Below are 112,104 nucleotides of genomic sequence, written 5' to 3'. Positions count from 1 at the left end.
CTCAAGCTGGACGCCACCGCCCGCAAGGACGCGGGCAAGTGGTACCAGGCGATCGCCAAGTACAGCGGCGCCTCCTCGCCCGCGGTCGCCCGGCTCTACGCCGACACCGTGTACGAGCAGCTCGCCAAGGGTGTGAACGCCAAGACGCCCGCGGGGGAGACCGTCACCGCCCCGGCGCGCGCCGTGACGCCGGACCGGGGCTCGTACGCCAACGCGGACGACCTGGACAAGCCCAGCACGCTGGCGGCGAGCACCGACTACCCGTCGGCCGCGTGGGCTCCGGCGCACAGCAGCAACTACGCCGTCTCCAACCGGCCGACCAGCGACGCCATCGACCGCATCGTCATCCACGTCGCGCAGGGCACCTACGCCGGGACGATCGACTGGTTCCAGACCGGGCCCCGGCCGAACCCCACCTCGGCCCACTACGTCGTCCGCTCCTCCGACGGCGCCATCACCCAGACGGTCAGGGAGAAGGACCGGGCCTTCCACGCCGGCGACTACAACCGGCGCTCGGTCGGCATCGAGCACGAGGGCTGGGTCGAGAACGCGACGTGGTTCACCGACACCATGTACCGCTCATCGGCGGCGTTAACCCGCAACATCGCCGACCGGTACGGCATCCCCAAGGACCGCACCCACATCACGGGCCACAACGAGGTCCCCGGCGCCGACCACACCGACCCGGGCCAGTACTGGGACTGGACCAAGTACATGCAGTACGTCACCGGTAGCGGCGGGGGCACCAACCCGCACACGCCGGAAGAGGTGTGCGGCACCGGCTACAAGGTGATCGACTCCAACGCGCTGGGCACGGCGGGCACCGTCTTCCTGCTGTACAACTCGGGCAACGGGAACAACTGCGTGGCCACGATCAAGAAGACCTCGCTGGGTACGGCCACCGCGACCACGGCCTTCCTGGAGGTCGAGGGCAAGCCCCGGGTCACCGACACCGGGAACTTCGCGTACTACGCCGGACCGGTACGGGCCGCCGCCGCCGCCGAGTGCGTCAAGTGGGGCGGCAAGGCCGGGACGAGCACGTACGAGAGCCCCTTCGAACACTGCGGAAGCTGACCCTCTGACCCTGTGGCCGGATCGCGGACTCGCGATCCGGCCACAGCCACGTTCTCAGCCGTCGCGGGCCGGCGTCCCTTGGGAAGGAGCGCGCCCGCATCCCCTCCCCCGAACGCTCAAGGCGCTTCCTCCTCCCCGACGGACGGCCCCCTGGTCGGTGGGGGAGGGGTCAAGGGGTCGGAGGCGGCGGTGGTTGGGAGAGGGCGGCCTGGACGCCGGCCTGGAAACGGGTGCGGGCGCCGAGCCGGGACATCAGCTCGGCGATCCGGCGCTCCGCCGTCCGGTGCCCGACGCCGAGCTGGCGGGCGATGGCCTCGTCCGTGAGGCCTGACAGCAGGAGCGCGATCAGCCGGGCGTCGTCCCCGGAGTCCCGGGGCGGCGGGTTGCGCGCGGACGGCGCCAGCCCGAGCGGCAGGGCCCGCTGCCACAACCCCTCGAAGAGCCTGATCAGCGCCTCCAGCAGCCCCGACGGATGGATGACGAGCGCCGCCACCGCGTCCGCCGGTTCGTGCCTGAGCAGGAGCAGCGCCAGCCGGTCGTCCACCACGTACAGCTTCATCGGCAGTTCGGGCAGCACCCGCGCCTGCTGGCCCGCCCCGACCATCTCCTCGATCTGCCGTAACGCGCCCTCGGCCGCCACGAAGTCCCGCTCGTAGATCATGCGGCTGGTGATCCCGCGCTCCAGCAGCTCCCGCTGCGCGGCCACGCTGCCCAGCGGGTCGAAGTACGGCCGCCTGGACAGGCACCGGAGCTGCTGCCTGGCGGCGCGCTGGATCTGGGCGTGCCGCTGCTCGACCGCCCGCCGCCCGGTGACCACCTCGACGACCACCGGGGGCGTACGCTCCCGGGCGCGCTCCTGGAAGACCTCCTCCAGCTCGCGGGCCCGTTCGCGGACCCGGAGCAGGTCGCGTTCGGCGGCGAGCAGGAGGACGTCGAGCGCCATCTCCGGGGCGACGGCGGCGTAGGCGGGCGGAGGTCCCGGGGACGTGCTGAGCAGGCCCTTGGACTCCAGCGACGCCAGCAGCGGCTGCAGGTCGGCGCGCGGCCAGGCGGCGGCCAGCTCGGCGAGCGTGGCGGGGGAGCGGTCCAGCAGCACCTCGTACAGCGCCTCCTCGTCGGGCCCGAGCCCGATCGCGCCCAGCGGGGTCACGGGGCGTCCCCATGCGGGGCGAGATGGGGCGGCGTCACGACTCCTCCAGCCAGCCGCGCACGACCGCCTGGTAGCCCGCCTGGAAGCGGGTGCGCGCGTCGAGCCGGACCATCATCGCGCGCACGTGCCGGCGTACCGTCCGGTCGCTCCACCCGAGGTGGGCGGCGATGGCCGCGTCGGTCAGCCCGGCGGTGAGCAGCGGCAGCAGGTCCCGCTGCGCGTCGGCGGGGCCGGTCGCCTCGGCCAGCCGCCCGTGCCTGACCTGCAGCGGCACGGCCCGCTCCCAGTACATCTCGAACAGCGCCGACAACGCGTCCAGCAGCGTCGAGTCGTGCACCACCAGCGCGGACTCCACCACGTGCTGGTCGTGGCGGAGCGGCATGATCGCCATGGGGAGGTCGTTCAGCGCGAGCTTGACGGGCACGTCGCCGACCCTGGCCTGTTCGCCGGCCGCGACGTAGCGGGTGATGAGCGAGAGGGTGCCCGGCACCTCCATGGCCCGCCGGTCGTACAGCGCCCGGTACTCGACACCCCGCTCCAGCAGCTCGAACTCCACCGCGTTGCCGCCCATGGGCGTCGCGTACGGCGGCGCGTCGAAGACGCTGATCTGCCGCCGCGCGCTCTCCTGGAGCCGCTGGAACCACCGCCCCACCGCGTCCTTGCCGATCACCACCTCGACCAGGTCGGCGGAGTCCCCGTCCGGCACCGAGCGGTGGAAGCGCGCGGCGAGCTGGGCGGCGCGGTGGCGGGCCGCGGCCAGCTCCCGGGTGCGCGCCCGGATGAGCGCGTCCAGCCCCATCTCTGGCGAGACCGCCACATAACGCGGCGGGTCCTCAGGGAGGCGGGTGATCAGCCCCAGCTGCTCCAGCCTGGCGGCCGTCGAGGCGGCGTGCCCCAGCTCGGCGAGCGCGGCGGGGGAGCGCTCCACCAGCGCCTCGTACAGCGCCTGCTCGGCGTACGAGAGCCCGATGATCTCCAGCACGATCACAGCATGTCCTATTTCCGTACATGGCGGGAAGAGGACTCACAATCGTCTTTCGCGGCTTTACTGCGATCTGTCATGGTTCCCGGGGACACGATGATCTCTGAGGAGACGCATGATCGGCCGGTCGCTTGTCGCGTTGGGGGTGCTGCTTTCCACCGGGATGGCCGCCCCGACCCCACCTCCCGCTCCTCCCTCCGTGGCGACGCCGGTCGTCGGCGCGGCGGGGGAGTCCGCGAAGAAGATCACATTGATCACCGGGGACGTGGTCACCTACAGTACCGCCCCGGACGGCAGCCCACAGGCCCAGATCCAGCCTGCCAGGCGCCCGGACGGCGCGCCTGTGTTCTTCATGTCGTTACGCGAGTCCGGCGCGTACTACGTCTACCCCACGGACGTGATGGGCCTGGTGTCGGCGGGACGCCTGGACAGGGGCCTGTTCGACGTGGCCTACCTGGCGGCCAACGGCTACTCCGACGCGGAGAGCCCCACCCTGCCCCTGATCGTCCAGCACGGGACGCAGCAGCGCATCGCCGGGGCCCGCACCCTGGCCAGCATCGACGCCGCGGCCGTGAAGGTGGACAAGAAGGCCGCCGGGCAGTTCTGGTCCGGGGTCAGCACGGCCAGGGCCGCGTCCGAGAAGATCTGGCTCGACCGCAAGGTCCAGGTCTCGCTCGACAGGAGCGTCAAGCAGATCGGCGCGCCCGAGGTGTGGGCGGCCGGGCTCAAGGGCGCGGGCGTCAAGGTGGCCGTGCTCGACACCGGCATCGACGCCACCCACCCCGACCTCGCCGGCCGGATCGCCGCCGCCGAGAACTTCAGCTCGGAGAAGACCGCCCAGGACGGCCACGGCCACGGCACGCACGTCGCCTCCATCATCGCGGGCAACGGCGCCAAGTACCGCGGCGTCGCCCCCGAGGCGTCGCTGCTGGTCGGCAAGGTGCTCAACAACTACGGCGGCGGCCTGGAGTCCGACGTCATCGAGGGCATGCAATGGGCGGTCGCCCAGCAGGCCCGCGTGGTCAGCATGAGCCTCGGCGGCTGCTGCCCCGGCCCGGACAACCCGCTCGACCAGGCCCTGAACAAGCTGTCCGCCGATTCCGGGGCGCTGTTCGTGGTCGCCGCGGGCAACGACGGCAAGAGCCGCCGGATCGGCACCCCGGGCACCGCGGCCTCGGCGCTCACGGTCGCCGCGGTGGACCGCGAGGACAAGCTGGCGTCCTTCTCCAGCCGGGGCCCCACCGCGATCGACTACAGCCTCAAGCCCGACATCAGCGCCCCCGGCGTGGACATCGTCGCCGCCCGCGCGGCCGGCACCTCCATGGGCGAGCCCGCCGAGGACGGCTACACCACCGCGTCCGGCACCTCGATGGCCACCCCGCACGTCGCGGGCGCCGCCGTCCTGCTCGCCCAGCAGCACCCCGACTGGACGAACACCCAGCTCAAGGCCGCGCTCACCAGCTCCGCCCACGGCGACGGCCAGGACGCCTACGAGCAGGGCGCCGGCCGCGTGGACGTCGCCCGCGCCGTCAAGCAGCAGGTACGCGGCTCCGGCGGCATCGACTTCGGCTTCCTGCCCTCGCCCCAGAACGGCCCGGTCACCAAGACCCTCACCTACACCAACGACGGCGACCAGCCGGTCACCCTCACCCTGAGCACGGGCGTCACGGCGCACCGGGGCGGCGACGTGCCCGCCGGCACGCTCACCCTCGACCACGACACGGTCACCGTCCCCGCGCACGGCACCGCGCCGGTCGCGGTCACGTTCGACCCCGCGGGCCCCGACACCTGGTACGAGGGCTACGTCCGCGCCTCCGGCGCAGACGGCCAGGTCCAGGTGAACACGGTCGTGGGCGCGTTCGTCGAACCGAGGAAGGTCACCGTCCGGGCCCGGGTGGTGCTGCCCGACGGCGCGAGCGCCCCCACGGCGATGCCGTGGATGTTCATGCGCACCGACGACCGCGACGACCTCCAGTACGCCTACACCCCCGCCTCGGGCGCCGAGACCGAGGCCCAGGTCTACCCCGGCACCTACACCGTGCTCACCGCGCTGGCCTGGCGCGGCGCGGACGGCGAATGGGTCCAGTCGCTGCCGTCCGACCCGCAGATCGAGATCACCAAGGACACCACGGTCACGCTCGACCTGCGCAAGGCGCGCAAGGTGTCCGTGGAGACGCCGCGCGCCTCGGAGGTCCACCTCTCGCAGTACGCCTACCGGCGCGTCGCGGCCAACGGCGAAGCCTGGATCGACGTGCAGTCCCTGTACCCGCAGTACGGGCTGGACAACTACGTGATGCTGCCCACCCGCAAGGTCACCCAGGGCACGTTCACCCTCAACGGCCGCTACCAGCTCCGCGCCCCCGCGATCACCATGAAGGTGCCCGGCGGTCCCCGCATCACCCCCCGCTACCAGGACGTGGCGCCGCAGACGCCCAAGCTCGACGGCCGCAGCAGGCTCTCGCTGGTCTACGCCGGCAAGGGCACCGACTTCGCCGGTCTGGACGTGCGCGGCAAGCTCGTCCTGCTGAACCTCGAGGACCTGTGCCCGGCCATGGCCTGCACGGGCAACGCCCTGGACCGGGTCAAGGCCGCCCAGCAGGCGGGGGCAGTGGGAGTCCTCGGGTACGGGGCCGTCAACCGGGCCTTCCTCGACCCGGCGGGCAGCTGGCCCACGTACCCGATCCCGACCATGAGCCTGACCGCCGAGCAGGGGCGGGCCCTGGCCGCCCTGGCCGGGCGCCGGCAGGTGACCGTCTCGGCGGAAGGCGTGGCGACCACGCCGTACCTGTACTCGCTGATGCTGCCCGAGCAGGGCCGCGTCCCCGCCGACCTCGCCTACTCGGTCAGGACGCGCGACCTGCAGCGCATCGAGGACCGCTTCCACGCCGACCGGCCCGGCCAGGTGGAGCTGAGCACGTCGGCGGGGATGCTGCGGCCGGGCAGGTTCGGGCTCACGTGGTCCATGGAGCACACCGTGCGGGCTCAGACGGCCTTCACGGAGTACGTCGGGCCCGTCTCGCCGGACGTCGTCTGGACCCGCTCGAACACGATGGACTACGACGAGGGCGCCGACTTCTACAGCAGGCGCGCGCTGACGGCGACCGCCATAGACGTGTTCACCACGGCGGGCACGCGGACCGAGCCGTGGGGGATCCAGCCCCGCGTGCCGGGCAACGTCGTCGTCTCCGACGCGGTGCTCCGCTCCGGGACCGCCCAGTGCTTCCCCTGCCGGACGAAGGACACCTTCCTGGCGACCCTGCCGGTCATGGGCCCGGTGCCGAACCACCAGGAGGCGTTCGCGTACAACGCCAACTTCCAGAGCGACAAGCACGGCGGCAAGGACGAGCTGCGCCTGTACCGCGACGGGCAGGAGGTCCCGCTCGTCGAGGCGACGATCGTGATCGCGATCTTCGCGATCATCGTGCCGACCTTCACTCTCCCGGAGACGGAGGCCGCCTACCGGCTCACCGACAAGTTCCACACCCCGAACAAGTCCCAGCTGTACGCCAAGGACGTCGAGACCGCCTGGACATTCCGGTCGAAGCGGCCCACCGGCGGGATGCAGACCACGGACGACGGGCTCTGCCTGGCCTGGTTCGCCACGGGCAAGCTCGCGCCGTGTGAACCGGTCCGGCGGCTGAACCTCCGCTACGACGTGCCCCTCGACCTGGACAACCGCCTCAAGGCGGGCACGCCGCACCGGATCACCGTCACCGGCTACCACGGGTCCTACGGCACGCCGGACGCGAAGGTCACGGACGTGAAGCTCTCGGTCACGTTCGACGACGGCGCCCACTGGACGCCGGTCCGCGTCTCGGCCTCCGGCCACGCCACCATCACACCCCCCGCGCTGGCCGCCACCACGGGCGCCGTGGGCCTCAAGGCCCAGGCGACGGACGCCGAGGGCAACACCGTCGAGCAGACCGTCCAGCGGGCGTACGGCCTGAAGTGACCTCGCGCGGCCGCGCTAAGCAACCGTCGTTGACTAAGTCTGAATTAGTCAACTAGGGTTGCTAGCGCGGCCGGGTTCTCCGGGCGCCACGCCGAGGCGTGCTCCCACGAGAGGCGAGATCCATGACGACGAGAGAAGTCGTGCTGGACGTCGAGGGCCTGCGGATGCGTTACGGCCCGGCCGACGTCCTGCACGACGTGAACTTCCGGGCGCGCCGGGGCGAGGTGGTGTGCCTGCTCGGCCCGAACGGCGCGGGCAAGACCACCACGATCGAGATCCTCGAAGGCTTCCGGATGCGGTCGGCCGGCCGGGTCGAGGTGCTCGGCACCGATCCGGCACGCGCCGGCGAGGACTGGCGGGCGCGGATCGGGGTCGTCCTGCAGTCCTGGCGCGACCACGGCAAATGGCGGGTACGCGAGCTGCTGGAGCACCTCGGCCGCTACTACGCCGCCTACGCCACCGAGACCGTCGCCCGGCCGTGGCGGGCCGACCCGCTCATCGCGGCGGTCGGCCTGACCGAGCAGGCGGAGCACAAGATCAGGACGCTCTCCGGCGGCCAGCGGCGCAGGTTCGACGTGGCCGTCGGCCTCGTGGGCCGCCCCGAGCTGGTCTTCCTCGACGAGCCCACCGCCGGGCTCGACCCGGTGGCCCGGCGCGCCTTCCACCAGCTGGTCCTGGAGCTCGCCGCGGAGGGCGACACCACGATCCTGCTCACCACCCACGACCTGGCCGAGGCCGAGAAGCTCGCCGACCGCATCATGGTGCTCGACGGGGGCCGGATCGTCGCGGACGGCACGGTCGCGCAGCTCGCCCGGCAGATCGCCGGCCAGGACGAGGTGCGCTGGACCCGCGACGGGCAGCGCTACGTCCGCTCGGCCACCGAGTCGACCCGGCTGGTGTTCGACCTGTTCAAGCAGTACGGCGAGGAGATCGAGGACCTCGAGGTGCGCCGCGCCTCGCTGGAGGACACCTACCTCTCCCTCGTCCGGCAGGCGGAGGAGGGAGCCCGATGAGCCCGACCGCGACGGCCTGGCGGGCCGGCTGGTCCCGCGGCCTGATCGAGCTGCGGCAGTCGTTCACGAACGCCGCCGACCTGTTCAGCCACTTCCTCTGGCCCGTGCTGATGCTGGTCACCACGTACTTCCTGCGGAACGTGTCCTTCGGGCAGAGCGGGCTGTCCCTCGGCGTCCTGGCCCTGCCGAGCATCCTCGGCATGAACGCCGGGATGTCCATGGTGAGCATGAGCCAGCACCTCACCGCCGACCGCGAGGACGGCACCCTGCTGCGCGCCAAGGCCACGCCGCACGGCATGACCGGCTACCTGCTCGGAAAGATCGTCCTGGTCGCCGGTGGGCTGGTCGCCGACCTCGCGATCTTCCTGGTTCCCGGCATGTTCCTCGTGCCCGGCCTGGCGTTCGGCGACGCGGGCGCCTGGCTGACCGTGCTCTGGGTGCTCGTGCTGGGGCTGGTGGCGACGCTGCCGCTGGGGGCGGTGCTGGGCTCGGTGTTCGTCAGCGCCCGCAGCCAGGGGCTGATCCAGCTCCCCGTCCTGGGCCTGATCGCGATCTCCGGCATCTTCTACCCGATCACGGCGCTGCCGGAGTGGGTGCAGTGGATCGCCCAGGCGTTCCCGGTCTACTGGCTCGGGCTCGGCATGCGCTCGGCCCTGCTCCCGGACGCCGCGGCCGCAGTCGAGATCGGCGGGTCCTGGCGGCCTGTGGAGACGGCCGGGGTGCTGCTGGCCTGGGCCGTGCTCGGGCTGGTCGCGGCGCCGTTCCTGCTGCGCGGGATGGCCCGCCGGGAGTCGGGCTCCAGCGTCGCGGCCCGCCGCGAGAAGGCCCTGCAGCGGATCTGACGCGCCCTGCGACCTGCGGGAGACCTGGCCGCGACAAGGCCCGGCGGCGGATCTGACGCCCGGCTGGTGACGGAAACCCGGCGCTCGGCAGGTCGGCGCACTAAGCTCGGTGCCTGTGCCGCGAAGGGTGATGATCTGGCTGGCGTTGGCCCTCCTGCTCGCCGGATGCGGCGGCGTCCGGCCGGCGCCGCGCAGCCCCGCCGCTCAGTCGCCGTCGGCGTCCACGCCGACGCCGTCCACCACTCCGACCCTCGCGCGGCGCTCGGCCATGGCCGGCGGGCGTCCCGACGACGTCAACGGCGACGGCCGCGCGGACCTGCTCGTCTACGCCGAGCTGCTCCGGCCGGGCATACGCTTCCTCGCGGTCGTCTACGGCTCGCCCCGGGGCCTGCGCACCGGCAGGCCGGCGATCGTCTCGTCGCAGACGTTCTTCGCCTGGCAGATCGATCCGGGCATCAGGGCCGACCTCGACGGGGACGGCTTCGGAGACATCCTGGGCTACGGGCGGCCGGGCGATCGCGACGAGACGATGGGCCCGCACATCTTCTGGGGCGGCCCGGACGGCATCGACACGGGAACGCTCCCGACCCCGGTGCCGCCGCCCATCAAGACCACCATGGCGACATTCCGGTCCGTCGCCGGCGACTTCGACGGCGACGGCGCCGCCGACGTGGCGATGTCCGCCGACGACAACCGGGGCGCCTCCAACCTGGTCGTGATGTACGGCCCGTTCAGCCGCGCGGGCGTGCCGAGCCGCCAGACCGTCCAGCCCTCGCCCACCGGCGGCCAGTTCTGGCGGATGACCGTCGACGAGATCGACGGGCGGCACGCGACCGGGCTGGTGGTGTTCACGGGCGACGACGGCGAGCAGACCTCCGGATGGCTGCTGAACGGCGGCCCCGACGGCCTGGCGAAGGAAGGGCGCAAGCTGGGCAAGGGCCTGGCGGCCACGTTCGGCGACTTCGACGGCGACGGCACCAGGGACCTGGCGGTCGGCGACGACGGCAGCCGCAACGACGAGCCCGGCACCGAGACCGAGGCGCCCGCGGTCGACAGGACGCTGACCGTCTACTACGGCGACGGCCGTACCCAGACGTTCAAGGGCGAGAGTGGTTCGGCGGTCGGCGGCGACTTCGACGGCGACGGCCGTGACGACCTCGCCTTCGGCGGGGCGCGCGACGGGCGTGAGCCGGTCCGGATGTTCTGGGGCGGCCCCGGCGGCCTGCGAGCCGGTGGCGGCATCCGCGGCCTGGTCCGCGGCGCGCCACTGGCGGCGGGCGACTACGACGGCGACGGGGACGACGAACTCGTCCTCGCCTCCGGCGACGACCTCCTCAACGTCCTGGTGACGGACGGCAGGAGCGTACTGACCCGCGTCGACCTGCCACCCCGCTGAACCACCCGGCCTCGGCCGCGCCCCTGACGGTGATTTCCATCCGAAAGGTCCGCTGACCCCAGCGCTGGGTAGGGGGCACCTCGTGAAGCACTTCACTGTTGGGCTGGTGGTGCACCCCGACCGGCCGGTGCTGGACTCCGTACGGCTGATCGTCCGGCACGCGCGGAGGAAAGGGGGCGGCGTCATCGCCCGGCCGTGCGACGCCCGGCGGGTGGGGCCGGAGGTCGAGATCGTCACGCCCGAGGAGTTCGTCGAACGGGTGGACGGCGTGATCAGCCTGGGCGGCGACGGCACCATGCTGGGCGCGATGCGCCTGGTCGTCGGCCGCCAGGTGCCGGTGCTCGGCGTCAACCACGGGCACCTGGGCTTCCTCATCGAGGTGACCCCGTCGGAGCTGGAGCCGGCCCTCGACCGCCTGGCCGAGGGCCGCTACACCCTGGAGCCGCACAGCTGCCTGGAGGCGGACGACCACACCGCGTTCAACGACCTCGTGGTCACCGCCGCCGAGCCGCTGTCCAGCCTGACCCTCGACCTCGAGGTCAACGGCCTGAGCCACGGCTACTACCGCGGGGACGCGGTGATCGCCTGCACCCCGACCGGCTCGACGGCCTACAACTACGCCGCCGGTGGCCCGGTCATCTCCCCGTCCGCCCCGGTCGTGGCCCTGACCCCGGTCGCGCCGATGTCCGGCATCAGCCGCCCCGTCATCCTCGGCAAGGACGACCGGGTCGTCCTGCGCAACCCGTCCGGCGACGTCCCGCTGCTCTTCTCCGTGGACGGCACTCCCGCCGAGCCGCTCCGGCCGGGCGCCGAGCTGTCGGTGCGGCTGCGCACGGACGCGGTGGACGTCGTACGGTTCGACGCCGACACCCACGCCCAGCGCAACCGGGTCAAGCTCAGCCTCCTGGACCTGCCGCTCAGACGCGACCAGCTCGTGGAGCTCGTCCCGCAGCCCCTGCGCGAGCAGGCCGAGCGGCTGCGCCAGACGATGCCCTGACCGCGCTAGACCCGGACGCCGGCCTTCCGCCACGCCTTCAGCAGCCGGCGGGTCGAGCCGCCGATCGGGCCGACGGCCTCGTACAGCACCTCCCGTGACACCGGCTCGGCCTGCGTCACGGCGGTCACGGCCTCGTCGGCGGTGGTGATCGTGTGGGAGCAGACGCTCAGCAGGTAGCCGGGGATGTTCAGGCGCGGTTCCGTGCAGCCCACCAGCGGGACGCCCACGGCGGCGACCACCGGGAAGACCGTGCCCGGGATGCCGATGGCGGCCTCGGCCCTGGCCGAGGCCTGGACCGACGGCACGGAGCTGATCTCGTACTTCTCCCAGAGCGAGCGGTCCTCGCGGGGGTGCAGCCCCACGAGGATGTGCTTGCCCGCCGCCGCCAGCCGCTCGGCCGCGGCCAGCAGCAGCTCGGTGCCGGGGGCCGAACCGCCCGTGCTGCTGGATTTGGTCACGCTGGTGAGCACCAGGACGGTGCCGGGCTCGGGCGCGTGCCTGGGCAGGTCGTCCGTCTGCGGGGAGCCGACGACCGTGATCGGGCGGCGCGTGCCCAGGTAGTCGTCGAACACCTTGGCCTCGGCCGGCGAGGACGCGGTGATCGCCCTGAGCCGGTCGCGGAACTCCTTCGCGCGCGGCGCCTCGACCGGCAGCTGGTACGCCAGCGAGCTCGCGACCAGCGGCAGCCTCGGGAACCGGGCGGCGCACTCCGCCGGCCAGTCCCCGGCGCCCGTCACGACGAGCAGGTCGGCGTCCGGAGCGCGGTTCGGCGTCGCGACCGGCACCGGATCGCCCGGCTTGATCCCCGTCAGGTCGGGCACCAGCTGCGTGATTTCCCACCCGCGCCGCCGCGCCTCCGGGAGCAGCGGGGCCACGTGATAGGTGCCCCACGGCTCGTTCGTGGCGATCAGAACCCGGGGCGCCCTGCCGAGAGACCCGGTGGCCGCCTGCGCGGCGGTGCCGGCGAAAGCGCCGAGAACGCCGAGGCCCGCGCCCGCGAGCAGGGAACGCCGGGAGAACAAAGGAGGTCTGTCATCAACTTTCACGAGATCGCAATCTATGGTGTGGTTGCTACCCGTTTGTGAACATCCGCTGACGCCCGGAGGAATGGTCAGCCCTTCTCGGAGCCCTCGTTGGCGCCGCGCACGAAGTACCGCTGGAAGATCACGAACACCACCGCCACCGGAATGGTCGCCATCAGCGCGGCCCCCAGCTTGAGCGGATACTGCGTGCCCTTGCCCAGCGACCCGCTCACCAGGTCGGCCAGCCCGCGCGGCAGCGTGAACAGCTCCGGGTTCTGCACCGCCACCAGCGTGTGCGGGAACTCGTTCCAGGTGCCCTGGAACGAGATGATGGTGAGCGTGAGCAGCGCCGGCCGGGCCATCGGCAGCACGACCGACCAGTACGTGCGGAAGACCCCGGCCCCGTCCACCCGCGCCGCCTCCTCGACGCTGACCGGCAGCGACTCGAAGAACTGCTTCATGATGAACACCCCGGCCGCGTCCGCGATCACCGGCAGGATCAGCGCGGTGTAGCTGTCGTACATGCCGAACTGGTTCAGCACCAGGAACTTCGGGATGAACAGCACCACGCCCGGCACCGCCATGATCGCGATGATCGATGAGAAGATCGCGCGCCGCCCCGCGAAGCGCAGCCGCGCCAGCGCGTACCCGGCCATGGAGTCGAGCAGCACGCGCCCGGCCGTGACGACCACGGTCACCAGCAGCGAGTTGCCCAGCCACAGCGGCAGGTCGGTGTTGAGGAACACCTTCTCGTAGCCGCCCATCGTCACCGGGCCGGGGACGGGCGACAGGGGGTGCGCCGCCGCGTCCGGCTCGGTCTTGAAGGAGGTGGCGATCTGGATGACGAACGGGTAGAGGAAGACGAGCGCGAAGAAGATCAGGATGCAGTAGCCGGCGAACGTGGAGGCCAGCGAGCGCGCGTTGTCCTTACGCATGACGCCTCTCTCTCATCACCCAGCGCTGGACCAGGGTCAGCACCACGATGATGGCGAACAGCACGAACGAGATCGCGGTGCCCGAGCCGTACTCGAAGCTGCGGAAAGCCGTCTGGTACGACAGGAACGCCGGCGTGAGCGTGGTCTTGGCGGGATTGCCCTGGCTCATCACGTAGATCTGGTCGAAGACCTGCCACGTCGAGATCAGCCCCAGCGTGAGCACCAGGAACAGGGTGGGCTTGAGCAGCGGCAGCGTCACGTTCCGGAAGACCTGGCGGCGGCCCGCCCCGTCCAGCATGGCGGCCTCCTCCAGCGACACCGGGATGTCCTGCAGGGCGGCCAGGAACATGAGCATGAACGTCCCCGACGTCGTCCAGACGACCAGCATGATGATCGTCGTCATCGCCACGCTGGGCCCGGACAGCCACTCCCACCACGACAGCCCGAACGGCCCGCCGGAAGTCAGCGCCTCCGGCGGAGCCTCCGGATCGACCAGGCCGACGGACCCGAGCAGCAGGTGCAGCACGCCGCGCGAGTCGGCGAACCACTGGGGCCCGTCGATGCCGAACATGCTCAGCAGGGCGTTGACCGCGCCGGAGTTGGCGAACACGAACAGGAACACCACGCTGATCGCCACCGAGCTGGTCACCGAGGGGAAGAAGAACGCGGCGCGGAAGAACGTCCGGCCCTTCAGCAGCCGGCTGTTGACGATCAGGGCCAGGCCGAGCGCCAGCACGGTCTGCAGCGGGACCACGAGGGCCACGTAGTAGACGTTGTTGCGGACGCTCGTCATGAAGTCCTGCCTGGCCAGCCCCTCCTCGGTGAACAGGCGGGTGTAGTTGTCCACGCCGACGAACGGCACACCGCCCCGGAACGGGCTGCCCTGCCCGTTCCAGTCGGTCAGGCTCACCCACAGCGCCATGAGAATCGGCGCCAGCATGAACAGGCCCAGGATCACCACGACGGGGGCCGCGAAGAGCCAGCCCGCCAGGCTCTCACGTGTCTTGCGGACGGTCATGACGTGCCGAGCGCGGCCTGGATGTTCTTCTGCGTCCGCTGCAGCAGCGTCTTGGGCGGGGTGGTGGCCAGCTTCTGCAGCCCGGTGTCGAAGTCGGTCAGGACGCTGTCCATCTTGGGGGCGTTCACGGGACCCTGGGCGTAGTCGGCGCCGTTGACGAAGGGGCCGTCGTCGGGGAACTCGGCGGTGTAGGCGGCCTTGGCGGACTGGCGCGAGGGCATGACGCCGAACGCCTTGGCGAAGGCCATCTGCTGGTCGGCCTTGGTCATCGCCTCGACGAACGAGACGGCCTGCTCCTTGTGCTTGCTCTTGGCCGAGATGCCCCAGCAGTTCGTGAACGACAGCGTGCCCTTGCCCTTGGGGCCCGCAGGCAGCTCGTGGACCGAGTACTTGACGTCGGGGAAGTCGGCCTTGAGCGCGCCCTTGATCCAGTTGCCCTCGATGGTCATCGCGGCCTTGCCCTTGCCGAAGGCCTCGCCGCCCCAGCCCGCGTCGAGCTGGTCGGGGTAGCGGGCCAGCTTGGCCGACACCAGCGAGCGCACGTACTCGAGCGCCGCGAGGTTCTGCGGGCTGTCGGCGGTGGCCTGCTTGCCGTCGGGGCTGGTCAGCCAGCCGCCGGCCTGCACCATGAACGCGCCGACACGGTCGCGGGTCGGGCCGATCGCCAGCGGGGTGACGCCCTTGGCCTTGAGCTTCTCGCCGACCGAGGTGAGCTGCTCCCACGTGGTCGGCACGTCGGCGTCGGCGAGCCCGGCCTTGGACCACAGGTCCTTGTTGACGATCAGCGCGAGGGTGGAGAAGTCCTTGGGCGCGCAGTAGAGCTTGCCGTCACGGGTGAACGCCGTGCGCAGGGACGGGTAGAAGTCGTCGGGCTGGCTGATCTTGTCCCCGTACGGCTCCAGGGCGCCGACGCTGGCGTAGTCGGCGAAGCGGGAGGCGTCCACGTAGAACACGTCCGGGGGATTGTCACCGGCGAAGGCCTGGCCGAGCTGCTGGGCGAGATCCTGCGCGGGCGTCACCGTCGCGGCCGCGCCCGCCGAGGAGGCCCAGGTCTGGGCGGCCTGCTTGACGGCGGTGGTCTCGGCCTCGCCGGAGGAGCCGATGAGGATCTGCAGGTTGACCTGGCCGCCGCTCTGCTGGGGGGCCTGGCTCGGCTTGTCGTCGAAGCCGCTGCCGCAGGCCGACAGAACGAGCGTGGCGCAGGCGAGGCCGCTGATCGCGGTGGCGCGGCGGGTGCGTGGCGTCATCGGAGTGGGTCCTGTTCTCGCGTTGTGGGGGGTGGGGGTCAGGCGGACTGGCGGATGGTCAAAGAGGGGGCCAGCAGCACGTGCGCCGACGGCGGCTCGGCGTCGGGGCTCTCCAGGGCGCGGGCGAGCAGTTCGACGCAGGCCGCGGCGGCCTCGCCGAGCGGCTGGTGGACGCTGGTGAGGCCGACGGCCCTGGCGGCGGGCGTGTCGTCGAAGCCGATCACGGCGACGGGCCGGCCGGGCTCGCGGGCCTGCAGCGCGCCGAGGGCGAGGGAGTCGCTCGCGCACACCAGGGCGGTCACGCCGGGGTCGGCGCCGAGCAGGTCGCGGGCCGCACTCTCACCGGCGGCGATGCCGTCCTCGACCGCCCGCTGCAATCCGCTGAGGTCCTGGCCGCCGAGTGCTCTCGCCCAGCCCTCGCGGCGGTCGTCACCCACGCCCGAGCCGGGCGGCCAGCCGATGAAGCCGATGCGGCGGTGACCGGTGGCCAGCAGGTGGCGGGTGGCCGCCTCGGTGCCCGCGGCACCGTCCACGTCCACCCACGGATGGCGCGCGTCGGGCAGGTCGCTCCAGGGCCGGCCGAACGCCACGAACGGCAGCCCGCGCTCCAGCAGCCAGGACGCGCGCAGGTCGTCGTGGTGGGTGGCCGTCAGCACGAACGCGTCCGGCTTGTACGCGCCGAGCAGGTCCTCGTACGTCGCGATCTCCGAGCGGTCGTCAGCGGCGGTGTAGAGCAGGATCCGGTAGCCCTCCTGCGCCGCCGTCTGCGACAGGCTGTGCAGGAAGCGGTCGGCCCACGAGCCGCTGATCCCGTCGCCGTCGGGCTCGATGCCGATGGCGATCAGGCGCGAGCGGCCGGTGCGCATCTGGCGGGCGGCCTGGTTGGCGCGGTAGCCGAGCCGCTCGACCACCTCGAGGACGTGCTTGCGGGTCTCCTCTCGGACTACTTCCGGGGTGTTGAGCGCGTTCGACACCGTCTGGCGCGACACGCCTGCCGCCTTCGCCACATCGGTGATCGTCACCTTTCCCGCCATAAATCACCTTTCAAAGGGGTTGAACGTTCAAAGTCGGGTGCGGCATGATTTGATCGTTCAAAGTTAGCGGAGTGTTTCGAAATCTGCACCCCCGGCGACCTTCTGTCAAGACCCGGGGTGATCATTGAACCGATCTCAGGGGGAAACGTAGTGCTTCAGCCGCTGCTGCACGATCTGGTCAGCACCGTCATGGCGCCGGCGAGCGCGCTGAGCGACGCCGACGGCCAGATCCGCCCGGCCGGCGTGCAGGGGCTCTTCTGCGCGGACCGCCGGGTGCTGTCCCAGGCCCGGCTCCTCGTGGACGGGCGCGAGCCGGAGTCCATCGGGTACGCGCCCGGGGCCGCCGGACAGGCCCGGTTCGTGTCCCTGGCCCGCTGGCTCGGCGACCGCACGGTCGATCCCACGGTCCGGATCGAACGCTCGTGGGAGCTGTCGCCGTACGGCATGGGAGAGCGGGTGGAGATCGTCTCCACCGCGGCGTCGCCGGTCACGGCCACCGTCACCGTCGAGCTGGCGTGCGACTTCGCGGCCGTCGAGGCGGTCAAGTCCGGGCGTTCCGGCACCCCCGTACCGGCGAGCGCGGCCGGAGAGGGACGCCTGACCTGGCACGCCGACACCACCCACGTCACCGTCACCGGCCACGACGCCCACGCGACGGCGGGCGACGGGGCATGCCTGCGGTGGGAGGTGAGCCTGCCGCCCCGAGGCCGGGCGACCCTGCACTGGGAGCTGGCCGTCGAGGACTCCGCCGCGGTCGTCGTGCCCCCCGCCGCGACCCTCGAATGGAGCCCGCCGCACGTCACCGCCGACGACCGGCGCGTCACCAGGCTGCTGGACCAGTCGCTCGAAGACCTGCGCTCGCTGCGGCTGGCCGAGCCCGGCGAGCCCGGCGACACGTTCCTCGCGGCCGGGGCGCCCTGGTTCCTGACCCTCTTCGGCAGGGACAGCATCTGGGCGGCGCGCATGCTCCTGCCGCTCGGCACCCGGCTGGCCGCGGGCACCCTGCGCGTCCTGGCCCGCCGCCAGGGGCAGCGCCTCGACCCGGACTCCGGCGAGGCCCCCGGAAAGATCATGCACGAGCTGCGCCGGGAGGCCTTCGACCTGGACGACAAGGGCGGACGGCTGCCCGCCGCCTACTACGGCACCATCGACGCCACCCCGCTCTGGATCAGCCTGCTGCACGACGCGTGGCGCTGGGGCCTGCCGGACTCGGAGGTGCGGGCGCTGCTGCCGAACCTCCAGGCCGCGCTGGGCTGGCTCGCCGATCACGCCGACCCCGACGGGGACGGGTTCCTCGAGTACATCGACTCCAGCGGCCGCGGCCTGGCCAACCAGGGCTGGAAGGACTCGGGCGACTCGGTGCGCTTCCACGACGGCCGCCAGGCCGAGCCGCCGATCGCGCTGGCGGAGGTGCAGGGCTACGCGCACCAGGCCGCCCTGCACGGGGCCGCGCTGCTGGACGCCTTCGGCCTGCCGGGGGGCGACCGCTGGCGTGACCACGCCGGGGCGCTGGCCGAGCGCTTCCGCGCCGCCTTCTGGGTCGACGGGCCCCGGGGCCCCTTCCCGGCGCTCGCCCTCGACCGCGACAAGCGCCCCGTGAACTCCCTGACCAGCAACATCGGCCACCTGCTCGGCACCGGCCTGCTCTCGCGCGAGGAGTCGGCCCGGGTCGCCGGCCTGCTGGCCTCGCCCGGCATGGCGGAGGCGTTCGGGCTGCGGACGATGTCGTCGGACGAGGGCGGGTTCAGCCCGCTGTCCTACCACTGCGGGTCCGTCTGGCCGCACGACACGGCCATCGTCATCGCCGGCCTGGCCAGAGAGGGCTTCGACGAGGAGGCCGCCGCCCTCGCCGAGGGGCTGCTGGCGGCGGCCGAGTCGTTCGGCTACCGGCTGCCGGAGCTGTTCGCGGGCGACGCCCGGGACCGGGTGGGCCGCCCGGTGGCCTACCCGGCCGCCTGCCGACCCCAGGCGTGGTCGGCCGCCGCCGCGGTCGTCATCGCCCACGCGGCGGCCGGGCTCTACCCCGACGTGCCGGCGGGCCGGGTGGAGCTGCGCCCGCTGTCCGGCGCGCCCCTGGGAGCGCTGGCCGCCGGGCTACGCGTCGCGGACGCGGAGGTCGAGGTACGGGTGGACCACGACGGCACCGCCACGGTCAAGGGCCTGCCGCCGGGCCTGCGCCTGGAGGAGACCGTCACCCCTTCGTCGCGCCGCCCGTGAGGCCCTTGACGAACTGCTTCTGCAGCAGCAGGTAGAAGATCAGGATCGGCAGCGTGGCCAGGAACATCAGCGCGAACATGCCGCCGAAGTCCGCCGCGTACTGGCCGAGCGACTTGTAGACGCCCGTCATGATCGTCGTGCCCTCGCGCGGGCCGTAGATGATCAGCGGGTTGAGGAAGTCGTTCCAGATCCACACCCCGAGGAAGATCAGCACGCTCGCGGTGGCCGGCCGCAGGAGGGGGAAGACGACGCGCCAGAACGTCTGCCAGCGCGTCGCCCCGTCGATCGCGGCCGCCTCCTCCAGCTCGCGCGGGATGCCCTTCATGAACCCCGAGAAGACGAACACCCCGAACGGCACGTAGTAGCCGACGTTGAACAGGATGAGCCCCTGGAGCGTGGACATCAGCCCGAGCGACTTCAGCACCTGCGTGACAGGGATGAGGATGACCTGCGGCGGGATCATCAGCCCGCACAGCAGCAGCACCATGACCGCGCGCGACCACCACCGGGTGTGCCGCGCCAGATAGTGGCCCAGCATGGCCGACAGCAGCGTCAGGATGACAATCGACAACGACGTGACCACGACGCTGGTGCGCAGCGACGACCAGAAGAGGCTGTCGGGGTCGGTCAGCACGCGGGTGAGGTTGTCCAGGGTGGGCGGCGCGGGCAGCGACATCGTGTCGCGGGCGACCTGGCCGCTCGCCTTGAAGACGTTGATCAGCGCGATGTAGAGGGGGATGAAGAAGACGGCGCCGATGACCAGCGCCACCAGCGGACGCACCCACGACAGCCGGGAGCCGCTCACAGCTGGACCTCCCTGCGCTGCAGGATCCGCAGCGTGACCACCGACAGGGCGGCGATGACGACGAGCATGACGACCGCCTCGGCGGAGGCGTAACCGGTGCGGTTCTCCACGAACCCCTCCTGCAGGACGACGAACGCCACGCTGGCCGTCGTGCCCGTGCCCGGGCCGCCGTTCGTGATGACCTTCACGTGGTCGAAGATCTTGAACGCCGAGATCAGCAGCACGACGGTGTTGATGGTCAGCGCGGGCGCCAGCAGCGGCCAGGTCACCTTCCAGAAGCGGCGCAGCGGCCCCGCCCCGTCGATCGCGGCCGCCTCGGCCAGTTCCTGCGGCACGCCCTGCAGCCCGGCCAGGTAGACGACCACGCAGAAGCCGAGCATCTGCCAGCAGACGATGGACGACAGCGAGTACAGCGCGATGTCCGGGTCGGACAGCCAGCCCGGCGGCTCGGCCACGCCGAGGGCCCGCAGCCCCTGGTTGACCGGCCCGTCGTCGGCGAGCACGCGCGTCCAGATCACGCTGATGACCACCGAGCTGATCACCATCGGCGTGAAGAAGACGCTGCGCAGCGCGTTGTAGAGCCAGCCGCGCCGGTCGAGGACGACGGCGACGGCCACGCCGAGCACGTTCGGGACGATGACCACGATCAGCGTCAGGATCGTGGTGACCCGCAGCGAGTTCAGGAACGTCTCGTCGCGGAAGAGCAGCGCGTAGTTGCGCAGGCCCACGAACTGCGTGTTCGGCCTGAGCAGCGCCTGGTTGGTGAGGCTGTAGCCGACGCTCATCGCGATCGGGAGCAGCACCAGGCACGTGTAGACGAGCGTGCCCGGCGCCGCGAACGTCAGGAAGTGCCACAGGCCCGGCCACGCCGGCCGCCTGCTCCCACGGCGGGCGAGCGTGCCGGGCCTGCGATGGGTGGTGCTGACGGCCATCAGCCGCTCTTCTCCCATTCGGTGTCGAGGAAGGCCAGCGCCTGGTCCGTCGCCTTCCTGCCGCTGACCAGGTCCTGCGCGGTCGACCAGAACTTGCCCTGCATGCCGGGCAGCATCGCCGCGTCGCCCGCCTCCCAGCTGAACGCCGGGACGGTCGCGTTCTGCCGGATGGCCTGCTGCCACAGGTCGTACACGGCCTTGAAGACCGGGCCGGTGGCGGACGGAGGCGTGTAGCCCTTGACGGCGGGGAAGAGCGCGTCGGCCTTGACCGAGGCGTCCAGGTTCTCCTTGGTGAGCTGGAAGGCCAGCGCGAACTTCTTGGCCGCGGCCATGTTCTTGGCCGTGGCGCTGACGGACAGGCCGCCGCCGGTGAACGCCGGGAGACGCAGGCTCCCGTCGTCGCTCGGCCAGGCGAACACGCCGATGTCGTCCTTCATGTCCGACTGGTCGGCCGCGGCGGCGAACCAGCTCCCCATCGGGTACATCGCGCCCTTGCCGGCCAGGAAGGCCTCCTGCGTCTTCGGGTAGTCCTGGCCGATCTGCCGCTTGTCGATGTAGCCCTTGGCGGCCAGGTCGGCGAACTTCTGCGTGGCCGCCTTCATGGCCGGGTCACCGGCGAAGGTGACCTGCCCTGCGCGCCGCTTGGCGATCCAGTCGGGCGTCCTGGCGTACAGGTCGGTGGCCAGGATGGCGGTCCACGGCTGGGAGGTGACGAACACCCCGCCGCTCACGAACGGCGTGATCCCGGCGGCTTGGAGCTTGCCCGCGTCGGCGAGCAGCTCGGCGTACGTCTTCGGCGGCGCCTCGATCCCGGCCTTCTCGAACAGCTTCCTGCTGTAGTAGACGTTCGGGATCGTCTGGGTGTTGGCGGGCAGCTGCAGCACCTTGCCGTTGACCGCCCCGCAGGTCGGGCAGATGAAGTCTTTGAGCTCCTGCTCGGTCCAGCTCGCCAGGTTCGGCTCCAGGGCGATCAGGTCCTGCATGCCGATCTGCACGTCCGGCAGCTGGCCCGAGGCGGCGAGCTGCTTGGCGTAGTCATTGCGCTCCGACTCCGACGGCGCGGCGACGAGCTCCACGTCGAGGTCGGGGTTGGCCTTCGTCACCAGCGCGACCTGGGCCTTCCAGTACGACTCCGGCAGGTTCGGCGACGGGAAGACGAGGAAGGTGACCTTCTGCTTGCCGCCGGTGGAGGGTGCGGCGGAGGTGCTCGGCGTACCGCTCGAACAGGCGCTCAGCGCCAACGTGACGGCCAGCGCGAGCGCTCCGGCCGCGGACAGCTTGTTCATGGTGAGCTCAGTCTTCTCCGGTGGTGGGGGATGGGAGGTCGTCGCCGGTCGTCCGCCGGACGACGTTCGACGGCGGGCCGTAGCGGAAGGCGCGCACCCGGTACGACGCGTGCCGCTCCTCGGGCAGGGTGACCAGGCCGAACGCGTTGACGTCCGGCGCCAGCACGGCGGTCACCCGGTAGTCGGGCCGGCCCGCCGGGCGGTCCTCCAGCAGGAAGCCCTCCTCGTCGCGGGCCTGGTCGGCCCACCGGAACGCGACGCCGTCGGCCTGCGTCACCGTGGCCGTCAGGCCGGTGGGCGCGGCTCCTTCGCCGCCCACCGGCCGCGTCCCGGGGGACCCTCCCGGGATCACGCGCGGCTCGGCCCAGCCGGGGCCGGGCTTCGGGTAGGGGCCGTCGCCAAGCGTGACGTCTATCGGCGCGGAGGCCGCGCCGTAGTAGGGCCGCAGCCGGTAGTGGAACGTGGTGCGCGGCATGAGGTCGGGATGGGTGTACCCGGTCTGCTCCGGCGGCAGGAAGCCCAGGATCGTGTACGGCCCCTGAGGCTCGGTGGCGAACTCGATCACGTGCCCGGCGGCGCCCGGATCGCGGCCCCGCCAGCGCAGCGCGATGTCGGTCGGCGACACGAGCGCGGCCTCCAGCCGGACCGGCGGCTCCTGCCGTGGAGCCGCGCACCCGGCAGTCACCGACGCCATCAGCACCAATGCCATCTGGGCCCTCATCGCCCCCTACTTACGCCAGAAGCGGATGCCGCTCCACTCGACCGTGGCGGGCCCCTGGCCGCTGGCTGTCCGGTACGCCCCGAACTTGTCGTAGAAGCTGCCGCTCTCGCTGGCCACGGTGTGCTTCAGCGACCCGTTGACATAGGTGCGGTGGACGCTGCCGACCACGTGGACGGTGTTGACGCGGACCGTGGTGCCGATCGTCGCCCCCGTGGCGATCGTGTCGCCGCCGTGCACCGCGTACAGCCGCCCGCCGCGCTCGACGGCGAGCATGAAGAACGGGCCCGTGGTCTTGAACGTCTGCTTGAGGCTGATCCGCGAACCGGGCAGGCTGGTGATCTTGAAGTAGCCCTCGAACTGGCGCGTGCCGCCGGAGTAGGTGGCGTAGCGCCGTTCGGCCCGCTGGTCGCCGCTGCCGGTCGAGCAGGTCAGCGTGAACGTCAGGTCGCTGACGTCGCCGCAGCCCCGCTCCTGGACGGTGAACGTGGGCGAGTACGAGGTCCACGGCCCCGATTCGACGGGGTCGGCCGAAGCAGGGAGGGCGGGCAGCAGCATTCCGGCCGTCAGCGCGCTCGTGGTGAGTAATCGCATCGACCCTCCATTAGGAAACTTTCCTATCATGAGACATAGGATCACTTAGTGTGTTCAGGCGTCAAGCGTCTTGACCGAGGGCTGTGGCTGCTGTATTCGTCGGATGTCTGAAGGGGAGCGACTCCATGAGACTTCGACCGCATCGCCGTACCCTCCTCGCCGCACTCGTTCTCGCTGTGATCGTGAGCCTGTGCGCGGCGCCCGCCGGCGCGGAGGTCCAGCACCCGAGGCAGCAGTGGTTACGCGACTCCACCGCCGGGCTGTTCCTGCACTGGGGCATGTTCACCGCGCCGCGCCACCTCGACTGCGCGGCCTGGGAGAGCGACGTCACGCGTGGCGGCTGGAGCCCGGACTACTGGGTGGACGAGGCCCGCAAGCTGGGCGCCTCGTACATCGTGCTGGCGACGTTCCACAGCAGGCTCGGGTACGCGCGGCCGTGGCCGTCGCGGATCCCCGGTTCGTGCAGCACCGAGCGGGACTTCCTCGGCGAGCTGGTGAACGCCGGCAAGGCCAAGGGCGTGCGCGTCATCCTCTACATGACCGACGACCCGCAGTGGCACAACGAGCAGGGCGTCGAGACGCTCGACTCGGCCGCCTACTCGGCGTACAAGGGGCGGCAGGTCGACCTGACCACCCGCGCCGGGTTCGGCATGTATAGCTATGACCTCTTCTTCGAAGTAATGGCCAAATATCAGGACTTGGCGGGATTCTGGATCGACAACGACAACGAGTACTGGGAGCAGAACCGCCTCTACGAGCAGATCCGCGAGAAGCGCCCGTCCTGGTTGCTGAGCAACAACAACGAGGACACCCCGATCATGGACACGGTCAGCAACGAGCAGAAGACCGGCATGACCCCCGCCTACGACTACCCGCAGGCCGCCTGGACCCCGATGCCACGCCTGGTCGAGGCCGACTACAAGCTGCCCACCACCGGCGACTGGTGGTACGACGGCGGCAGCCACCCGGTCGACTTCCGCCTCAGCACCGGCCGCTACGTCACCAACGCCGGCTCCTCGATGAAGTCGCTGATGGCCGAGACCCCGATGGTCAACGGCAGGTTCCCGCCCCAGCAGGAGGAGTTCAACGCCTTCATGTCCACGTGGGTCCCGCCGATCGAGGAGTCCCTGCGGGGCACCGAGGGCGGCGGCTACATGTACGGCGGCCTGCAGCCCGGCTTCTGGAACGACGGCGCCCACGGGGTCGTCACCGTCGAGCGCGGTGCGGCGCCATCTACCGGGGTCCAGTACGCGCACGTGGTGACCCGGCCCAGCACGGACCAGGTGCGGCTGCGCGACAACGGCCACCGGGTGACCCGGGTCAGCGACCTGCGCACGGGCGAGCGGATGCGCTTCAGCCAGTCCGGCGGCTACCTGACGATCCTCGGCATCACCCGATGGGACGACTACGACACGGTGTTCAAGGTCGAGACGGCCGGCCGCCCCGGCTTCTACGACGGGCTCAAGGCCACCGCCACCGCCTCCCGCGACGGCCACCCCGCCGCGGCGCTCGTGGACGGCAGCCACGAGGTCTACTGGGACAGCGGCGCGACCCTTCCCGTCTCGGTGACGCTCGACCTCGGCCGCGTGCGCAAGGCCGCGTACCTGGCCGTCAGCCAGCGCGAATGGTCGCCGACGTACGCGCGGGAGACGTTCGGGCGACCCGAGGACTCGGCGCGGATCAAGGACTACCGGGTCTACGCGAGCGACGACGGCCGGCACTGGGGCGGGCCCGTCCGCGCCGGCGCGATGCGCAGCGCCCGCGGCACGCAGATCGTGGACCTGGGCGAGCTCCGCGCCCGCTACCTCAAGCTCGAGGTGCTGAACACCTGGGCCGGCCGGCAGGCGCCGCGCTTCTTCCGGGAGCTGCAGATCGACGAGATCAGGGTCGCGGACGGCTACCCGCTCTCCTTCGGCGACCCGGTGCCGCTGGAGGCCGAGCGCCGGCACCGTTCGGGCGCCGCCCGCCTCGACCTGTGCCAGGCCTGCTCGGGCCACGCGCAGGTCGCCGGGCTCGGCGGCGGGGCGCGTAACGCGATCACGTACCGGGACGTCACGGTGGCCGCGGCCGGCGACTACCGCCTGCAGATCGACCACACGGCCGCCGCGCCCACCTCCCTGAAGGTCGCGGTCAACGGCGCCGCGCCCGTGGAGGTCCAGGTCCCGGGGGACAACCCGGACGTGCCGCTCTCCACCGCGCTGCCGGTGCCGCTCAAGGCCGGGGCCAACACGATCACCCTGTTCAGCGACGCGGCCAAGGGGCCGGGTGTCGACCGCCTGGCGGTCGCGCCGCTGCCGCCCGCCTCGTACGTGCCCAAGACGACCATGACCGTCGAGCCCGGCGGCCTGCAGTGGGCCGGCCCCGGGCAGCAGACGATGAAGGTGTCGGCCAGGCTGCGCCTCGACGCCGACGACGCGATCGACCGGGTGCGCCTCGCCCCGGTCGCGCCCGCTGGCTGGACCGTCGAGGGCGCCCCCGTCACCGCGGCCTCGATGCGGCTCGGGCAGACCCTCGAAGGCACCTGGACCCTCACCTCGCCGCCCGGCCAGGACGTCACACCGGCCGACATCCCGGTGACGGCCGCGTTCGAGGTGCTGGGCCGGGCCAACACGGTCACCCGGCAGGTCCGCGTCCGGCCGCGCCCCGCCGACCGCGTGTCCATGCGCGAGGCCGAGGACTCGCGCAACGGGCTCGGCAGCGCGGGCATCACCAACTGCTCACCGTGCTCCGGCGGCCAGAAGGTCCGCAACCTCGGCGGCGCCCCCGACGCCTTCGTGCTCTTCGAGGACGTCGTGGTGCCGGAGGCCCGGCAGTACACGATGTTCATCGACTTCACCGTCAACGGGCAGCGCTCGTACCTCGTGAGCGTCAACGGCGGGGCGCCGGTCGAGGTGAAGGTGAGCGGCGCCGGCAACAACACCCCCTACACCACGACCGTGCCCGTCACGCTGCGGGCGGGCGCCAACACCGTCAAGCTCTACAACGACACGCAGGCCGCGCCCGACCTGGACCGGATCTCGCTCGGCTAGTCGAACAGCTGCGTGAGCTTCAGCACCAGCTCGTACACGCCGAACGCGAAGGGCAGCGCGACCCAGGCCCACGCCAGCACCATCAGGGCGGTCCGCCTGGACGTCATGTCGCCTGCCCTTCCATGGCCGGCTCGGCCGGCTTCTCGTGGTACCTGTCGCTCACCGGCCGGATCAGCTCGTTGGCGAGCAGGCCCACCGCCAGCAGCCCGATCATGATGTAGAGGGAGGTCGTGTAGAGCGCGGGCCCCGAGCGCCCCGCCGCCTTCTGCGCGTCGGCGATGGCGTTCACGATCAGCGGGCCGAGCACGCCCGCCGTGGACCAGGCCGTCAGCAGGCGGCCGTGGATCGCGCCGACCTGGTAGGTGCCGAACAGGTCCTTCAGGTACGCCGGGATCGTCGCGAAACCGCCGCCGTAGAAGGACAGGATGCCCAGCGCGCACACGATGAACAGCGGCTTGGAGGAGTTGCCCGCCAGCGCGATCACCAGGTAGAGCAGCGCGCCGACGCCCAGGTAGACGCGGTACATGTTCTTGCGGCCGATCAGGTCGGAGGTGGACGACCAGACGAAGCGGCCCGTCATGTTCGCCAGCGACAGCAGCGCGACGAACCCCGCCGCCGCCCCCACCGCGACCGGCGTGGCCGTGCCCGTGAAGAAGTCCCTGATCATGGGCGCGGCCTTTTCCAGGATCCCGATGCCCGCGGTGACGTTGCAGCACAGCACGACCCACAGGCAGTAGAACTGCGGGGTGCGGATCGCGTTGCGGGCCGAGACGTCCGCGTCGGTGATCAGCGGCCTGACCGCGACCGCGGGTCGCGTCCACCCCGGAGGCGACCAGCCCTCCGCCGGGACGCGCACCAGCAGCACGCCCATCGTCATGAAGACCGCGTAGACCAGGCCGTGCACGAGGAACGTGGTGGCGATCCCGCCCGTGCTCGTGCCGAACGACTCCAGCATCTGCGCCGACCACGGCGAGGCGATGAGCGCGCCGCCGCCGAACCCCATGATCGCGATCCCCGTCGCCATGCCGGGCCGGTCGGGGAACCACTTGATCAGCGTGGAGACGGGGGAGATGTAGCCGATGCCGAGCCCGATCCCGCCCACGACGCCGTAGCCGAGCACGACCAGCCAGTACTGCCGGGTGGCCACGCCGAGCGCGGACAGCAGGAAGCCGGAGGAGAAGCAGGCCATCGAGACGAACATCGCCCAGCGCGGCCCGTTGCGCTCCACCAGCGTGCCGCCGAAGGCCGCCGACAGGCCGAGCATGACGATGCCCAGCTGGAACGGCAGGGCGCTCTGCGTGCCCGACAGGTGCAGGGAGGACTCCAGCGGGGGTTTGAACACGCTCCACGCGTACGCCTGCCCGATCGCCAGGTGGACCGAGAGTGCGGCGGGCGGCACCAGCCACCGGCTCCAGCCGGGTGCCGCCACGATCCGGGAACGGTCGAGGAATCTTGCCACCTCACACGCATACCACATACGGTATGCAGTATTGAAGATCTTTACGGCAAGCGGTCAGAAACCCGCGACGAACGGTTCCACCACCGATTCTGCAGACCGTGCGCCGCTGGGCTCTTGAGGCCAGTTCAGTTCGCGAGGACAGGATCCGGCGCCTCGAGGACCAGATCGCTCAATTGACGACAGCAAGGGACCGGCTTGCCGAGGGCGGAGACGTCTTCGCGGCCTCTGATGAGCGGATGCTGGAAGGCTACTTCGACCTTGCGGATCTCATCGACCAATTGCCCAGTGACTTCAAGCGGGTCGAGGAATCGGTGACGGAGATGCACCGACAGATCATCAGCAGTTTCCGAGAAGAAGACCGCCCCATCGGCGAGGTGCTGGATGAGTATCTCGCCAAGACGGATCAGCTGATGTCGGCCACGGCCGAAGGCCGGGCGTTCGAAGGCGCGTTCACCTTGCTGCGTGATGACGCCCTCCTCCTCGACCTCAAGAGTGATCTTCAGGCCATTCTCGATCACCCTTTCACGGTGGCGCTCGCCTCCGCGGAAAAGAACTGCCTGCGCGGGACGGTAGGTGTCATCCGGCAGGGCATCGACGATGTGCTCTCCCAGCGCAGCAGACTGACCACCACGCTTCGCGAGCACATCGTCAATCACGACATCATCAAGGAGCGTGAGCTCGAAGTCCTGCTTCGCGACATCAACAGAGAACTCGCGACATGGATGCAGGGTGCCGGGCCGCGCGCCACCGTCCCTCTTGAGCTGATGCCCAGGACCTTGGACATGGCCCATCTCCGGGAACGGTTTTACGACCCTGGGTCGGAGACACCGCCTCCTCCGCTGGGGGATGCATCCCACGATGCGCCACAGCCGCCGTCGTTGGCGGACATTCGCCAGCAGGGCGGCCCCTTGCTGGAGCAGAGGGGTCTCGCTGTCGTCGCGGCGTTCGCCGGCGGGGACGTGGAGTCCGCGGGTGAGGCTTTCAACGGCCTTGAGGCGAAGCTTCGGCGCCCGGTCGAGATCCTCGGACTTTTGCACATGGCCATCCAGATCGACGTGCTCGATCACGAGCAGTCGGCTGAGCTTTTCGCGACCATGCGTCCTGACGGACGGTGCGGGACTTCCGGGTGCCGCGCATGACACTCAACGAGCAGCACACGGCCGCGTTGGCGGCCCTGAGCCCGGGATCGGACCAGTGAGCGACGATTGGGATGACGATCTGCGCGGTGAGGACTTCGACGAGGCCGAGCAGGAGAGTTTGGCCCTCTTCGAAGGAGATGAGGGAGGCTTGACGCTCCAACAGCGCAAGACGCTCGTGTCCCTGCTCGAGACGCTGATCGGGATCGTTGATCGCCACCTGCGCAAGGTCATCGAGCTGGAGTCCGATCTCGTCGAGTTCGGGGTGGACATGGTGACCCCGGTACCGCAAGACGCCGTGCACTTCGCGCTGGTCCGGCAAATCGACGCCGAGGCCGGGCACATCCCCCTGGCCGCCATCGAGGCCTGGCAGCAGGCAGGGCCCCTGCGGGTCCGCCACGCCTTGGCCGACCGGCTCCAGCAGGCCGCCGACAAAGGACTGCTCACCGTGTCGGATCCGCTGCTGGCGGCCCACCACCTCCTGGCGCTACTGTCGTCCGCCGCCCCCTCGCCGCACGCCCCCGCAGGAGACCGCTGACAAGGTGGCCGCAAGCGTGCGCGCCTTCCTCTTGGGCCACACATGACCACGCCCCCGGAGAGTCCTTAACGCCCAAACAGCACCCAGATAACTGGGCCTCCTACCAGCAGCGCACCCTCGTCAGGGCGGGCACGTTGAACTTTTCGATCGGGACCAGGCCGACGTTGCACGCCCCGGCCACGATCAGCTCGGCCAGACTGGTCGCAAAGTCGTCCATCGCGGCATCGGCGGCGAATGCTCCGTCAGGAACACTCCGAGCATCCGGACGGTCCTCCACTGCACCGGCCAACCCAGCGTAGTTCCTTGAGCTCCTGAACATTCGCGAAGGTCCGCATGGTTCCGAACGCTATTGCGCGGGCGGGACGGCTGCCAAGTTCAGCATGCGCATGGCGTCTTTCCCGCCTTCCCAGCAGGCGACGGTGCTGGGGCCGGAGCTGGAGCCGAGGGCCATCCAACTGCTGCGCTTGCCGATCGAGGCCACCTGGCCGGTGCTGATGTCGTACACGCCGTCGCGCAGATAGACGAACCGATCGAAGGTCGGGGTCAGCGACAGCGAGGTCGGGGTGCCGAAGACGCCGACGTGCCGCACGCCGGTGCCGTCGATCCGCTGCACGAAGCTGCCCTTCTCGTCCCGCCCTGTGCACCAGGTGGGCCCGCACCGGAGCCCCTTCGTCCCCGCCCGCACCGTCACCGCATATGTTGTGCCGCGCGCTAGGTCGATGAGCTTGGTCTGGTTGCGGTTGCTGGTGCTGAGGTCAGCAGGCACGTCGCCAGCCCATGGCCAGCTGATCACGTGCAGGCCCTTGCCACCCGGCAGGCGTTGCGGGCTCCCGCCCGCCAGTGGCATGCGCCACACGCCGCCGGCGCGCTCCGACCAGACGACCTGGTCGCCGCCGATCGTGATCACGTCAATGTCCACGCGGTCGCCTCTCAACGTGCCGAGCAGCCGCGCCTGGCCGCCCGCCAGCGGGGCCATCCAGATCTCTCGCACCTTCGAGGTGTCTTTTCTGCCGGACGCGATCCAGATGACGTTCCCGCCGTCCGTCACCGCGACCTGGGCGATGGGCCCCTCGAGTCCCGGCGTCCTCGGCACCCTGGTGACCACGCGGGTCTTTCGCGTCGCGGAGTCGTACACCTCAAGCGTGCTACTTCTCTCGAACCGCCCCCAGGCCGAGAGCAGGACCTCCGTGGCGTTCAGGCCGGTGAGCGGGAGGTAGCGCCAGCCGTCAGCGTTCGCGGTGGGCATCGTGAAGACGGCCTTCGGCCAGAGCTTCTCCGCCGGCACACCCTTGCCTGTCGACGGGGCGGCGGTGGGCGGCGTTGCGTGGCCTGTGGGTGTGATGGCGTCGACCTCGCCCCCGCCGGAGAGGACGATCCTGGCTCCCACTCCCAGCACGACCACTGCGGCCGCGGCCGCGAAGGCCTGCGCGCGTCTGAAAGTTCTGCGGCGCCTGCGCCGCGCGACCGCCGCCAGTAGGTCGCCCTCCTCGCCGATGGTCGAGGCCGCCGCCCGCAGCGCGCCGACCAGTTCGTCTTCCGTTCTCATGCCCGTCCCCTTTCGAACACCTCAGGCTTGACCCGCAGCGCGTTGAGCGCGTGGAACGCCTGACTGCGCACGGTTCCCCGGGAGATGCCGAGAATCTCGGCTATTTCCTGATCCGACAGGTCCTCGAAGTACCGCAGCACGATGACGGCCCGCTGCCTGCGCGGCAGCGTGGCCAGCTCCTTCCACAGCTCTCCGAAGGAGTGGCTGTCGGTGTAGGAGCCTTCCGGTACGTCGTCCGTCAGGTGCTCCCTGCGCCGCCTGCGCCACCAGCTGATGTGCTGCCTGGCCATGACGGTGCGGACGTACGACTCCGGACTGTCCTTGTTGCGCACCCTGTGCCAGGAGTCGCTCAGCTTGAGCAGCGCCTCCTGCACCACGTCGGCCGCGTCATCGGCGTTGCCGGTGAGCACGTAGCCGTACCGGAGCAGGGCCGCGCCCCGCGCTCGGACGAAATCCTCGAACTCCATAACACCGAGACGCGCGAGGGAGCCTGGCCTGTTGCAAAGATCTTTACTCGAAACCATCGCATAGGTGTTTGAGTCCACGCTACAGTCCTAGGTACCGCAATCGAACAAGGGTTCGGCCTGGCGGGAGGGGGTTTGTCTGATGACGGTACTCGCGACCGCCCCTGCTCGGACACGCCGTAGCACCTTCTTCCCCAAAAGTAAGAGCCTGCTGACAATGGCTTAAATGCTCGTGGGTATGGGGCCATAGAGGGTTGGTCCGATCTTGTTGATGTAACCCTGGTGGGACCACTGGGACAGCTGGACGCGAAGCTGTTGACGTTCCCGATCCCGAGGATGGCGGCCAGCTCGGCCCCTTTCCATGTTCGCCACGGCTGTGCGCCCAGGAGTTTCAGCACCTTGCCGCGCCGGTCGGGAACGGACAGATCCGGAAGCGGCGCCCGTACGAGACCTTCGACACCGTGCGCCAGGAAGCGCTGCTGGAAGGCGCGGCAACCGCGCTGGGACCTCATTCGAACCAGGAAGATCATCGCACGTGGCAGATGTTCGACGGTGAACAGGTCAGCAGCATGCTCGCCGTACTTCCAGAGACCTTCATCGCGTTGCCTTCGACCCTGCCTCGAAAGGAGCAACTGCGGCTGGTTCGCCGCGCTCGTTCCACCGAGCGCGACACATACCTCTGGGGGCGAGACCACAAGGCCGAATGCGACCCACACCTCTGCGGCTACGTTCCCGAAGCCACCAGCAACCCACCGTCATCCAACTGACGACACAGCGACGCTCACCGCTGTGTGCAGAGGACTCCGGACATCCGTGCAGACGACTGTCTGATTTTGCTGGTGAGTAATAGCAGCGTTTCGACGGGGACGATCCGCGGCGCGCGGCGCCTTGAGGCCGTTGGCGAAGCCGGGGCGGCCGGGGCGAACTTACGGCAGCTCAGCAGCGTGCTCGGGCGGCGACTCGTGCCTGTGGAAGGTGCGCCGATAGGCCATCGGCGAGACGCCGATCGCCGCGTGCAGGTGGTGGCGGAGCGAGGATGTCGTGCCAAAGCCGGTCTCGTGGGCGATGAGGTCCACGGGCAGGTCGCTCGCTTCCAGCAGATGACGAGCCCGCTCCACGCGCTGCCGGATCAGCCACTGCCCCGGCGGCATGCCGACCTCCTCGCGGAAGCGGCGGATGAACGTGCGTACACTCATCCGCGCATGCGCGGCCAACTCCGGCAGCGGCAGCGGCTCATGAAGGCGTTCCAGGGCCCAGGCGCGGGTGTGCGCGGTACTGGCCGTCGACGGCGCCGGCACAGGCCGTTTGATGTACTGGGCCTGGCCGCCCTCGCGCCAGGGCGGGACGACACAGCCACGAGCCACCTGGTTCGTCACCTCGCTCCCGTGGTCGCGGCGGACGATGTGCAGGCACAAGTCCACCCCGGCCGCCGCGCCCGCCGAAGTCAGCACATCGCCATCGTCGACGAACAGGACATTCGGATCCACCCGTACACGGGGGAAGAGCCGCTGGAAGTGTTCGGCATGGCCCCAGTGTGTGGTCGCCGGGCGGCCGTCGAGCAGACCCATCGCCGCCAGCACGTACGACCCGACGCAGATCGACACCATGCGGGTGCGCGGCCGCACGGCCGCGAGCGCGGCGTGGAGCGGGTCCGGCAGCCGTCCCAGCTCGTGGATCATCTCGGAACCGTAGGCGGCGGGGATGATCAGGGTGTCCGCGGTTGCGAGGGCTTCGGCTCCGTGCTCGACGGCGATGGTGAAGTCCGCCGTGGTCCGTACGGGGCGGCCGTCGGCGGTGCAGGTGATGACTTCGTACAGCGGTTCGCCGTTCGGGCCCACGGCGGTGCCGAAGACGCGGGAGGGGATGCTCAGCTCGAACGGGATCACGCCGTCGAGGGCGAGTACGACGACGCGATGCATGGCGTGATCCTTGCGCACAATGGCAATCATGCCACTTCTTCCGGGCCGGCCCATCGCGGAGGCTGGTCACCGGCGCCGCAGTCGGCGGCGCACTCATTCCGGCTTTGAAGGAGCGTTCTTCCCATGAGCGAAGACACGACGGCGGCGCGGATGCGCGCGATCATCCAGGAGTCTGCGGGCGGCCCCGAGGTGCTGACCCTGGCCGAGGTGGACCGTCCTGAGCCGATGCCGACGGAGGTCCTGGTCCGGGTGCACGCGGCCGGCGTCAACCCGACGGACTGGAAGTCACGGACGCACGGCAGGCTGCTGAGCGATCCGCCCGCCATCCTCGGCTGGGATGTGTCAGGAGTGGTCGAGGCGGTGGGCTTGGGGGTCACTCGCTTCCGGCCGGGTGACGAGGTCTTCGGTATGCCGCGCTTCCCGCACAAGGCGGGCGGCTATGCCGAGTACGTGACCGCCCCTTCGCGGCACTTCACCCGTAAGCCGGCCGGACTTGACCACGTGCACGCCGCGGCGCTGCCGCTGGCGGCGCTTACCGCGTGGCAGGTCCTGTACGACACCGCGAACGTGCAGCCGGGCCAGCGCGTGTTGATCCATGCCGCAGCCGGCGGGGTCGGCCATCTGGCCGTGCAGCTCGCCAAGCATCTCGGCGCGTACGTGATCGGTACCGCTCGTAGGAGCAAGCACGCCTTCGTGCGTGAGCTGGGTGCCGACGACGTGATCGACTACACCGAGAGGGACTTCGCCGAGACGGTCCGCGACGTCGACTTGGTCATCGACAGCATCGGTGGCGACTATGGGGTGCGTTCCCTGCGGACGCTGCGCGACGGTGGCACCCTTGTCCGGCTCGCTTCGGAGCCTGACGAGGACCTCCTTCGGCAGGCTGGGGAGCGCGGCATCTGGGCGGGCTCCCTCCTCGTCGAGCCCGACAATGCCGCGATGGCAACGATCGCCAAGCTTGTCGATACGGGGCGGCTGCGCGTCGAGGTCGACACCGTCCTGCCGTTCGAGCAGGCGGCCAAGGCTCACGAGCTCGGCGAGACCGGCCGTACCATCGGAAAGATCGTGCTCACGGTTGCAGGATGACCTCACCGGCGGCAGGTCCCCGGGGTGGAAGTTCAGAATCCCTTGTGTCGTGACGAAGTGATGCGACCAGCCGATCAAACAGGGCCAGCGAGCACGGGAGGCTCAAGGAGCGAGCAGCCGCCCGGCACCTGAGAAGTGGCTGGTTCTCGATTCCCAGAGAAGATCACCAGAAGGCCTTCCGGGGTCGGTTGTGATCGCCCGAAGGAACGGCCAACGTCAACCCCGACAGCCCCGCGAACAGCAACTGGCCAATTACCTGAGATGCGAGGTGTACGGCTCAGCCCGGAGTCATGAACTACCGCTATTGACTGCGATTGGTGGCCCGGTCGACGCCCTTGTGCACCCGCACCGTGCGGTCGATGAGCTCGCGCAGCGCGCTCTCGTCGACGTCGTCGAGCCGTTTCAGGTAGAGGCATCCCCTTCCGGTCTTGTGCGGGCCGAGGCGGGCGAGCACTGATGCGTGCCGCTCCTCGAACCCACCCACCAGGTAGACGACGAGTTGCTGCTTGCGTGGTGAGAAGCCCGCCAAGGGCCAGTCACCCGTGCGCCCACTCGCGTAGGTGTAGCGGTAGCTACCGAAGCCGATGATGCTGGGGCCCCACATCACCGCAGGCTCACCGGTCACCTCGCGCAGGATCGCGCGGAGGCGCTCCGCGTCGGCGCGTCGGCGTTCGTCAGAGACTGCGGCCAGGAAATCGTCCACGCTGGCGTCGGTCGGGACCGTCACCGGCTGTTTGGAGGTCGCCATGACGTCATGCTCCCACGCCAGTGCGACAAATCAGCCAAATGGTGATGGGCGCAGGGGGAACCCCGATCCCGGCCGTCGCGAACCCCGGTCTCCGGGCGGGCACTCTACGGGATCACGAGGAGTTCATCGCCTATCTGCGCGAGCAGAAGGAGATCGGCCCGTCACGCCATGACCGGGTCACCGTCATCACCTGACGGCCGCCGCGCCGGCCGGGAACGGGCTGACAGGAGTGGCTGACGAAACTGATCATGAAGCAGTAATCTGCCCTGTGTCGTTGGCCGCCGTGCCGGGGGACGCCACGCCCTCCGGCGAGGCGGCGACGCTCCCCATAGACGCCCCATCAACAAAGACGAGGAAGGCTCGTGATTCGACGCTCCAGGGCATTATTGCCCGCAGCGGCCCTCCTGTTCGTTTGCGCCGTCGCGCAGCCCGCCGCCGCCGAGGGTGCCGCACCCGTCGTACGGCCGGTCTCGGGCATCAGCCCGCTGCCCGCAGGCTGCGGGCTTCCCCCCGCCGACGGCTACACCCTGAACCCCAACGCCGAAGTTCTGCCCATGCTGGCCCGGGACCCGAACCGTCCATGGCACCTCGTCACCGTGTTCCAGCAGGACCGCTGGAACCGGTACGGCAGCAACGGCGCGGTCACCGCCGTGTCGGACGACTACGGCAAGACCTGGCAGCGGTCCAAGAACCTGCCGGCCTTCTCCCGCTGCAACGGCGGCACGGCCGCCAACGGCGGGGACTACGACGTCACGACCGACAACTGGGTCACGGTCACGCCGTCGGGCGCGGCGGTGGCCGCGTCGTTCTCGCTGTCCCGCGCCGGCGACGTGACCGCCATCCTGGTGTCCCGGTCCGCCGACGGCGGCAAGCACTGGGACGCGCCGGTCACCCTGCAGCGGGACGACAACCCGCGCTTCTTCAACGATCGCCCGACGGTGACCGCGGACCCGTACCACCCGGGCGTGGTCTACGCGGTGTGGGACCGCATCGACAGCACGGACGCGGGCTGGGTGCAGCCGATCTACCTGGCGAAGTCGACCGACGACGGGCGCACCTGGACCACGAGCAAGGTCTACGACGTGCCCAACAACAGCGGCGTCATCGGCACCCAACTGGTGCCGCTCGCGGACGGGACACTGCTGATCGGCATGCACCACGAGACGGACACCGAGGGTGCGACTCAGGTCATCCGCTCGACCGACGGCGGCAAGACCTGGTCGGCGCCGACGCTGAACGTTCCGGCCCCGCTCGCGGTGGGCCCCCGCATCCCGGACCCGGACAACTCGGGTGACCCGATCCGCAACGCCTCCCTGCCACTGCTGGCCGCCCAGCCGGGCACCAAGGTGGTGAACGCCGTCTGGCAGAGCCAGGAATCCGACGGCACCTTCCACGTGGCCTACTCGCGGTCGACGGACAGCGGGAAGACCTGGTCCAGCCCGGTCCGCGTGGACAAGACGCCCACCGGCTCCGCCGCGGTACCGGTCGTCGCCGCGTCCCGGACGGGCACCGTGGCGGTCACCTACTACGACTTCCGCAACAACACCTCTGACCCCGCGACCCTGCCCACCGACGTGTGGGCCGTCACCTGCACCGACGACTGCACGCAGTCCGGGCCGTGGCGCGAGCAGCACATCGAGGGGCCCTTCGACGGGCGGAAAGTTCCAGCGACGAGCGTGGGACGCCTGATCGGGGACTACACCGGCCTCGTTTCGGTCGGCGCGACGTCCTTCACGGCCGTGTACGGCGTGACCACCGACGATCCCGCCAACCCTGTAGACATTCACAGCGCGGCTTTCACCGGCTGAGCACTTGAACACCACCGGCGAGGTCCGGTCAGACCGGACCCCGCCGGCCAGGTCAGGAACTCTTCGGCTCGCCCGGGGCACTGAGCCGGGCATGGCCGGCTGATCGGCTGCGCCGCCGGTACTCGGTGGGCGGTCAGCCTGTAAGTTCCGGCGATAAATGGGGTCTGGTGCGCCTGCCGGTTGGAGTCGGTCATCAGGTCCGGCATCGGCTGCCCGGCCACCTCCGCGAGCTGCTCGGTCACGACGGAGAGGAAGGCCGCCGCGTCGCTCTGGCTCGCGTACCTGGCGGTGACGAAGAACGACACCAGCCGCACGCCGGGCGGCGGATGCTGGACGAACCAGGCCATCAGCGCCGACTTGCCCGCCCACGCGGGGCCCTGCCAGTGGACGTACGGCGGCCCGTCCGCGGCGGTGCAGAACGTGGTCAGCTCCGCCAGCTCCTCCTCGCGGCCGATCAGCTCCCAGGGGAAGATCTGCCTGACCTGGTGCAGGTACGCCGACCGGGCGGGCGGCCGCTCCGCCGCGTTGACCACGGTGATGACGCCCGTGTTGGCGAAACCACCGTCACCCGTGATGGCGTCGCCGGTGCGGTTCGCCAGGAAAGCAGGCCTCCAGAAGCGGAGCCTGCCCATCAGTCGAGGCGAACGCCGGTGTTCGCGTCACCCCCGCCGCTGGCGTCCGCATCACCCGTCTTGTCCGCGCGGACGTCGTCCACGGCACCCTCGCCTGCCTCGGCTGTCTTGGCTCCCTTGACGACGATCACCCCGGTGTTGGCCTGGCCGCCGCGCCCGGCCGTGGCCTTGCCGGTACGCGAGGCGCGAACCCGCCGCCGCCCCGACGAGCCCGGCAAAGCCGCCCACACGCCTACCCCGACGGCCGCCAGCCCGGCCAGGGCGGACAACGCGGTGGACAGCTTGTTCGCGTCGTCCCAACGCAACACGGCCAGCACCACTGCCACGACGACCACCACAACCGCCGTCACCAGCACCGCCACACGCCGTCCGCTCATCGCCCCCGCCTCCAGGAACGGTCCGGAAGCGCACAAAGTCCTGGACATCCAGCGCCACCCCCCGCCAGTCTGCCCCCGCCGCCGTCCCCGCGCCAGGCTCTCCTCTCGCCGGCCACACCGACCAAGTGCGCTCAGCGACGTTCAGCCCAGGCGGCACCCACCTGGCCTCCGCCAGCACCGACAAGACGGTGCGGATATGGAACGTCGCCTTGCCACCTGATCTTTTTCGGGCAGTCTGCGACATCGCGGTTCAGCCGTTCACTCGTCAGGAGTGGCAGCGATACATCCCCGAAGCGGCATACCGGCAGAGCTGTCCCGCCCCCGATCGGACGCAACGAGCAGGGCCGACTGCACGGCCGCGCCTGAATTCGTATATCTGTCACGCAAGTCAGGCGCGGGCCGTGTCCGCCCAGCTCGACGCTCGCCCAGGCCGGGCTGACTCAGTAGTGAGCCTCGTAGATGTCGCGGAAGGGGCCAGGCGTCCGGGCTACGGCAAGGGGTCGATGCGAACGGTGGGCCACAATGCTGTCAACGGAGCAGGATCGCTCGTCAGGACCGGCCAGCCTCATTGCCGCGCCGCCATCACTACAGCGCCCGCCGTCCCAGCGTACGCGGCGCGCCCTTGAGCAGGCTCCAGTACCTCGGCGAGGGCCGGAATGGTGCCCCGGGTCAGCTCGGTCACGACCGTGATCGGCATGCCGAGCAGCACGTCGATGACGTCCCAACGCTCAGGTGGCAGTTGTGCGAGCGCTGCGGCGACCGCTGGTACGGGCACGACGATTACCAGTCCCTCTTCTAGGGATGACCACACCACCGCTTGCGCGTAGTGGGTACGGCGCGACCCGAAGTCAACCAGCGCGGATGTCGAAAATTCTGCCGCCGATCACTCCGTAGCATCCGCGGGAAGGGCGAGCTCGCGGTTACGGCGCCGCACGAGCTCCAGCGCTTCAGCATCTGGTGCGCCGCCCATCGTCTCGGCCAGCAGCGACTGCCACCGTGCGACCTCGCCGGCACTCAGCGGCCGGGACTCCACCAGGGCGGTATCCATGACCTCCATGGCACGGCGTTGCCAGGCGTCGGCACCGAGATCGAGAAGGATCTACGGAAGCTGGCCCAGCCCAACGGTGACGACGGCGAGACAAAGGTGTGACCATGAGCGCGGCAGGGTCGGCATCCCGGCGAGGGGGCGAGGGGGCGAGGGGGCGAGGGGGCGAGGGGGCGAGGGGCAGCCTCGGCTGTGGCCGAGCGGACGCGTCATCGAAACGCCTTGGCGAGTCCTGTCTCGATCACGCACTGGACGGAGTGTGGGCACTTGCCGTGTCTGCTCGGCGTGTGCGGCAACTGGCCGCTTGGCGTGCTAGAGCGTTGTTGCGGGCGGAAGACCGTCATGATCGCTCAAATAGGCCGTTGCTTTCGGTAGGTAACTGTATCCTCAGCGTGACCTAGAACGGTCCAGATCTCCATGCTTGGCTGTGCGTGCACTTTCTGTCGCAAAACGTCACTCTAGCCAAGGGAGGGCGCATGCCCCAGAAGGACGATCCCGCCGTCGTGCTCAGCCACGAGGTCTCCGAGCCCACCAGCTACCAGGGCACCCAGATCATCGAACTCGACTTCCCCGCCGACTACTTCGCCCCGCCGCCCGAGCCGCCCGCTCCCGCATCGCCCACCGGCACGTCCGAGCCGCCGCTGATCGAGCAGATCACCCAGGCCGTACGGGACCTGGCCGACCGGCAGAGCGCGGTCGTGGCGGACCTGGAGGCACGCGCGGGGAGCGGGCCCGAAGCGGCGCGCCAGTGGCTGTCGGACACGGCCAACTTCCACCGCGTCCATGTTCCGAACATCACGGCCGTCGCCGACCACCTGGCGCGCAACCCTGAGTCCGCGCTGGCCGAGGCGGACGGGCTGGTGGTCGGCGGCGGTAATACAGTGCGGGATGTCAGCGCGAAATTAGGCGAATACGGGCTCGGCCAGTACGAGGCCATCACCGCGATGGGCGTCCAGGTGCAGTTGCTCCAGTCGCTCCTGTTCCGCTATCGGCAGTTGGCGGCCGGGTTCGGCATGGCAGGGACGACCGGGTCGGCCCCGGCCATCACCTACCGCGACGAGGTCCCGCTGCTCGGCGACGGGGACCCGGGCCGTGCCGCGCTGCACGTGATGTCCGATACCGACATCCTGAACGCCTTCACGATGGCCGCGGAAAAGGGCTACTTCAGCCGGCAGGTCTTCCCCGGCATCCAGGCCGGCCAGGACGGGTTCGGGCTGGCCGCGATCCAGGAGGCGCTCAAGAAGCTGGACGCGGGCGCCTTCTTGGCCTACCGGCGGGCCGGCTACCGGTTGGCCCTCTACCGCGACACCGGCGGCCAGGTCGCCTACCGGTTCATCCCCGAGCCAGTGGCCCGCTCCGCGTCGCTGCTGCTGGTGGAGTACTACCGGCTGACATCGTTCTCGACACGGTACGGCGTCGGCCGGACGATCAAGACGTTCTCGCTGCTGCCCGGCGAGGAAACCACCATCAAGATCAGCTCCTACAAACGCAGCAGCACCACCCGCAACGAGACCGCTTCGATCCTCGACTCCACCAACCAGGACACCGAGAGCGAGTTCGAGCGCAGCCTGCTGGCCGAGCAGTCCACCCAGGACGCCAGCAGCCGCGGACTGGAATACCACGCCGAGGCCGCAGCCCAGGCAAAAGCCTCCTGGGGATGGGGCAGCGCCAGCGTCTCCGTCTCCGGCGGCGTGCGCGGCAGCTCCAACAGCTCGCGCGAGGAGTTCGCCAAGAACGTCAGCAACGCCGTCGGCAAGAACGCCGCCCGCGCCTCCTCACGCCGCGACATGCAGATCAACACCGAGATGCAGTCCACCGAGGAAAGCGGCGAGGAACAGGCCACCGAGCGGCTGCTGCGCAACATCAACGTCTCACGCACGCTGAACTTCGTCTTCCGCCAGATGAACCAGGAGTACATCACCCTGCTGCACCTGGTGGACGTACGGGTGGCCTTCTTCAACGGCTACGCCGAATCCCGCCACGAGGTACCCCTGCCGGAGCTCGACTGGCTGCTGAAGACGTACATCGTGGAAGCCCACCGGGACACCGTCCGCGCGGCGATCGCCCAGGAACTGGCCAACCTGGTCGACCACGAGGGCACCCCCCGGCCCGACTTCGTCGAGACTCTCACCCGCAACGACCGCAGCCACCTGCGGGTCAACCCGCACGCCACCTCCACTTACCAGCGCCCCGACGACCCCGCCCCGGTCAAAGTGCCCGGCGTCATCATCAACGCCGACGTACACGTGCTGCGCACCGACGGCGTCGTCGTCGACACCTTCCTCGGCCGCGGCACCGGACTCGACGACTACTCCGCAGGACTGCAAAAGGAAGCCATCCGCGCCAAACAACTGGAAAACGACCGAGAAGAAGCAGAGATCGAACGCCAGCGTCTCGCTCTCGACCTGCTGCGCAAGGGCGATGACAAGGCCGTCCAGCACTACCGGGCGCTCTTCCCGCTTCCCCAGGTCGTCAACCAGATCGACAAAGCCGCGATCAACTCCAACGGCATCACTCCGAGCACCCAGTGAAGCGCCTGCGGGAAGAAGGTGATCCCGAGGAAACCACAGCGACGGAGCCGACGTACGAAACGAAGGTGCGGCTGGTTCCCGACGTCATCCTCGGTTCCGACCAAAAGATCACGTCCATCCGGGTCAGCCCAGGCCAGCGCACCCCGACTCCCTTCAAGAACGGCCGGATGGGCGACCACACGATCTCCTGGCAGGCTCTGGTCGATGGGGTGCTGGCGCCGCTCCACGACCTTCCCTTCCTCCACGCGGTCGACCATCTGCGGTCGACGCAGGAAGAGGCCCACGCCTGGAGCAAGGACGACACATCTGATATGGGGTGGCTCCTCAGTTTGATTCGCGGCGAGCCTCAGGAAAGCGATGTCCGGGAGCCGAGGCTCGCCATGTGGCACGAAGCCACGATCTACTTTCTGACGGGGGCCAAGAAGAGCTGGGAAGAGGCCCAGAAGGAGCGGGACGCTCTCAAGAGCGCTGAGGCGCTGCTGGGAGCTGGCGCGGTGCCGGATGTCCTTCCGGCTTCGATCCTCGACCCGGGTGCACTGCCGGCTCCTGCAACACTGCTCAGCGCGGGCGCGCCGCCGGCTCCTGCAGCACTGCTCAGCGCCGATCCGCTTCGGGCGTCGAGCATGGCGCTTCATCCCGTGGCCCTCCGGCCTCCGGATGTAGTGCCCGTTACAGCCACCCCTCCTGCCCCGCTTCCGCGAGCAGTCGTCCCGATGGCGGACCTGACATCCGCACCGCGGGAGACCGACGACGACATGGACATCGATGACATGGACACCGTCTACGACTCGATGGACGTCGACGCGGCCGAAGAGCTGGCATTGGCGACTGAGAAGGAGAGGCGAAGGGCGAACGCGAACATCAAAGAAGGAGAGGCGCTAGTGAGGCTGGGAAAGGCGGTGGCACACCATCTCGCCTACCTGAACTACCTTCCGTTCGCCACCGTCCCGGCCGACGGGCCAGTCTCGATAGGATCAAGTGAAGGCGGCCCGCGCCAGATACTGATCGCGTACGAAAAGGCTCACCCCGTGCCGGACCTTCCGCCACCGGCCTCCTCCTCTCCTGAAGCCCCCGAGCCCGTTCCTGTCGACGCCGACGAACTACGCGAGGCGCTGTGGGCGCTGTTCGACCTCGACGCTGCCGAGCGCGGGGCACATGTCAAGTACCTCGCTGACCCGACGATCAAGTCCTCCCTGGACGCACCGTACAAGAGGCTGGACGATTTGAGCGCCGGACTGGGCATTCCCGGAATCCTCGGCTCGATAGAGGAGAACCGGGAGGCGGCAAAGGCGACGTTCTTGGCAACGAGCTACGTCCCCCCTCCCAAAGACAAGGAAGAAGACAAAAAGGTATGGGAGGGGCTGAACAAGGACATAAAAAGAGCGGAAGAGGAGTTCCGAGGAAACAACCGGCCGGTGTACGACGCCGTCACCAGCATCCGCGACGTCTTCAAGACGATCGACGCCATGTTCGACAAGCAAAAGAAAGGCGACCGGATAAAGATCTGGAACTGCGCCTACAAGGCACACCAGAAGATCCTGCTGGCCAAGCAAGACAAGTCGCGGATCACGACGGAGATCGAACACGCGGCCAAACGTGCCAAGTTAGCTCTGTCCGCGCTGCTCGAAAAGCACCTGCGCATGGTCGCCGCCGCCTACCCGGCCTCCGTCCAGGCCGCCGGTTTCCTCAGCCCGTCCCCTGAGGAGGCCGCGACCGAACGGCTCAAGGCAGACCTCCACACGGGGTACGGGCTGACCAACGACGCGTTCAAGGACGACAAACCACTTGGCGTGCTACTGGGCGAGGTCAAGAAAAGGATCCAGGCGATGCCCGGGCTGACGCCCGCGATGAACAACCACTGGGTGCTCGACACCAAACGAAACCAGCTCGTGGTCACCTACAAGCCGGGCGGAGAACTCACAGTCAACGGCCGGGCCCCAGCACCGGCAGGAGTCGGCGGCATGGGCTGCCACACCACCGCGTGGATCACCCAAATTCAGGCGGTCGAGCAGATGCTCAAGCAACCAAAACAATTGGAGGCACTACACGAGGCCGTCATCACAGATCTGAAGTCGGACGTGATGAAACTCGACGCGCTGCTTCCCCGCCTTCAGCTCAAAGGCGGCCAGCTGTTATCCGTCTTCAATGCGGCATCGCAGGTCCTGAAGGCCGGCGACGTCCAGCAGGCCGCCGAGTGGTACTTGAAGTTCCGGAACATGCTCCCCTTCGCCACGGTCAACGCGGGAGACCGCGGGGGCGGCAGGGAAAGGCCCGACGGCACCTTGAATCAGGTGTACGACGGCACCGCCTTGAGTCTAGAAGCGGAGCTGGTGCAGGAGGAATTCGAGGAGAAGAACCAGTACAAAAAGTCGATCAAGGCTCGGAGGACCGCAGCAGACGTGCTCGAGTCGCACATCGGCGACTGGCACGACCACCTCAAGGAGTACGTCAAGGCGTCAGCGCTCAGGTTACGCGACCAGGCCGACGTCATCGACGAATGGCACAAGCCAGGCGAACCTCGCGCCAAACATGCCAAGACCGATGGGGGCGCAGACCCCGAAGACAAGGCAGATTCAGTCCCCCTCGACAAGGTGCGTGACCGAATCAGGTCCGTTCGCTGGAAGGAGCATAGAAGGGTCTTCAAGCTAGCCAGAGCCAAGCGCTGACTGGGTCCTTACGCCAAAGCTGGAGGACGCCTCGGCCCGCCGGTCGAGGCGCCGAGCGGTCAGGCGGCCATAGCTCGCCTTGCGACGTTCCTCATGACGGCAGTGACCCACAAGGGAGGCCACACCGGAGCAACGCGTTGCTCGTCCTCCAAGCATCGGCCCCCGCTCAATCGAGCTGGCCATTTTCGAACCTGCGCGAAGGCTCGTAGTTCCCGGACTCGTTGCTGGAGCGCAGGCGGCGGGCCGAGCAGGCGCAGATCAGCATGATCGCCACCAGCTAACCTGCGGGCATGGTCTTCAGCCTCTGGCGTAGGCCGTGCGCTAGCTAGCATCAGGATCATCGCCACTGGTTGTGGGCCGGGCTCTCACCTCTCACCCGAGAGAGAGCCGACGTGGACCCTTTCGAGCTTCCTGAGGACATCACCGCGCTGGGCGACGACGAGCTCGCCGGACTTCTCGATGGCGCGGTCGCCACCTTCGACGCCCACGTACGGGTCATAGGTCGTGCAGGACGGTGTCGGCGGGGTCGCCGAAGAGTGGGCCGGGAGTGGCGAGCAACTGGTCGACGGCCTCGGTACGGGTGTCGGCGCGGTGCACGACGACGCGCCCGTTAGGGTCCAGGGCCTGCCAGCGACGGCCGGAGCGGTAGACGCGGCCCAGCTCGGTGTCGTCGTAGCCGTCGTGGATGTGCACCCGGTAGGAGCCGTCTGCCAGGCGCGGCAGGTTGTCGGCCAGCGCGGCGGCGGCCAGTTGCGCCGGGGTGAAGGGGCAGATCGGCCGTTCCCGCGGCGAGCGGGCGCGCGGCCGGCGGGCAGCGCGGGCCTCGGGCCCCAGCTCGGGCAGAGGCGCGGGGGCGACAAGCGCGGCCAGCAGCGCGGTCACGGCCTGGACCCGGTTGGTGCTGGCCGATCCGGGCACGGGGCCGTCCAGCGTGCAGGCGACGTCGCGGCCGCGGGAGTCGCGCTGCAGCCAGCCGACGCAGCGGCTGCGCACGATCACGTCGGTGCGGCCGGGCTCGCGGCCCTTGAGCAGGCTCCAGGACGCCAGCGCCGCCGGCGAGGTGTCCATCGTCCGGCCGCGGTCGTCTTGGAGCGGGCCGACCGCCATCGCCGCGCGGTCGGCGCCGCCGATGCCCAGCGCGGCCGCTGCGAGCTGGGCGAGGTTCAGCCCGATCCCCACATTGAGCCCGTGCGCGGTGTCGGCGGGAAGCGTGGTGACGAGCTGCCCGTCACGGTCATGGATCTGCCAGCCGCCGGGGGCGGCGGCGTGCAGCCACGCCACTCGGGCCTCGTTCGACCAGGAGGAGACAGTTCTCGCCGTCCAGGCGCGCCAGGTACAGGTCCGGCACCGGCGCGGCCGGGACCGTCCCAGCCTCCTGCGCTGCTGGTGGAACGACTGACGCGCCCTGCCCAGCGAGGCCTTCGCCGGACGTCTCAGTGAGGGCCTGGCGGCCGTCGAAGGGCGCGGGCGTGGCCTGGCCCGGTCGGTGCGAACCGCCGGTTCTTCGAGCGCCGACTCGCGCGCCGAGCTCGGCGCGGCGGCGTCGGGTGCCGGGCCGGCCTCCTCGCCGAGTTCCTCGCCACGGCCGACGTCAGCGTCAGCGTCGGCCTGGGACCGGCCGAAGCGGCGCCGGACGGTGTCGGGGTGCATCGTCAGGGTCTGGCCGATCCACTCCCAGGTGTCCCCAGCAGCGCGGCGGACGGCGACGTGGGCGGCCAGCAGGTCGTCCACCAGGGCGGGCAGAGTGCGCAGCGCGACCGCCTGCTTGCCAGTGCTGGCGAGGGGGTCGGCGATGTGCTGAGCGTGGACGGCCAGGTGGACGGCGCGCCGGCGCACGTCGTCCTCCAGCGCCGCCAGATCGTGCGGGCGTGGCCGGACGGGCGCAGGAACGGCGACCGGGTTGTCGATGCGCCAGGCGGCCTGGCGGCAGGCCCCCGAGCAGTAGCGGCGGCGGGCGGAGGCGTCGGCGGGCAGCATCTTGCGGCACAGCGGGGAGGCGCACCGGCGCGTGCCTTCGGCCTGCGGGTGGTTCGTCGTCATCGCATCCCTTCCGAGGGCTGTGACGGTCGGCTGTTTTGCGTTCCGTCACGCAGTTACGGCAACTTTGCCGTAACTGCGTAACACAAGCCGCGTGCGACACCGTTATTGGGACGGGCTCTCACCAGGTCCAATCCAGACGTTGCAGTGGGCGCACCAGTCGCGGGCGGTGGCCAGGTCGGGGAACACCCGGTACGGGCCGTAGATCTCCTTGGGCCAGCGCCGTTCGTGCTCGCTGGCGTGCTGGGCCGGGGTCTGGGTGTCGGCAATCGACTTGGCGTGAGCGTCCTGGGCTCGGTAGGTGGCGGCGGTCTCGCGCGCCTTGGCGGCGTACTTCTTCGCGTCCCGGTTGGCGTGCGGGCCCGCCGCGATCCGCTCCCACAGGACGGCCTCCCGCTCCCTGATCTCCGCCATGAGATGCGGAGGCGGGTCAGCGCGGTGGCGCTGGTCCGGGCAGTGGCCACCATCTTGGCCAGCGTCGTCACGCCCGGCCGGATCGTCTTGGCCGCCATCAGATACTCGGTGGCCAGGTTGAACAGCAACGTCGGCGAGTCGTGCTCCATGGCCCGGTCCAGCAGGAACTGCTCAAGCTCCTTCATCGCCGTGCTCCCGGCCGGAGCGCTCTTCCAGCCCAGATAGCCGGCCACCAACCGCAGATGATCGCTGCGTGTCTGCTCCCGCTGACCGTACTCGGCGAGAACGGCCGGATCCACCCCGAGCCGCTCGGCCAGCCGGGCCACCGCCACCTGCGGAGCCGAGCCCACCTCATCCGGGACGAACCCCAACCAAGGCAACGTGGCGAGCTGGACGGCAAGACCTAATCGGTCGGCCGGGCCCCGCCCACGGCCCGGGTCGATGAAGGCGACATCGGCAGGCGTCAGGGTGAAGTACCGGATCAGATCGTCCCGTCCGATATCAGGGTAGGATCGCAACCGCTCCAACTGGTCTTCGGAGAACATCCGGGTCGACATCGACCACCCCCACACCGCCGCCGGTCAGGACCGTACGAACCGTAGCGGAAGTGATCAACAAACTGAACAGGCCCGCATCAGCGCAGGTCAGGCAAATCCATTGGAAATTTCCCAGGACTACAGCGAGGCCTACCGAGCACGGCCGCCATCGGCATCCTTGCCGGTTGCTACGCCGCGTGCCGATCTTGACCCGGCGAGTGTGGTCGAGCCGAGCGAGGCCGCGCGCTGAGCACGTGGAGCTGTTCAGCCGGCCCGTGCGCTTGAGGTGCCGCTGCTGCTGCTCAGCCCGCCGCCCAGTAGCAGCGAGGTGGTGGGGGTGTTGCCCGGCGTCGACGCCACAGCCCCGGGAGGTGGTGGTGTGGATCGACAGGGGCCGCCTATGGGCTGGGGATCAGGCGCTCAGCACGGCGTTGCAGGTGGACGGGGCGATCGGGGGTGGACGCCCGGCTGAGTCCGCGCGAGCGTAAGGGGGCGGAGGTTGCGATTCGGCGCCCGCCTGGCCGCCGCGCGCTGGAGGCGGCCTCGACCGGCCGTCCTCATCCGGCCATCTGAGCGGCTCTAGCGTCAGCCGGCCCTCCTGGAGGTTGCGGATGTGCTTGATGCTGGCGCCGCATGCCCTCATCGTCGATCGGCGCCAGTACATACAAGCTCTTGTAGACACGGCCGCCGGATATGACCAAAACCACCTTCCCCTGCCGCCACTCCAGAACGAGCACGTATAGTGATTAGTCATGTGCAAATCGTCACTGTCGCCGGATGTGGCTTGATCCGGAGCGGTGAGCCGCCTTGCCATGCGTGCGTTGCCGCCGGTCGGCGGGGCATCCAGGGAGTGGTGTGCCCGCCGGCCGGAAGGGTGTCCGCAGGACAGCTACAGCTGGAGAAAGGGGATTGTCCGTGAATCGTGCACTGATCATCGTCGATGTACAGAAGGACTTCTGCGAGGGCGGCAGCGTTCCGGTGAAGGGTGGCGCGGATCGGGCTGCCGCCATCGCCGAGCTGGTCCGGCGCGCCGATGGGCAGTACGCCTTCGTCGTCGCCTCCCGTGACCACCACATCGATCCGGGCGCTCATTTCTCCGACAATCCCGACTTCCAGGACTCGTTCCCCGTGCATTGCGTCGTCGGTAGTGAGGGAGGCGAGTTCCATCCGGATTTCGCGCCCGCCGTCGCCTCCGGGCACGTCGACGAGGTGTTCTTCAAGGGTGCTCACTCCGCCTCCAAGAGCGGTTTCGAGGGCTTTACTCAGGAAGGCGAGACGCTGTCCGCCTGGCTGAAGGCCCGTGACGTCACCGACCTCGATGTCGTGGGCATCGCGACCGACCACTGCGTGAAGGCCACCGCGCTGGACGGAGCGCGCGCGGGCTTCACGGTTCAGGTCCTGCTCGACTACACAGCCGGCGTCGCTGCCGACACCACGCGCACCGCGTTGGACGAGCTGCGCCGGGCCGGTGTCGCGCTGAGCGGCGAACCCGTCGTCGCCTAAGCAGGCCCGGCCTGCTCGCCGGAAGGTTGGCAAGTCCAGTCCATGAGGAGTAACTGCCACACGGGCGGAAACGGGCCTCAGATTGATGGGCGGTCATGAGGATCTGAGAGTTCGCGCTGATCGGTGACGCTTTCCCAAGGCTCGGACGGCGTCCAGTTCGGCAAGCTGTCATGAAGACGGTGACTCATTTGGCGAGACGGCGGTAGCAAGGCCGAGCACGACTCGCTGCCCGACGGCGCAAGCACTGACACCAGGGCGTCTTCACCACGCGGTGCTTCTGTCGTACTCCGGCCATACCTGACATTGCGATGCCGACCCGCAGCAGGGCCATCAGCGACAAGGGCCCCGGATGTTCGGCGCGGCCCAGTCCGGATGAGCTCGGCGCGGCCCCTGGGCACGGCACGCTTTCACGGTCGGGCCAATACCGTTCGAGCGCCCGGTGACACCCGCTCCGTGGCGCGTCCGGCTGTCGGGGGCGCCTACTTGACGGGCGAGTGGTGGTCTGAGTACTCCCACCGCTGCTCGACGCTGTTCCACTGGGTGCGCCTGGTGCGGTCATAGGTGGCGATGGTGACGGTCAGGTGCCCGTCGTTGTCGCGCAGGCCGTTGTCGTCGTCATTGATCCTCAGCCACAGGGTGCTTCCGTCGGCGCTCTCGCTGTTTTCGAGGTTGGCGTGCGTGCCGATCACGAACGGCTGTCCGTCCTTGCCCCAACGCCCGATCAGTTGCCCGACCTGGCCGGCCTCGCCGTGGTAGGGGTACTCGGCGCGGCCGGTCGTGCTGGCATCGAAGAAGGCGCCGCTGTTCGGTTTGCGGGCGTCGGCGTTGCGTGTGGCGAAGTCCCGCTCGGCGGTGTTGAAGCACCAGGCGCCCTCCGCCCTCAGGATCCACCCGGTGTTCTCCTCGTGCGCCGGCAGTGTGAACCCGGTGTCCTGCCAGTCCTTGTTCGCATGGATGTCGATGGCACGTCCGCCTATGAGAGGTCCTTCCTGTGCGTGATTCTGCTCGCCAAGCGAAAGCATGCTGGCACGATCTCGAAGTCGGCTCGCCGCTAATTAGGCGCCAGTTTGGCGAGTGGCGAGGGCATGCAACGTGACCGAAACCGCAGCATCTGTTCGTGCCCGTAGTCGGGAAATCTGCGTTCGATCAACGCCACGGCGCATGCTGAGTCCGAGCCAGGCAGTTCCGCTGGCGCGGGCGCATCCCCGAGAGCCATGACGGGAGGAGTAGGACTGCCGTCACGCCGGCGATCGTCCATATGGCGAGGACGATTGTCGTCCCAGGCGGCAAGCTTGCCTGCGGGAGAAAGGCGTGTGGTTTCGTGCGCGGCCTCCACCAGGATCTGCTACATACAGTGACATGCTAAGTCCGACAGGTAATCTTGGCTGTGGCGTGGGAAGAGGAAGCTCCGCTGGGGCGACGCATGTCTCTCTGGTGTTGGCCGACCAGATCATGGCCTACGCGAGGGAGCGGATTCCCGGCTTGCAGATCGTGGCGGGCGGCGCCGCGATGCTGCCTGGAGCTGCACCAGATCATGAACAGATGCGGCGGCTGCTGGCCGAGGGGACCGCTCGGAGTGCCGGGCTCAGCTACCGTCTGGTAGGCGGTCGCGGCCGTGACCGCGCTCGGTGGGAGCCTAACTGGAAGATCGCTGCCGCGACCGGGGAGAGAGCGGTCCATGTCGATTTGGCGGTGCTGGCCGGAGCCTTGCGCGGATGGCGCCACCAGTACTGGGATCAGCCGCGCCGATACTCGCGCGGACTCGCGGTGTTCACCGCGGCGACCCCGTCGCGTTCCATCTGCGTCAGGCCCCACCCGGAGGGAGAGCGGGCAAAGGACGGACGATCGAAATCGATGCCGAGCCGGACGCCGAGCGCGGGGGCCGCGGCGAGCAATAGGACTGCCGATGCGGCCAGCGCATAAGGCCACGGGCGGCGCATGAGATGCCTGGCCCACCGTTCCCAGCCTCCCGGGGCTTCCGACACTCCACCACCCGTGTCGCCGGCCCCTTCAGCCGATCGTCTTCCCCGTCGGCGCAGGGCGCCGAACTCCAGCCACCTTCCCGCTACGGCCAGTGTCGCCGGGAGCAGCGTCAGCGCCGCGGCCATCGCAACCACTGCCGCGACAACGGCGGAGAACGCGAGTGTTCTGGCGCTCTCGGCCCTGACGGTGAGCAGGCAGCAGGCCATGACGACCATGGCGACCGCGCACCACGCCACGGTGCGGCCAGCCGCGTCCACCGAGGCATGGATTTGGGAGGCGTGGACCTGGTCGGCGTCCGCCACCGCCTGCCGGTGACGCAGCAAGATGAGCAGCGAGTAGTCCAGGCCCCACGCCAGCGCCGACGAGCAGGCCACGGTCAGCATCAGAGTGTCGACCGGCAGCGCGCCGCTCACATTGGCGACGGCCAGCACGCCGACTGTCACCCCGACCACGGTCCCCGCGACGGCCAACGGGATCAGCGCGGCCCCGACCACACCCAACCCGAGCAGCAGGGCCAGCAGGGACACCGGCACGGCAACGACCTCGGACAGGCGCAGGTCGGCGAGATCGGCGTCCTTGACCTGCTCGAGTACGGGAGTCATCCCGACCAGGGCCGCCTCGACTCGGCCTCCCGACGCCTCAGCCGTCGCCCGTCGGAGGGCGTCGCGTTGACCGGGCAGGCGACGCTGCCGTACGCGGTCGTCGCCGCCGATCCCGGCCATCGCGTACAGGTGGCGCCGATCCTGCCGGTCGCCGGGTGGCAGCGCCTGCACCGCTCCTACCCCCGGCTGAGCGGCCAGCGCCCGCAGCCCGGCGGTGACGGCGTTGACGTAGGCGGGATCCTCGGCTGCCAAGGTGGACGACCGGAACGTCACGACGTACTGCTCTTCTCCCCACGAGGGGAACCCGCGCGTCATCGTCTCGGCCGCCCGCGCCGACGGGGAGCCCTCCACGCGCAGCGAGGGCGTCGCCAGTGTGGCCAACAGGCCCGGCAGCAGCACCATCGAACCGAGCAGCAAGACGAGCCACGCGCCGATCACCGACCATTTGTGCCGCGTGGCGAAGCGCCCCACCAGACCGAAGACCCCCAAAGCGGGTGCCGGCGGAAGGGAGACCGGCCGGCGGGGCCGCGCCGTCGCCCCCTGCTGCAGCTCTCGTCGTTTCGGCCACCGCGCCTTGAGCAGCACAGATCAACTCTTTTCGGTCTGTTCGGCAAGGTGGGCACAGCAAAGCTGTCGCCATATCAAGAGTCCGCCACGGATCCGCCATCAATATGCTACACACGGCAGCATGTTGATTACAGACAGTGAAGCTCCGGAGAGCTCCGCCGGGAGCACGGCACCGTTGCTGACGGTGCCCCTATCCCTCGGAGATCGTGTGACCCTGACGGCAGGCGCCGGCGTCGACGACTCCTACATGCACATCGGGGCCGCCACCTTCCTGCCGGGCCCTCCTCCCGCTGTCGCGGACTTCCAGGCGCTGCTCGCCGACATGGCTGCTCGTGCCCCCGTCCTGACCTACCGCCTGACGGGGACGGGACGACATGCCCGCTGGGAAGTCGACCCCGGCTTCGACCCCGCCCACCATGTCGACCTCTGCGAGATCCCGCGCGGCCAAGACGTCCATCAGGCCGTCGTCGAGATCTTTCGCGATCGGCCGCTTCCCCGGGACCGGCCGCTGTGGAACATGCTGATCCTGCACGGCCACGCCGAGGACGAGCACGTCCTGTGTTACCGGGCCCATCATGTCTTCCAGGACGGTGTGGCCCTCATCGGCACGATCCTGGCCTTCGCTCACGGCAGCACCGTGCCGCCTCCCGCGCCCGGAGCCTCCCCGAAGGTCACACCCGTGGGCATCACGTTCGACGTGCTGCGCGATGCCTGGAAGCTGATGCGCAGGTCCCACTGGCGTCCGCCCGCCGGCGTTCGTGCGCAAGGCCGCCAGATACATCTCGTCCGTCTCGACCTCGCCGCCTACAAGGAGATCGGCCACGACACCGGCGCCAGCAGGGCCCAGATCAGCGTGGCTCTCGTGGCCGGGGCTGTACGCGCCCTGGACCCGGCGCTGTGGCTGCGCCAGTCCCGCCGGACTCCGGCGGAGCCGGTCGTCGAACTGCCGATCAACATCAGGGCGCGCGGCGACGGCTTGCTGGGCAACCAGTTGGCCATGATGCCCGTGACCCTGCCCTGCGCCGAGGCCTCCCCGCTGGGCCGGTTGCGACGGGTCATGGACGAGATGACTCCCGCAAAGCTCAGCCGGCGCCGTGAGGCCAACAGGCAGCTCTACCGGACACCCGTGCCGCTGGCTCACGCCTTCATCAGCCTGGTCTCGCCCCTGGTCCGCCGGCTGTTCCGCGGCAGGCTGGTGGTGTCTGTCCCCGGCCGGTGCGACGAGTTGCCCGGATCTCATGGCACGTTCGTGATACCGCCTCTGCTCGCTGGATCCGTCGGCTCCATCGTCATCACCCAACTCGGTACCGTCATGCTGTTCGCAGGGATGTTCGACGCGGCCATGCCCGACGCCGACCGCCTGATGAACCTCATCCGCCACGAGCTCGCCGAACTGCGCCGGCAAGCGAGGCAACACAACGAGACCCGGCAGCCTCAAGAGCAGGCCCAACACGCCAATGAGGCCCGGAACTCCAATAGCTCCGGCGAGCCGCCACTCGGTTGATCAGTGGGTACGGCGGCGGGGTGCCAGGACCTCGGTGACCTTGGCGATGGCGTCGGCGCCGGGTTGGACGTAGCGCATGGCGGTGCGGGGGTTCTTGTGCCGGGTCTTGCCCATGATGAGCTGCAGCGGGACCTCGGCCTCGCCGAGATGGGTGGCGGCGGAGTGGCGTAGGTGGTGCAGGTCGAGGCCGGCGTAGGTGTCCAGCAGGACGCGGGCGCGGTCGTAGCCGAGGCGGGCGCGGCCGGTGTGCGGGCAGATGCCGCCGGCGGCCGGGCGACGGGCGGGGACGGGGCGGCGTTCTGCGGTGCCGCTGTCCCAGTACACCCATTCGATGGCGCCGCCCTTGGAGCGGACGGGGGCGCGCCGGTGCTCCAGGTCGAGGTCCTCGACGTTGAGGGCGAGGATCTCGGCGGCCCGAGCGGCGGTCTCGTACAGCATCCGCCACAGCGTCTTCTCCCGGAGCGGGACATCACGGCGCGACAGCAGCCGGTGAATCGTGGTCTTGGCGACCGCGCGGGTCTCGTCGGCGCTCTCCTTGCGGCGTTCGGCGTCGGCCGGGACCGACGGGGCGGCTGAGTGCTTCTTGGCCTGGCACCAGGCGAGCCAGGAGGTGACGGCGGCGCGGTTGCGGTTCCAGGTCGCCGGCGCGCTCGCGCCCCACAGCTCGGTGAGCGCGGCGCCGATCGCGGTATCGGTGACGTGGGCGAGTGGCCGGTCGCGGCCGAGCCGGGTGATGACGCGGTCGATGGCCGAGGCATAGGCGGCCGTGCGCGGCGTGGCCAGAAAGGCGTCGGCGGCCGCGGCGAGCGTGACGTGTCCGCCGCGAAGGGCGGTGACCTGCGGCACGGCGCTCATGCCGGCCGCCAGGCGGCGGTCACTGCACCGGCCTGGGCGATGTACCGGATAACGTGCCGAAGTCGCGCACCGTCCCGGCGAGGGGTTCGCCTGGTCGCCAGGCCGCCATGATCGCTCATGTACGTGATAATCGACCGTTATCACGTACATGGTGTGCGGGTCCTCTTCAGCAGTATCGGCCCACAGCTCACCGCGAGTCTCGAAGTGCGTCGTCCTTCTGGTGACCGATCAGGCCGGGACGAGGCGCCGACATGAGGTCAGGCTGCCCAGCCGCGCAGTGCGGCGGGGATAGCCGAGCGGAAGGTGGCCTCGGCCGTGGCGGTGTCGAGGGCCCCGGCCAGTTCGAGCGTCACCAGACCGTGCAGGGTCACCCAGAGGGAGAGCGCGATCGAGGTCGCGTCACCCGAGAGTGCGGAGGCCGATCGAGCGCGGTCTATCGCCTCGATGAGCGGCCTGACGGGATCTGCGGCGCCCACTTCGCCGGACGGGTCGAAGCTCTGCACGCCGCCGAACAACACGGTGTAGAGGTGGCGGTGCTCGCGCCCCCATCGCCGGTACGCGACTGCGAGCGAATAGAGGTCGGCGACGGGGTCATTGGAGGTCGGCGCCGCCGACAGTTCTTGGGACAGCCCGGCGACCGCCCTGTTGCGTACTTCGGCGATCAGCCCGTCCTTGCCGTCGAACAGCGAGTAGACCGCGGCGGTCGCGACCCCGGCGGCGGCGGCCAGGGCGCGGATGGTGATCGACTCCCGTGGGCGGGTGGCGAACATCTCGGTCGCGGACTCGATGAGGCGGTCCTTGACGCTGTCGTCGTTCGTTCTCGGCCTTCCCACGACGACCAGCCTAGCCGAGCTGGTAGCGTTTCCAAACGTCGTTTTGAAACAGCGTTTGGAAACTTATATGTCTCTTCCCGTTCCCCTCCGCCTCCTCGGCCGTCTCATCCTGGCCCTGCTCGCCGTCGTGGGGCTGGCCGGGCTGTTCCTCGCCCTAGTCGTTCTGACGGACGGCGCGCGCTCCGGGCTCGCCGCCTGGCTGACCGCCCTCGCAGTCGGCATCATCGCCGCACTGTGGCGAGGCCGGGGCCGTACCTGGCGGGGCCGGCTGTGGCCCTTCGTCCTGGTGGTCGCCGCCGCCGCGCTCACGGCGTCGGTCTGCGTCCCCACCGTTCCCACGACCCGGCAGTACCCGCCCGACCTGCCCTTCGTCGCGACGAAACGTTGGAGCCTGAGCACGGGAAGCCGGGTCGCCGTCTATCACTATCCGCCCGCCGCCGGCACCCCCCGCCGTCCCACGCCGCTCGTCTACCTTCATGGCGGGCCCGTCCGCTCCATCTCCGTGCTCGACCACCGGTTCCTGCAGCTCCTGGCCGGACAGGGCTACGACGTGTACGCCTACGAGCACCCCGGCGGCGGGCGGAGCGACCTGCTGCCCATGGAGCAGTACACAATCTCCAGGTCCGTACGTGACCTCGCCGCCTTCATCGACCGCCTGAACAAGGGCCCGGCCGACGTCCTCGGGTTCTCCGCGGGCGCGATCGTGCTCACCCGGGCCCTGGCCACCCCGGACACCGCCGCCCGCGTACATCGGGCAATCATCGCCGAACCCGGCCCCATGGACGGCCCCACCGCGCTCACCAGCGGGCAACTGGGGAGACCGTCCGCGCGCGGCCTCGCCCCGGCCCCGACCGGAGCGCGGGCGACGCGCGTCCCCCGGTACGCCGTCGCGCTCGGCCTCATCCAACTCGGGCTCCTGCCGCCTGGCACCGGCCTGATCACGCAGGCCGAAGGCGTCAACGCCTTCAAGGCCGCTGATCTCGGCAGCGACACCGCCTCCGCCTACTGCGCGCGCGACGCCGGCCGCATCCCAACCGAGGACACCGCGGAGAACTTCTCCTTCAACGCCGCCGCCAGCCTACAGATCCAGCAGACGATCAAAGACTCGCCCTCCATCGCCCCCGAGCTGAGCCGCTCCCGGACCCCCGCAATGCTGATGATCGCCGAATGCTCCTCACAGACACGCCAATGGCAGACCGGCATCCTCGCCGCCGACCCCGCCATCGAGCGAACCCAATACATGCCCGGCGTCGGACACCGCATGTGGAACGGCCTCGACGACAACAACGAGCGCGCCGCCGCCGTCATCACAGCGTTCCTCCAAAGCGAGCCGTCGCCCCTGCCCAATTACCCAACCCGCACCGGCATCTCCGCCTTCCTCCGCGACCACTGAATCGCCCCGGGTTCGGTGGAGACTTTGGTGTGCCCCGAGTCTGGTGGAGTCGCGTTTCTGGATTGTCATGCCACGGTGAACGCGTTCTCGAACTGTATCGGGGTGAGCATGCCCAGCCTGCTATGCTGTCGTTGCCGATTGTGCCAGATCTCCAGGTACTCGAAGATCGCGTTCGCGAGTTCAATCCGAGTGTTCCAGCGCTGACGGTCGAGGAGCTCGACCTGCATGCGAGACCAGAACGACTCCATCATGGCGTTATCGAAGCAGTCCCCGACGCTGCCCATCGAGGGCAGCAGGCCGGAGTCCTTGGCACGCTGAGTGAAGGTCCAAGAACCGAACTGCACGCACTGACCGGAGTGAATGATCGTGCCCACGGGCGTGCGGTTGTCGATGGCCATGCCTAAGGCGCTGGTGACAAGGGTGGCGGTCTGGGTCGAGTCGATCGACCATCCGACCACCCGGCGGGAGTAGGCGTCCAGCACCACACAGCAGTACACCTTGCCCTCTCTGGTGGGGTGTTCGGTGATGTCGGTGACCCATAGTTGGTTGGGACCGGTCCGGGCGAAGGTTCGGTCTACCAGGTCGACGGCGATCTGGTCGGGCTTGGCGCGCCGCCACTTCGGCCGGCCGCTGAGGCCTTGCAGCCCTGCTCGCTGCATGAGTAACTCCACCGCTCCGTGGCTGACCGGGACGTGGTGGCCCAGGCGCAGCTCGGCATGCACCCGCCGGGCGCCGTAGGTGCCTCGGGAACGCTGGTGGATCTGCTGGATCAGGTCGGTCAGCCAGACATGCCGGATGGTCCTCGGCGAGGGCGGCCGATCCCGCCAGGCGTAGTAGCCGGACACCGAGACGTTCAGCACGCGGCAGGCCACCTCCACGGGGATGCCTTCGCCAGCCATCACTGCGATGGCCTCGAACCGCCTTTTGGGGGCACCACCTCTCGCACCAGTTCGATCGCCCGCCGAGTGGCCTGCAGTTCTGTCTCCAACTCGGCGATGCGGCGCTTGGCGACTGCTGACTCGTCCTTCTCGCTGCTGGTCAAGCCGGGCTCCAGGCCGCGATCGATGCGGTCTTGCCGCCGCCAGGTATAGATCGTCTGACTGCTGATCTCCAGATCGTGCGCCAGGTCGGTGACCTTACGCCCCGCCTCGAGCAGATCCAGCACCTTGCGCCGGAACTCTGGCGGATAGCCCCGTCGTCCCATGCCACTTTCCTCTCATCAAGTGGCACAAGAATCCAGTAACCCACCTCCACTCAACCCGGGGCACACCATTGCGGGCCAGCTCACGACCCCGGTAGTAAGGGTCCGGGCCGCCGTCCGGGGCCAGGCCGCGCAGCCCGTCCAAGAACAGGCCGGTGAAGTCGGGCTCCAGATACTTGATCGTGACGTGCGGTTTCGGCGTGCGGCGGACCGCCAGGTTCACCCGCACCTCCCGGCCCGTCCCCGCGAACAGCGCCCGCGCCGTCCGGTAGGTGAACGGCTCCGCCTCCGCGTGCCCTTCCTCCATCGCCCATCGGTAGAACAGCGACAAGATGCTCATGTGCTGGCCCCACGTGGTCGCCGCGAACCGCTCCCGCACCGGCCCCGCCGCCCGGTACTCCGCGTTCTTGCCGAGCGCGGCCTTCAGCCGCTCCCGCGAGTCGAACACCGCGACCCCCGTGCCCGGCCAGGAACTCCATCCATGCCTTCACCACCCGGGCGTACGACGCCCACGAACTCGGCGCCGGGCACCCCGACGCCGGCAACTCCCGCAACCATCGGTTCACCACCGTCGACGGCCGCGGCGCCCCCAGCCCGTCCTCGAACCGCAGGTCGTCATCCACCAGCACCGGCATCCGCTCCGGCAACAGCGGACGGTCCCCGACATCCCAGGACTCCCAGCCCCGAGACGAGAAGAAACTCAAGATCATGGGGACCGACCGTAGAAACACAACACGGGTCTGGGCAAGCCCCAAACCCGTCACCTACCAGCCAACACACCTTGAATCACAACACGTACATAAAGCGGGACGATGTGTCGAAGATCATGAATACGGGGACGGCAGGAGGCCGAGCGTGCACTCAAGCCAGCGCCCCTGGCCAGGCGGCCGAAGGTGGCGCTGACGGTCACATGGCGCAGCCGGGTGCCGCGGGTAGAAATCAGCAACGGCCCGGCGCGCCGCCAAGACCGGTGGCGGCAAGACCGTCCTCACTGTCGTCTGAACCTGCTCGCCTCTCAGGCCGAGCGACGTCACTGGCCCGTTCTCCTTGGAGCGGGCAGCGGCGTTGCTCGGCCGTTTCCTTGCGCCCACCGAGGCGAGGCCTTCGGACGGCCGCCAGGAAGGGGCGCGGCGACGGGGCGCGCAACGAGTCAGCGAGGCGGCGGGCCCGGTGTCGCTCTGGTTCAGGCCGTGCCCTCCCTTCCTTGATGTGACACCATTCTTCGTCCGCCTTGATTCCTGCGGATTCGCTCCTGGCAGGGGGTCAGGGTTGCGCAGCGTCGCCGAGGGCGGCGTGGAGTTGGCTGCGGCTGGTGATTCCGAGCTTGGGGAACACCTTGTACAGGTGGGCGGCCACGGTTCGGTGCGACACGTAGATCCGGTCGGCGATCTCGCGGTTGGTCAGTCCTGACACGGCCAGCTGCGCGATCTGCAGCTCCTGCGCCGTCAACGTTGCTGCGGGGCCGACCCTGGTGGCAGCTGGCGCTGCAACTCCGGCGGCCCGCAGCTCCGCCGCGGCGCGTTCGGTGAACGGCGTCGCTCCGGCCGTATCGAAGGCTGTGAGCGCGGTGATCAGGTGCGTGCGGGCCTCGACGATCCGTCGGCGCCGGCGCAGCCACTCCCCGTAGAGCAAGTGTGTGCGGGCGACCTCGAGTTGAGCGTCGGCTCCTTCAATTCCGTTCAATGCGGTCGCGAAGTGTTCCTCGGCCTCGATGTCGGTGCGGGCCACAAGTGCGTAGGCGCGGTGCACGAGCAGCTTGTCCAGGCCCGTTCCCGGGCGCTCGGCCGACGCTTCGATATCCGCCAGCAGCGGCCGGACGACGTCCGGGCGACCACGGCCTGACCGGCGATCATGCTACCGCCAAATCCCTCTTGCAAAAGGTGTTCCTGGAGCAGAGCAACGCAACCCACAGCGTCAGCCCTGTTGACCTGCTCGCCTCGTGGAACGGCCTGGCCCGTGAGCTCCGCCTGTGTGGTGGCTACACGGATGCCTGCGACATGGGTGCGGACGCATACAGGTACGGCCGCCAAGAGCTGGCCGTCGAACACCACCAGACCCTGCTGACCGCCAAGGACCTGGCCATTGCCCACAGGAAGAGAGGCGCCCTGACAGAGGCGCTCGACCTCGCACAGGAGACCCACGCCCGGCTCGAGCGGCTTCTGGTCGCGAACCACCCCGACACCTTGGCGGCAGCGATCACCTTGTCGAATTCGCTGTGCTCGGTAGGACGACTGGAGGAAGCCTGGGAGATCGAGAATACGAAGGCGTTTCGATACCCCGAGATCCTCGGCAAGGATCATCCCTTCGGCTGCGCGTACATGATCAACGTGGCGCTGTTGCGCCGGCTGCGCGGCGATGCCAAGGCTGCCCTCTCCCTCGACCGCCAGGCCTATGACCGTCTCGCCGCTCTCGGCCCGAGGCACGACCTCTTGCTTGCGTGCGCCGTCAACCTTCAGTCGGATCTCGCCGCCACCGGCGCGACTGCGGAAGCGTGCGAGCTTGGTGAGGCCACCTTGGACAGCATGCGCGAAACGTTGGGCATGGATCATCCCCTGGCTCTGGCTTGCGCGGCCAACCTCGCTCTCGACCTGGCGTCGCGGGGAACCGACGAGGCTGTTCGGCTGCATGCCGAGACTGTTGAGCGTTACGAGCAGGTCCTCGGGGTCGGACACCTCGAGACGGGGATCGTCCGCACGAAGGGCCGCGTCAACTGCGATTTTGACCCGGCTCCGCTTTGACGGGCCCCTCCGACCGGGTCGGGAGCCGGGTGAGCCATATAGGCAGGACTCATATGCGCGGGTACAGACGTCCATACGTACGTACCCGCCGAAGAGGCTCGGGCCGAGCTCGGTGATCGCCTGGCTGGAACGTCTGGGATTGTTCGTTCGTCATCCGAAGTGTGACCAGCTCTTCAGATCTCGACGAGAGGCTGCGCGCGGCGGCCGCCCGAACGCACCGGGCCGACCACCTGCGGCGTCGGCACGCGGCCACCGCGGAGCAGATCCAGCAGGCCCACCACACCCTGACCGGCCTGGAGAAGGACTTGTCCAAGGAGGAGGCCGACGTCACCCGCCTGGAAGGCGGGCTTACCGCTTTGCTGGCTCGCCTGTTGAGCCAGCGCGAGGAGCGGCTGGACCGCGAGCGTGCCGAGGCCGCCGCCGCCAGGCAGCGGCTCGACGGCCACCGGGCCCGGCTGGCCCAGATCGAGGCGGACGCGCGGGCGATCGAGGCCGAGCTGACGGGGCTCGCGACGGCCTCGGAGGAGTACGAGAAGCTGCTGGCCGAGAAGGAGCGGCAGCTCCTCGCCCGCGGTGATGCCCGCGCCAGTGAACTGACGGACCTCGGCGCCGCCCTCGACCGCGTCTCGGCGGAGCTGCGCGAGCTCACGGAGGCAGACCAGGCCGGGCAGGCCGCACTCCACGCGCTGGCCCAGGTGCTCGGCTACCTCGGCTCGGCCAAGGGCGCCTCCACCTGGGACCTCTTGGGCGGCGGCCTGATCGCCGACGCCGTCGAGCACAACCGGATGCGCTCCGCCGACGAGGCCGCCTGGCACGCCCAGCGGGCCCTGGACGTCTTCTCCCGCGAACTCACCGACGTCGGCGTCTCCGCGCGTGCCCGCCTGCCCAAAGTGGACACGCGGTGGTTCGTCGACACGTTCTTCGACAACATCATCACTGATGTGATGAAGCATCAGCGCATCGAGAACACCCGCGCCGAGGTCGAGAGGACGGTCCGATGGGTCCAGGACGTGGGGAGGCACCTGCGGCACCGCGACGCCGAGCTGTCCAAAGAACGAGCGCGACTGCTGGCCAGGCGGGAGGAGCTGCTGCGCGGTTGAGGCGTCCGAGCGGCGCTTGTAAGCCCGTCGACCTCTCAGCCAGGAGTAGGTAGGGCCTTGATCCTTCTCTTTTGGACTGGGAGGTACGCATGAGCCCAGCCAGTGGTCTGATGGCCGCGATTCTGATCGGAACGATCGGCATCGCCGCAATTCATGAGCCTGATACGGAGCCCGCCGAGCCGGAGACGGGCAGCATGACCCTGGCCCTCGCCCTCCTTTCGGCGCGGGGTCGAGAAGCGGTGACTGTCCGCACCTGATCCATCTCGCCGTCAACGGCTGTCCTCTCCTCCTGCGGCGATGCGGGCGGGGCAGAGGGGGTGGGCGGAGCGTCCGCTGCCGCTCTCGCATCCGGGCGACACTCCGGGGTGCACATATCGCGCTAGGCGAAGCCGGGACTCAGCATCGCGGCCCTGCGGGCCGTGCCGTCGTTGGCTCTGGCTGGGCATCGCGGAGGGCCCGAAGATCGTACTGGTGGCGACTTCTTCCCCGTCTACACCACGGTCTCCTCGGCCCTGTCCCACGCTGACCCGCACCTGGTGGAGGTCGGGAAGGCGTACGGGCTGCGCGGCGTGGCCCTCCTCACCCGCATCCAGCTGCCGTCGGCGGCCCCCGCGGTGGTGGCTGGCCTGCGGCTGGGCCTGGCGCAAGGCTGGCTCTTCCTGGTGGCGGCGGAGCTGATCGCGTCCTCGATGGGCCTGGGCTTCCTACTGATCGACAGCCAGAACACGGGCCGCACCGACATCCTCCTGCTGTCCATCCTCCTCCTCGCCCTCCTCGGCAAGACCGCCGACGCCCTACTCGGCCTGGCCGAACGCCGTCTGCCCGGCGGACACGGGTGAGCGCTGTCTGCCGGGCGAGCAGGGATGAGTGTCGCCCGGGCCGCCCGGGGCCGGTCCACCCATCCTGCTCACTCCTCACACCGCCTCACCTCTCACGCCAGGCTCTGTCCACCGTCCACGGTGATCACCTGACCTGTGACGTAGTTGTTGGCCATCACGAAGAGGGCCGACGCGGCGGCCTCCTCGGCGGTGCCGAAGCGGCCGAGCAGCGCGCCCTCCCCGGCCTTGGCGACCGCGGCGTCGCCGTCGAGCCCGGACACCGTGCGCAGCAGCGGGGTGTCGAAGCTGCCGTAGCGGATGGCGTTCACCCGGAGCCGTTTCGGCGCGAGCTCGACGGCGAGCGCCCTGGTGAAGGTCTCGACGGCGCCGACGGCCGCCAGCGGGCCGGTCATCCCGGGCACCGGGCGGACGACGTACGTGCCCGAGGTGAAGGTGATCGAACCGCCCGCCGGCAGCCGGGTCGCGGCCAGCCGGGCGGCGGCGACGGCGCCCCAGAGGCGGGCGTCCAGGACCGAGCGGAGGTCGTCGTGGGAGAGTTCGGTCACCGGACCCGCGCCGCCCAGGCCGCCGGCCGTCACGAGCACATGGTCGACCTGGCCGGCCCGCTCGAAGACCTCCGCCAGCGCGTCCTCGTCCGACCCGTCGGCGGAAATACCGAGCACCGGGTCCGCCGGGCCGTCCGCCGGGGCCGCATCGCGTACGCGGTCCACGGCAGCGGCCAACCTGGCCGGGTCGCGGCCGACCAGCACAACCCGGGCGCCCACTTCGCCCAGCAGTACACCTGCGGACAGGCCGATGCCCGAGGTGCCGCCGATGAGGACAACGGTGGAGCCGGCCAGACCGGTGGGCAGCGGCGAGCGGACCGGCACGGGAGCTATGGACATGATGTCTCCTCAGAAATAAACCATCTGGTTGGTTTAGATCGAAGCGGATGTCGCCCCGAAAGTCAACTGGATGGTTTAATTCAGTTCATGAGCTACGACGCGGAGGCCACCCGACAGCGGATCTTCCAGGCCGCCATCGCCGAGTTCGCCGCGTACGGCCTGGCCGGCGCCCGGGTCGAGCGCATCGCCGCCGCCGCCAAGGCCAACAAGCAGGCGATCTACCTGTACTTTGGGGGCAAGGAGAAGCTGTTCGGCGCCGTGGTGCGGGCCAAGGTCGACGAGGTCTGCCACGCCAACGCCCTCGATCCCGGCGCGGTGGCCGACTCCGTGGGGCAGCTGTTCGACTGGTACCAGGAACACCCGGACCTGATCAGGCTGCTGCTGTGGGAGGCCCTGGAGAGCGGCCCGGGTCCGGTCCAGGGCGAGGACGAACGCCGCGCGATGTACCGGGACAACGTACGCGATCTCGTGGACGCCGGCGTCGGCGCCGGACTGAACGGGCCCGAGCGCACCTGCGCCGCCCAGGACTGGATGTTCACCGTGCTCGGGCTGGTCGCCTGGAACTTCGCCGTCCCCCAGCTGTGCCGCCTGGTCCTCGACGAGCAGGACGACAAGGCGGCCCTGGCCCGGCGCCGCGAGGCCGTGGTATCGGCCGTCCGCACCCTCGCCGCCAGTCAGCAGCCCGTCAGCCGTTGACAAAGGCGAGCCGCTCGCCGTCGAACGCCCACCCGAAGTCGCCCCTCAGGCCGCCCGGCGTGGCGCCTGAGGCAACGTGGCATCGGGCGTGCTGTCGGACGGTGCGGGGCCGGGGTGGCGTGACATTGGGCGTGCTGTCGGACGGCGTGCAACCGGGCGGCGCGTCGGGTTGCGGGATGGTGAGTCGCGGGGCGGTGCCGGGCGGTGAGCTTTCAGGCAAGGCGCCCCCGGCGGGCGGTCGCGGGCGTTGATCTGACGGGCGGGACGGCACCAGGCTGGAAGGTCGCGGGCGTCGAGCTGGCGGACAGGGTGGTCACGGCTCCTGAGCTGAGGGCGGAGGCGTCGGCGCCGACCGTGGACGCCGGGCTGGTGCGTACGCCCGCGACCCCGACCGCAGGGCCTGGCCCCGCGCCGCGGCGATCGGCCAACTGGCCGCCGTCGGGGTGTCCAACCGCGAGAGCGGCCAGTAGCTCCACCTATCGCACCGGACGGTCAGCATCCACCTCGACCAGCTGTTCCCCAAGCTCGGCATCACCTCGCGCGGCCAACTACGCGCTGCCCTGCGGGACGAGACCCGCCCCTGACAATGCCGATCCCCGAGCTGCGCATGGGAGGACGGCAGACCTCAGTAGCCTGCCGTTGTGGATCATATGGTGCGCGCCGCCGGGGCGGTCGTCGGGGCTGCCGTGGGCGATGCGCTGGGTGCCCCGTTCGAGTTCGGGACCGCGGGCGCCTTCTCCGCGCGCTTTCCGATCCCCGGTTCTGGCGGCGAGATGTGTGGAGGTGGCGGCTGGGACGCCGGGGAGGCCACCGACGACACGCAGATGGCCGTCCATGTCGCCGAATCGCTGCTGGAGCGCGACGGCCTGGACCTGCCGGACATCTTCGCCCGCTTCCAGCGATGGGCGGCCGACGAGCCGAAGGACATCGGCCTGCAGACCGAGGACGTCCTGACCCGCGGCCTTCCTTGGGACCAGGCCGCCGTCGCCCACTATCGCAGCAGCCGACATGCCGCCGGCAACGGCGCGCTGATGCGGGCGGCCCCATCAGCGGTGTACTTCGCCGGCGACGGACAGCAGACCACCATGGACGCCGCCCGCCACATCGCCGCCCTCACCCACGGCGATCCCGCGGCCGGGGAAGGCACGGCGATCTTCCATGACCTGGTGCGCGTCGCCCTGACCGGTGCCGACCCCTTGGCCGCCCTGCCGGACACCCTTGCCGCAGTCCGTCCCGACCACCGGGAGCGCTACGCCACCGTCCTGGATCCGCACTGGCATCCCGGTCAAGCCACAGAGTTCAACGGTGCCGTCTGGCCCTGCCTCGGCTCGGCCGTGTGGGCCCTGCGCGTCACCGGCGGATACGAGGACGCGCTCCGCGCCGCGATCGACCTGGGCGGCGACACCGACACCGTCGCCGCGGTCACCGGCGGCCTGGCCGGCGCGGTCTACGGATCGGCTGCGATTCCGGCCCGCTGGACGGAACCCCTGCACGTGCCGCTGCCCGGAAGCGGCGGCCGCGTCCTCGGCCTGCCAGACCTGCTCGACCTCGCTCGCGCCCTGGCGGACCGGGCCTCGACCGGGTGAAAGAACCCGCGGCACGCTCACTGAAAAGGACGAACCATCATGCGATTTACCGAGCAGGAAAACCGCTTCCTGCGCGCCCTCGACGAGCTATAGGCCGCCGATGAGGTCGACGTTTTCTTCGAAGAGCGGGGGAACATCGAGGAGAGGCGCCCGAGGCCTTCGGCGGGACCGCCTGAAGGCCCGGCTCTGAGCGGGCCCTCCGGCTGATCGAAACTTTCGGGACGGTGGGCACGGCCAGGTCAATGATGTCCCGCATCCACACCGTCTCCGAAAGTTTCGATATCTTCAATGAAATATTCGCAGCTCAAAAGCCTGTAAAGATATCGACCGTTGAAACATTTCGAGATTATATTGACATGTTTCACGACGATTCCCAGACTGATCGCCAACACTCCACCCGGAAGGGAGAGCCCTGGTGATCACCAGCTTGGCCCGCTCCAAGATCCGTTCGAGGGTCGTCGCGCTGACGGCAGCAGCGACGCTGTCGATCGCCGGAGCGGTAACGGTAGCGCCCCCCGAGGCCGTAGCGGCTGCCGGAGTCGAGGACGAGGGTGCCGACTGCACGGTGACCGGCCTGCCCGACGCAGGCTCCTTACCCACCAACTCCAAGCTTCCCGACCCCTTCAAGAAGCTGGACGGTACGCGCATCTCCGCCAAGTCCGAGTGGCGGTGCCGGCGACAGGAGATCAAGAAGCTGGCGGAGAAATTCGTCTACGGCGAGAAGCCCGGAAAGCCGTCGAGCGTCACGGGAACGGTCTCGAGGACCGGCATCACCGTGAACGTGAACCACAACGGCCGGAGCTCGAGTATCTCGGCGAGCGTCGACCTGCCAAGTGGTTCCGGGCCTTTCCCGGCCGTCTTCGTCGTGGGCGGATTCGGCGCGGACACGGCCGCCATCAAAGCGGCCGGCGCCGCCGTCATCAATTACGACCCCTACGCGGTCGGGAAAGAGGGCACGCCGCGCAGTAACAAACAAGGCGCGTTCTACAGCGTCTACGGCTCCTCCAGCAGCACGGGGCTGCTGCTCGCCTGGGCCTGGGGCGTGAGCCGGATCATCGACGTCATCGAACAGTCGGACGGCAGCATTCTCAAAGCCGATGCGACCGGCGTCACGGGCTGCTCGCGGTTCGGAAAAGGCGCTTTCGTGATCGGCGCGTTCGATCAGCGCATCGCTTTGACCATGCCGATCGAGTCGGGCAGCGCCGGCGTTCCCATCTTCCGCGGAATTCCCGGGGAGGGCGCCCAGAGCCTGAGCAGCGCGTACGGAGAGCAGCCGTGGCTCGGCGACGCGTTCGGCTCCTTCACGAGCAGCCCGACCAGGCTGCCGGTGGACACGCATGAAATGGTGGCCATGGTCGCGCCCCGCGGACTGTTCATCATGGACAATCCGCACATCGCCAACCTGGGCCCCAAGTCCGCGAGCGTGGCGGCCTTGGGCGGTGCGGAGGTCTACAAGGCGCTCGGCGCCGGAGAGAACATCACGTACTGGTCCGACATCCAGGACGGCAACCACTGCGCCAACAGGGCGGAATGGCGGACCCCGTTGCAGCAGAACATCCAGAAGTTCCTGCTGAAGACGGGCAACGCGCCCGGCGCGATCAGGATCTCGTCCAAGGCGCTCGGCAATCTGGCCGAGTGGAGAGACTGGCAGACTCCCACGCTCGGCGATTCCGGCGACACCACCCCGCCGAGCACCCCGGGCACCCCTGCCGCGTCCAACGTGACCGCCACCAGCGCCACGCTGACCTGGGCCGCGTCCACCGACCAGGGCGGCTCCGGCCTGGCCGGCTACAACGTCTACCGCGAGCAGGGCACCACCGACCCGCAACTCGGCCAGTCCACCACCAACTCGATCACCCTCACCGGCCTGACCGCGAACACGCAGTACCAGGTGTACGCGCGGGCACGTGACGGCGCGGGCAACCTGTCCGGCAACTCGCAACCGGTCACGTTCACCACGACGACCGGCGGCGGCGACACCTCACCCCCGACGGCCCCGGCCGGCCTGGCCGCCTCGGCGACCACGTCCACGGGCACGACCCTGAGCTGGACGGCCTCGACGGACGACAACGGCGTCGCCGGCTACGACATCCTGCGCGCGCCCGGCGCGAGCGGCGGCACGTTCACCCAGGTCGGCACCTCGAGCGCGACCTCGTTCGGCGACACGGGCCTGACCCCGAGCACCACCTACCGCTACCAGGTCAGGGCGCGCGACGCCGCGGGCAACACCTCGCCGGTCTCGAACACCGTGCAGGTCACCACCCAGCCCGGCACCTCCACCGGAACGTGCACGGCCGTCCCCACCGTGCAGACCCAATGGGCCACCGGGTACGTCATCCAGCCGCTGACCATCACCAACACCGGCACCTCGACGATCAACGGATGGACGGTCACGTTCACGCTGCCGGCCGGGCACACGCTGACCGGCTCGTGGAACGGCACCGCCACCGTCAGCGGGCAGACCGTGACCATCAAGAACGTCAGCCACAACGGCACCCTCGCCCCCGGAGCCGCCACCACCAGCGTCGGCTTCCAGGCGACCCGCCCGAACGGCAACACCGCCCTCCCGTCCGGTTACACCTGCGCCTGACAACCGGCACTCCCCGGCCCACTCACCTCGCCATTGTGGGTGGGCCGGCTGCCTCAGGCGGACCGGGCGGTGACCTCGCGACCCGCCCAGTTGAGCGCGACTTCGCCGTTCGCCAGGAAGTCCAGCTCGACCTCGCCCTTCATCCTGGCGAAGAAGCGGGTCTCCGACATCGGGCGCAGCTCCGTCCTGACCAGCCCGTGCACCTCCACCATGAGCCGCTCGCCCTCCCGCGTGACGTCCATCGTGGAGGTACGTCCCATGTACCGCATGGTGTAACGGCCGGTGTACCGGTCGAGGACGTCCGGGGCGACGGTGACGAAGACGCGCCGGCTCGGCAGCTCGTACGGCTCGCCGCGGGCGATCGCCGCCAGCGCGGACTCGATCTCGGAGAAAGCGGCGTTCTCGATGTTGGACAGAACAGTCACGAAGAGGTCGTCGTGCCGGTAACGGGCTGAGACGCTGACGAATCCAATGGTGCCGCCCGCGCTCTCCACCCGGTCCGCGCTCACCACGCAGCCGTAACCGTACCCGGTGCCGTCGGCCTCGACGTGCGGCCTGAACAGCTCCACCAGCGACTCGCGCCGCAGCAGCCGGGGCAGGCCGCGGTTCCAGCGGTGCAGGTCCTCGACCGTCGAGTGGAGCGCTCCGGCAGCGTCCTGGTTGGAGTTGTCCAGGTACGGGGTCCTGGTGAGCCGGCCGTCGACCGACATGTAGCCGACGGCGGTGCCGGCGCCGTCGGCCAGGCCGCTGCTCTCCATGGCCAAGGGGGCGAAGACGTTCCGGCGCAGGTATTCGCCGTAGGTCAGGCCGGACAGCCGCTCGATCACCTCGCCCAGCAGGATCCAGCCCGAGTTGCTGTAACTCATCCGCGCGCCCGGCTCGAACAGCAGGGGCCGGTCCTTGAAGTCGTCGATGAGCTGCCGCCGGGTGCGCGGCGTGCCCATGACGTGGGTGAAGTCGTCCGCCGTGACGTAGTCCGGGATGCCCGAGGTGTTGGTCAGCAGGTGGTGCAGGGTGATCCGCGCGCCGTGCGGGTAACCGGGCAGGTGGCGGGCGATCGGGTCGGTGACGCGGAGCCCGCCCTGCTCCTGCAGCTGCAGGATCGCGATCGCGGTGAACGTCTTGGTCTGCGATCCGATGCGGAACGCCGTCGCCGCCGTGTTGGCCACGCCGCGCTCCTGGTCGGCGTGGCCGTACCCCTTGGCGAAGAGCCGCCGGTCGCCGCGCGCGAGCAGCACCGCGCCGCTGAACCTGCCCAGCCGCGTGTACGCGCTGACGAGCGCGTCCATCCGGCGCGAGAGGCGCGAGAACATGAGAACCTCCAATTTGAATAATCCAGTTTGACTATCTGAGCATGGGGCGGCTGATATAGTCAACCTTGACTATCGCGTGGAGGTGTTGAGTGTCGTCGACCCGGATGCTCGTCCTGGGGCTGCTCAACGAGGGGCCGCGGCACGGATACGAGATCAACCAGCTCGTCACCGCCGGGGCGCTGGAGCAGTGGACCGACGTGAAGCCGGGCTCGGTCTACCACGCCCTGGCCAAGCTGGAGGCCGAGGGGCTGGCGGAGACCCGTTCCGAGGAGCGCACCGGCGATCGGCTGCGCCGCGTCTACGCGATCACGCCCGAGGGCCGGCGCACGCTCCGCGACCTGCTGCGTAAGGCGCTCGCCGCGCCCCCGCACTCCACGAGGTCCGACTTCGCGCTGGCGCTGCGCTGGCACGAGCTCCTGGAGTCCGGCGAGGCGCGGGACCTGGTGGCGGCCTCCTTCCGGGCGCTGGAGGCCCGGCGGGTGGCGCTCGCCGCCGGGCGCGAGGCGAAGGCGGGGCTGTCGCCGCTGGCCGACGCGCTGTTCGACAACGCCGAGGCGCATCTGGCCGCCGACGTGAAACTCCTGGAGGACGTCCAGCGCGTGCTGGACAGCTGATCTTGTGGATCAGCTTTAATCGGGTCTGTGCCGGAGAACCACTTCGACGAATGGATAGCGCAGACGTACGAGGCCAAATGGCCGGAACTGTTCGATCCGGCGGTCGTCGACCCCGCGGTGAGCTTCCTCGCCGAGCTGGCGGGAGAAGGCGCCGCTCTTGAGCTGGGCATCGGCACCGGCCGCATCGCGCTGCCGCTCAGCCGGCGCGGTGTCCGCGTGCACGGGATCGAACTGTCGCCGGCCATGGTGGCGCGGTTGCGGGCCGAGCCGGGCTCGGAGAACATCGGCGTGACGATCGGCGACTTCGCCACGGCCAGGGCGGGCGGCAGCTTCACGCTCGCCTATCTCGTGCGCAACACCATCACCAACCTGACGACGCAGGAAGAACAGGTGGAGTGCTTCCGCACCGTGGCGGCCCAGCTGGAGCCCGGCGGCCGTTTCGTGATCGAGGTGTACGTCCCGGAGCTCCGGCGTCTGCCGCCCGGCCAGACCGTCCACCCGTTCACCGTGACCCCGGCGCATCTGGGTTTCGAGGAGTACGACGTGGCGTCGCAGATCGCCGTCTCCCATCACTACTGGGTCGTGGACGGCAAGTTGGAGACGCGCTCGACGCCGCATCGCTATGTCTGGCCGTCCGAGCTCGACCTGATGGCGCGGCTCGCCGGGATGACCCTGCGCGAGCGGTGGGCCGACTGGGGGCGCGCGCCTTTCACCAGTGACAGCAGGAGCCACGTCTCGGTCTGGCAGAAGACGTCGTGACGCGCAGCCTGGACGCTTGGAGTGACGGCATGATCAATGTGTGTTTCGCCGGCGTCACCGGCTGGACGGCGCCGCCGATCGTCGCGGCGATCGACCAGGCCGACGACCTGACGCTGGGGTGTCGCGGTCGGCGGCGGGGAAGTCCTTGGCGGAGGCCGCGGGCTCAGCGAGCGCCGGACGGGTGTACGGGTCGGTCGCCGAGGCGCTGGCGGCGGTCCCGGTCGATGTGCTGGTGGACTACACCAGCGCGGCCGCGGTCAAGGACAACGTGTCGCCGGGAGCCGCATCCACTCGGTACGGCTGCCCAGCTTCGTGGTGACCACCGAGATCGTGTTCGGCGGCCCGGGGGAACGCCTGGTCATGCGGCACGACCCCGGCACCGACCCCAGCCCGTACGTGGCCGGGACGCTGCTGGCGGTGCGCCACGTGGGCGGGGGGCCGGGCGTGCGCAGGGGACTGGACTCACTCCTCTTCGGTGGCTGACCGGCCCGCTACTTGACGGCACCGCTGGTGATGCCCGAGATGATCTTGCGTTGGGCGATGGCGAAGACCACGACCAGCGGCAGGCTCATCAGGATCACGTACGCGAAGATCAGGTGCCAGTTGTTGAGATAGAGCCCGGCGCTGGCCACGCGGAAGAGGTTGAGGGGCAGCGTGTCCACCCTTCCGCCGATCACGAAGAAGGCGTAGAAGACGTCGTTCCACACGTACAGGCAGACCAGGATGGTGGCCGTGGCCAGCACCGGGCGCAGCAGTGGCAGCACCACCAGCCAGAACACCCGCATCGGGCTCGCCCCGTCGAGCTGCGCCGCCTCCTCGAGGGAGGTGGGGATCGTACGCACGAAGCCGGTCACGAAGAAGATCACCGTGGACATGTAGATGCCCATGTAGACGCCGATCATCCCGACCGCGCTCCCGGCCAGGCCGAGTTGGCGCAGCAGCAGGACGACGGTGACGACGGCGGGCGGGAGCACGATGCCGCTGATCGCCAGCGCGTACAGGACGGCGTTGAGCCGCGTGGCGCGGCGGGCCAGGATCCAGGCCGCCATCGAGCCGAACAGCAGCACCCCGATCACCGAGGGCACGACGACGAGCAGGCTGCCCAGCGACGCCTGCAGGACCTCGCCGTCGCCCCACACCTGCCGCAGGTTCTCCAGCAGGTGCCATTCGGACGGCAGCGACAGGTCCGGCGTGAGCGCCTCGCCACGGGACTTGGCGGCCGTCACCAGCACCAGCCACAGCGGGATGCCGATGGACAGCGCCACCAGCGCGAACGTGACCACGGGCTGGAGCCGGCGCCACACGGGCGCGTCGCTCACACCGCGGCGGTGGGGCACGACGGGGGTCACAGGATCTCCTCCCGCTTGCGCAGCACGTAGATGACAGGGAAGGCCATGAGGGCCACCAGCAGGAACAGCACCAGGCTCATCGTCGTGGCCTGCGCGAACAGGCCCTGGCCGAAGGTGCGGTAGATGAAGATGTTCAGGATCTCCGTCGTGCGGGCGGGCCCGCCGCCGGTGGTGGCCTGGGCGATGTCGAAGCCGTTCATCGACCCCAGCAGCGCCGTGGCGACGTTGAACGTGATCGCGGGAGCCAGCAGCGGGAAGCGGACCGCCCAGAACGTACGCCACCGCGACGCCCCGTCGATGTGGGCGGCCTCCACGATGTCGTCCGGAACGGTCTTCAGCCCCGCCAGGTAGATGAGCATCGACAGCCCCATCCACTTCCACGCGTGGATCAACGCGACGACCACGATCGTCCAGGTGGTGTCGCCCAGCCAGGCGTAGTCGATCCCGAGCAGCCGGTTCAGACCGCCCGTCGGCTTGAGCAGGGCCTGGAAGATGTAGCCGACGGCGAGGGCGGACATCAGCACCGGGATGAGGAAGAACACGCGGGCCACCCGGTTGAGCCAGGTGTCGCGTTCCAGCAGCACGGCCAGGCCGAAGCCGAACGCGTTCTGGAAGATCGCCACCAGCACCGCGTACACCACCGTGACCCGCAGCGACCGGAACAGCGTGCCGTTGGAGGCCAGGTCGGTGAAGTTGTCCAGCCCGACGGGCCGGATCGCGCTCTTGAAGCCCGACCAGTCGGTGAAGGCGTAGACGAAGTTGAACAGCGTCGGCAGGAAGAAGAACACCAGCAGGATGGCGAACGCCGGAGCCATGAACCACATGGGGTGCGTCCGCCTCCCGACGACCGGGCGCCCGCGGGTCGCGGTCGCGGTGCGGGAGGCGGCCCGCCGCGAGGTGGTGATCAGCACGTCAGAAACCGCTCGCCCCGGCGGCCTTGGCGAGCTGGGCGAACTGATCCTGGGTGGCCGAGGCGACCTTCTCCGGCGTCATGGTCCCGGTGATCATGTCGGCCAGGTTCAGGTACAGGTCCGGGTTGGCCACCGCCAGCGCCTGCATCGACCCGACCGCGGTGGGCAGCGCGGCGTGCACGTCCAGCAGCGCCTGCGGCACGCCCGCCGGGCTGGGCACCGACGGCTCCAGGGAGACGGTGTTGCGGTCGGCGACGAAGTCCTTGTAGCCGGGCCCCATCCAGTACGCCAGCAGCTGCCGCGCCGCGGCCTCCCGCTTGGCGTCCCCGGTCTTGAACGCCACCAGCGCGTTCGACTGGTCGGGGATGAACGTGCCGACGTTCCCCGACGGCGAGATCGGGAAGAAGCCGATCTTCTTGTTCAGCGTGGCGGTGTCGGCCGAGGCCTGGAGCTGCCCGAAGAACGAGTTCACCTGCACGACCATGGCCGCCTTGCCGGACAGCAGCGCCGCGCCCTGGTCCTCGAACTTCGCGGTCTTGATGTCGGAGTTGAACAGCCCCTCGTCGATCAGCGACTTGTACGTCTTGATCGCCTCGACGACCGCCGGGCTGTTGAACGTCTCCTTGCCCGTGTTGATCCGCTCCCACAGGCCGTCCTTGGCCGCGTCCGCGAGCTGGACCTGCACCCACCACTGGGTCGCCCACTTGTCGCCGGCCATCTCGAAGAACGGCGTGACGCCCTTGGCCTTCAGCGTGCGCCCCAGCTTCACCATCTCGTCGAAGTTCTTCGGCGTACTGGTGATCTTGTTGGCGGCGAAGACCTCCTTGTTGTAGTAGACGCCCTCGACCGCGGGGCTCGTGATGAGGGCCGCGTACCGGTTGCCGTCCAGGATGCCGGTGATGTCCTTGAGGTCCGGCGACAGCTGCGTCAGCCAGGGCGCGTCGTTCAGCGGCTGGAGGTTGGCCTTGGCGTTGATCGCGGTCAGCATGGACGCGGTCGGCTGCCAGAACGCCAGGTCGGGCTTGTCGCCGGTGGCGACCTTGGTCTGGATGCCCTGCTCGTACGGGTCCGGGATCGTCACGACCTCGACCGTCGCGCCCGTCGCCTTCTGGAACCCGGCGATGACCGCCTTGGGCACGGTGTTGCTGTTCTGGGCGGCCCAGATCGTCAGCTTGACGCCGTCGAGCTTGGCGGCCGGGTCGGGCCAGGCCGCGGCGGTGGCGGGCGCGGAGGAGGAGGCGGTCTCGACGGAGGGGTCGCTGCACGCGGCCAGGCCGAGCGCGAGCGCCGTCGCGGCGGCGGCCGTCCATTTGGTCTTCATGGTGGTCTCTTTCATGAGGCGGTGCGGATACGGAGGATCCGGGCGGAGTGGGGCTCGTCGCAGCAAGGGGTGAGCGTCAACACGCCGGAGCCGGGTTGCCAGTCGCGAGCCCAGTCCGGCAGGTGCCGCGGGTAGAGCACGTCGATCTCGACCGCGCGGCCCGCCAGGTGCGGCAGGTCCAGCCGTACGGGCTTCGCCCCGTCGCGTCGCCATACGCCAAGGTATGTGACGTCGGCGGCCCCATCGACCGCCGCACGCAGGCCCAGGGCGAGATGGCGGTCGCCCCAGCGCGGCAGCCCGAGCGGCCACACGGGCGTCGCGCGGGCCAGGTCCCCGCGGATCTCCTTGTGGACGCGTACGGCGTCGCGGACCGAGTCGAGCTGGGCGGGGCTCATCCCGTCCAGATGGCCGGACAGGTAGAGCCGCCCCAGCATGCCCGTGCACAGCGCGAAGGCGATCTCCTCGTCCGACATGTCAGGCTGCGGGTACGCCCAGCTCGCCGACTGCTCGGGCAGCACGGACATCGGCGCCGACACCGCGATCGGCGGATAGAGGCGGAAGTCCTGCTGGTCGCTGGTGGACTGCAGGTGCAGCCGGGACAGCATGGCGTAGTCCATGCGCATGGCGCCGGACGCGCAGTTCTCCAGGGTGAGGCCGGGATGGCGCGCCAGCACGCCGTCCAGCCAGGCCAGGTGGGCCCGGTTGCAGGCCAGCAGCCCGTCCCCGGCGCTGTCGGCGTCCAGGTCGGTGCCCGCGCCCGGGTCGATGTTGTAGTCGAGCTTGAAATAGCCGACGCCGAGCTCCTCCACCAACCGGTCCACGACCTGGTCCAGGTGCGCGATCGCCCGGGGATGGCGCAGGTCGAGGTGGTAGCGGCCGTGCTCGACCAGGCGTACGCCGCCACGCTGCAGGAACGCCTCAGGGGGCAGCTTGTCGGCCATGGGGCTGCGGACGCCGATCACCTCGGGTTCGAGCCACAGCCCCGGCACCATGCCGTGCTCCCTGATGCGGCCGAGGACCTCCTCGATGCCACGCGGGAAGCGCGTCTGCGACGGCTGCCATTCGCCGACGCTGTCCCACCAGGTGCCGCCGTCGTCGTACCAGCCCGCGTCCACGCAGAACACCTCGGCCCCGGCCGAGGCGGCGGCGTCGATCAGCGGCAGGAGCTTGGCCGTGGTCGGGTCGCCCGACAGGGTGTTCATGTAGTCGTTGAACACCACCGGCAGCCGCTCCCGGTCGGGATGCGGCCGGACGATCATCCGCCGGTGCGCGGTGAGCGCGGCGGCCGCCCCTTCCAGGCCCTCGCCGGACACCGCGACCGACACCGGCACCGTCGTGAACGACTCGCCGGGCTGGAGCAGGTGCTGCCACTGGTGGTCGATGTCGGTCGGGCCGAGCAGCGCGACGTACGGGTCGTCGAGCCGCTCGCCGACCTCCCAGCGCCAGGCGCCGTTGTGCTCGATCTGCCACAGCCACGCCTGCCCGCCGGCGCGGTCGATCAGGCCGCCGGTGGGCAGGTGGGAGCCGGTCGACCAGGTGCCCGTGCTGACGACCGCGAGCCGCCCGCGGCCGTCCTGCCCGTGGCCGCCAAGACGGAGATCGGGTACGGCGTGCCCGCGCAGGGCCTCGCGGACCCAGCGGCTCTCGCCCAGCCACTCGCTGTCGGCCCGTACCACGTCCAGGTCGTCCACCGCCCCCGCGAAGGCGGCGGCGAACGACGTGACGCCCAGCAGCAGCCGGGGGTCCTGGCCGCGGTTGGTCACCCGCGTCCAGACCTGGAACGCGCTGACGCCCTCCGCAGAGCGCAGGAACACCTCGGCGCTCAGCCCGCTCCGCGAGTCGTGCAGGTCGAGCTGCAGCACGTGCCACACCCCCTCCCTGTGCTGCTCGCAGCCCCGGTAGGCCAGGCGCAGGCCGACGGCCGTCCGGGAGAAGCGGTGCGAGGCCCGCGCCCGCCCCTCCTCCGGGACCAGCAGCTCCACCAGCGGCTGCGTCGCCCGGGGCAGGTGCGCCGTGGCGGCGTCGCCGCCGGACAGCGACCGGACGCCGACCGGGCCGTCGGGTGAGACGTCGAGCACGACCCGCAGGCTCGGGTGGCCCCAGACGACGCTGGTGTTCATGGATCTCCTCTGCTGCTTTCTGACCGGCCGGGGTTGTACTAGCCGACCGGCTTGGCGATCTGGATGCGGTCGATGTCGGGCGCGTAGCCGGCGGAGGCGTTGCCGAACGTGATCGTGTTCGCTCCGGCGGCCAGGGTGACGTCCACGACCGTGGTTCGGTAGTTCGACCAGCCCAGCGTGTTGCGGAAGTAGTGCCGCTGGGCCGCGCCGCCGTTGACCGAGATGTCGGCGTAGCGGTCGACGATGTTGCTGTTGTAGTTGGTGGCGCCTTCGCCCAGCTCGCCGTTGGCGTACGTGACGACCAGGCGGTAGCGGCCGGCCGTGGCGACGGTGACGTTGTTGAAGCGCAGGGTGTTGGCCGCGCCGGCGCCGACGTAGCCGACGTACTTCCCGCCCGAGGCGGCGGAGTTGGCCGCGACCCGGGCGGCGCCGCCCAGGGTGTTGGCGCTGGACTCGGCCTCGTACGCGGTGATCGTCCCGGACGCCGACGACACGTCGAGGTAGTCGACGTTGACGCCGCCGGCGCTGACGTCCAGGCGGTTGATCCCGGCGGTCAGGAAGATCTTGGTGGTGACGGTGCTCCAGCCCGCGGCGGCGGGCAGGTTGACGTCGGTCAGGTCGGAGCCGTTGAGCCGCAGCTTGGCCACGCGGGCGGCGGAGGCCGAGTAACGCAGGTCCACGTTGTAGTAGCCGTCCGAGGGGGCCGTGACCACGAACTTGGCGCCGCCGTCCGCGTAGGAGACCGGGCCGTAGGTGATCGTGCCCGGCGCGGCGGCGTACTCGGCCTCGTAGCGGGAGCCGGCGGTCGGGTCCTTGTCCGGGGTCACGATCACGTGGTACGCCGAGGAGCCCTTCAGCCCGGTGAGCGGGATCGTGATCTGGCCGCCGGACGGCGTGAAGTCCGCCTCCGTGACCTTGTACGGGCCGGGGGAGGGGTTCAGCCCGGTGTCGTCCACGCCCCAGACGGTGGCGTGGACCGTGGTGCCCAGCGCGCCCGGGATGCCCTTGACGACCAGGTTGGTGTCGTACGTGCCGCTGGCCGGGTTGTTGCCGCCGAAGATCACCCTGGCCTGCCTCTTGCCCTGGTCGAGCGCGGCCAGGCCCTGGAGGGAGCCGCCCGGCGCGGGCGGGGTGACGGCCACGGTGTTGCCGGTCAGCTCGCCGTACCACTTGTACAGCCACCAGCCGCCGGTCGCCTGGTTGTTCCTGGTGACCAGGTCGTTGAGCCCGCCGGCCGTCGTCCAGTACGCCAGGCAGCCGTCGACCTTGCTGTTCTCGAACTTCGCCACGAACTGCACCAGGTTGCCCGGCACGCCCAGATCCCCGGAGAAGCGCCCGTACTCGTTGACGGTGATCGGCCTGGGGGAGATGCCCAGGCTGGACTCGATCGCCCGGTAGTCGGCGTAGTGGGTGTGCCAGCTGGTGAAGAAGTCGTCGCCGAGCTCGTGCCAGGTGGTGACGTCCGGCAGCACGGCGTTGTCCCGGGCGAACTGCATGAACGACCGGATGTCGGCCGAGCGGTAGCTCGCGAAGTTCGGGCCCGCGATGCGGGCGCCGGGGTCGAGGGAGCGGATCCGGCGGTAGACGGTCCGGTAGTCGTTCAAGAACCCGGTGAGGTTGCCGCCGTACCAGATCTGGTCGGGCTCGTTGAAGGGGACGTAGACGTACGAGGTGCGGTACGGGTCGGCGACGACCTTCCTGACCATCGTGTCGACCTTGGCCAGGTAGTCGTTGATGCCCAGGTTCTCGTACGGCCACTGCTTGTAGACGTCCTGCATGTAGATCTGGATCTCGCGGCCGCCGGCCCGCTTGAACATGGGGGCGATCTTGAGCGCGTCACCGTTCGGGTGCTGCAGGCCGTCGGGCGCCTTCTGGGCGGTGACCTGCGGCTTGAGGGCGGCGAGCATGGTCTCGTTCGGGATGCCCTCGTCGCCGAGCCCGTACAGGAAGCCGGTGGCTCCGTACCTGAGCGCGCCGGTCGAGCTGCCGAGATCGACGACGAGCTGAGACGCGGCCTGGGCGGGGGCGGCGTGCACGGCACCCGTCACCAGGACCACCGCCAGCATCGCTGACCAGGCATGTTTCCTCCTCATGGCGATACAACCTCCTTGCGTGCTTCGGGCGTTCGAGCCCTTGGGGGGACGTGGAGGTGCGCAGATGTGACCGGTCACATTTCTTGATGCCTGAGTGTGACCGCTCACATTGCCGAGGAGAAGACCCTGTTACCAGGTTGTTACCGGCAAATATCGAGCAAGGGACGAGTAGGCGGGCCAGAAGCCACCCACCCGTTACCCGACGAAGCGGTGGGCCTGCTGGAGCCCACCCGGGACCGGCGTCTCGTTCGGTCGATTGTGGGTCCTCGGGAGCGGCGAGTCCCCCGAATGCGGCGAGGATGTCCAGAGTGGTTGCCGGGATTTGCAGACGCGGTTGGAGGCGGCATGTCGCCGTTGGTTATTGAGTTGGATCCGCTGAGGGCTGCCGGCCCGGTGCTGCTGGGTGCTTCGTTCGAGGAAGCCGGGCGGGTGCTGGCGGCATGGGGGACGCCGCAGCCCTACGCGCCGTATCCGGGGGCGATGCCGCTCGATTGGCGGTTGATGGGCTCAGGAGTGGACATGCACGTGTTCTGCGGATCCGCAGGCGTGGTGCAGACGGTCGAGATCTACCGGGACTTCGACGTGGAGCCGCGGGCGCAGGTGTTCCTGCTCGGGATGGACGTGTTCTCGACGCCTGCCGAGCAGGTGATCGCAGAGCTGCGGTCCCGCTACGACGTCGAGGTCGACGAGGGCGACTGCGGCTTGGTGGTGCCGGCGTTGTCCGTCGGCTTGTCCCGGTCGGCGGTTCCGTACCCGGGTGTTGATCAGGAGACCATCGACCGCTACACGTGTTTCGAAAGCATCCTGATCGCGAGCCGGGGCTACTACGATCCGCCGCCTCGGAACGTGGCGTCGTGAACGCGGGCCGGGCCGCGTCATGTGCGGATCGTGGGACATCGCGTCCACGGCGGCGGGGGTGAGGCTACGACGGCGCCTCTGCCGCCAGCTCCGAGACCAATGCCTGGTGTTAGTGGGGGCGCAGTCTTTCGCGCCGTATCCAGGCACTTCTCCCGGTACGTGGACACGTCGGCCGGCTACTCCTGCGCCGACTCGGCAGCGCCGTACTCGTCGTGCCAGTTCCACCACTGGTACGGCGGGGTCTGGGGATAGCCCTCGGGGGAGTCCTCCCACTCCTCCTGCCGCCCGAGCGCGGTCATGTCGAGGTAGCTCCAGGTGCTCCCCAGCGCCTCGTCGCCGCGGTTGTTGATGAAGTAGGTGCGGAACACCCTGTCGCCGTCGCGGATGAACGCGTTGGTGCCGTGCCACTCGTCCACGCCGAAGTCGGCGTCGAACTCGTCGGTCATGGTGTACCAGGGCATCGTCCAGCCCATCCGCGCCTTCACCCGCGCGATGTCCGGCTGGGGCGCGCGGGAGACGAAGGCGAGAGTGGTGTCACGGGCGTTCAGATGGGCGAGGTGCCCGACATGATCGGCCACCATGGAACAGCCGACGCACGCGTGGTCGGGCCAGCCGTGCACGTCGGGGGCGAAGAAGGCGCGGTAGACGATCAGCTGACGACGGCCCTCGAACAGGTCAAGCAGGCTCGCCTTCCCCGCCGGTCCGTCGAACTCGTACTCTTTCTCCACCGCCAGCCACGGCATCCGCCGGCGCTCCGCGGCCAGCGCGTCCCTGGCGTGGGTCAGCTCCTTCTCCTTGACAAGCAGCCGCCGGCGCGCTGCCTCCCACTCTTGTGGCGTGACGATCGCGGGTGTCTTCATGGTGGCGTTCACCCTTCCGTTCAGTTCCGCGTCCCCCCTGAGCATCCCCGTCGAGATGATCCTTCAACGTCTCCAGCGGGCCGTCCCGCGTCGAGGGAGACACGCTGCCGGTGCTTGCGCCCATAGGGACAGCTTTTGCGTCATCATGCGGACATATACCTTTGAGCAGCTGAGTGGATCCTCCCTGAGCCCAGGAGAAGATTGCCTCATGTCTGATCCGCGCCCGCTGGCCGAGAACGATCCCCGCCAGATCGGGGACTATCGACTGACCGGGGTGCTGGGCGTGGGCGGGCAAGGGGTCGTCTATCTGGGGCAGGCCCCCTCGGGCCAGCGGGTGGCCGTCAAGACGCTGCACGCCCGGATGGCCTTCGAGCCCGAAGCCCTGCAACGGTTCCTGCGCGAGACCGAGATCGCCAGGTCCGTGGCGGCGTTCTGCACGGCACGGGTCGTCGACGCCGGGATCGCCGACGGCGCACCCTACCTGGTCAGCGAGTACGTACAGGGCCCGTCCCTGGACGAGCTCGTGACCCGGGAGGGGCCACGCACCGGCGGCGGGCTGGACCGGTTGGCGATCACCACCTTGGTCGCGCTGGACGCGATCCACCGGGCCGGCATCGTGCACCGGGACTTCAAGCCCAGCAACGTGATCATGGGCCAGGAGGGGCCCGTCGTCATCGATTTCGGCATCGCCCGGGTGCTGGACCACTCCACCACGGGATCCGGCCTGATCGGCACCCCGGCCTACCTGGCGCCCGAACAGCTGAACGGAGAGCCGGCCGGGGCCGCCTCGGACGTATTCGCCTGGGCCGCGACCATGGTGTACGCCGCCACCGGCCACCGGGCCTTCTCCGGCACGGTCACCGCAGGAGTCCTGAACGCGATCATGACCCGCGAGCCCGACCTGGCAGGCGTCCCCGACCGCCTCCGTCCCCTCCTGGCCGCCGGTCTGGCCAAGGATCCCGCGTCCCGGCCGAGCGTCGCCGACCTGTTCACCGCGCTCACCCACGAGACTCCCCTCCAGGACACGGGTGACCGGCGTTCCGCACCGCCGCCCGAAAGCGCCCCGCGCCGCCGCCGTCGCCGTCCGCCCGGCTTGGCGAAGGTGTTCGCGGCGGCCGCCCTCGTCCTCGTGATCCCCGTGGCCTTATGGCTGACGCCCGTCCTGACCGGGATCCTCCCCGGCTCCACCCCCTCCACCGCCGGCGCGACCACGAAGCCCTCCGCGACGGGCGCGCCGTTCGGCACATTGATCCGCGAGCCCGTCAACGGCTGGCAGCCGTGGGTGCTGTCGCTGGCGGTGGGACAGTGGGACGGCCGTCCCGTGGTGGCCTCGGGAGGCTACGACGGCACGGTGCTGATATCGGATCTCGCCACCGGCGCCCCCCTCCACTCCCCGTTCACGGGGCACCAGGGGCCGGTCTGGTCGGTGGCGACGGGGCAGCTGAACGGCCGCCCGGTCGTCGTCTCCGGCGGTCGCGACGGCACCGTACGCGTCTGGGACCAGACCACCGGCGAACCCATCGGCAAACCCTTCCAAGGCCATCGGGGCTCGGTCGAATCGGTGGCGGTCGGGCAGGTGAACGGCCGCCCCGTGGCGGTGTCCGGTGGCCCCGACGGTACGGTGCAGGTTTCGGACCTGGCCACCGGCGACCGGATCGGCGACCCTGTCGGCACCGGCCGCGGCTGGGTGCTGTCGGTGGCGGTGGGCGAGGTGAACGGCCGCCCGGTCGTGGTCTCCGGGGACGTCGACGGCACCATCCTCATGACCGACCTGGCCACCGGCACTCCCATGGCCAGGCGCGCCAACGCTCACCAAGGGCCGGTCGAATCGGCGACGGTGGCACGGCTCGATGGCCGCCCGGTGGCGGTCTCCGGCGGCGGGAAGGGCGATCACACGGTACGCGTCTGGGACCTGGCCACGGGCGAACCGATCGGCCACCCCTTCAGAGGCCACCGGAGCTGGGCGCTCGGCCTGGCCGCCGGGCAACTGGACGACGGCCGCCCGATCGTGGTCTCCGGCGGCTACAACGATCAGACCGTACGGGTGTGGGACCTGGCGACCGGCAAGCCGATCGGCGAACCCTTCGAAGACCACCGGGGCCTGATCGAAGCGGTGGCGATCGCACACCTGGACGGTCGCCCGGTGGCGGTCTCCGGGGGCAACGACGGCAAGGTCCGGGTCTGGAGCCTGAGCTCCCCGTACCCGTCTCCCTGAACGGAGTCACTCGATGACCTCGCCGGCCTTCCGGCGGCGGCCGTCGACGGTGACGGTGCCCGAGGCGGTCGAGACGTCGATCGTGCGTCCCCGGTAGGTCAGCCCGGTCAGCTCCACGTCCCCGTCCGGGAGCACCGCCGGGTCGACGACCAGGCTGCCGTCGAGCCGGAACCGCACGCCCGCCGCGCCGGTCAGGATCGCCTCCGCACCGGCCAGCCCGGCGACGATGTTGACCCGCCGCCCCGAGGGCGCCGCCGCCGGGCGGTCGCAGTAGTGGTCCTGCGGGAAGTACGGGAAGTGCCGCCCCATCCAGAGCAGCCGTCGCATGACGTCCCAGGCCAGGGACGCCTCGCCCCGCTCCCAGAGCGTCAGGGCGAGCTGCGGGCCCTCTCCCGTGTACGCCCCGCCGCCTGACCAGTCGGTGTCGCCGAGCTCGTAGTGCAGCCGGTCGTCCGAGGCCACGGCACTGACGCCGTAGGGCGCGAGGAACGAGCCGTCCCGCAGCCGCCCGAGCATGGCCTCGGCCATCTCCGGCGTGCAGGCGCCGTTGCGCATCGCGTCGAACGCCTGGACGTGCCGGACGAGCTCGGTGTGCCCGTCGGGGTAGCCGCAGCGGAACCACCCCTCGCGCTCGTCCCACAGCTCGCGGGCGATCGCGTCCCTGATGGTGCGGGCACGGGAGCGAAGGTCGCCGACCGGCAGCCGTGCGCCGGACACCTCGGACAGCTCGGCCAGCCGGTCGAGGCACCAGGCGCGTTCGGCGTTGGGGCTGGCGACCACGTGCTCCCAGCCGCTGCTGCGCATCTCCAGCAGGTTGTACTGGTTGCCGTAGTCGCGTAGTGCCCCCGCCGGGGCGAATCGGGCATCCAGCCCCTCGACGAGGGCGTGGAGCTGGGTGACCAGGGCGGGGGAGATGCCGTGGTGAGCGGCGACGGCGGTGGCGAGGGTGACCAGCGACCAGCCGCTGTAGGCGTACGGGACGCCGAGGCCCGTGCCGTCGGGCGCGATCGCGTAGTGCCGGGTGAGGTCCACCTTCATGATCGATTCGAGGACGCCGGTGGTGGCCTCCCCGAGCATGAGGGTGAGCAGGTGGGGGGCGTACCCGCCGGTGTCCCACGCGTAGGCGCAGAGTGCCCCGCCGTCCACGCCGGACGTGGCCACGAAGGGCGAGGTGATGAAGCCGGGGTTGTCCCAGAGGCAGACCAGCCCGCTGGCCAGGGATCCGCGCCAGTACGCCGCCAGCCCGGGGATGTCGCTGGACAGCCGCGGCACGCGCGCCAGGGCCCGGGCCAGCCGGTGCTCCGACCGCCCGGCGGACTCGGTGGCCAGCTCCCGTGGCCGCCCGGGCGGCGTGCTCGCGCCGGCGCGGACGGCCAGCGCGAACACCGCCGTCCCGCCCGCCGGAACGTCCTGGCGCAGCCCCTCGTGGGTGAGCTCGACGGTGACGTCCCCGGCCTGCCAGGTCCACGGGCCCGAGCTCACGGCCTTCGGGCCGGGGGCGGGCGGCACCCAGCCCCATTCGCCGAGCGGGACGCGGCGGGGGCCGCCGGGGTCGGCCCGCGGGTGAAGGGTCACGGTGACGTCCCGCCCGGCCCGGTTGGTGATCTCCACCTCCAGGACGAATCCGGCCTGGCCGTGCAGCGGGGTGAGGGTGCTGCGGACGCGCAGCGACATCGGCTCGCCGCCCTGGTGGTGGCGGCGGTGGTAGGTGCCGTGCCTGACGATCCGGCCGGGCCACCAGGTGCCGCCCGCGTGCAGCAGGCCCACCCCGGCCACGCCAGGCGCCGCGCCGTCGGTGATCCGGTGACCGTCCACGTCCAGCTCGACGGCCAGCCCGGCGTCGGGCACCGCGTACGGCGGCGCGAACCACCCGCCGACCCCGCACACCGATCCCGGCGGGGCGTGGACCGTGGTCCAGCCGCTGGTGACCCACGTGTCACCGGGCGCCATGCTCTGGCGCAGGTCGAAGGCGAACTCGTCAACGGAATAAGGCATGCGTCAATCCCTTGCCTGACGTGGCTGTCGGGGGAGTCGTGTCCGGAGGGCATGGACGGTCGGAGCGACGGCCCGGAGATCCGGGGGCTCGTGACCGATGCTGACACCGGCCCTTATCCGTCGCAATAGTTACCGCCGAGTTACTCCTGTTTTTCCTTCAGGTATTGCCATCGAACCGGTCCAGCGTTACGGTCCTGGCAAGCGTTGGACCGGTTTGACAAAAGGCCGGGCGCAGCTGAGGAACGTGCATGGAGAAAATCACGATCCGCGATATCGCACGCCTGGCCGGCGTGTCGAAATCGACGGTGTCATTGGTGATCAACAACAGCCCGCGGGTCGACCCGGCCACCAGGCGCCGCGTGCTGGCTGTCATCACCCGGCACAACTACGTGCCCAGTGCCACCGCGAGCGCGCTGGCGAAGGGCGGGCGGCCGCCGTTCATCGGCATGATCGTGCCCGGGCTGACGTGGCGGATGGTCGCCCCGCTGAACTTCGGGGTCGCCTCCGTCATCGAGCGCACGCCGTACGAGATCATCCTCTACACGAGCACCAACGACCGCGACTACGGGCCGGTCATCGACCGCATGCTCGCCTCGGGGCTGTCGGCCGGGGTCCTGGTCATCAACCAGGACCAGCCCATGAAACCCCTGCTCGACCTGCACGAGCAGGGAGTGCCCGTGGTCCTCATCAACACCCTCGGCTCCCACTTCGACCTGCCGTCGGTCGAGGCCGACAACTACGAGGGCGCGTACGGCGCGGTCCGCCACCTGCTGGACCTGGGCCACCGGCGGATCGCGTCGCTGGCCGGGCCGATGACGTACCCGTGCTGCCAGGACCGGCAGCGCGGCTACGAGGACGCGCTGACCGAGGCCGCGGTCCCGATCGACGCCTCGCTCACCCTGCAGGGCGGATTCCACCCGCCCACCGCCCGTGACCTGGTGCGTGAGCTGCTGGATCGCGACGACCGGCCGACGGCGGTGTTCGCGCACAACGACGTCACCGCCTACGCCGCCATGGAGGCAGCCGCCGACCGCGGCCTGCGGGTGCCCGAGGACCTGTCGGTGGTGGGATTTGACGACATACCGTCGTCGGCGCACGTCAAGCCCGCCCTCACCACGGTCAGCCAGCCGTTCGAGGCGATGGGCGAGCAGGCGGCACGGATGCTGCTCGCCATCGTCTCCCCCGAGTCCGGGGAGGGGCCGCCACCGCCCACCCGCATCCATCTGCCGACCGCTCTCATCGTCCGGGACAGCACGGGTCCCGTTCCGGCCTGACGCACATTTCACTTCGACTCGACTTTCACTTCGACTTTCACATCGACGAAGCGAAGACCGGCGCTCTCAGGGCACCGGTCGCGATCCCCCCTGCCCGTCGAAAGAAAGGACCCTGCCCATGGGTCGCCTCACGAAGACGCTGGCGTACGCCATTCCCGTAGCGCTGCTCGCGGCGCTGGGACTGACGGCGCCTGCGGCCGCCGCCGCCCCCACCGAGGTCATGCCTGCCGACGTCCTCGAGTCGTTCACCCAGTTCACCGGAAACCCGGCACCCCAGACGAAGATCGTCACCGTCCAGGGGCAGCCCGACTTCGACAGGGCGCTGCAGGTCACGGTGACCGGGCAGCCGAGCTCGCCCGGCCTGGACGGCGAGTACTCGCTGGGCGTGGGAGTCCCGTCCGCGCAGCCCACGGTCAAGGACGAGGCGATGCTGGCCACCTTCTGGGCGCGATCGGTCACGCCGACCCCGTCCGGATCCGGCCTGGCCCACTTCGTGTTCGAGCAGAACGGCGGGAGCTACAGCAAGTCGACCCAGGCGGCGATGAAGTTCGGATCCGTCTGGCAGCGGTTCGAGCTGCCGTTCCGGATGGCCGCCGACTACGCGGCCGGGCAGGTCCGCATCAACTTCTGGCTCGGCTACGGCCCGCAGGTGCTGCAGATCGCGGGTGTGTCGGTGCTGCGGTACGGCCCCGGAACCCCGGCGGGCTGGCCGCAGGCCACCTACGCCGGCCGTGAACCGGGCGCCTCGTGGCGGGCCGCCGCCGACGACCGCATCGAACGCAACCGCAAGGGCAACCTCTACATCAAGGTCGTCGACTCCCAGGGCCACCTCGTCCCCGGCGCCACCGTCCAGGCGGACATGACCAAGCACGCCTTCAAGTTCGGCTCGGCCGCGGACGGCATACGCCTGATGACCCAGAACACCGCCGGCCAGAAGTACCGCGACACGCTGCTGGCCAACTTCAACCAGTTCACGCTCGGCAACAACCTCAAGTGGAACCACTGGGAGAACCTGACCGAGCGGAACACCTACACCCTTCCCGCGCTCCAGTGGGGGCGCGACAACGGCCTGTTCGTCCGCGGGCACACCCTGATCTGGCCCTCGTGCGGCAACATGCCCGCCGACGTCTGCGCTCTGCGCGACGACCCTGCCGCGCTGCGGAACAGGATCGACACCCACATCACCGACGAGGCGAGCACGCTCGTCGGCAAGATCGACGAGTGGGACGTGGTCAACGAGCCGTACGCCAACCATGACGTGCAGAACGTGCTCGGCGACGGCGAGATCGACCGCTGGTTCCGGCTGACCCGGCAGGCCGACGCGGGCCCCAGGCTCTACCTCAACGACTACGACATCATCGAGGACAACGGCTGGGAGGTCCGCCACCAGGACCAGTTCGCCGCCCTGGCCCGCTCGCTGAAGGACGGCGGAGCGCCCATCGGCGGGATCGGCATCCAGGGTCACTTCGCCGGGGAGCAGCTCACCCCTCCGGCGGACCTGGTCACGTTGATCAACAAGTTCGGCGGGATCGGCCTGCCGATCGCGATCACCGAGTTCGACGTCGGCACCACCGACGAGCAGCTCCAGGCCGACTACACGCGTGACTTCCTCACCCTGATGTTCAGCATGCCGCAGGTCACCGGGGTCAGCACCTTCGGGTTCTGGGAGGGCGACACCTGGGATCCCAAGCGGGCCCTGTTCCGGACCGACTACACGCCCAAGCCGAACGCCCTGGCCTGGCGCGACCTCGTCTACGGCAAGTGGTTGACGAAGGCGTCGGCCACGACCGGGTCGACCGGCTCGACCACCGTGCGAGGCTACCTCGGCGACTACACCGTGAAGGTCACGGCCGGCGGCGTCACCAAGGAGGTCGCCGTCTCGATGCCGACCATCGCCGGCAAGGCGATCACCGTGGTCGTCGGCTGACCTCAGCACATCGAGCCGGCTCATCGAAAGGAAAGTCCATGTCAGCCATTCAGCTCAGCCGCCGGCAACTCCTGCGGGCCGCCGTCGCCGCCGGCGGGGCCGCGGTCCTCGCCGGCTGCGGCGACTCCGGGCAGGACGCCACCTCCGCGTCGGGGACCACGCTGGCGTACTGGGACTGGTACGTCAGCCAGGCGCCCTGGGTCGACAACGAGGTCAAGCTCTTCCAGCAGGCCAACGGAAAGACCACGATCAAGAAGACCACCCAGGTCACCGACAAGTACCTCGACCTGGTGGCGCTGGCGTTCCGCAGCGGCACCGCCCCCGACGTCTTCCTGCTGCCCACGAAGCCGAAACTGGAGGTCCACGTCGGCGAGGGCTGGCTGATGCCCCTGGACAAGTGGGCCACCCCGGAGTGGCGGTCGAGATTCCCCGACAACAGCTTCGTCGAGGGCGTCAACATCTTCGGCGGCAAGGTCTACTCCGCGCCCTTCAGCGGCCTGGCGCCGGCGTTGCAGCTCTACATCCACAACGGGGTCTTCAAGGAGGCCGGCCTGACCAACCCCGACGGGTCGGTCCTCATCCCGAAGACGTGGGACGACATCACCCGCGCCGCCGAGGCGATCACCGGCAAGAGCGGCGGCAAGGTCTTCGGGCTCGGCTTCGGCAACGCGCAGAAGGGGGCCCTGCCGTGGCTGATCGAGCTGTTCTGCCGGGGCGCCGGGTCGCCCGGGGGCACCCAGTCGGTCGACTACCGCACAGGCAGATGGACGTACGGGACCGACCGCAACTACGCGGACTTCCTCGCCCTCCTCCTCGACTGGAAGAGCCGCGGCTTCATCTACCCCAACTCGATGAGCATCTCCGACGAGCAGGCCAGGGCGTTCTTCGCGAAGGGCCGGTTCGGCATGATCGTCGGAGGGGTGTGGAACCAGGCGCCCTGGGAGGAGGCCGGATTCAAGGACTACAGCCTCATGACGCTCCCGTCGCCGACCGGCACCCCGCAGGGCTTCTTCTACGGAGCCCCGGGCAGCTACCTGATGGGCATCTCGGCCAAGGCCAGGAACCCCGACCAGGCGTGGGCCTGGCTCGACTGGTTCTACAGCCGCGAGGCCGGCAAGCGCTGGGTGCAGGGCGGCTACGGCCTGTCGGTCTACCCCGAGAACAACGACCCGGCGGGCGTGACCTCGCCGACCTTCAAGCAGTACGTCGCCATGGCGAACACGGCGCTCGTCGGCCCGGTGCCCGCCATCCGCAACCCTGACCTCGCCAAGGTGGAGGTGGCGCCGGTCCAGCCGGACCTCCCGGACGTCGCGGCCGGCATCTACACGGGCCAGCTCAAGGACGCGCCCAAAGCGCTCAAGGAGCTCGAGGACCGCCTCAACGGCGCCCTGAGCGAGGCCGTGTCCAAGGCCCGCGGGCAGGGGCTGAAGGTCAGCATGGACGACTACGTGTTCGCCGACTGGGACATCGCCAAGTCGTACACCACCAAGCGCGGATGAGCTGATGACGGACATCCAACTGGTCGGCCGGCCCCGTGCGCTGATCGCGGGCAGGGCGTCCCGCCTGCGGCAGCGGATCGCCGCGGCGCGCTGGTCCTACCTGTACGTCCTGCCGATGCTGGTGCTGCTGCTGGCGTTCGTGATCTACCCGATCGTCGCGTCGCTCGGCTACACCTTCTACCGGTGGGACGGGATCGGCGAGCCCGGTGACTTCGTCGGGCTCGCCAATTTCTCCCGGGTGATGACGGACTCCATCTTCTGGGGAGCCCTGCGCAACACGTTCTTCTACGTGCTGCTCGTGGTGCCCGTCCAGCTCGTTCTCGCGCTCGCGCTGGCCCTCGTGCTGAACAACCGCCGGCTGCGCGGGAGGACTTTGTACCGGACGCTCTTCTTCCTTCCGGTGGTGACGTCGGCCGCGGTCGTCGGCGTGGTCGTCCAGCTGCTCTTCTCCAATTTCGGGGACGTCGTCAACGACGCCCTGATGTCGATCGGCCTCACGGACGAATACGTGGACTGGCTCGGCGATCCGGATTTCGCGATGCTCATCATCATCGGGGTCGGGATCTGGCACACGCTGGGCTACAACCTCGTGTATTTCCTGGCCGGTCTGCAGACGATCCCCGACGAACTGTACGAGGCGGCCCGGCTCGACGGCGCGGGCGCCTTCGCGAGCTTCCGCTACATCACCGTCCCCATGCTCAGGTCGGTGGGGGTCGTCATCGTCCTGCTGTCGGTCATCGGCTCGTTCCAGGTCTTCGACCTCGTGCAGGTGCTCACCAACGGCGGGCCGTACTTCGCCACCGAGGTCGTGAACACCTACATCTACCACCTGGCGTTCGGCGGGTTCGGCGGGTCCACCGTCGAGCGGGACGTCGGCCTCGCCTCGGCGGCCTCGTTCTTCTACGGGCTGCTGCTCATCGTCTTCGCCGTGGCCCAGGCACTCTTCCTGCGGGTGCTGGTCAAGCGCAGGGGAGGTCGCGCATGACCCGGCGCGCGCCGTGGATGACGCACGTGTTCCTCCTCGTCGGCGGGATCGCCTGGCTGTACCCGTTCCTCTGGACGCTGGGCAGCTCGCTGAAGAGCACCGACGAGTTCTTCGGCCGCGGCCTGAACCCACTGCCCGGCACGCCGCTGTGGTCCAACTACGGGCAGGCCTGGCAGGGAGCGTCCTTCGGCCAGTACTTCCTCAACACGCTCACCATCACCGTCGCCACGGTGGTCATCACCCTGCTCGTGACCGCCATGGCCGGCTACACGCTGGCCCGCACCGAGTTCCCCGGCAAGGGGGTCGTGCTGGTCGCGGTGGCGGGGACGGTGTTCCTGCCCCACGGGTACACCATCATCCCGATCTTCGACATCATGAACGCGCTCGGCCTGCTCAACAGCCTCTGGTCGATCATCATCGTGCAGTCCGCCGGTGGGATCGTCTTCGGCACCTTCCTGTTCATGGGCTACTTCCGGGCGATCGACGGTTCGCTGGAGGACGCCGCCCGGGTGGACGGGGCCAACTTCCACCAGGTCTTCTGGCGGATCATGCTGCCGCTGTCGGGGCCGATGCTGGCGACGGTCGGCCTGTTCACCGCCATCTCGGCGTGGAACAGCTTCTTCATCCCGCTCGTGTTCACCCTCGCCCGTCCCGAGCTGCGCACTCTGGGCGTCGGGATGTACGCCTTCATCGGCGAGAACTCCACCGACTGGACGTTGCTGTGCGCCGGCTCCGTCATCACCCTCGCCCCCATCATCGCCATCTTCCTGGTGCTGCAGAGGTTCTTCGTGAACGGGCTCGCCGGCGCCGTCAAACAGTGACAGAGAGGATGCCCATGTCCCGTTCCCGGCGAGCCGCGATCGTCGGCACCGGCCTGCGCGCGCAGCTGTTCACCCAGGGCCTGGCCCGGCGCGAGCACGTCGACCTGGTCGCCCTGTGCGACCCGAACCTGACCCGCATGGCCGTGCACAACCGCCTCATCACCGCGTTGGGCCGGCCCCCGGCCGCGACCCTGGGCCCGGACGGGTACGCCCGCCTGCTCCGCGACGTCGACACCGTGGTGGTGACCACCGTCGACGCCCTCCACGACGCCTACATCGTCCCCGCGCTCGAGGCGGGCTGCCGGGTGATCACCGAGAAGCCGATGGCCACGGACGCCGCCCGCTGCGCCCGGATCCTGGACGCCGTGGACCGCATGGGCTCCGGCGTGACGGTGGCCTTCAACTACCGGTTCAACCCGGTGCACGAGAAGGTCCACGAGCTGCTGCGGGCGGGCGAGATCGGCGAGGTCCTGTCCGTGCACTTCGAGTGGCTCCTGGACGTACGCCACGGCGCCGACTACTTCCGGCGCTGGCACCGTCTCAGGGCCGGCAGCGGCGGCCTGATGGTGCACAAGTCCGGGCACCACTTCGACCTGGTGAACTGGTGGCTGGGCAGCGTGCCGCGGCGCGTCTACGGGCAGGGCCGGCTGGCCTTCTACGGCGCGGCCAACGGCCGGGCGTCCGGTTACGCGCGCGACTACGAGCGCGCCCACGGGGCGCCCGAGGCCGCGAGCGACCCGTTCGCCCTGGACCTCGCCGCGAACGCACAGCTCAGAGAGCTGTACCTGAACGCCGAGCACGAGGACGGCTACGTGCGCGACCGCAACGTGTTCGGCGACGACATCACAATCGAGGACGACATGGCGGTCCTCGTCACCTACGCGAGCGGCGCCACGCTGACCTACCACCTCACGGCGTACTCCCCCTGGGAGGGGTACCGGGTCATGTTCAACGGCACCCGGGGGCGGCTGGAACTGGAGGTCGAGGAGACGCAATGGGCCGATCCGGGCACGGGCGTCACCGCCGGATCGGGGGCGCTGCACGGCGACGTCGCCCCACCCAACTCCGGCGGCGCGCGGATCCGCGTGCGTCCCCTGTGGGCGCCCCCGCGCGACGTACCGGTGACGGTGGTCCACGAGGGGCACGGCGGCGCCGACGAGCGCATGCTGGCCGCGATGTTCGACGGCGCGGCCTCCCCGGTGGCGCTGGCGGACGAGCGGGACGGCGCCCACGCCCTGGCGATCGGACTGGCCGCCAACGAGTCGTTCACCACCGGGGAGCCGGTCACCCTCTCCGGCGGAGACCGGGAATGAGCGGGGTGTCCGGGACAGCGCCCACCTCGGCTCCGGCAGCTGGTTGTCGTTGACCGGCCGGGACACGGTGATGTCGGCGTCCACGTAGATCACGGTCATGACCCTGCGCGGGATGGCCGACCGGCGCGGCGTGGTGGAACGTCCACCCGAGGTGATAGCTCACCTCGCCGAGCCGGTACGGCGTCTCGGCGAACGGGAAGCGCTGCTGGGCGAGCGCCTGCTGGAGACTGACCTACTGCGAGGAGCACGTGGACGAGCCGATTCCACGGCCAACACCGCCGCCGCGGCCCATGGCAGCGTCCGCGCCCTCCAGCAGGGTTTCCGTGAACACTGCAGACCACGCCGCCGGCCCATCTGCGCCGGCCACGGCTCGAACGGGCGCACGAGGACCTGCCGGACCTGGCTGCCTCGGGCCGTGCCGGCACCGTCACCGACGTCGCGCTGCGCTGGCGGTTCACGCACATGGGCTGGTTCTCGAACCTGTACCGAGCGGCGTATGGCCGGTCCTTCTCCGTCCTCGCTCGACGTGCCTACCTGACGCGTTCATGAGTGAGACGGAGCCGGCGTCGCATTCTCGACATCGACGAGGAACCGCTCAACGTGGAGGAACGGAGCGCTGGTCGGCCGAGCTCACGTGACGGGCCGCTACCTCAGGCAGTCCTGAGCGGTCAGGACCAGAGTTACACCGAGGACCATGTTCTTCGACACGAGGAAGACGTAGGACGCCTTGGGGTTGCCCGGCACGGTGGCGAAGGTGCCGTACAGCGCATTCTGCTTCAGGTTGGGGTAGGCGGCCTTCAACTGCGCGGGGGTGGCGCCTATGCCGATGCCCTGAGGCGTTTTGACGCCGCGGCCCGGCGCGGAGATCGTGACCACGCCCTGCTTCTTCGAGATGAACATCCCCGCCCGGTTGCCGCTGTACCGGCGCTCCTTCAGGTCATAGGCCGAGCACTTGGTGGGCACCTTGATGGTCTTGCGGACGATCCTCCCGGTCGCTCTGGCCTGCGCCTCCGTCATCCCGAGCTTGAGGTTGCCGTACCCGAACGGTCCTAACGTCCTCTTCTGGGCGGCGGCAGCGGCGTCCGTCGCGCCCGCCAGCGTGACACCTGCGCCCAGCACCGCCACAAGCGCCGACCGGCCAATTCGCTGGGCTATGGACTGCTTCACAGCACTTCCTCCGGTGATCATGAGTGCAAACTGTAGCCCGAACGCGACTGGGGCTGCCGGTGATTGACAAGATCATCAGATGAGGTACGCGTCCCGGGACGCCAGATGCCCGCGGTGAGGCCGTACGTCAAGAAGGTGCTCACCCCGGCCCCGACGGCCGGGAAGACGTGACCGCGCGGGTGCCCGGTACGCCCGAAACAGCACGAGTGCCCCGTAATCGAGCCCGAACACCGCCGCGTTGGCCCACCCCTCGGACACGGAGAACAACCCGGTGAGCCCGGCCACCGCGAGGACCGCCGGTGCTGCCGCGAGGGCCTTCGCCGAACGCGGCTGCGACCAGCCCACCGCCATGCCGCAAGGCATCGCCTACAGGCGGTGCGGGGAGCCCGGACGGTCCCTGGCCACCACCCTTCATGGGAGGGACCGCGTCGTCTGTTCACGGCGGCGACGATGGCGATGGCGTGCGCGTGGCTGGATCAAGAAGGGCCTTCGCGACTGCTGGAAGCATCAAGCGAGACCGTGATCATGCAGCGGACGACAAAAAGCAAAGGCAAGGAGATGGATCTCCCTTCCACTTTCAACCTATAGCGCACCGGGGGGCTTGCGGCAAGACCCGGGTCGTGCCTCAAGATTGTCGGCCGAGGCCAGAACCTGCGGAAATGGGGGAGTCAAAAAGTGCGTGTGTTGTTGTCGACATGGGGATCGCGCGGGGACGTCGAACCGCTGGTGGCACTCGCGGTGCGGTTGCAGGAACTCGGTGCGGAGGCGCGGGTGGCCGCGCCGCCGGACGAGGAGTTCGCGGCGCTGCTGGCCGGAGTCGGCGTGCCGCTGGTACCGCTCGGCCCGTCGGTGCGCTCGGTGGTGAGCGGGGCAAAGCCGCCGACGGTGGATGACGCGTTCCGGCTCGCGCGCGAGCTGGTCGCCGTTCGTTTCGAGACGCTCGGCGCGGCGGCCGAGGGATGTGACGCGCTGCTGGCGACCGGCCTGATGCCGGCCGGCGCACGGGACGTCGCCGAGAAACTGGGCATCCGGTACGTGCTCGCGTGCTTCCATCCGTTCGGGCTGCCGTCGCGGCACTTCCCTCCGGGGGCGCGGCCGGGCACGCCGTCCCCGGAGGGCGAGACCGACAACCGGGTGCTGTGGGAGCAGGACGCCCAGCGCGTGAACGCGTTGTACGGCGAGGCGCTCAACACCCATCGGGCGGCGATCGGCCTGCCGCCGGTGGACAACGTCCGCGACCACGTCTTCACCGACCAGCCGTGGCTGGCGGCGGACCCGATCCTGGGCCCGTGGCAGGACATGACGGATCTCGACATCGTGCAGACCGGGGCGTGGATCCTGCCGGACGAACGCCCGCTCCCGGCCGAGCTGGAGGCGTTCCTGGACGCCGGCGAAGCGCCGGTGTACGTGGGCTTCGGCAGCATGGCCATGCGCGCTTCGACCGACATCGCCCGGGTGTCCATCGAGGCGATCCGTGCGCACGGCCGCCGCGTACTCGTCGGGCGCGGCTGGGCCGACCTGGCCCTGATCGACGACCGGGACGACTGCTTCGTCGTCGGCGAGGTCAACCAGCAGGCACTGTTTCCCCGGCTGGCCGCCGTCGTGCACCACGGCGGCGCGGGCACCACGACGACGGCCGCCCGGGCCGGCGCACCCCAGGTCGTGGTACCCCAGATCGCAGACCAGCCGAGCTGGGCCACCCGGGTGGCCCAGCTGGGCATCGGCGCGGCACACGACGGCCCGACGCCGACCGTCGAGTCCCTGTCGGCCGCGCTCGGAACGGCCCTGACGCCCGAGACCCGAGCACGGGCGAGGGCCGTGGCCGGCACGATCCGCACCGACGGGACGACGGTGGCGGCGAAACTGCTCCTCGACCCGGCCAGCAGGTAAGGCCGCCCGCGTCCGCGTGAACCACACGGAGTCGTCGAGCCCGAGATCAGCGGGTTCTCATCGATGCGCATCTTGACGATCTCGATCTTGCCGCCGTGCCCGGCAGTCGGCCGGCAGTGGAGACCGCGCGCCGCCTCATCGTCGGTGAGCCGTCGAACGCCGTGGTGGACGATCACCGTGCGCGCCTCGAGCGGCTGTTCGCCGCCTCCCGCAGCGGAGTTGTCCCCCGGCCGTGAGGGCTGGGCGCCTTCCACGATCAGCTCGCGGATGAATGCGGCGAAGACGAGGTGGCCGCGGGAAGTGCGAACTCGCCGGCCACGAGTTCGCTCGTCTCGCGCCACGGCGTCACCGCGCGCGTGCTGGTTCCGATCGCTTATGACAACGACACCAACGTCCTGCCGGCGATCGATCATGCTGAGATCGTCGCGATTGCCAGAGCGTGGGATGCTCGGCGAGGCGGAGGGCGACATCTCGGCGGGGCAAGCCGCAGGCGGGGATCAGGCCGGAGCTCGCGGCGGGGACGGGGCCCCGGACACCCCGAGCAGCGGTAGCCACACCTCGTCCACGATCTCGACGATCGACTCGTCCGGCACCGCGCGCATCGTCGTGAGCAGGTCGTGGCGCAACAGGTCGAACGGCAGGTTCACCACGCGGGACGACCGTGACACGTCCGGCAGTTCCCCGCGCTCGACCGCGCGGGCGACGATCATGTCGAAGGCGGTGGCCTGGCCCGGTGGGAGGAGGGTGTCGCGCAGCTCGCTGAAGCTGGTGCCGGCGTCGCGGAAGTAGTCCGCCAGCTGCACGCTCATCAACGTGATCGTGGGCGCGCGGTCAGCGTTCGCGTTGCGGAGGAAGCCGATCGCGTCGTCGCGGAGGCTGCCGGTGTCGGGCACCGCGATCGGCTGCCAGAACTTGGTGAGAGTGGCCAGCAGCAGGTCATCGCGCTGCGGCCAGCGCCGGTAGAGCACGGGACGGCTCGTGCCGGCGCGGGCGGCGATCGCTTCGTAGGTGAAGCCGTGGTACCCGTGCTCGATCAGCACCTCCCATGCGGCGTCGAGGATCGCGTCCTCGAGTTTGGGGCCGCGTCGGCGGGATGCGCCGCTGTCACGGGTCGCGTCGCCGTCGGCACGACGTGCCGACGCCTGCGGCCCGATCGCCCCGCGCTCACCCGCGATCCGTTCGTGCTTACGATCCACTTGCGTATCTTATCGCGGTGACTTACGGTGTCCGCCGTTAGATACAGCTGCGTATCCTAAGGACTAAGGGGGCGTCAGAGATGTTCGACGTCATCATCGTCGGCGGTGGACCCGCCGGCCTCTTCCTGGCCTGCGAGCTCCGCCTCGCGGGAGTCCAGCCCCTGGTGCTGGAACGACGCCCGGAACCGGACCCGGCAGACAAGGCGCACGGCCTCGCCGGCCAGGTCGTACGGCTGCTGGACAACCGCGGCCTCTTCGAACGTTGCGGGGGCCGAGGAGCGCCGGTGCCTGCGCCCGGGTTCTTCTTCGGCGGGATGCCGCTGCCGCTTCGCATGCTCGGCAAGGAGAACCCGATGTATCTCCTGCCGGTCAACCAGCGTGATCTTGAACGGGTGCTCACCGAGCGCGCCGCAGAACTCGGGGCAGATGTCCGACGAGGGTGGGAGGTGCTGTCCTTCAGCCAGAGCGATGACCAGGTCGACGTCGTGGCACGCGGTTCGGACGGCATCGAGACGACCTTCACGGCCCGATACCTCGTCGGCTGCGACGGCGGCCGCAGCCTGATCCGCAAGCAGGCGGGAATCGCCTTCCCCGGCACCAGCGACGACAACGTCGTCGACCGGACGGCCCTCATCGGGCCGAGCGACCGCTTCCGTTTCGCGCCAGGGGGACGGGTCGTGATCGAGGGCCTCGGCGAGATCCCGGCGCACTTCCACCGTACCGATCAGGGCGTTTTCACCCTTCTCGCGCACGACCCGGAGCGGCCGCTGGTCAACACGGCCGAATGGGAAGAGCGCCCGGCAGGCGACTTCCCGGGGCCGGGCGCGCCGATGACGCCGGCCGAGATGGAGGACAGCATCGAACGGGTCCTCGGAGTGCGCCTGCCCCTGACTCCGCCGCCCGAGGGCGCGCCCACATTGCTTCGCCGCCAGTGTGGCCGGAACTCCCGGCTCGCTGACCGCTACCGCGACGGCCGAGTCTTCATCGCCGGCGACGCCGCACACGTGAGCCACGGGCCGACCCTGAACCTGGCGCTGCAAGACGCGGCCAACCTGGCCTGGAAACTGGCCGCCACCCTGCAGGGATGGGCCCCGGAAGGCCTGCTGGACAGCTACGAAACCGAGCGCCACGCGAGCGGCGAACGCGTGCTCATGCATACCCGGGCCGCGACCGCTCTGTTGGTACCCGGAGGCGATGTCACCGCCCTGCGCCTGCTCTTCGCGGAACTCCTCGACCGCACCGAGAACCTGCACACCGTCGCCGCCCTGCTGGCGGGTGCCGATGTCCGCTACGACATGGGCGAGGAACACCCCGCCGCGTCCACCGGCTGGTTCGTGCCACCCCTCGACCTGACCACCGACGACGGACACGCACGGCGCCTCGCTGAGCTCCTGCGCGACGCCCGCCCCCTGCTTCTTGACCTCACCGGTGAGAACGACCTCGCCGTCATCGCGGAGCCCTGGAACGACCGAGTGCACCACGTGACCGCGACCGCCGACGACTCCCCGTCGCCCGCATTGCTCATCCGGCCCGACGGCTACGTCGCCTGGGCAGGCGCGGACCCCGACAGCCTGAAGGCGGCCCTCACCCGCTGGTTCAGCCCGGGCTGAGGCCAACTGATCACGCGCTCGCCGGCCGTGAGAAGTCCTTGTCGTCGTGACGTGCTGCAGTGTGGCGACGGACCGTTGCCGGGCAGCCGATGTCGTGCCTGTCTCAAGCGCCGGTCCGTCCGACGTCGTGCCGACCCGTACGCCGGCTTCCGTCTATAAGGGCAGCAGCCGCATCAGTGCGTTGCGCGGCCCTGCCAGGCGACCGGCTCCGGCCAGGCGGGTCATCCAGCTGGAGGCGGTGACCATCCGCTGGGCGGCCGGGCGCCGCCGCGCGTCATAGGACAGCAGCGCCTTCTCCACGTCGCCGGGGTGCGTACGCAGGCAGGTGGCGAGCTCGACCGCGTCGAGCAGGGCCTGGCAGGCGCCCTGCCCCAGCGCGGGTGTCATCGCGTGGGCCGCGTCTCCTATCAGTGCCACGTTCCCCGTGACGTACGACTCGAGGGGCGGCGCCAGGTCGTAGACCTCGTGTCGCAGCACGGCGCCCTCCTCGGCGGCCGCGAGCACGCGCGGGATGGGGTCGTGCCAGCCGGCGAAGCGTGCGCGCAGATCGTCGAGGCTCTCGCGGACCCCTTCCGGGGTGCGTACGGGCGCGTACCAGTTGGTCACCCCCGGAGCCTGCGGCGTCATCCCGAACATCTGCCCGTGCCCCCAGGTCTCTCCGTAGTCCTGCGGCTCGAAGCCCTTGATCACGCCGCGCCAGGCGACGATGCCCGCGTAGCGGGGACGGGTCGCGGCCCCGAAGAACGCCTGCCGCACCGCGCTGCGTACCCCGTCGGCACCGACCACCAGGTCGTAGTCGGCGCGTAGCGCGGCGGGATCGGTGATCTCCACGCCCGTGCTGATCGTCGCCGGGTCCACTTGCTGCACCAGCATCTCGATCAGCGAGACCCGCGACAGCATGCGGACCGGCGTCCCGCCGCGCTGTTCGATGCGCTCCAACGGCAGGTCGGCCAGGCGCCTGCCGTCGGGGGTGCGGATCTGCGCCCGTCGGTACGGGACGGTGCGCTCACGCAGTTGCTCGCCCAGCCCGAGACCGGCCAGGGCGGCCTGGGCGTCCGGGCGGATGCCCAGCGCCGTGCCTTCGGCGACGACCTGGGGCCACCGCTCGAAGATCGAAACATCCCAACCGATCGCGCGCAGTGCGATCGCGGTCGTCAGGCCGCCGACTCCGGCGCCGACAACGACAGCTCGTTTCATTTCAATCACCACACATGTGGTACCACAGCTATGGTGATTACACAAAGGCGGGAGGATGGGGGCCATGGTGGAGAACAGGGACCGCCGCGACCGGTTGCGTGACGCGGCTATCGAGGTGCTGGCGGGGGAGGGCGGCAGGGGCCTGACCCACCGTGCGGTGGACCGTGCTGCCGAGTTGCCGGAAGGCACGGCCAAGAACTACTTCCCGACCCGCGACAGCCTGCTCCAGGCCGCCGCAGAGCGGTGCGTCGAGCGCTACTGGGGCGAGCTGCGGCAGGCTGAGATCGACTCCGTCGACCAGTTGCTCGCGTTGTTGCGCCTGATGATCGAGCGGGCGATGACGGTCAACCGGTCCCGGATCCTGGCCTACGTCGAACTGCACGCCGAGGCCGCCAGGAACCCCGAGGTGCAGCAGACTCTGGCCCGGCTCTCCCGCGCCGACCTCGACCTGCACCTGGCCGCCCAGCAGGCCGCCGGCCTCCCGGCCACCCGCGAGAGCGCCGCCGTGGTGACCTTGGCCGTCAACAGCGCCTTGACCTACCTGCTCACGCAGCCGCCCGACGTACTTGCCTCGTACGGACTCGACGACCTCGATCAGTTCCTGAGCCGCCTCGTCACCTCCGCCTACCCTCGCCACCGAAGCTGACCGGTTCGCCCCCGGGTACCGGCCGCAGAGCGCCGGCGTGCGCGGCGGCGAGCGTGACCCGCACCGCCTGGTCGGCGGTCGTCTCGTCGACCGGTTCGGCGGTGATGAGCAGGCGCAGGTAGATCGGTGCGGCCAAGGTCTTCAGCAGCTCGGAGGGGTCGGTGTCCCCGGGCAGTTCGCCGCGCTCGATGGCGTGCGTGACCACCGGTTCGGCCCTCGCGAGCCGGTCGTCGAACACGTGACGCCGGGCTGCGGCGATCTCCGGAAGATGGGCGGCCCCGGTGAACATGGCGGCGAGGATGGCCTGCCCGGTCGGACTGGTGAACGCCTGGGCGAGCGAGCGCGCCAGCGCCCGCAGGTCGGTCTCGATCGCTCCGGTGTCAGGGATGGGGATGTCCAGCGCCATGTGCTCGGCCAGGGCGTCAGTGAGCAGGCTCTCACGATCTTTCCACCGCCGGTACACCGTCGTCTTGTGGACTCCGGCGCGCTGGGCGACGTTCTCGATGGTCAACGCGGCGTAGCCCTTGTCCACGAGCTCGGCGAGCGTGGCGGCGTGGACGGCGGCGCGTACTTTGGCGCCGCGGCCGACCGGCCTGGCGGTGGAATGATCGGACTGCATTGCAACTCCAAGTTGCGATATTCGGAGGCGACTGACAAGATGAATCTATCGCAACTTGAAGTTGCGATAAGTTCCGTCTTCTCGAGGTGGTACATCATGCTCAACTCTCCCCCCGGGACCTTCCGTACGATCCCCGACCAGACCGGACGCGTCGCTGTGGTGACCGGAGCCAACAGCGGCATCGGCTACATAACCGCTCGCGAGCTGGCCCGCCGTGGCGCGCACGTCGTGCTGGCCTGCCGCGACCCCGAACGCGGCCAAGCGGCACTCGCCCGGATGCAGGGCGAGGTGCCCGGCGCTCACTTGGAACTGCGCCGGGTCGACCTGGGCAGCCTGACCTCCATCCGTGAGTTCGCCGCGGGGTGGGACCATGACCAGCTCGATCTGCTGGTCAACAACGCCGGGGTGGCGATGGTGCCGTACGCGCTGACCACCGACGGGTTCGAGTCGCAGTTCGGCGTCAACCACCTGGGCACCTTCGCCCTGACCGGCCTGCTTCTGCCGCAGCTGCTCGCCGCGCCCGATCCGCGGGTGGTCACCGTCAGCAGTGAGGGCCAGCGCTTCGCCCGCTTCGACCTCGACAACCTCAACGCCGAACGCGGCTACCGGACGGCGTTCGCCTACGTGCAGTCCAAGCGGGCCAACCTCTACTTCGCGATGCAACTGCAGCGCCGGGCCGACGCCGCCGGACAGCGCCTCCGCAGCATGGCCGTGGCGCCCGGGCTCACCCGCACCAACGTGCTCACCGGTGGCGCCAACAGCGGCAGAGGACGGCTGTATGCGACCCTCACCCGCCTCCTGGTGCGCGTGGCCTTCCGGCCCGCCCCGGAAGGGGCGAAGACCTCCCTGTACGCGGCGACCGTGCCGGATTTGCCCGGTGGCAGCTACATCGTTCCTGACGGGCCGCTGCAACTGCGCGGAGTGCCCACCCGTCGCACTCGCGAGCGCGCCATCCGCGACACCGCCACAGCCGCAGACCTGTGGCAACTGTCCGAACGCCTGACCGGCGTCACCTACGCCCTGTCCACCGCCCCGTCTACAGAACGTCCTCGTATCACTCCGGTTCGTCAGGGTGCCCGGTCGGCCGAGTGACAACCAGGCTGCGACCGATACCGGCCGTTGGCTGATCTTGAAGGCGGCGTCGGGCCGCTCGCCTAGCAGCCCCGTGGACATGCCGGTCACGCAGCAGCCGTGAGTAGGGTGCTGTGGTGAGCGCATCCCGAACCTCCTGGCGTAACACCACCCATGACTGGGCGACCGACGTCGATCTCAGCCATCTCCGCCACATCCGGGAGAACCCGGGCGAGTTCGCCCCCGGCGGCGTCCGGCACCTGCTCCTCGAAGTCCTTGCCTACCCGGCCGACGAGGCGGCGAGCACCGGCGCCGGGCGCTGCACCGTCACCCTCCACGCCGACGGCTCGGTGTCCGTGGCCGACGAAGGACGAGGCACCGACACCCGCTTCGACGAGCGGGGTCGGCCGGTGAAGAAGCCCGTGATGGCCTCCAAGGATCTGCGTTTCTTCGACGACCCCGGCGCGGAGGTGCTCGCCGACGGGCATCCGCGCCGCGGCATGTCCGTCGTCGCCGCGCTCAGCGAGTGGCTCGTCCACACCAACCGCCGCCTGAACGGGTCCTGGACCCAGCGGTACGAGCACGGCGTCCCCGTCACCGGCCTGGAACCCGTCGCCGGCGACGGCACCACGGGGACGACCGTGCACTTTCTGCCCGGCGTGCACCTGCCCCCGCTCGCCGACGGCCTACGCCGCTTCGCGGGCGCATGGCATGGTCTGGACGTGATTGTCGACGACCGCCGTGGTGGCTGACCGGTCCCGATCCGCCATCCCCTTTACGGGCTTGTCGTCAGCGCCGGGTTCGTTTCGACGACGCCGTCGAGCACCTGATCGATGCGTCCCACAAGATCGGCGCCGAGCTGGACCCCGGCCGCTTTGGCGTTCTCCCGCACCTGCTCGGGCCGCGACGCCCCGATGATCGCCGAAGCCACGTTGGGGCGCTGCAGCACCCAGGCCAGCGCGAGCTGCCCCAGGGACAGCCCGGCCTCATCGGCCAGGGGACGCAGCCGCTGCACCCGTACCAGCACGTCCTCACGCAGGAAGGGCTGGATGAAACTGCCCGCACCGCTCAGGTCCGCGCCGCGCGACCCGGCGGGCGCCGGCTGTCCCGGCCGATATTTGCCCGTCAGTACGCCCTGCGCGACAGGGGACCAGGCGAGCTGGCTGAGCCCTTCGCGTTCGCACGCCGGCACGACCTCGGCCTCGATCACCCGCCACAACGCGCTGTACTGCGCCTCGTTGGAGACCAGCGGCACGTGCAGCTCCCGGGCGAGCGCGGCGCTTTTCGTGATCTGCTCGGCCGTCCATTCGGAGACGCCGACATAGAGCACATGGCCCTGCCGGACCAGGTCGGCGAACGCCACCATGGTCTCCTCCAGCGGCACCGTCCGGTCAAATCTATGCGCCTGGTACACATCGAGATAGTCGGTGCTCAGCCGACGCAGCGACGCGCGGGCCGACTCCATGATGTGCTTGCGGCCAAGCCCTTTGTCATTGGGCCCGCCCGGACCAGTGGGCCAGAACACCTTCGTGGATATCTCCAGGCTTTCCCGCCGCTGTCCTTTCAGCGCGCGGCCGAGCACCGATTCGGCTGCGGTGTTCGCGTACGCGTCCGCGGTGATGAACGTGGTGATGCCCGCGTCCAGCGCCGCCGCTATGCACGTTCGCGCACGTTCTTCCTGGTCCGGGGCGTCGTACGCGAGCCAGTGCCCATAGGAGATCGCGCTGACGGAGAGGCCGCTACGGCCGAGACGACGAAATTCCATGCATTTAAGGTAGCGCTTCATATTCACTGCGAAAGCCTTTATCTGCCCGATTTGACAAATTAATTTAGGGCGCTCTATGGGTAAATTTAGAGAGCATGTGCAGGTGGATTTGTCAAATGTCGCGCGGAAGATTCATGGGGCCGGGTCGAGCTCGGCTGCCTTGGCCTGGAGTTCGAAGGGCGGTCAGCCACACCCGGGGAGAGAGAGGGCCGACTCCCAAGATCAGCAGGGCTGTCCTGACCGGTCGGGGATCATATGAGGAGGTTGTCCGGCCGGGGGACGACGCTCGGAACGGCGATCACCGTGTGCGCTCGGGCCGCCAGGGTGTCGTCGGCCGGTTCGTACGCGGTGACGACGTACATCGGGGTCGTGCGGACCCGGCTGTGCTCGGCGGCTTCGCGCGACGCGATGATGAACCCGAGAGGGTCGCGGGAGAGCCCTGGCAGGGAGGCCCCTTGGCGCGGTGGGGATCGAGTGCGGCGACCCGCCCATGTGGATTGAAGCCGCGAATCGGACCTGCGCCAAGATGTTCATGGTCTCCCGCAGGCCCGTTCATCGTGGGCTGTTTCTGCTCGGTGGACATCACCATGAGCTCAAGGACGGCCCCGAAGGAAGGGTTGCCAGGCCCGCCAACCGCGGCAGAGCACGTACGCGAGCGCCGTACTGACCACCAACCAGCCATCGACCACGGGCATGTCGCACACCCCCCTCCACGGTCAAGCTGACCAGCGCGAAGACGGCGATGGCGATCTTCTGAAAGGCCGTGGCTGCTGTTGCGCTCGGCGAGCACGTATCCGATGGGCGTTGAGCGCAGGCGGGGGGTGTTCGAGGCGCGGATCGGTTGGGCGGGTCCGGCCCTCATCCGGCACGCCCCCAAGTTGCTGCCGATAGCGGGCGCGGCCCCTCCGGCACCGACCGGTGGACGGAGCCTCCACCCGTGTAGCGGGTGCTATTTCCCGTGTGGCGCCTGCCTGTCGAGACGTTCGAGACCTTCGGATGAGAGGCAACAATGACGATTCTCGTGACCGGTGCCACCGGCACGGTCGGCCGCCGGATCGTGGCGCAGCTCGTCGCCCGCGGCGAGCGGGTCCGGGCTCTGACCAGGAACCCGGCGGCGGCACGGCTGCCCGAGTCCGTGGAGGTGGCCTACGGCGACCTGACCGCGCCGCAGTCCCTGGGCCCCGCGCTGGAAGGCGTGACCGGGCTGCACCTGATCACGGTCGCCGGTGACGACCAAGCGGCGCTCCAGACCGGGCCCGAGCTCGTCGAGCTGGCCGCGAAGGCGGGCGTGACCCGCGTCAGCGTGCTGAGCAGCTGGGACGAGTGCTCGGTCGAGGAGGCGCTGCGAGCCGGGGACCTCGGCTGGACGCAGTTGCTCTGCGTGGAGTTCATGACCAACGCCTTCGAATGGGCCGAATCGATCCGTGAGGAGGGCGTGGTCCGGGTCTTCAGCAACCACCCGGGGGCCGTGGTGCACGAGGCCGACATCGCCGCCGTCGCCGTGGCGGCGCTGGTCGAGGAGGGGCACAGCGGGCAGTCGTACATGCTCACCGGGCCGGAGGCGCTCACCCCGGAGCAGCGGGCCCGCGTGATCGGCGAGGCCGTCGGGCGGGAGATCCGGTTCGAGGAGCTGACTGAGGCGCAGTACCGGGCGTCGATGGAGGCGTGGGGCGCGGGGGAGGAGCTGATCGAGTTCGCGGTCCGGCTCGGTGCCAATCCGCCGGACGCAGCCTCGGTCGTGTTGCCGACCGTCGAGCAGGTGACCGGCCGTCCCGGGCACACGTTCGCCCAGTGGGCCGCGGAGCACGTCGCCGCCTTCCGTTCTTAGCTCATTACCAGGAGAAATATCATGACAATTCGCCCTTATCGTATTGAAGTCCCCCAGCAGGACCTGGACGACCTCCGTACCCGCCTGGCCATGACCCGCTGGCAGGAGCAGCTGCCCGGCACCGGCTGGGAGCGCGGCGTCCCCCTCGACTACCTCAAGAACCTGGCCGAATACTGGCGCACCGGCTACGACTGGCGCGCCCACGAGGCCAGGCTCAACGAGATCCCCCAGTTCACCACCACGATCGACGGGCAGAACATCCACTTCGCCCACATCCGCTCCAAGAATCCGTCCGCCCTGCCCCTCATGCTCCTGCACGGCTGGCCGGGCACGTTCGTGATGTTCCTGGACGTCATCGAGCCCCTCTCGCGGGACTTCCACCTGGTCATCCCCTCCCTGCCGGGCTTCGGCTTCTCCACCCCACTGTCCGGCCCCGGCTGGGGTCCCGCCCGCACCGCTAAGGCGTTCACGCAGCTGATGGCGCTGCTCGGCTACGACAGGTACGGGGTGCAGGGCGGGGACAGCGGCTCCTTCGTCGCGCCGGAGATGGGCAAACACGCCCCCGACCACGTCGTCGGCGTCCACCTCAACGCCGCCATCACCTTTCCCATCGGCCAGGAGGGGGAGATGGACGGGCTGACGGAGGAGGAGCGGCGGCGCTGGGACACCATGCAGAACTTCAACGACGGCTACCTCCAGACCCAGTCGAAGCGGCCGCAGACGGTCTCGTACGGGTTGCACGACTCGCCGGTGGGGCAGCTCGCGTGGATCATGGAGAAGTTCAAGGAGCTGACGGACCCGGTGGAGGGGCTGCCTGAGGACTCGCTCGACCGCGACCTCATGCTGACCGACGTCACCATCTACTGGCTGACCGGCACGGCGGGGTCGTCGGCGCAGTTCTATTACGAGAGCATGAGCGCGTCCGACTGGAGCGAAGCCGGCGCAGACGACTGGACCGCCACCTCAAGCGGTGAGTCCGCCGCGAGCGGTGCTTCCGGCTGGAACGCACCCGGTTCGGGTGCTGCCGGTGAGTGGGGTGGCGTATCGGGCTCGGGTGCTTCCGATTCGGGCGGTGCCGGTGAGTGGGGTGGCGCGACGGGCTCGGGTGCGTCCGGTTCGAGCGGTGCCGGTGAATGGGCTGGTACGACCGCTTCGAGTGCGTCCGGCTCGGGTGGTGTGGGCGACTGGGGTGGTGTGGCGGACTGGGCTGCGGCTGCAAGGAGCACCGTGCCGACGGGGGTGCTCGTGTCGAAGACCTGCGACGTCACCGTCCGCCCTTGGGCTGAACGCGACCACAACATCGTGCACTGGGTCGAATACGACAAGGGCGGCCATTTCTTCGCCACCGAGCAGCCTGCCCTCTTCGCCGAGGACGTCATCACGTTCTTCACGAAGCTCCGCTGACTCCGCTCGGTGACGGCGGCGGTTGCCCGGTGACGGCAACTCGGTGACACGGGTGGCACAGTGCTGGCGGCGATCGGTCCACCATCGCCGCAACCACTGGGCCCACCCACTGGGCCCGACCATCGGGCGCCGCGCCTGGGTATGATCGCGAGCTCCAACCGCCGGCCCCAGGGCTTGGGCCCCGTGCCACGGCCGTCACGGCGGCTGGCATCCAAAACGGCCGGTCGTTACGGTGGCCGGTGTCCTCGATGGTTGGCCGTCGCGGTGACCAGAGCCCTGTATGGCTGGCCGTCACGATGATGGCACCTTTGATGGCCGGTCGTTGCGGCGAGGCGGAGGTAGAGGTCCACGACCTTGCCGCCCTTTTCGGTGCAACGCCGCAGATTCGCCGGGGTGCCGTTCGGCCTGGGCTCCGAAGGCGCCAACCGGCACGACTCTCCGCTGCTGGAGCTAACCCTGGCGCCGGCCAAGAATCAGGTCGCGCCGCTACCCGACGACGTCACCGCCCGCCTCGACGCCGGCTACGACAGCAGGGCCACCCGTCCCCTGCTCGACCGGCTCGGGTTCAAGGGCGTCATCGCCCGCAAGGGCGTGCCCGCGCCCATCCAAAGCGGGCGGAGATGGGTGGTGGAACGGACCCACGCGCGGACGAATGGCTACGGCAAGCTGCGGCGTTGCACCGAAAAGGGCGGCAAGGTCGTGGACCTCTACCTCTACCTCGCCGCAACGTTCGTCACGGTCCGTGTCCTGTTCCAGCGGGCCCGCACACGCTACCGCCGGACAAACCGCCCCACCCCCGCCGCCCTCAAGTGATCCAATTGCCGGTCGGTCCAAGGGCCGGTTGTTATGGGGACCAGCGCACCTCGGGGCTGGGGTGATACCGGCACGTGGCGCCGGTGGAGACTGAGGATCTCAGGTGGGCGGCCAGTTCGGGGTGGCGCTGGTCGAGCTGGCGTAGTGTGTTGCGGATCCGGTTGGTGACCGCTTTGCGGGCGCGTTCGGCTTCGTCGCCGAGTCGGCGCGGGCGGCCGCCCAGCCCCGCGGCCGTGCGCAGTTCGTTCAGCAGCGCCGTGCGCTCGGCGTCGAGCTCGGCCGCCCGGCGGTCGTCGCCCAGCTCCGCGGCGCGGTCGATCTCGTCGTCGAGCAGTTCCAACCGCCTCCGGTAGCGGGTCCTGGCCTCCTCGTCCAGTACGTCGTCACCGCCCATGCTCCGTGCGGCGAGCACGACCTCGCCGCCTGCCGGGTTCAGCAGCTCTACCGTCGAGACGTCGCTCCCGGGGCGGTCGAGCAGGACGCGCAGGTCGGCCAGGCCCTTGGAGTCGGGCAGGTGCACGGTACGACCGGCGAAGCTCAGGGTCCAGACCCCTCCGTCGAGGCGGAAGGCGTTGGCTGCGGGGCGTGGCAGGCGTACCAGCATGCCGAGGGCATCGGCGTCGCGCTCGACCTGCGCGATCAGCGCGGAGGCGTCGTCGCCGCGTGCCTGCAGCGCCTCGGCCAGGCGGGCGCGGGACTCGATCGACCAGGGGCGGGCGCCCAGCAGGTCGGCCGCGCGGTAGGCGGCGGTGAACCCGTCGACTGCCTCGTCCCAGCGTCCCTGGGCGGCGTCGAGCACCGCCGCCCAGTGCGCGAACGACCCCTCGACGGCGACGGTGGCCGTCACGCCCCATTGACCGACGTACGGGGTGATCGCGGCGCGCGCGTGCTCGCAGAGCACTGGATCCTTGGACAGGGCGGCCGCCTGCGCCTGGAGCCTCAGCCGCAGCGGCGCCATCCATCGCAGGTACTGCTCACCCGCCGCCGTGACCTCCGCCAGGTGACGCGCCGCACCCTCGTCGCCGCGCTGTACCGCCGTCGCGGCGCGGTAGAGCGGGAAGTGATGGCTGCCCGCGAGCTCCATTTCCGCCAGAACGCCGTCGGCCACGTCGAAGCGGCCGCTGAGCGTCGCGACCGACCACCGCTGCATCCAGCGCAGGTCGCGTCGGCCGATGCCTGGCTGCTCGCCCTGCTCATAGGCGGCGTCGATGTGCGTACCCGCCTCGTCGAAGCGTCCGGTGAGCGTGGCGAACATGGCCCTGAGGACCGTGGCCTCGTGCTGGAACAGCGCCAGCTCGGCACCTTCGGCGCGTGTGACGAAGGTCTGGTGCTCGGTCAGGCATCGGGGATCGCCCATCTCCAGCAGCGCCCCGACGCGCCAGGAGCGGGCGGTCAGTTCCAGCCGTGGATCCAGGCTCCGGCGCGCCACGGCCGACAGCTCCTCGGTGACGGCCAGCCGCTCTGCTGCGGTGCCCGGTCCCCAAATGGTCCCTAGTCTGGACAGCAGGCTGAAGCCGAGTGTCTCGTCGTCTTGCCCCTGCCTGGCGAGCTCCGCTGCGACCTCGCTCAACTCCCTGGCCGCGACATCCAACCGCCCCCGGCTATAGCCGGCGGTATCGGGTGTGGTGTCGCCCCTGTGCAGGGCGTCGTTCCCGCGCAGGTGGTCGACCGGGTGCAGGTGGCCGCCCTCGCGGCGGTGGTCGTTTCCACGCAAGTAGTCGACCTCGTGCGGGGCGTTGGGCTCGTGCAGGGGGTTGTGGTCCTGGGCGGTGCTGTGGGGACGTGCCGTGTCGCCCGCCTCGTGGGAGACGTCGGTGGGCGTGCGCGCGATGCCGCCGCGCCGGTTGCCCGTGATATCGCGCGAGCTTGTGGTGTTGCGCTCGCCTGTGGTGTCGCCGCTCTGGCGTCTCGTGGCGTGGTCCTGCGTGGCGTGGTCCTGCGTGGCGTGGTCCTGCGTGGTGTGGTCCTGTGTGGTGTGGTCCTGTGTGGTGTGGCGATGGCGGGTGATTCCGCTTGCACGTGCGGTGTCGTCTGACTCGTGGGGGATGTCGGGGTATGCGGGCGCGGTGTCGTCGCGTCGGTGTGTTGTGGTGGTGTGGTTGGGGGCCGGGCCCTCTGCGCTCGTTGGGCTGGGTCTGTCATGGTCCGGCGCGCTTTGAGCCTTTGGTCGCTTGTGTGCGGTTTCGCCCTGTACAGGGCCGGCGGGCGCGTCGGCAGTGGGGGTGGGCGGGGGGACCAGGCGGTGGTGGGTCTCGTGGACGAAGTCGGTCCAGCGGCCCTGGCCGGTGTGGCCGAGGTCGTGCAGCTTCAGGGCGGTCAAGGCCAGCAGGTCGGGGTCGTCGAGGCGGCGGGTGATGGCGACGGCGGCCTCCAGCGTGCGTGCGCCGGTGGCGGTGTCGCCCACTCGGTGCTGCGCCACGCCGAGGTCCAGGCCGATCGTGGCCCGTTTGCGTGACTCCCACGCAGGGGTCAGCGCCAGGGCGCGTCGGTAGTGTCCGACCGCTTCCTCGTCCGCCATCCGCGCCTCCGCGTCCCTGGCCGCAGTGAGGAGGAGGTCGGGGGCGTCGGGTGCGGCGGCGAGGTAGGCGTGGTGGGCGCGGATCGCGGGCAGTGCCGGGTCGAGGGCGCGGAGCGCGGCCGCGTGCCGGGCACGGACTTCGTCATCGTTCAGCTCGGCGTAGAGGGTCTCGCGTACGAGGTCGTGGATGAAGGCATGGCGGCCGGAGCCGAGTGAGGTGATGAGCTTGGCTGATACGGCCTGGTCGAGGGCCCGCCGCACCGAGGCCTCGGTCGCCACGAGCGTCTGCCCGGTAGGAGTGGCGCCGCGAGGGGGTGAAGAACGGGATCCTCGGTTGGGCAAGGGCCGGTCAGGTGGAGACCCGTCGGGCACGGCCCCGGCAGGCGCGGGCCCGGCAGGCGCGGGCTCGTGGGGGGCGGGGCTGTTGGGTGGGGGCTCGGGTGAGGAGCCGTCAGGCGCGGTCCAGTCAGCTGAGGGCTCGTCGGGCGCGGGCGTGTCAGGTGAGGAGCCGTTGGGCGTAGGCCTGTCGGGTGGCGGCTCGCCGGGGGAGAAGTCGTCGGGTAGGGAGCCGTCGAGACAGGCACGGTCGGACGAGGTGCCGTCGGGTGCGGAGGTATTGAGAGGGGAGGCGGTGCGTGGGAAGCCGTCGAGACGGGTGCCGTTGGGAGAGGCGTCGTTGGGTGGGGAGGTGTTGAGAGGGGAGGCGGGGGGTGGGTAGCCGCTGAAAGGAGAGGCGGTGGGTGGGGAGGTGCTGAGACAGGCGTGATCGGGAGAGGCGTCGTTGGGTGTGGCGGTGTCGAGGGGGGAGGTGGTGGGTGGGGGAGTGAGGGCGGTGTGGAGGGTGGGTTCGGTGAATTCGCGGCCCAGCACCGCCGCCATCCGCAGCACCTCGAGCACCCCCTCCGGCAGCCGCGACAACCGGCGGCGCACGGCTGCCCCCACCCCCGGCGGGATCGTCGCGAGAGGGGTCCCGCCCTGCCACAGGCGGGCGGTCTGTTCCACGAAGAACGGGTTGCCGCCCGTACGCCGGTGGATCTCCGTCACCAGCTCCTCGCCCGGGTCCACGCCCGTGGTGTGGGCCACCAGGCGGCCCACCTCCTCCCGGTCGAGCCCCGTCAGCGTCAGGATGGTGGCCTTGGCCTCCAGGGGCAGGCTCAGTGGCCCGTCGACCTCGGCGTCACGATAGGTGCCGATCACCAGCAGCCGCTCGAACCAGGCATGACTTACCACGAACTCCAGCAGCCGCAGCGAGGCCGCGTCCGCCCAATGGAGGTCTTCGAGCACGACCACCACCGGCCGCTCGCGGGAGGCGTCGACCAGCAGGCCGGTCACCGCGTCGTACAGCTCGAACCCGTCCGACCCGGCCAGGCCCGGAAAAGGGCTCTGCAGCGAAGCCCCGGGCGCGAGGCGGCGGACCACCTGCACCCACGGCCAGTAGCCCGGCGCGCCCTCGCCCTCCCAGCAGGCGCCGCCGAGCAGCCGGGCGCCCCCGCGGACGGCCTCCTCCGCCGCGCCCGCCACCAGGGCGCTCTTGCCGATCCCCGCCTCGCCGGTGACGAGCACCAGCGCGCCATGGCTGACGAGCGCGCGCGAGACCTCGCCGCGGAGCACGGCCGCGGGTCGCTCCCTCCCGATGAGCATCGCCATGCGGGCACCCTACGCGGCCGGGCCGACAATTCAGGGGGCCCGGGAGAGATGAAAGTTTCAGCGGGAATCCGCAGGTCGGCGGCGACACCCGCGTCCGCGGTTTGACGTGGACCCGCGCCCGTGCGATCAAAGCAGGCGCGGTTCAGTCACGTCGGGAAAGCGCTTACCAAACTAGGGAGGGCGACCTTGACATTCCGATCCCGTTCCACCGTGGTGGCCACAGCGATGGCCGCCGGGCTGCTGGCCGCTGTCACCGCGGCGCCTCCCGCGCAGGCCGCGCCGACGGACGGCAGCGGCCCCTGGCCCTCGAACACCGGCAGCGTGCATCTCACGTCGACCCGCAACGCCGGCACGTTCTTCGATGGCGGTATGAAGCGCTACTACGGCATCGGCGACGGCGGCCAGGGCGAGAGCCAGGACCCGATGTTCGTCGTGGCCAACGGCGGC

The 112,104-nt window shown here is 69.9% G+C and carries 92 protein-coding genes and 4 pseudogenes (1 of these 96 running past the window's edge); 49 read left to right on the top strand and 47 right to left on the bottom strand.

Annotation, left to right across the window (positions count from 1 at the left end; all coding sequences use genetic code 11):
- Positions 1 to 1,074: N-acetylmuramoyl-L-alanine amidase (locus ACIBI9_RS49240; protein ID WP_397233728.1), on the top strand; the 1,074-nt coding region annotated here is incomplete at its 5' end.
- 169 nt (positions 1,075 to 1,243) lie between these two features.
- Here the strand turns inward: ACIBI9_RS49240 and ACIBI9_RS49235 are convergent.
- Together ACIBI9_RS49235 and ACIBI9_RS49230 are read right to left on the bottom strand one after the other, a co-directional pair.
- Positions 1,244 to 2,224: a helix-turn-helix domain-containing protein gene (locus tag ACIBI9_RS49235; protein ID WP_397233726.1), complete on the bottom strand. Its 981-nt coding sequence runs from the start codon at positions 2,222 to 2,224 to the stop codon at positions 1,244 to 1,246.
- Between the two features lie 34 nt (positions 2,225 to 2,258).
- On the bottom strand, positions 2,259 to 3,206 hold the full coding sequence (locus ACIBI9_RS49230) for a LuxR C-terminal-related transcriptional regulator (RefSeq protein ID WP_397233724.1): 948 nt from the start codon (positions 3,204 to 3,206) through the stop codon (positions 2,259 to 2,261).
- Between the two features lie 115 nt (positions 3,207 to 3,321).
- Between ACIBI9_RS49230 and ACIBI9_RS49225 the strand changes: the two genes are divergently transcribed.
- The 5 genes from ACIBI9_RS49225 (at position 3,322) to ACIBI9_RS49205 (ending at position 11,406) form a co-directional block, all read left to right on the top strand.
- Positions 3,322 to 7,158 (top strand): S8 family serine peptidase, encoded by a 3,837-nt coding sequence (locus tag ACIBI9_RS49225; protein WP_397233722.1) that lies wholly within the window; start codon positions 3,322 to 3,324, stop codon positions 7,156 to 7,158.
- Positions 7,159 to 7,280: 122 nt separating this feature from the next.
- Complete coding sequence (locus tag ACIBI9_RS49220; protein ID WP_397233720.1) at positions 7,281 to 8,171, top strand: ABC transporter ATP-binding protein; 891 nt, start codon at positions 7,281 to 7,283, stop codon at positions 8,169 to 8,171.
- Complete coding sequence (locus tag ACIBI9_RS49215) at positions 8,168 to 9,013, top strand: ABC transporter permease (RefSeq protein WP_397233718.1); 846 nt, start codon at positions 8,168 to 8,170, stop codon at positions 9,011 to 9,013. Before ACIBI9_RS49220 ends, ACIBI9_RS49215 begins: the two co-directional genes overlap by 4 nt.
- 115 nt (positions 9,014 to 9,128) lie before the next feature.
- A complete protein-coding gene (locus tag ACIBI9_RS49210; protein WP_397233716.1) occupies positions 9,129 to 10,409 on the top strand; it encodes an FG-GAP repeat domain-containing protein in 1,281 nt (426 codons plus the stop codon).
- Between the two features lie 82 nt (positions 10,410 to 10,491).
- Positions 10,492 to 11,406, top strand: coding sequence for an NAD(+)/NADH kinase (locus ACIBI9_RS49205; protein ID WP_397233714.1), 915 nt, complete (start codon positions 10,492 to 10,494; stop codon positions 11,404 to 11,406).
- Positions 11,407 to 11,411: 5 nt separating this feature from the next.
- Here ACIBI9_RS49205 and ACIBI9_RS49200 read toward each other — a convergent pair whose 3' ends face one another.
- From ACIBI9_RS49200 to ACIBI9_RS49180, 5 genes are all read right to left on the bottom strand, one after another.
- The gene (locus tag ACIBI9_RS49200) at positions 11,412 to 12,452 is read right to left on the bottom strand and encodes a hypothetical protein (RefSeq protein WP_397233712.1); all 1,041 of its coding nucleotides are present in this window, start codon (positions 12,450 to 12,452) and stop codon (positions 11,412 to 11,414) included.
- A gap of 65 nt (positions 12,453 to 12,517) precedes the next feature.
- Positions 12,518 to 13,363 carry a carbohydrate ABC transporter permease gene (locus ACIBI9_RS49195; RefSeq protein ID WP_397233710.1) on the bottom strand — a complete coding sequence of 282 codons (846 nt, stop codon included), beginning with the start codon at positions 13,361 to 13,363 and terminating at the stop codon, positions 12,518 to 12,520.
- Entirely contained in the window at positions 13,356 to 14,381 is a 1,026-nt protein-coding gene (locus ACIBI9_RS49190) for a carbohydrate ABC transporter permease (RefSeq protein ID WP_397233708.1), read from the bottom strand. Before ACIBI9_RS49190 ends, ACIBI9_RS49195 begins: the two co-directional genes overlap by 8 nt.
- Entirely contained in the window at positions 14,378 to 15,628 is a 1,251-nt protein-coding gene (locus tag ACIBI9_RS49185) for an extracellular solute-binding protein (RefSeq protein WP_397233706.1), read from the bottom strand. The genes ACIBI9_RS49190 and ACIBI9_RS49185 overlap by 4 nt, the downstream gene beginning before the upstream one ends.
- 38 nt (positions 15,629 to 15,666) lie before the next feature.
- Entirely contained in the window at positions 15,667 to 16,662 is a 996-nt protein-coding gene (locus tag ACIBI9_RS49180) for a LacI family DNA-binding transcriptional regulator (protein WP_397233704.1), read from the bottom strand.
- Positions 16,663 to 16,812: 150 nt separating this feature from the next.
- Between ACIBI9_RS49180 and ACIBI9_RS49175 the strand changes: the two genes are divergently transcribed.
- Positions 16,813 to 18,879 carry a glycogen debranching N-terminal domain-containing protein gene (locus ACIBI9_RS49175; protein WP_397233702.1) on the top strand — a complete coding sequence of 689 codons (2,067 nt, stop codon included), beginning with the start codon at positions 16,813 to 16,815 and terminating at the stop codon, positions 18,877 to 18,879.
- On the opposite strand, the gene ACIBI9_RS49170 is transcribed toward ACIBI9_RS49175, so the two are convergent.
- Genes ACIBI9_RS49170 through ACIBI9_RS49150 form a run of 5 tightly spaced genes read right to left on the bottom strand, consistent with a single transcriptional unit; the run spans position 18,854 to position 23,214 of the window.
- On the bottom strand, positions 18,854 to 19,684 hold the full coding sequence (locus ACIBI9_RS49170) for a carbohydrate ABC transporter permease (protein WP_397233700.1): 831 nt from the start codon (positions 19,682 to 19,684) through the stop codon (positions 18,854 to 18,856). The genes ACIBI9_RS49175 and ACIBI9_RS49170 overlap by 26 nt on opposite strands.
- Positions 19,681 to 20,616 carry a carbohydrate ABC transporter permease gene (locus ACIBI9_RS49165; protein ID WP_397233698.1) on the bottom strand — a complete coding sequence of 312 codons (936 nt, stop codon included), beginning with the start codon at positions 20,614 to 20,616 and terminating at the stop codon, positions 19,681 to 19,683. Before ACIBI9_RS49165 ends, ACIBI9_RS49170 begins: the two co-directional genes overlap by 4 nt.
- Positions 20,616 to 21,902, bottom strand: a complete 1,287-nt coding sequence (locus tag ACIBI9_RS49160; RefSeq protein ID WP_397233696.1) for an ABC transporter substrate-binding protein — start codon at positions 21,900 to 21,902, stop codon at positions 20,616 to 20,618. Before ACIBI9_RS49160 ends, ACIBI9_RS49165 begins: the two co-directional genes overlap by 1 nt.
- Positions 21,903 to 21,909: 7 nt before the next feature.
- Positions 21,910 to 22,611, bottom strand: a complete 702-nt coding sequence (locus ACIBI9_RS49155; RefSeq protein WP_397233694.1) for a fibronectin type III domain-containing protein — start codon at positions 22,609 to 22,611, stop codon at positions 21,910 to 21,912.
- A gap of 18 nt (positions 22,612 to 22,629) precedes the next feature.
- Positions 22,630 to 23,214: a hypothetical protein gene (locus tag ACIBI9_RS49150; protein ID WP_397233692.1), complete on the bottom strand. Its 585-nt coding sequence runs from the start codon at positions 23,212 to 23,214 to the stop codon at positions 22,630 to 22,632.
- Positions 23,215 to 23,339: 125 nt separating this feature from the next.
- Between ACIBI9_RS49150 and ACIBI9_RS49145 the strand changes: the two genes are divergently transcribed.
- On the top strand, positions 23,340 to 26,243 hold the full coding sequence (locus ACIBI9_RS49145; protein WP_397233690.1) for a CBM35 domain-containing protein: 2,904 nt from the start codon (positions 23,340 to 23,342) through the stop codon (positions 26,241 to 26,243).
- A 103-nt stretch (positions 26,244 to 26,346) separates the two neighbouring features.
- On the opposite strand, the gene ACIBI9_RS49140 is transcribed toward ACIBI9_RS49145, so the two are convergent.
- On the bottom strand, positions 26,347 to 27,702 hold the full coding sequence (locus tag ACIBI9_RS49140; RefSeq protein ID WP_397233688.1) for an OFA family MFS transporter: 1,356 nt from the start codon (positions 27,700 to 27,702) through the stop codon (positions 26,347 to 26,349).
- Positions 27,703 to 27,800: 98 nt separating this feature from the next.
- Between ACIBI9_RS49140 and ACIBI9_RS49135 the strand changes: the two genes are divergently transcribed.
- Both ACIBI9_RS49135 and ACIBI9_RS49130 read left to right on the top strand, forming a co-directional pair.
- The gene (locus ACIBI9_RS49135) at positions 27,801 to 28,841 is read left to right on the top strand and encodes a DUF3375 family protein (RefSeq protein WP_397233687.1); all 1,041 of its coding nucleotides are present in this window, start codon (positions 27,801 to 27,803) and stop codon (positions 28,839 to 28,841) included.
- Positions 28,842 to 28,989: 148 nt separating this feature from the next.
- Complete coding sequence (locus tag ACIBI9_RS49130) at positions 28,990 to 29,376, top strand: TetR/AcrR family transcriptional regulator C-terminal domain-containing protein (protein ID WP_397233685.1); 387 nt, start codon at positions 28,990 to 28,992, stop codon at positions 29,374 to 29,376.
- 346 nt (positions 29,377 to 29,722) lie between these two features.
- Here the strand turns inward: ACIBI9_RS49130 and ACIBI9_RS49125 are convergent, their stop codons facing one another.
- A complete protein-coding gene (locus tag ACIBI9_RS49125; protein ID WP_397233683.1) occupies positions 29,723 to 30,922 on the bottom strand; it encodes a hypothetical protein in 1,200 nt (399 codons plus the stop codon).
- On the bottom strand, positions 30,919 to 31,389 hold the full coding sequence (locus ACIBI9_RS49120; RefSeq protein ID WP_397233681.1) for a SigE family RNA polymerase sigma factor: 471 nt from the start codon (positions 31,387 to 31,389) through the stop codon (positions 30,919 to 30,921). The genes ACIBI9_RS49125 and ACIBI9_RS49120 overlap by 4 nt, the downstream gene beginning before the upstream one ends.
- 458 nt (positions 31,390 to 31,847) lie before the next feature.
- Here ACIBI9_RS49120 and ACIBI9_RS49115 point away from each other — a divergent pair, with 458 nt between their 5' ends.
- The gene (locus ACIBI9_RS49115; protein WP_397233679.1) at positions 31,848 to 32,153 is read left to right on the top strand and encodes a hypothetical protein; all 306 of its coding nucleotides are present in this window, start codon (positions 31,848 to 31,850) and stop codon (positions 32,151 to 32,153) included.
- 159 nt (positions 32,154 to 32,312) lie between these two features.
- On the opposite strand, the gene ACIBI9_RS49110 is transcribed toward ACIBI9_RS49115, so the two are convergent.
- Entirely contained in the window at positions 32,313 to 33,305 is a 993-nt protein-coding gene (locus tag ACIBI9_RS49110; RefSeq protein WP_397233677.1) for a GlxA family transcriptional regulator, read from the bottom strand.
- A gap of 123 nt (positions 33,306 to 33,428) precedes the next feature.
- Here ACIBI9_RS49110 and ACIBI9_RS49105 point away from each other — a divergent pair, with 123 nt between their 5' ends.
- A complete protein-coding gene (locus tag ACIBI9_RS49105; protein ID WP_397233675.1) occupies positions 33,429 to 34,391 on the top strand; it encodes an NADP-dependent oxidoreductase in 963 nt (320 codons plus the stop codon).
- 301 nt (positions 34,392 to 34,692) lie between these two features.
- Here ACIBI9_RS49105 and ACIBI9_RS49100 read toward each other — a convergent pair whose 3' ends face one another.
- Positions 34,693 to 35,139, bottom strand: coding sequence for a DUF1801 domain-containing protein (locus tag ACIBI9_RS49100; RefSeq protein ID WP_397233673.1), 447 nt, complete (start codon positions 35,137 to 35,139; stop codon positions 34,693 to 34,695).
- 44 nt (positions 35,140 to 35,183) lie between these two features.
- Here ACIBI9_RS49100 and ACIBI9_RS49095 point away from each other — a divergent pair, with 44 nt between their 5' ends.
- Both ACIBI9_RS49095 and ACIBI9_RS49090 read left to right on the top strand, forming a co-directional pair.
- Positions 35,184 to 35,333 carry a hypothetical protein gene (locus tag ACIBI9_RS49095; protein ID WP_397233671.1) on the top strand — a complete coding sequence of 50 codons (150 nt, stop codon included), beginning with the start codon at positions 35,184 to 35,186 and terminating at the stop codon, positions 35,331 to 35,333.
- Between the two features lie 192 nt (positions 35,334 to 35,525).
- Positions 35,526 to 36,947: a sialidase family protein gene (locus ACIBI9_RS49090; RefSeq protein ID WP_397233669.1), complete on the top strand. Its 1,422-nt coding sequence runs from the start codon at positions 35,526 to 35,528 to the stop codon at positions 36,945 to 36,947.
- Here the strand turns inward: ACIBI9_RS49090 and ACIBI9_RS49085 are convergent.
- Both ACIBI9_RS49085 and ACIBI9_RS49080 read right to left on the bottom strand, forming a co-directional pair.
- Entirely contained in the window at positions 36,923 to 37,579 is a 657-nt protein-coding gene (locus tag ACIBI9_RS49085; protein WP_397233667.1) for a hypothetical protein, read from the bottom strand. The two genes, ACIBI9_RS49090 and ACIBI9_RS49085, sit on opposite strands and share 25 nt — an antisense overlap.
- Positions 37,579 to 37,956 (bottom strand): hypothetical protein, encoded by a 378-nt coding sequence (locus ACIBI9_RS49080; protein ID WP_397233665.1) that lies wholly within the window; start codon positions 37,954 to 37,956, stop codon positions 37,579 to 37,581. Before ACIBI9_RS49080 ends, ACIBI9_RS49085 begins: the two co-directional genes overlap by 1 nt.
- Between ACIBI9_RS49080 and ACIBI9_RS49075 the strand changes: the two genes are divergently transcribed.
- Entirely contained in the window at positions 37,899 to 38,582 is a 684-nt protein-coding gene (locus ACIBI9_RS49075) for a WD40 repeat domain-containing protein (protein WP_397233734.1), read from the top strand. The genes ACIBI9_RS49080 and ACIBI9_RS49075 overlap by 58 nt on opposite strands.
- Here the strand turns inward: ACIBI9_RS49075 and ACIBI9_RS49070 are convergent.
- Together ACIBI9_RS49070 and ACIBI9_RS49065 are read right to left on the bottom strand one after the other, a co-directional pair.
- Positions 38,522 to 38,731 (bottom strand): hypothetical protein, encoded by a 210-nt coding sequence (locus tag ACIBI9_RS49070; RefSeq protein WP_397233663.1) that lies wholly within the window; start codon positions 38,729 to 38,731, stop codon positions 38,522 to 38,524. The two genes, ACIBI9_RS49075 and ACIBI9_RS49070, sit on opposite strands and share 61 nt — an antisense overlap.
- Before the next feature lie 108 nt (positions 38,732 to 38,839).
- The gene (locus ACIBI9_RS49065; RefSeq protein WP_397233661.1) at positions 38,840 to 39,004 is read right to left on the bottom strand and encodes a hypothetical protein; all 165 of its coding nucleotides are present in this window, start codon (positions 39,002 to 39,004) and stop codon (positions 38,840 to 38,842) included.
- Between the two features lie 473 nt (positions 39,005 to 39,477).
- On the opposite strand from ACIBI9_RS49065, the gene ACIBI9_RS49060 reads away from it, so the two are divergent.
- Together ACIBI9_RS49060 and ACIBI9_RS49055 are read left to right on the top strand one after the other, a co-directional pair.
- A complete protein-coding gene (locus tag ACIBI9_RS49060) occupies positions 39,478 to 41,532 on the top strand; it encodes a hypothetical protein (protein ID WP_397233659.1) in 2,055 nt (684 codons plus the stop codon).
- A complete protein-coding gene (locus ACIBI9_RS49055; RefSeq protein WP_397233657.1) occupies positions 41,529 to 44,198 on the top strand; it encodes a hypothetical protein in 2,670 nt (889 codons plus the stop codon). The genes ACIBI9_RS49060 and ACIBI9_RS49055 overlap by 4 nt, the downstream gene beginning before the upstream one ends.
- A gap of 365 nt (positions 44,199 to 44,563) precedes the next feature.
- On the opposite strand, the gene ACIBI9_RS49050 is transcribed toward ACIBI9_RS49055, so the two are convergent.
- From ACIBI9_RS49050 to ACIBI9_RS49035, 4 genes and pseudogenes are all read right to left on the bottom strand, one after another.
- Positions 44,564 to 44,686, bottom strand: a complete 123-nt coding sequence (locus ACIBI9_RS49050) for a hypothetical protein (protein WP_397233655.1) — start codon at positions 44,684 to 44,686, stop codon at positions 44,564 to 44,566.
- Positions 44,687 to 44,693: 7 nt separating this feature from the next.
- A complete protein-coding gene (locus ACIBI9_RS49045) occupies positions 44,694 to 46,238 on the bottom strand; it encodes a hypothetical protein (RefSeq protein ID WP_397233653.1) in 1,545 nt (514 codons plus the stop codon).
- A gap of 102 nt (positions 46,239 to 46,340) precedes the next feature.
- Positions 46,341 to 46,649 (bottom strand): hypothetical protein, encoded by a 309-nt coding sequence (locus ACIBI9_RS49040; RefSeq protein WP_397233736.1) that lies wholly within the window; start codon positions 46,647 to 46,649, stop codon positions 46,341 to 46,343.
- A 98-nt stretch (positions 46,650 to 46,747) separates the two neighbouring features.
- Positions 46,748 to 47,194: pseudogene (locus ACIBI9_RS49035) on the bottom strand (DUF4158 domain-containing protein); the annotation flags it as partial.
- Positions 47,195 to 48,100: 906 nt separating this feature from the next.
- Here ACIBI9_RS49035 and ACIBI9_RS49030 point away from each other — a divergent pair.
- A complete protein-coding gene (locus tag ACIBI9_RS49030) occupies positions 48,101 to 48,688 on the top strand; it encodes an isochorismatase family protein (RefSeq protein WP_397233651.1) in 588 nt (195 codons plus the stop codon).
- A gap of 479 nt (positions 48,689 to 49,167) precedes the next feature.
- Here ACIBI9_RS49030 and ACIBI9_RS49025 read toward each other — a convergent pair whose 3' ends face one another.
- The gene (locus ACIBI9_RS49025; RefSeq protein ID WP_397233649.1) at positions 49,168 to 49,710 is read right to left on the bottom strand and encodes a hypothetical protein; all 543 of its coding nucleotides are present in this window, start codon (positions 49,708 to 49,710) and stop codon (positions 49,168 to 49,170) included.
- 714 nt (positions 49,711 to 50,424) lie between these two features.
- Entirely contained in the window at positions 50,425 to 51,858 is a 1,434-nt protein-coding gene (locus ACIBI9_RS49020; protein ID WP_397233647.1) for an MMPL family transporter, read from the bottom strand.
- A gap of 190 nt (positions 51,859 to 52,048) precedes the next feature.
- On the opposite strand from ACIBI9_RS49020, the gene ACIBI9_RS49015 reads away from it, so the two are divergent.
- Positions 52,049 to 53,344, top strand: a complete 1,296-nt coding sequence (locus tag ACIBI9_RS49015; RefSeq protein ID WP_397233645.1) for a wax ester/triacylglycerol synthase domain-containing protein — start codon at positions 52,049 to 52,051, stop codon at positions 53,342 to 53,344.
- Here the strand turns inward: ACIBI9_RS49015 and ACIBI9_RS49010 are convergent, their stop codons facing one another.
- Together ACIBI9_RS49010 and ACIBI9_RS49005 are read right to left on the bottom strand one after the other, a co-directional pair.
- Positions 53,345 to 54,199: a tyrosine-type recombinase/integrase gene (locus ACIBI9_RS49010; protein ID WP_397233643.1), complete on the bottom strand. Its 855-nt coding sequence runs from the start codon at positions 54,197 to 54,199 to the stop codon at positions 53,345 to 53,347.
- A 257-nt stretch (positions 54,200 to 54,456) separates the two neighbouring features.
- Positions 54,457 to 55,032: a TetR/AcrR family transcriptional regulator gene (locus tag ACIBI9_RS49005; RefSeq protein WP_397233641.1), complete on the bottom strand. Its 576-nt coding sequence runs from the start codon at positions 55,030 to 55,032 to the stop codon at positions 54,457 to 54,459.
- Positions 55,033 to 55,099: 67 nt separating this feature from the next.
- Here ACIBI9_RS49005 and ACIBI9_RS49000 point away from each other — a divergent pair, with 67 nt between their 5' ends.
- Positions 55,100 to 56,425 carry an alpha/beta hydrolase gene (locus tag ACIBI9_RS49000; protein ID WP_397233639.1) on the top strand — a complete coding sequence of 442 codons (1,326 nt, stop codon included), beginning with the start codon at positions 55,100 to 55,102 and terminating at the stop codon, positions 56,423 to 56,425.
- Between the two features lie 65 nt (positions 56,426 to 56,490).
- Here ACIBI9_RS49000 and ACIBI9_RS48995 read toward each other — a convergent pair.
- From ACIBI9_RS48995 to ACIBI9_RS48985, 3 genes and pseudogenes are all read right to left on the bottom strand, one after another.
- Positions 56,491 to 57,629: pseudogene (locus ACIBI9_RS48995) on the bottom strand (IS3 family transposase).
- Positions 57,562 to 58,074 carry a hypothetical protein gene (locus ACIBI9_RS48990; RefSeq protein WP_397233637.1) on the bottom strand — a complete coding sequence of 171 codons (513 nt, stop codon included), beginning with the start codon at positions 58,072 to 58,074 and terminating at the stop codon, positions 57,562 to 57,564. The pseudogene ACIBI9_RS48995 and the gene ACIBI9_RS48990 overlap by 68 nt, the downstream one beginning before the upstream one ends.
- An 815-nt stretch (positions 58,075 to 58,889) precedes the next feature.
- Entirely contained in the window at positions 58,890 to 59,375 is a 486-nt protein-coding gene (locus ACIBI9_RS48985; RefSeq protein WP_397233635.1) for a LuxR C-terminal-related transcriptional regulator, read from the bottom strand.
- A 131-nt stretch (positions 59,376 to 59,506) separates the two neighbouring features.
- Between ACIBI9_RS48985 and ACIBI9_RS48980 the strand changes: the two genes are divergently transcribed.
- From ACIBI9_RS48980 to ACIBI9_RS48965, 4 genes are all read left to right on the top strand, one after another.
- Positions 59,507 to 60,364, top strand: a complete 858-nt coding sequence (locus tag ACIBI9_RS48980) for a tetratricopeptide repeat protein (RefSeq protein WP_397233732.1) — start codon at positions 59,507 to 59,509, stop codon at positions 60,362 to 60,364.
- 161 nt (positions 60,365 to 60,525) lie between these two features.
- Positions 60,526 to 61,464, top strand: a complete 939-nt coding sequence (locus tag ACIBI9_RS48975) for a hypothetical protein (RefSeq protein ID WP_397233633.1) — start codon at positions 60,526 to 60,528, stop codon at positions 61,462 to 61,464.
- An 89-nt stretch (positions 61,465 to 61,553) separates the two neighbouring features.
- On the top strand, positions 61,554 to 61,721 hold the full coding sequence (locus ACIBI9_RS48970) for a hypothetical protein (RefSeq protein WP_397233631.1): 168 nt from the start codon (positions 61,554 to 61,556) through the stop codon (positions 61,719 to 61,721).
- Positions 61,722 to 61,883: 162 nt separating this feature from the next.
- Positions 61,884 to 62,303, top strand: coding sequence for an ABC transporter permease (locus ACIBI9_RS48965; RefSeq protein WP_397233629.1), 420 nt, complete (start codon positions 61,884 to 61,886; stop codon positions 62,301 to 62,303).
- Between the two features lie 92 nt (positions 62,304 to 62,395).
- Here the strand turns inward: ACIBI9_RS48965 and ACIBI9_RS48960 are convergent, their stop codons facing one another.
- Complete coding sequence (locus ACIBI9_RS48960; RefSeq protein WP_397233627.1) at positions 62,396 to 63,187, bottom strand: SDR family NAD(P)-dependent oxidoreductase; 792 nt, start codon at positions 63,185 to 63,187, stop codon at positions 62,396 to 62,398.
- An 87-nt stretch (positions 63,188 to 63,274) separates the two neighbouring features.
- On the opposite strand from ACIBI9_RS48960, the gene ACIBI9_RS48955 reads away from it, so the two are divergent.
- The 4 genes and pseudogenes from ACIBI9_RS48955 to ACIBI9_RS48940 all read left to right on the top strand — a co-directional run bounded on the left by ACIBI9_RS48955 (position 63,275) and on the right by ACIBI9_RS48940 (position 68,059).
- On the top strand, positions 63,275 to 63,883 hold the full coding sequence (locus tag ACIBI9_RS48955; protein ID WP_397233625.1) for a TetR family transcriptional regulator: 609 nt from the start codon (positions 63,275 to 63,277) through the stop codon (positions 63,881 to 63,883).
- Positions 63,884 to 64,365: 482 nt separating this feature from the next.
- Positions 64,366 to 64,467 (top strand): annotated as a pseudogene (locus ACIBI9_RS48950) (hypothetical protein); the annotation flags it as partial.
- Positions 64,468 to 64,533: 66 nt separating this feature from the next.
- Positions 64,534 to 65,469 (top strand): ADP-ribosylglycohydrolase family protein, encoded by a 936-nt coding sequence (locus ACIBI9_RS48945; protein WP_397233730.1) that lies wholly within the window; start codon positions 64,534 to 64,536, stop codon positions 65,467 to 65,469.
- A 415-nt stretch (positions 65,470 to 65,884) separates the two neighbouring features.
- Complete coding sequence (locus ACIBI9_RS48940; RefSeq protein WP_397233623.1) at positions 65,885 to 68,059, top strand: fibronectin type III domain-containing protein; 2,175 nt, start codon at positions 65,885 to 65,887, stop codon at positions 68,057 to 68,059.
- A gap of 53 nt (positions 68,060 to 68,112) precedes the next feature.
- On the opposite strand, the gene ACIBI9_RS48935 is transcribed toward ACIBI9_RS48940, so the two are convergent.
- Entirely contained in the window at positions 68,113 to 69,372 is a 1,260-nt protein-coding gene (locus ACIBI9_RS48935; RefSeq protein ID WP_397233621.1) for a serine hydrolase, read from the bottom strand.
- Positions 69,373 to 69,461: 89 nt separating this feature from the next.
- Here ACIBI9_RS48935 and ACIBI9_RS48930 point away from each other — a divergent pair, with 89 nt between their 5' ends.
- From ACIBI9_RS48930 to ACIBI9_RS48915, 4 genes are all read left to right on the top strand, one after another.
- Complete coding sequence (locus ACIBI9_RS48930) at positions 69,462 to 69,986, top strand: PadR family transcriptional regulator (RefSeq protein ID WP_397233619.1); 525 nt, start codon at positions 69,462 to 69,464, stop codon at positions 69,984 to 69,986.
- Positions 69,987 to 70,013: 27 nt separating this feature from the next.
- Positions 70,014 to 70,745: a class I SAM-dependent DNA methyltransferase gene (locus tag ACIBI9_RS48925; RefSeq protein ID WP_397233617.1), complete on the top strand. Its 732-nt coding sequence runs from the start codon at positions 70,014 to 70,016 to the stop codon at positions 70,743 to 70,745.
- Positions 70,746 to 70,890: 145 nt separating this feature from the next.
- On the top strand, positions 70,891 to 71,064 hold the full coding sequence (locus ACIBI9_RS48920) for a hypothetical protein (RefSeq protein WP_397233615.1): 174 nt from the start codon (positions 70,891 to 70,893) through the stop codon (positions 71,062 to 71,064).
- Positions 71,061 to 71,228 (top strand): hypothetical protein, encoded by a 168-nt coding sequence (locus ACIBI9_RS48915; RefSeq protein ID WP_397233614.1) that lies wholly within the window; start codon positions 71,061 to 71,063, stop codon positions 71,226 to 71,228. Before ACIBI9_RS48920 ends, ACIBI9_RS48915 begins: the two co-directional genes overlap by 4 nt.
- An 8-nt stretch (positions 71,229 to 71,236) precedes the next feature.
- Here ACIBI9_RS48915 and ACIBI9_RS48910 read toward each other — a convergent pair whose 3' ends face one another.
- From ACIBI9_RS48910 to ACIBI9_RS48890, 5 genes are read right to left on the bottom strand one after another with little or no spacing between them, the layout of a single operon-like run.
- Positions 71,237 to 72,094: a carbohydrate ABC transporter permease gene (locus ACIBI9_RS48910; protein ID WP_397233613.1), complete on the bottom strand. Its 858-nt coding sequence runs from the start codon at positions 72,092 to 72,094 to the stop codon at positions 71,237 to 71,239.
- Positions 72,091 to 73,005 (bottom strand): carbohydrate ABC transporter permease, encoded by a 915-nt coding sequence (locus ACIBI9_RS48905; protein WP_397233611.1) that lies wholly within the window; start codon positions 73,003 to 73,005, stop codon positions 72,091 to 72,093. The genes ACIBI9_RS48910 and ACIBI9_RS48905 overlap by 4 nt, the downstream gene beginning before the upstream one ends.
- Position 73,006: 1 nt before the next feature.
- Positions 73,007 to 74,326, bottom strand: coding sequence for an ABC transporter substrate-binding protein (locus tag ACIBI9_RS48900; RefSeq protein ID WP_397233609.1), 1,320 nt, complete (start codon positions 74,324 to 74,326; stop codon positions 73,007 to 73,009).
- Positions 74,327 to 74,337: 11 nt separating this feature from the next.
- On the bottom strand, positions 74,338 to 76,446 hold the full coding sequence (locus ACIBI9_RS48895) for a glycoside hydrolase family 36 protein (RefSeq protein WP_397233607.1): 2,109 nt from the start codon (positions 76,444 to 76,446) through the stop codon (positions 74,338 to 74,340).
- Between the two features lie 38 nt (positions 76,447 to 76,484).
- On the bottom strand, positions 76,485 to 78,539 hold the full coding sequence (locus ACIBI9_RS48890) for a hypothetical protein (RefSeq protein WP_397233605.1): 2,055 nt from the start codon (positions 78,537 to 78,539) through the stop codon (positions 76,485 to 76,487).
- Between the two features lie 345 nt (positions 78,540 to 78,884).
- On the opposite strand from ACIBI9_RS48890, the gene ACIBI9_RS48885 reads away from it, so the two are divergent.
- Positions 78,885 to 79,397, top strand: a complete 513-nt coding sequence (locus ACIBI9_RS48885; RefSeq protein WP_397233603.1) for a hypothetical protein — start codon at positions 78,885 to 78,887, stop codon at positions 79,395 to 79,397.
- A 176-nt stretch (positions 79,398 to 79,573) separates the two neighbouring features.
- Here ACIBI9_RS48885 and ACIBI9_RS48880 read toward each other — a convergent pair whose 3' ends face one another.
- A complete protein-coding gene (locus tag ACIBI9_RS48880) occupies positions 79,574 to 80,257 on the bottom strand; it encodes a DUF899 domain-containing protein (protein ID WP_397233601.1) in 684 nt (227 codons plus the stop codon).
- A 208-nt stretch (positions 80,258 to 80,465) separates the two neighbouring features.
- Here ACIBI9_RS48880 and ACIBI9_RS48875 point away from each other — a divergent pair, with 208 nt between their 5' ends.
- Positions 80,466 to 82,472 carry a serine/threonine-protein kinase gene (locus ACIBI9_RS48875; protein ID WP_397233599.1) on the top strand — a complete coding sequence of 669 codons (2,007 nt, stop codon included), beginning with the start codon at positions 80,466 to 80,468 and terminating at the stop codon, positions 82,470 to 82,472.
- A 6-nt stretch (positions 82,473 to 82,478) separates the two neighbouring features.
- Here ACIBI9_RS48875 and ACIBI9_RS48870 read toward each other — a convergent pair whose 3' ends face one another.
- The gene (locus tag ACIBI9_RS48870; protein ID WP_397233597.1) at positions 82,479 to 84,467 is read right to left on the bottom strand and encodes an MGH1-like glycoside hydrolase domain-containing protein; all 1,989 of its coding nucleotides are present in this window, start codon (positions 84,465 to 84,467) and stop codon (positions 82,479 to 82,481) included.
- Between the two features lie 248 nt (positions 84,468 to 84,715).
- On the opposite strand from ACIBI9_RS48870, the gene ACIBI9_RS48865 reads away from it, so the two are divergent.
- The 6 genes from ACIBI9_RS48865 to ACIBI9_RS48840 all read left to right on the top strand — a co-directional run bounded on the left by ACIBI9_RS48865 (position 84,716) and on the right by ACIBI9_RS48840 (position 92,286).
- A complete protein-coding gene (locus ACIBI9_RS48865; protein ID WP_397233595.1) occupies positions 84,716 to 85,741 on the top strand; it encodes a LacI family DNA-binding transcriptional regulator in 1,026 nt (341 codons plus the stop codon).
- Between the two features lie 118 nt (positions 85,742 to 85,859).
- Complete coding sequence (locus ACIBI9_RS48860) at positions 85,860 to 87,668, top strand: endo-1,4-beta-xylanase (protein WP_397233593.1); 1,809 nt, start codon at positions 85,860 to 85,862, stop codon at positions 87,666 to 87,668.
- A 38-nt stretch (positions 87,669 to 87,706) separates the two neighbouring features.
- Positions 87,707 to 89,167 (top strand): extracellular solute-binding protein, encoded by a 1,461-nt coding sequence (locus ACIBI9_RS48855; RefSeq protein ID WP_397233591.1) that lies wholly within the window; start codon positions 87,707 to 87,709, stop codon positions 89,165 to 89,167.
- 4 nt (positions 89,168 to 89,171) lie between these two features.
- A complete protein-coding gene (locus ACIBI9_RS48850; RefSeq protein WP_397233589.1) occupies positions 89,172 to 90,152 on the top strand; it encodes a carbohydrate ABC transporter permease in 981 nt (326 codons plus the stop codon).
- A complete protein-coding gene (locus tag ACIBI9_RS48845; RefSeq protein ID WP_397233587.1) occupies positions 90,149 to 90,973 on the top strand; it encodes a carbohydrate ABC transporter permease in 825 nt (274 codons plus the stop codon). The genes ACIBI9_RS48850 and ACIBI9_RS48845 overlap by 4 nt, the downstream gene beginning before the upstream one ends.
- 14 nt (positions 90,974 to 90,987) lie before the next feature.
- Positions 90,988 to 92,286, top strand: coding sequence for a Gfo/Idh/MocA family protein (locus tag ACIBI9_RS48840; protein ID WP_397233585.1), 1,299 nt, complete (start codon positions 90,988 to 90,990; stop codon positions 92,284 to 92,286).
- 645 nt (positions 92,287 to 92,931) lie between these two features.
- Here the strand turns inward: ACIBI9_RS48840 and ACIBI9_RS48835 are convergent.
- The gene (locus ACIBI9_RS48835; protein ID WP_397233583.1) at positions 92,932 to 93,474 is read right to left on the bottom strand and encodes a hypothetical protein; all 543 of its coding nucleotides are present in this window, start codon (positions 93,472 to 93,474) and stop codon (positions 92,932 to 92,934) included.
- 654 nt (positions 93,475 to 94,128) lie between these two features.
- Here ACIBI9_RS48835 and ACIBI9_RS48830 point away from each other — a divergent pair.
- Entirely contained in the window at positions 94,129 to 95,343 is a 1,215-nt protein-coding gene (locus ACIBI9_RS48830; protein ID WP_397233582.1) for a glycosyltransferase, read from the top strand.
- Positions 95,344 to 95,840: 497 nt separating this feature from the next.
- On the opposite strand, the gene ACIBI9_RS48825 is transcribed toward ACIBI9_RS48830, so the two are convergent.
- A complete protein-coding gene (locus ACIBI9_RS48825) occupies positions 95,841 to 96,539 on the bottom strand; it encodes a TetR/AcrR family transcriptional regulator (RefSeq protein WP_397233580.1) in 699 nt (232 codons plus the stop codon).
- An 80-nt stretch (positions 96,540 to 96,619) separates the two neighbouring features.
- Between ACIBI9_RS48825 and ACIBI9_RS48820 the strand changes: the two genes are divergently transcribed.
- Positions 96,620 to 98,149 carry an FAD-dependent monooxygenase gene (locus ACIBI9_RS48820; protein ID WP_397233578.1) on the top strand — a complete coding sequence of 510 codons (1,530 nt, stop codon included), beginning with the start codon at positions 96,620 to 96,622 and terminating at the stop codon, positions 98,147 to 98,149.
- Between the two features lie 153 nt (positions 98,150 to 98,302).
- Here ACIBI9_RS48820 and ACIBI9_RS48815 read toward each other — a convergent pair whose 3' ends face one another.
- Complete coding sequence (locus ACIBI9_RS48815) at positions 98,303 to 99,346, bottom strand: FAD-dependent monooxygenase (protein WP_397233576.1); 1,044 nt, start codon at positions 99,344 to 99,346, stop codon at positions 98,303 to 98,305.
- 64 nt (positions 99,347 to 99,410) lie between these two features.
- Here ACIBI9_RS48815 and ACIBI9_RS48810 point away from each other — a divergent pair, with 64 nt between their 5' ends.
- Complete coding sequence (locus ACIBI9_RS48810) at positions 99,411 to 99,992, top strand: TetR/AcrR family transcriptional regulator (protein WP_397233574.1); 582 nt, start codon at positions 99,411 to 99,413, stop codon at positions 99,990 to 99,992.
- Here ACIBI9_RS48810 and ACIBI9_RS48805 read toward each other — a convergent pair.
- Complete coding sequence (locus ACIBI9_RS48805) at positions 99,961 to 100,611, bottom strand: TetR/AcrR family transcriptional regulator (protein ID WP_397233572.1); 651 nt, start codon at positions 100,609 to 100,611, stop codon at positions 99,961 to 99,963. The genes ACIBI9_RS48810 and ACIBI9_RS48805 overlap by 32 nt on opposite strands.
- A gap of 96 nt (positions 100,612 to 100,707) precedes the next feature.
- Between ACIBI9_RS48805 and ACIBI9_RS48800 the strand changes: the two genes are divergently transcribed.
- Complete coding sequence (locus ACIBI9_RS48800; RefSeq protein ID WP_397233570.1) at positions 100,708 to 101,703, top strand: oxidoreductase; 996 nt, start codon at positions 100,708 to 100,710, stop codon at positions 101,701 to 101,703.
- Between the two features lie 116 nt (positions 101,704 to 101,819).
- Entirely contained in the window at positions 101,820 to 102,434 is a 615-nt protein-coding gene (locus ACIBI9_RS48795; RefSeq protein ID WP_397233569.1) for a hypothetical protein, read from the top strand.
- 23 nt (positions 102,435 to 102,457) lie between these two features.
- Here the strand turns inward: ACIBI9_RS48795 and ACIBI9_RS48790 are convergent, their stop codons facing one another.
- Positions 102,458 to 103,447 carry an aldo/keto reductase family protein gene (locus ACIBI9_RS48790; RefSeq protein WP_397233567.1) on the bottom strand — a complete coding sequence of 330 codons (990 nt, stop codon included), beginning with the start codon at positions 103,445 to 103,447 and terminating at the stop codon, positions 102,458 to 102,460.
- 1,009 nt (positions 103,448 to 104,456) lie between these two features.
- Between ACIBI9_RS48790 and ACIBI9_RS48785 the strand changes: the two genes are divergently transcribed.
- The 3 genes and pseudogenes from ACIBI9_RS48785 to ACIBI9_RS48775 all read left to right on the top strand — a co-directional run.
- A complete protein-coding gene (locus ACIBI9_RS48785) occupies positions 104,457 to 105,275 on the top strand; it encodes an NAD(P)H-binding protein (RefSeq protein ID WP_397233565.1) in 819 nt (272 codons plus the stop codon).
- Between the two features lie 21 nt (positions 105,276 to 105,296).
- Positions 105,297 to 106,679 carry an epoxide hydrolase family protein gene (locus tag ACIBI9_RS48780; protein ID WP_397233564.1) on the top strand — a complete coding sequence of 461 codons (1,383 nt, stop codon included), beginning with the start codon at positions 105,297 to 105,299 and terminating at the stop codon, positions 106,677 to 106,679.
- A gap of 390 nt (positions 106,680 to 107,069) precedes the next feature.
- Positions 107,070 to 107,492 (top strand): annotated as a pseudogene (locus ACIBI9_RS48775) (IS5/IS1182 family transposase); the annotation flags it as partial.
- Positions 107,493 to 107,523: 31 nt separating this feature from the next.
- Here the strand turns inward: ACIBI9_RS48775 and ACIBI9_RS48770 are convergent.
- Positions 107,524 to 111,657 (bottom strand): AAA family ATPase, encoded by a 4,134-nt coding sequence (locus ACIBI9_RS48770; protein ID WP_397233562.1) that lies wholly within the window; start codon positions 111,655 to 111,657, stop codon positions 107,524 to 107,526.
- Between the two features lie 186 nt (positions 111,658 to 111,843).
- Between ACIBI9_RS48770 and ACIBI9_RS48765 the strand changes: the two genes are divergently transcribed.
- Positions 111,844 to 112,104 carry the beginning of a pectate lyase gene (locus ACIBI9_RS48765; protein WP_397233560.1) on the top strand. The gene runs 513 nt beyond the window's last position, so the window shows 261 of its 774 coding nt (coding positions 1-261); its start codon is at positions 111,844 to 111,846; its stop codon lies off the right edge, out of view.

The sequence above is a fragment of the Nonomuraea sp. NPDC050451 genome, from assembly GCF_044458585.1.
This window is presented reverse-complemented; position numbering and strand designations above follow the sequence as displayed.

What these genes read in the sequence shown, in the direction of transcription:
- ACIBI9_RS48960 (WP_397233627.1), bottom strand. Translation starts at nt 63,187, where the DNA reads ATGTCCATAGCTCCCGTGCCGGTCCGCTCGCCGCTGCCCACCGGTCTG.
- ACIBI9_RS49190 (WP_397233708.1), bottom strand. Translation starts at nt 14,381, where the DNA reads ATGACCGTCCGCAAGACACGTGAGAGCCTGGCGGGCTGGCTCTTCGCG.
- ACIBI9_RS49220 (WP_397233720.1), top strand. Translation starts at nt 7,281, where the DNA reads ATGACGACGAGAGAAGTCGTGCTGGACGTCGAGGGCCTGCGGATGCGT.
- ACIBI9_RS48850 (WP_397233589.1), top strand. Translation starts at nt 89,172, where the DNA reads ATGACGGACATCCAACTGGTCGGCCGGCCCCGTGCGCTGATCGCGGGC.
- ACIBI9_RS48880 (WP_397233601.1), bottom strand. Translation starts at nt 80,257, where the DNA reads ATGAAGACACCCGCGATCGTCACGCCACAAGAGTGGGAGGCAGCGCGC.
- ACIBI9_RS49025 (WP_397233649.1), bottom strand. Translation starts at nt 49,710, where the DNA reads ATGCTTTCGCTTGGCGAGCAGAATCACGCACAGGAAGGACCTCTCATA.
- ACIBI9_RS49165 (WP_397233698.1), bottom strand. Translation starts at nt 20,616, where the DNA reads ATGGCCGTCAGCACCACCCATCGCAGGCCCGGCACGCTCGCCCGCCGT.
- ACIBI9_RS48860 (WP_397233593.1), top strand. Translation starts at nt 85,860, where the DNA reads ATGGGTCGCCTCACGAAGACGCTGGCGTACGCCATTCCCGTAGCGCTG.
- ACIBI9_RS48935 (WP_397233621.1), bottom strand. Translation starts at nt 69,372, where the DNA reads ATGTTCTCGCGCCTCTCGCGCCGGATGGACGCGCTCGTCAGCGCGTAC.
- ACIBI9_RS49100 (WP_397233673.1), bottom strand. Translation starts at nt 35,139, where the DNA reads ATGGCGACCTCCAAACAGCCGGTGACGGTCCCGACCGACGCCAGCGTG.
- ACIBI9_RS48800 (WP_397233570.1), top strand. Translation starts at nt 100,708, where the DNA reads ATGCTCAACTCTCCCCCCGGGACCTTCCGTACGATCCCCGACCAGACC.
- ACIBI9_RS48820 (WP_397233578.1), top strand. Translation starts at nt 96,620, where the DNA reads ATGTTCGACGTCATCATCGTCGGCGGTGGACCCGCCGGCCTCTTCCTG.
- ACIBI9_RS49110 (WP_397233677.1), bottom strand. Translation starts at nt 33,305, where the DNA reads ATGCATCGCGTCGTCGTACTCGCCCTCGACGGCGTGATCCCGTTCGAG.
- ACIBI9_RS49010 (WP_397233643.1), bottom strand. Translation starts at nt 54,199, where the DNA reads ATGAGCGCCGTGCCGCAGGTCACCGCCCTTCGCGGCGGACACGTCACG.
- ACIBI9_RS48890 (WP_397233605.1), bottom strand. Translation starts at nt 78,539, where the DNA reads ATGAGGAGGAAACATGCCTGGTCAGCGATGCTGGCGGTGGTCCTGGTG.
- ACIBI9_RS49045 (WP_397233653.1), bottom strand. Translation starts at nt 46,238, where the DNA reads ATGACGACGAACCACCCGCAGGCCGAAGGCACGCGCCGGTGCGCCTCC.
- ACIBI9_RS48945 (WP_397233730.1), top strand. Translation starts at nt 64,534, where the DNA reads ATGGTGCGCGCCGCCGGGGCGGTCGTCGGGGCTGCCGTGGGCGATGCG.
- ACIBI9_RS49000 (WP_397233639.1), top strand. Translation starts at nt 55,100, where the DNA reads ATGTCTCTTCCCGTTCCCCTCCGCCTCCTCGGCCGTCTCATCCTGGCC.
- ACIBI9_RS49065 (WP_397233661.1), bottom strand. Translation starts at nt 39,004, where the DNA reads ATGGATACCGCCCTGGTGGAGTCCCGGCCGCTGAGTGCCGGCGAGGTC.
- ACIBI9_RS48870 (WP_397233597.1), bottom strand. Translation starts at nt 84,467, where the DNA reads ATGCCTTATTCCGTTGACGAGTTCGCCTTCGACCTGCGCCAGAGCATG.
- ACIBI9_RS49225 (WP_397233722.1), top strand. Translation starts at nt 3,322, where the DNA reads ATGATCGGCCGGTCGCTTGTCGCGTTGGGGGTGCTGCTTTCCACCGGG.
- ACIBI9_RS48900 (WP_397233609.1), bottom strand. Translation starts at nt 74,326, where the DNA reads ATGAAGACCAAATGGACGGCCGCCGCCGCGACGGCGCTCGCGCTCGGC.
- ACIBI9_RS48875 (WP_397233599.1), top strand. Translation starts at nt 80,466, where the DNA reads ATGTCTGATCCGCGCCCGCTGGCCGAGAACGATCCCCGCCAGATCGGG.
- ACIBI9_RS48790 (WP_397233567.1), bottom strand. Translation starts at nt 103,447, where the DNA reads ATGGAATTTCGTCGTCTCGGCCGTAGCGGCCTCTCCGTCAGCGCGATC.
- ACIBI9_RS48810 (WP_397233574.1), top strand. Translation starts at nt 99,411, where the DNA reads ATGGTGGAGAACAGGGACCGCCGCGACCGGTTGCGTGACGCGGCTATC.
- ACIBI9_RS48955 (WP_397233625.1), top strand. Translation starts at nt 63,275, where the DNA reads ATGAGCTACGACGCGGAGGCCACCCGACAGCGGATCTTCCAGGCCGCC.
- ACIBI9_RS48785 (WP_397233565.1), top strand. Translation starts at nt 104,457, where the DNA reads ATGACGATTCTCGTGACCGGTGCCACCGGCACGGTCGGCCGCCGGATC.
- ACIBI9_RS48770 (WP_397233562.1), bottom strand. Translation starts at nt 111,657, where the DNA reads ATGGCGATGCTCATCGGGAGGGAGCGACCCGCGGCCGTGCTCCGCGGC.
- ACIBI9_RS49185 (WP_397233706.1), bottom strand. Translation starts at nt 15,628, where the DNA reads ATGACGCCACGCACCCGCCGCGCCACCGCGATCAGCGGCCTCGCCTGC.
- ACIBI9_RS48970 (WP_397233631.1), top strand. Translation starts at nt 61,554, where the DNA reads ATGAGCCCAGCCAGTGGTCTGATGGCCGCGATTCTGATCGGAACGATC.
- ACIBI9_RS49180 (WP_397233704.1), bottom strand. Translation starts at nt 16,662, where the DNA reads ATGGCGGGAAAGGTGACGATCACCGATGTGGCGAAGGCGGCAGGCGTG.
- ACIBI9_RS49160 (WP_397233696.1), bottom strand. Translation starts at nt 21,902, where the DNA reads ATGAACAAGCTGTCCGCGGCCGGAGCGCTCGCGCTGGCCGTCACGTTG.
- ACIBI9_RS49150 (WP_397233692.1), bottom strand. Translation starts at nt 23,214, where the DNA reads ATGCGATTACTCACCACGAGCGCGCTGACGGCCGGAATGCTGCTGCCC.
- ACIBI9_RS48805 (WP_397233572.1), bottom strand. Translation starts at nt 100,611, where the DNA reads ATGCAGTCCGATCATTCCACCGCCAGGCCGGTCGGCCGCGGCGCCAAA.
- ACIBI9_RS48885 (WP_397233603.1), top strand. Translation starts at nt 78,885, where the DNA reads ATGTCGCCGTTGGTTATTGAGTTGGATCCGCTGAGGGCTGCCGGCCCG.
- ACIBI9_RS49040 (WP_397233736.1), bottom strand. Translation starts at nt 46,649, where the DNA reads ATGGCGGAGATCAGGGAGCGGGAGGCCGTCCTGTGGGAGCGGATCGCG.
- ACIBI9_RS48855 (WP_397233591.1), top strand. Translation starts at nt 87,707, where the DNA reads ATGTCAGCCATTCAGCTCAGCCGCCGGCAACTCCTGCGGGCCGCCGTC.
- ACIBI9_RS49215 (WP_397233718.1), top strand. Translation starts at nt 8,168, where the DNA reads ATGAGCCCGACCGCGACGGCCTGGCGGGCCGGCTGGTCCCGCGGCCTG.
- ACIBI9_RS48815 (WP_397233576.1), bottom strand. Translation starts at nt 99,346, where the DNA reads ATGAAACGAGCTGTCGTTGTCGGCGCCGGAGTCGGCGGCCTGACGACC.
- ACIBI9_RS49155 (WP_397233694.1), bottom strand. Translation starts at nt 22,611, where the DNA reads ATGGCATTGGTGCTGATGGCGTCGGTGACTGCCGGGTGCGCGGCTCCA.
- ACIBI9_RS49125 (WP_397233683.1), bottom strand. Translation starts at nt 30,922, where the DNA reads ATGAGAACGGAAGACGAACTGGTCGGCGCGCTGCGGGCGGCGGCCTCG.
- ACIBI9_RS48865 (WP_397233595.1), top strand. Translation starts at nt 84,716, where the DNA reads ATGGAGAAAATCACGATCCGCGATATCGCACGCCTGGCCGGCGTGTCG.
- ACIBI9_RS48780 (WP_397233564.1), top strand. Translation starts at nt 105,297, where the DNA reads ATGACAATTCGCCCTTATCGTATTGAAGTCCCCCAGCAGGACCTGGAC.
- ACIBI9_RS48835 (WP_397233583.1), bottom strand. Translation starts at nt 93,474, where the DNA reads ATGATCACCGGAGGAAGTGCTGTGAAGCAGTCCATAGCCCAGCGAATT.
- ACIBI9_RS48840 (WP_397233585.1), top strand. Translation starts at nt 90,988, where the DNA reads ATGTCCCGTTCCCGGCGAGCCGCGATCGTCGGCACCGGCCTGCGCGCG.
- ACIBI9_RS49145 (WP_397233690.1), top strand. Translation starts at nt 23,340, where the DNA reads ATGAGACTTCGACCGCATCGCCGTACCCTCCTCGCCGCACTCGTTCTC.
- ACIBI9_RS49105 (WP_397233675.1), top strand. Translation starts at nt 33,429, where the DNA reads ATGAGCGAAGACACGACGGCGGCGCGGATGCGCGCGATCATCCAGGAG.
- ACIBI9_RS49080 (WP_397233665.1), bottom strand. Translation starts at nt 37,956, where the DNA reads ATGAGCGGACGGCGTGTGGCGGTGCTGGTGACGGCGGTTGTGGTGGTC.
- ACIBI9_RS49195 (WP_397233710.1), bottom strand. Translation starts at nt 13,363, where the DNA reads ATGCGTAAGGACAACGCGCGCTCGCTGGCCTCCACGTTCGCCGGCTAC.
- ACIBI9_RS49120 (WP_397233681.1), bottom strand. Translation starts at nt 31,389, where the DNA reads ATGGAGTTCGAGGATTTCGTCCGAGCGCGGGGCGCGGCCCTGCTCCGG.
- ACIBI9_RS49085 (WP_397233667.1), bottom strand. Translation starts at nt 37,579, where the DNA reads ATGGGCAGGCTCCGCTTCTGGAGGCCTGCTTTCCTGGCGAACCGCACC.
- ACIBI9_RS48895 (WP_397233607.1), bottom strand. Translation starts at nt 76,446, where the DNA reads ATGAACACCAGCGTCGTCTGGGGCCACCCGAGCCTGCGGGTCGTGCTC.
- ACIBI9_RS48845 (WP_397233587.1), top strand. Translation starts at nt 90,149, where the DNA reads ATGACCCGGCGCGCGCCGTGGATGACGCACGTGTTCCTCCTCGTCGGC.
- ACIBI9_RS49095 (WP_397233671.1), top strand. Translation starts at nt 35,184, where the DNA reads ATGGGCGCAGGGGGAACCCCGATCCCGGCCGTCGCGAACCCCGGTCTC.
- ACIBI9_RS49060 (WP_397233659.1), top strand. Translation starts at nt 39,478, where the DNA reads ATGCCCCAGAAGGACGATCCCGCCGTCGTGCTCAGCCACGAGGTCTCC.